At 33.7% G+C, this 115,343-nt stretch carries 100 protein-coding genes, 5 tRNA genes and 3 pseudogenes (2 of these 108 running past the window's edge); 56 read left to right on the top strand and 52 right to left on the bottom strand.

What is annotated here, in order from left to right; genetic code table 11:
* The 3 genes from era to purD all read left to right on the top strand — a co-directional run.
* A protein-coding gene (gene era, locus H3U97_RS00520; RefSeq protein WP_198197535.1) for a GTPase Era crosses the window boundary here: on the top strand, positions 1–489 show its 3' portion. Its footprint begins 417 nt before the window's first position; the window shows 489 of its 906 coding nt (coding positions 418–906); the start codon falls outside the window, past its left edge; it ends in the stop codon at positions 487–489.
* A gap of 175 nt (positions 490–664) precedes the next feature.
* On the top strand, positions 665–2,257 hold the full coding sequence (gene purH, locus H3U97_RS00525; RefSeq protein ID WP_065578606.1) for a bifunctional phosphoribosylaminoimidazolecarboxamide formyltransferase/IMP cyclohydrolase: 1,593 nt from the start codon (positions 665–667) through the stop codon (positions 2,255–2,257).
* Positions 2,258–2,284: 27 nt separating this feature from the next.
* Positions 2,285–3,574 carry a phosphoribosylamine--glycine ligase gene (gene purD / locus H3U97_RS00530; protein ID WP_086357081.1) on the top strand — a complete coding sequence of 430 codons (1,290 nt, stop codon included), beginning with the start codon at positions 2,285–2,287 and terminating at the stop codon, positions 3,572–3,574.
* A 186-nt stretch (positions 3,575–3,760) separates the two neighbouring features.
* On the opposite strand, the gene H3U97_RS00535 is transcribed toward purD, so the two are convergent.
* From H3U97_RS00535 to H3U97_RS00610, 16 genes are read right to left on the bottom strand one after another with little or no spacing between them, the layout of a single operon-like run.
* A complete protein-coding gene (locus H3U97_RS00535) occupies positions 3,761–4,987 on the bottom strand; it encodes a beta-ketoacyl-ACP synthase (RefSeq protein WP_065578608.1) in 1,227 nt (408 codons plus the stop codon).
* Positions 4,984–5,715 carry a 3-ketoacyl-ACP reductase FabG2 gene (locus H3U97_RS00540; protein ID WP_065578609.1) on the bottom strand — a complete coding sequence of 244 codons (732 nt, stop codon included), beginning with the start codon at positions 5,713–5,715 and terminating at the stop codon, positions 4,984–4,986. The genes H3U97_RS00535 and H3U97_RS00540 overlap by 4 nt, the downstream gene beginning before the upstream one ends.
* 2 nt (positions 5,716–5,717) lie before the next feature.
* Complete coding sequence (locus H3U97_RS00545) at positions 5,718–6,194, bottom strand: 3-hydroxy-fatty acyl-ACP dehydratase (RefSeq protein WP_198197537.1); 477 nt, start codon at positions 6,192–6,194, stop codon at positions 5,718–5,720.
* Positions 6,194–7,375, bottom strand: coding sequence for a beta-ketoacyl-[acyl-carrier-protein] synthase family protein (locus tag H3U97_RS00550; protein ID WP_065578611.1), 1,182 nt, complete (start codon positions 7,373–7,375; stop codon positions 6,194–6,196). Before H3U97_RS00550 ends, H3U97_RS00545 begins: the two co-directional genes overlap by 1 nt.
* A 3-nt stretch (positions 7,376–7,378) precedes the next feature.
* The gene (locus H3U97_RS00555; RefSeq protein WP_065578612.1) at positions 7,379–7,948 is read right to left on the bottom strand and encodes a DUF3261 domain-containing protein; all 570 of its coding nucleotides are present in this window, start codon (positions 7,946–7,948) and stop codon (positions 7,379–7,381) included.
* 30 nt (positions 7,949–7,978) lie between these two features.
* Positions 7,979–10,288: an MMPL family transporter gene (locus tag H3U97_RS00560; RefSeq protein WP_232343697.1), complete on the bottom strand. Its 2,310-nt coding sequence runs from the start codon at positions 10,286–10,288 to the stop codon at positions 7,979–7,981.
* The gene (locus tag H3U97_RS00565) at positions 10,266–10,871 is read right to left on the bottom strand and encodes an outer membrane lipoprotein carrier protein LolA (RefSeq protein ID WP_165755097.1); all 606 of its coding nucleotides are present in this window, start codon (positions 10,869–10,871) and stop codon (positions 10,266–10,268) included. Before H3U97_RS00565 ends, H3U97_RS00560 begins: the two co-directional genes overlap by 23 nt.
* Positions 10,868–11,290: a thioesterase family protein gene (locus H3U97_RS00570; protein WP_086320580.1), complete on the bottom strand. Its 423-nt coding sequence runs from the start codon at positions 11,288–11,290 to the stop codon at positions 10,868–10,870. Before H3U97_RS00570 ends, H3U97_RS00565 begins: the two co-directional genes overlap by 4 nt.
* Entirely contained in the window at positions 11,283–13,016 is a 1,734-nt protein-coding gene (locus H3U97_RS00575) for a glycosyltransferase (RefSeq protein WP_198197541.1), read from the bottom strand. The genes H3U97_RS00570 and H3U97_RS00575 overlap by 8 nt, the downstream gene beginning before the upstream one ends.
* Positions 13,007–13,369, bottom strand: a complete 363-nt coding sequence (locus H3U97_RS00580; RefSeq protein WP_034904374.1) for a hypothetical protein — start codon at positions 13,367–13,369, stop codon at positions 13,007–13,009. The genes H3U97_RS00575 and H3U97_RS00580 overlap by 10 nt, the downstream gene beginning before the upstream one ends.
* Positions 13,366–14,736: an AMP-binding protein gene (locus H3U97_RS00585; protein ID WP_086365035.1), complete on the bottom strand. Its 1,371-nt coding sequence runs from the start codon at positions 14,734–14,736 to the stop codon at positions 13,366–13,368. Before H3U97_RS00585 ends, H3U97_RS00580 begins: the two co-directional genes overlap by 4 nt.
* Positions 14,706–15,269 carry a hypothetical protein gene (locus H3U97_RS00590; RefSeq protein WP_034904284.1) on the bottom strand — a complete coding sequence of 188 codons (564 nt, stop codon included), beginning with the start codon at positions 15,267–15,269 and terminating at the stop codon, positions 14,706–14,708. The genes H3U97_RS00585 and H3U97_RS00590 overlap by 31 nt, the downstream gene beginning before the upstream one ends.
* Before the next feature lie 4 nt (positions 15,270–15,273).
* Complete coding sequence (locus H3U97_RS00595; RefSeq protein WP_034904287.1) at positions 15,274–15,522, bottom strand: acyl carrier protein; 249 nt, start codon at positions 15,520–15,522, stop codon at positions 15,274–15,276.
* 15 nt (positions 15,523–15,537) lie between these two features.
* Entirely contained in the window at positions 15,538–15,792 is a 255-nt protein-coding gene (locus H3U97_RS00600; protein WP_065578618.1) for a phosphopantetheine-binding protein, read from the bottom strand.
* A 19-nt stretch (positions 15,793–15,811) separates the two neighbouring features.
* The gene (locus H3U97_RS00605; protein ID WP_065578619.1) at positions 15,812–16,609 is read right to left on the bottom strand and encodes a lysophospholipid acyltransferase family protein; all 798 of its coding nucleotides are present in this window, start codon (positions 16,607–16,609) and stop codon (positions 15,812–15,814) included.
* Entirely contained in the window at positions 16,591–17,310 is a 720-nt protein-coding gene (locus H3U97_RS00610) for a beta-ketoacyl synthase chain length factor (protein WP_065578620.1), read from the bottom strand. Before H3U97_RS00610 ends, H3U97_RS00605 begins: the two co-directional genes overlap by 19 nt.
* Before the next feature lie 120 nt (positions 17,311–17,430).
* Here H3U97_RS00610 and H3U97_RS00615 point away from each other — a divergent pair, with 120 nt between their 5' ends.
* The 5 genes from H3U97_RS00615 to H3U97_RS00635 all read left to right on the top strand — a co-directional run bounded on the left by H3U97_RS00615 (position 17,431) and on the right by H3U97_RS00635 (position 24,250).
* A complete protein-coding gene (locus tag H3U97_RS00615) occupies positions 17,431–18,516 on the top strand; it encodes a class I SAM-dependent methyltransferase (RefSeq protein WP_232343698.1) in 1,086 nt (361 codons plus the stop codon).
* A gap of 26 nt (positions 18,517–18,542) precedes the next feature.
* Positions 18,543–18,941 carry a hypothetical protein gene (locus tag H3U97_RS00620; RefSeq protein WP_034904273.1) on the top strand — a complete coding sequence of 133 codons (399 nt, stop codon included), beginning with the start codon at positions 18,543–18,545 and terminating at the stop codon, positions 18,939–18,941.
* A 297-nt stretch (positions 18,942–19,238) separates the two neighbouring features.
* Entirely contained in the window at positions 19,239–20,939 is a 1,701-nt protein-coding gene (aspT, locus tag H3U97_RS00625; protein WP_198197543.1) for an aspartate-alanine antiporter, read from the top strand.
* A gap of 29 nt (positions 20,940–20,968) precedes the next feature.
* Positions 20,969–22,570: a bifunctional aspartate transaminase/aspartate 4-decarboxylase gene (locus H3U97_RS00630; protein ID WP_198197545.1), complete on the top strand. Its 1,602-nt coding sequence runs from the start codon at positions 20,969–20,971 to the stop codon at positions 22,568–22,570.
* Between the two features lie 465 nt (positions 22,571–23,035).
* Complete coding sequence (locus H3U97_RS00635; RefSeq protein WP_198197547.1) at positions 23,036–24,250, top strand: MFS transporter; 1,215 nt, start codon at positions 23,036–23,038, stop codon at positions 24,248–24,250.
* Between the two features lie 312 nt (positions 24,251–24,562).
* On the opposite strand, the gene H3U97_RS00640 is transcribed toward H3U97_RS00635, so the two are convergent.
* Entirely contained in the window at positions 24,563–25,156 is a 594-nt protein-coding gene (locus tag H3U97_RS00640) for a hypothetical protein (protein WP_198197549.1), read from the bottom strand.
* 348 nt (positions 25,157–25,504) lie between these two features.
* On the opposite strand from H3U97_RS00640, the gene H3U97_RS11505 reads away from it, so the two are divergent.
* The 3 genes and pseudogenes from H3U97_RS11505 to H3U97_RS11510 all read left to right on the top strand — a co-directional run.
* On the top strand, positions 25,505–26,860 hold the full coding sequence (locus H3U97_RS11505) for an SWIM zinc finger family protein (RefSeq protein WP_198197551.1): 1,356 nt from the start codon (positions 25,505–25,507) through the stop codon (positions 26,858–26,860).
* The gene (locus H3U97_RS00650) at positions 26,850–30,167 is read left to right on the top strand and encodes a hypothetical protein (protein ID WP_198197553.1); all 3,318 of its coding nucleotides are present in this window, start codon (positions 26,850–26,852) and stop codon (positions 30,165–30,167) included. The genes H3U97_RS11505 and H3U97_RS00650 overlap by 11 nt, the downstream gene beginning before the upstream one ends.
* 562 nt (positions 30,168–30,729) lie before the next feature.
* Positions 30,730–30,891 (top strand): annotated as a pseudogene (locus H3U97_RS11510) (KilA-N domain-containing protein); the annotation flags it as partial.
* Between the two features lie 28 nt (positions 30,892–30,919).
* On the opposite strand, the gene H3U97_RS00655 reads toward H3U97_RS11510, so the two are convergent.
* Positions 30,920–31,738 carry a helix-turn-helix domain-containing protein gene (locus tag H3U97_RS00655; protein WP_086365027.1) on the bottom strand — a complete coding sequence of 273 codons (819 nt, stop codon included), beginning with the start codon at positions 31,736–31,738 and terminating at the stop codon, positions 30,920–30,922.
* 511 nt (positions 31,739–32,249) lie between these two features.
* Between H3U97_RS00655 and H3U97_RS11515 the strand changes: the two genes are divergently transcribed.
* On the top strand, positions 32,250–32,489 hold the full coding sequence (locus tag H3U97_RS11515) for a 4'-phosphopantetheinyl transferase superfamily protein (protein ID WP_370545666.1): 240 nt from the start codon (positions 32,250–32,252) through the stop codon (positions 32,487–32,489).
* 87 nt (positions 32,490–32,576) lie between these two features.
* Here H3U97_RS11515 and H3U97_RS00665 read toward each other — a convergent pair whose 3' ends face one another.
* Together H3U97_RS00665 and H3U97_RS00670 are read right to left on the bottom strand one after the other, a co-directional pair.
* The gene (locus H3U97_RS00665) at positions 32,577–34,106 is read right to left on the bottom strand and encodes a DHA2 family efflux MFS transporter permease subunit (protein WP_198197557.1); all 1,530 of its coding nucleotides are present in this window, start codon (positions 34,104–34,106) and stop codon (positions 32,577–32,579) included.
* Positions 34,107–34,114: 8 nt separating this feature from the next.
* Positions 34,115–35,302: an efflux RND transporter periplasmic adaptor subunit gene (locus H3U97_RS00670; protein ID WP_065578628.1), complete on the bottom strand. Its 1,188-nt coding sequence runs from the start codon at positions 35,300–35,302 to the stop codon at positions 34,115–34,117.
* Positions 35,303–35,884: 582 nt separating this feature from the next.
* Between H3U97_RS00670 and H3U97_RS00675 the strand changes: the two genes are divergently transcribed.
* Complete coding sequence (locus H3U97_RS00675; RefSeq protein ID WP_198197561.1) at positions 35,885–36,040, top strand: hypothetical protein; 156 nt, start codon at positions 35,885–35,887, stop codon at positions 36,038–36,040.
* A 265-nt stretch (positions 36,041–36,305) separates the two neighbouring features.
* Here H3U97_RS00675 and H3U97_RS00680 read toward each other — a convergent pair.
* Positions 36,306–36,393: transfer RNA gene (locus tag H3U97_RS00680), tRNA-Ser, on the bottom strand.
* 193 nt (positions 36,394–36,586) lie between these two features.
* On the opposite strand from H3U97_RS00680, the gene H3U97_RS00685 reads away from it, so the two are divergent.
* The 6 genes from H3U97_RS00685 to H3U97_RS00710 are packed head-to-tail and all read left to right on the top strand — an operon-like array spanning position 36,587 to position 40,090.
* The gene (locus H3U97_RS00685) at positions 36,587–36,904 is read left to right on the top strand and encodes a TusE/DsrC/DsvC family sulfur relay protein (protein ID WP_034902173.1); all 318 of its coding nucleotides are present in this window, start codon (positions 36,587–36,589) and stop codon (positions 36,902–36,904) included.
* Between the two features lie 21 nt (positions 36,905–36,925).
* Positions 36,926–37,219 carry a cell division protein FtsB gene (gene ftsB, locus H3U97_RS00690; protein WP_065614553.1) on the top strand — a complete coding sequence of 98 codons (294 nt, stop codon included), beginning with the start codon at positions 36,926–36,928 and terminating at the stop codon, positions 37,217–37,219.
* 8 nt (positions 37,220–37,227) lie between these two features.
* Positions 37,228–37,923 carry a 2-C-methyl-D-erythritol 4-phosphate cytidylyltransferase gene (gene ispD / locus H3U97_RS00695; RefSeq protein ID WP_198197563.1) on the top strand — a complete coding sequence of 232 codons (696 nt, stop codon included), beginning with the start codon at positions 37,228–37,230 and terminating at the stop codon, positions 37,921–37,923.
* A 12-nt stretch (positions 37,924–37,935) separates the two neighbouring features.
* Positions 37,936–38,409, top strand: a complete 474-nt coding sequence (gene ispF, locus H3U97_RS00700; protein WP_065614554.1) for a 2-C-methyl-D-erythritol 2,4-cyclodiphosphate synthase — start codon at positions 37,936–37,938, stop codon at positions 38,407–38,409.
* A gap of 26 nt (positions 38,410–38,435) precedes the next feature.
* Entirely contained in the window at positions 38,436–39,458 is a 1,023-nt protein-coding gene (gene truD, locus H3U97_RS00705; RefSeq protein ID WP_198197565.1) for a tRNA pseudouridine(13) synthase TruD, read from the top strand.
* Positions 39,459–39,463: 5 nt separating this feature from the next.
* Positions 39,464–40,090, top strand: a complete 627-nt coding sequence (locus H3U97_RS00710; RefSeq protein ID WP_034902158.1) for a protein-L-isoaspartate(D-aspartate) O-methyltransferase — start codon at positions 39,464–39,466, stop codon at positions 40,088–40,090.
* Between the two features lie 71 nt (positions 40,091–40,161).
* On the opposite strand, the gene pnuC is transcribed toward H3U97_RS00710, so the two are convergent.
* The gene (gene pnuC / locus H3U97_RS00715) at positions 40,162–40,866 is read right to left on the bottom strand and encodes a nicotinamide riboside transporter PnuC (protein WP_065614590.1); all 705 of its coding nucleotides are present in this window, start codon (positions 40,864–40,866) and stop codon (positions 40,162–40,164) included.
* A gap of 5 nt (positions 40,867–40,871) precedes the next feature.
* Positions 40,872–42,104: a multifunctional transcriptional regulator/nicotinamide-nucleotide adenylyltransferase/ribosylnicotinamide kinase NadR gene (gene nadR, locus H3U97_RS00720; RefSeq protein WP_034902156.1), complete on the bottom strand. Its 1,233-nt coding sequence runs from the start codon at positions 42,102–42,104 to the stop codon at positions 40,872–40,874.
* Between the two features lie 512 nt (positions 42,105–42,616).
* On the opposite strand from nadR, the gene recD reads away from it, so the two are divergent.
* Complete coding sequence (gene recD, locus H3U97_RS00725) at positions 42,617–44,473, top strand: exodeoxyribonuclease V subunit alpha (protein ID WP_198197567.1); 1,857 nt, start codon at positions 42,617–42,619, stop codon at positions 44,471–44,473.
* A 74-nt stretch (positions 44,474–44,547) separates the two neighbouring features.
* Here the strand turns inward: recD and H3U97_RS00730 are convergent, their stop codons facing one another.
* The 9 genes from H3U97_RS00730 to rsfS all read right to left on the bottom strand — a co-directional run bounded on the left by H3U97_RS00730 (position 44,548) and on the right by rsfS (position 51,689).
* On the bottom strand, positions 44,548–45,273 hold the full coding sequence (locus tag H3U97_RS00730) for an amino acid ABC transporter ATP-binding protein (RefSeq protein WP_034902152.1): 726 nt from the start codon (positions 45,271–45,273) through the stop codon (positions 44,548–44,550).
* On the bottom strand, positions 45,270–45,971 hold the full coding sequence (locus H3U97_RS00735) for an ABC transporter permease subunit (RefSeq protein WP_034902150.1): 702 nt from the start codon (positions 45,969–45,971) through the stop codon (positions 45,270–45,272). The genes H3U97_RS00730 and H3U97_RS00735 overlap by 4 nt, the downstream gene beginning before the upstream one ends.
* A gap of 1 nt (position 45,972) precedes the next feature.
* Positions 45,973–46,707 carry an amino acid ABC transporter permease gene (locus H3U97_RS00740; RefSeq protein WP_065578633.1) on the bottom strand — a complete coding sequence of 245 codons (735 nt, stop codon included), beginning with the start codon at positions 46,705–46,707 and terminating at the stop codon, positions 45,973–45,975.
* Positions 46,708–46,789: 82 nt separating this feature from the next.
* Positions 46,790–47,698 (bottom strand): glutamate/aspartate ABC transporter substrate-binding protein, encoded by a 909-nt coding sequence (locus tag H3U97_RS00745; RefSeq protein WP_086361967.1) that lies wholly within the window; start codon positions 47,696–47,698, stop codon positions 46,790–46,792.
* Positions 47,699–47,924: 226 nt separating this feature from the next.
* Positions 47,925–49,466 carry an apolipoprotein N-acyltransferase gene (gene lnt / locus H3U97_RS00750; RefSeq protein WP_198197569.1) on the bottom strand — a complete coding sequence of 514 codons (1,542 nt, stop codon included), beginning with the start codon at positions 49,464–49,466 and terminating at the stop codon, positions 47,925–47,927.
* The gene (gene corC / locus H3U97_RS00755) at positions 49,459–50,331 is read right to left on the bottom strand and encodes a CNNM family magnesium/cobalt transport protein CorC (protein ID WP_034902143.1); all 873 of its coding nucleotides are present in this window, start codon (positions 50,329–50,331) and stop codon (positions 49,459–49,461) included. Before corC ends, lnt begins: the two co-directional genes overlap by 8 nt.
* An 87-nt stretch (positions 50,332–50,418) precedes the next feature.
* Positions 50,419–50,883, bottom strand: coding sequence for an rRNA maturation RNase YbeY (gene ybeY / locus H3U97_RS00760; protein ID WP_034902141.1), 465 nt, complete (start codon positions 50,881–50,883; stop codon positions 50,419–50,421).
* A gap of 13 nt (positions 50,884–50,896) precedes the next feature.
* Positions 50,897–51,367: a 23S rRNA (pseudouridine(1915)-N(3))-methyltransferase RlmH gene (gene rlmH, locus H3U97_RS00765; protein ID WP_065651767.1), complete on the bottom strand. Its 471-nt coding sequence runs from the start codon at positions 51,365–51,367 to the stop codon at positions 50,897–50,899.
* Between the two features lie 4 nt (positions 51,368–51,371).
* Positions 51,372–51,689, bottom strand: a complete 318-nt coding sequence (gene rsfS / locus H3U97_RS00770; protein ID WP_034902136.1) for a ribosome silencing factor — start codon at positions 51,687–51,689, stop codon at positions 51,372–51,374.
* 772 nt (positions 51,690–52,461) lie between these two features.
* Here rsfS and H3U97_RS00775 point away from each other — a divergent pair.
* From H3U97_RS00775 to H3U97_RS00785, 3 genes are all read left to right on the top strand, one after another.
* Positions 52,462–53,568 carry a hypothetical protein gene (locus H3U97_RS00775; RefSeq protein ID WP_086354097.1) on the top strand — a complete coding sequence of 369 codons (1,107 nt, stop codon included), beginning with the start codon at positions 52,462–52,464 and terminating at the stop codon, positions 53,566–53,568.
* 618 nt (positions 53,569–54,186) lie between these two features.
* Complete coding sequence (locus H3U97_RS00780) at positions 54,187–55,458, top strand: hypothetical protein (protein WP_198197571.1); 1,272 nt, start codon at positions 54,187–54,189, stop codon at positions 55,456–55,458.
* A 595-nt stretch (positions 55,459–56,053) separates the two neighbouring features.
* Positions 56,054–57,457 (top strand): hypothetical protein, encoded by a 1,404-nt coding sequence (locus H3U97_RS00785; RefSeq protein WP_198197573.1) that lies wholly within the window; start codon positions 56,054–56,056, stop codon positions 57,455–57,457.
* Positions 57,458–57,684: 227 nt separating this feature from the next.
* Here H3U97_RS00785 and cydC read toward each other — a convergent pair whose 3' ends face one another.
* From cydC to H3U97_RS00810, 5 genes are all read right to left on the bottom strand, one after another.
* Positions 57,685–59,316, bottom strand: a complete 1,632-nt coding sequence (gene cydC, locus H3U97_RS00790) for a cysteine/glutathione ABC transporter ATP-binding protein/permease CydC (RefSeq protein WP_198197575.1) — start codon at positions 59,314–59,316, stop codon at positions 57,685–57,687.
* Positions 59,310–61,049: a cysteine/glutathione ABC transporter permease/ATP-binding protein CydD gene (gene cydD, locus H3U97_RS00795; protein ID WP_086320352.1), complete on the bottom strand. Its 1,740-nt coding sequence runs from the start codon at positions 61,047–61,049 to the stop codon at positions 59,310–59,312. The genes cydC and cydD overlap by 7 nt, the downstream gene beginning before the upstream one ends.
* Before the next feature lie 15 nt (positions 61,050–61,064).
* Positions 61,065–62,018: a thioredoxin-disulfide reductase gene (gene trxB / locus H3U97_RS00800; protein ID WP_065651774.1), complete on the bottom strand. Its 954-nt coding sequence runs from the start codon at positions 62,016–62,018 to the stop codon at positions 61,065–61,067.
* Positions 62,019–62,534: 516 nt separating this feature from the next.
* Positions 62,535–63,188 carry an NAD(P)H-dependent oxidoreductase gene (locus tag H3U97_RS00805; protein ID WP_034902787.1) on the bottom strand — a complete coding sequence of 218 codons (654 nt, stop codon included), beginning with the start codon at positions 63,186–63,188 and terminating at the stop codon, positions 62,535–62,537.
* A gap of 8 nt (positions 63,189–63,196) precedes the next feature.
* Positions 63,197–64,459, bottom strand: coding sequence for an AmpG family muropeptide MFS transporter (locus H3U97_RS00810; RefSeq protein ID WP_034902784.1), 1,263 nt, complete (start codon positions 64,457–64,459; stop codon positions 63,197–63,199).
* A gap of 274 nt (positions 64,460–64,733) precedes the next feature.
* On the opposite strand from H3U97_RS00810, the gene H3U97_RS00815 reads away from it, so the two are divergent.
* The 4 genes from H3U97_RS00815 to H3U97_RS00830 all read left to right on the top strand — a co-directional run bounded on the left by H3U97_RS00815 (position 64,734) and on the right by H3U97_RS00830 (position 70,791).
* Positions 64,734–65,723, top strand: a complete 990-nt coding sequence (locus H3U97_RS00815) for a 2-hydroxyacid dehydrogenase (RefSeq protein WP_065613502.1) — start codon at positions 64,734–64,736, stop codon at positions 65,721–65,723.
* 55 nt (positions 65,724–65,778) lie between these two features.
* Positions 65,779–66,852, top strand: coding sequence for a lytic murein transglycosylase B (mltB, locus tag H3U97_RS00820; RefSeq protein ID WP_198197577.1), 1,074 nt, complete (start codon positions 65,779–65,781; stop codon positions 66,850–66,852).
* Positions 66,853–67,607: 755 nt separating this feature from the next.
* Complete coding sequence (locus tag H3U97_RS00825) at positions 67,608–68,990, top strand: hypothetical protein (protein WP_198197579.1); 1,383 nt, start codon at positions 67,608–67,610, stop codon at positions 68,988–68,990.
* A gap of 457 nt (positions 68,991–69,447) precedes the next feature.
* Positions 69,448–70,791: a hypothetical protein gene (locus H3U97_RS00830; RefSeq protein ID WP_198197581.1), complete on the top strand. Its 1,344-nt coding sequence runs from the start codon at positions 69,448–69,450 to the stop codon at positions 70,789–70,791.
* Positions 70,792–70,931: 140 nt separating this feature from the next.
* On the opposite strand, the gene H3U97_RS00835 is transcribed toward H3U97_RS00830, so the two are convergent.
* A complete protein-coding gene (locus tag H3U97_RS00835; protein ID WP_198197583.1) occupies positions 70,932–71,738 on the bottom strand; it encodes a sulfite exporter TauE/SafE family protein in 807 nt (268 codons plus the stop codon).
* A gap of 275 nt (positions 71,739–72,013) precedes the next feature.
* Between H3U97_RS00835 and H3U97_RS00840 the strand changes: the two genes are divergently transcribed.
* The 3 genes from H3U97_RS00840 to H3U97_RS00850 all read left to right on the top strand — a co-directional run bounded on the left by H3U97_RS00840 (position 72,014) and on the right by H3U97_RS00850 (position 73,880).
* Positions 72,014–72,433, top strand: a complete 420-nt coding sequence (locus H3U97_RS00840) for an OsmC family protein (RefSeq protein ID WP_065613442.1) — start codon at positions 72,014–72,016, stop codon at positions 72,431–72,433.
* A gap of 93 nt (positions 72,434–72,526) precedes the next feature.
* Positions 72,527–72,763: a hypothetical protein gene (locus tag H3U97_RS00845; protein WP_198197585.1), complete on the top strand. Its 237-nt coding sequence runs from the start codon at positions 72,527–72,529 to the stop codon at positions 72,761–72,763.
* Positions 72,764–73,253: 490 nt separating this feature from the next.
* Positions 73,254–73,880, top strand: a complete 627-nt coding sequence (locus H3U97_RS00850; protein WP_173795321.1) for a LysE/ArgO family amino acid transporter — start codon at positions 73,254–73,256, stop codon at positions 73,878–73,880.
* A 36-nt stretch (positions 73,881–73,916) separates the two neighbouring features.
* On the opposite strand, the gene H3U97_RS00855 is transcribed toward H3U97_RS00850, so the two are convergent.
* Positions 73,917–74,873, bottom strand: coding sequence for a tetratricopeptide repeat protein (locus H3U97_RS00855; protein ID WP_198197587.1), 957 nt, complete (start codon positions 74,871–74,873; stop codon positions 73,917–73,919).
* Positions 74,874–75,278: 405 nt separating this feature from the next.
* Between H3U97_RS00855 and H3U97_RS00860 the strand changes: the two genes are divergently transcribed.
* Complete coding sequence (locus H3U97_RS00860) at positions 75,279–77,240, top strand: glycoside hydrolase family 3 protein (protein WP_198197589.1); 1,962 nt, start codon at positions 75,279–75,281, stop codon at positions 77,238–77,240.
* A gap of 115 nt (positions 77,241–77,355) precedes the next feature.
* Here H3U97_RS00860 and H3U97_RS00865 read toward each other — a convergent pair whose 3' ends face one another.
* The 4 genes from H3U97_RS00865 to H3U97_RS00880 form a co-directional block, all read right to left on the bottom strand.
* Complete coding sequence (locus H3U97_RS00865) at positions 77,356–77,973, bottom strand: tetratricopeptide repeat protein (RefSeq protein WP_110453180.1); 618 nt, start codon at positions 77,971–77,973, stop codon at positions 77,356–77,358.
* A gap of 460 nt (positions 77,974–78,433) precedes the next feature.
* Positions 78,434–78,509, bottom strand: a tRNA-Lys gene (locus H3U97_RS00870).
* Between the two features lie 16 nt (positions 78,510–78,525).
* Positions 78,526–78,601 (bottom strand) — tRNA-Val (locus H3U97_RS00875).
* A 35-nt stretch (positions 78,602–78,636) separates the two neighbouring features.
* Positions 78,637–78,712: transfer RNA gene (locus tag H3U97_RS00880), tRNA-Val, on the bottom strand.
* 203 nt (positions 78,713–78,915) lie between these two features.
* On the opposite strand from H3U97_RS00880, the gene H3U97_RS00885 reads away from it, so the two are divergent.
* From H3U97_RS00885 to tusA, 6 genes are all read left to right on the top strand, one after another.
* A complete protein-coding gene (locus tag H3U97_RS00885) occupies positions 78,916–79,860 on the top strand; it encodes a PilN domain-containing protein (protein ID WP_198197591.1) in 945 nt (314 codons plus the stop codon).
* Positions 79,853–80,326 carry a hypothetical protein gene (locus H3U97_RS00890; protein WP_065651282.1) on the top strand — a complete coding sequence of 158 codons (474 nt, stop codon included), beginning with the start codon at positions 79,853–79,855 and terminating at the stop codon, positions 80,324–80,326. Before H3U97_RS00885 ends, H3U97_RS00890 begins: the two co-directional genes overlap by 8 nt.
* Positions 80,323–80,694: a hypothetical protein gene (locus tag H3U97_RS00895; RefSeq protein WP_198197594.1), complete on the top strand. Its 372-nt coding sequence runs from the start codon at positions 80,323–80,325 to the stop codon at positions 80,692–80,694. The genes H3U97_RS00890 and H3U97_RS00895 overlap by 4 nt, the downstream gene beginning before the upstream one ends.
* Before the next feature lie 29 nt (positions 80,695–80,723).
* A complete protein-coding gene (locus H3U97_RS00900) occupies positions 80,724–82,016 on the top strand; it encodes a secretin N-terminal domain-containing protein (protein ID WP_198197596.1) in 1,293 nt (430 codons plus the stop codon).
* A gap of 116 nt (positions 82,017–82,132) precedes the next feature.
* On the top strand, positions 82,133–82,939 hold the full coding sequence (locus H3U97_RS00905) for a Cof-type HAD-IIB family hydrolase (protein WP_198197598.1): 807 nt from the start codon (positions 82,133–82,135) through the stop codon (positions 82,937–82,939).
* A 26-nt stretch (positions 82,940–82,965) separates the two neighbouring features.
* On the top strand, positions 82,966–83,196 hold the full coding sequence (gene tusA, locus H3U97_RS00910; RefSeq protein ID WP_034902442.1) for a sulfurtransferase TusA: 231 nt from the start codon (positions 82,966–82,968) through the stop codon (positions 83,194–83,196).
* A 39-nt stretch (positions 83,197–83,235) separates the two neighbouring features.
* Here tusA and H3U97_RS00915 read toward each other — a convergent pair whose 3' ends face one another.
* Positions 83,236–83,640, bottom strand: a complete 405-nt coding sequence (locus H3U97_RS00915; protein ID WP_086360794.1) for a protein YgfX — start codon at positions 83,638–83,640, stop codon at positions 83,236–83,238.
* Positions 83,641–84,077: 437 nt separating this feature from the next.
* On the opposite strand from H3U97_RS00915, the gene H3U97_RS00920 reads away from it, so the two are divergent.
* The 6 genes from H3U97_RS00920 to H3U97_RS00945 all read left to right on the top strand — a co-directional run bounded on the left by H3U97_RS00920 (position 84,078) and on the right by H3U97_RS00945 (position 89,071).
* Positions 84,078–86,618, top strand: a complete 2,541-nt coding sequence (locus H3U97_RS00920) for a penicillin-binding protein 1A (protein WP_370545665.1) — start codon at positions 84,078–84,080, stop codon at positions 86,616–86,618.
* Between the two features lie 13 nt (positions 86,619–86,631).
* Positions 86,632–87,195: a 16S rRNA (guanine(966)-N(2))-methyltransferase RsmD gene (gene rsmD / locus H3U97_RS00925; RefSeq protein WP_198197600.1), complete on the top strand. Its 564-nt coding sequence runs from the start codon at positions 86,632–86,634 to the stop codon at positions 87,193–87,195.
* Positions 87,195–87,452, top strand: coding sequence for a DUF1145 domain-containing protein (locus tag H3U97_RS00930; RefSeq protein WP_198197602.1), 258 nt, complete (start codon positions 87,195–87,197; stop codon positions 87,450–87,452). Before rsmD ends, H3U97_RS00930 begins: the two co-directional genes overlap by 1 nt.
* A gap of 71 nt (positions 87,453–87,523) precedes the next feature.
* Positions 87,524–87,599, top strand: a tRNA-Gly gene (locus tag H3U97_RS00935).
* Positions 87,600–88,055: 456 nt separating this feature from the next.
* Entirely contained in the window at positions 88,056–88,637 is a 582-nt protein-coding gene (locus tag H3U97_RS00940) for a DUF2867 domain-containing protein (protein ID WP_198197604.1), read from the top strand.
* A 152-nt stretch (positions 88,638–88,789) separates the two neighbouring features.
* Positions 88,790–89,071: a YciI family protein gene (locus H3U97_RS00945; RefSeq protein ID WP_065579349.1), complete on the top strand. Its 282-nt coding sequence runs from the start codon at positions 88,790–88,792 to the stop codon at positions 89,069–89,071.
* Positions 89,072–89,185: 114 nt separating this feature from the next.
* Here the strand turns inward: H3U97_RS00945 and H3U97_RS00950 are convergent, their stop codons facing one another.
* From H3U97_RS00950 to H3U97_RS00960, 3 genes are read right to left on the bottom strand one after another with little or no spacing between them, the layout of a single operon-like run.
* Positions 89,186–90,622, bottom strand: a complete 1,437-nt coding sequence (locus H3U97_RS00950) for a hypothetical protein (protein WP_198197606.1) — start codon at positions 90,620–90,622, stop codon at positions 89,186–89,188.
* Positions 90,623–90,625: 3 nt separating this feature from the next.
* The gene (locus H3U97_RS00955) at positions 90,626–91,996 is read right to left on the bottom strand and encodes a DUF6384 family protein (protein ID WP_065579347.1); all 1,371 of its coding nucleotides are present in this window, start codon (positions 91,994–91,996) and stop codon (positions 90,626–90,628) included.
* Positions 91,996–93,147 (bottom strand): merozoite surface protein 3b, encoded by a 1,152-nt coding sequence (locus H3U97_RS00960; protein ID WP_065579346.1) that lies wholly within the window; start codon positions 93,145–93,147, stop codon positions 91,996–91,998. The genes H3U97_RS00955 and H3U97_RS00960 overlap by 1 nt, the downstream gene beginning before the upstream one ends.
* 732 nt (positions 93,148–93,879) lie before the next feature.
* Between H3U97_RS00960 and H3U97_RS00965 the strand changes: the two genes are divergently transcribed.
* Positions 93,880–98,889, top strand: a complete 5,010-nt coding sequence (locus tag H3U97_RS00965; protein ID WP_198197608.1) for an autotransporter outer membrane beta-barrel domain-containing protein — start codon at positions 93,880–93,882, stop codon at positions 98,887–98,889.
* Between the two features lie 96 nt (positions 98,890–98,985).
* Here the strand turns inward: H3U97_RS00965 and H3U97_RS00970 are convergent, their stop codons facing one another.
* Complete coding sequence (locus tag H3U97_RS00970; protein WP_198197610.1) at positions 98,986–99,834, bottom strand: aldo/keto reductase; 849 nt, start codon at positions 99,832–99,834, stop codon at positions 98,986–98,988.
* 669 nt (positions 99,835–100,503) lie between these two features.
* Between H3U97_RS00970 and H3U97_RS00975 the strand changes: the two genes are divergently transcribed.
* From H3U97_RS00975 to H3U97_RS01010, 8 genes and pseudogenes are all read left to right on the top strand, one after another.
* A complete protein-coding gene (locus H3U97_RS00975; RefSeq protein WP_198197612.1) occupies positions 100,504–101,739 on the top strand; it encodes an NRAMP family divalent metal transporter in 1,236 nt (411 codons plus the stop codon).
* Positions 101,740–101,747: 8 nt separating this feature from the next.
* Entirely contained in the window at positions 101,748–102,530 is a 783-nt protein-coding gene (locus tag H3U97_RS00980) for a LamB/YcsF family protein (protein WP_198197614.1), read from the top strand.
* A 102-nt stretch (positions 102,531–102,632) separates the two neighbouring features.
* Positions 102,633–104,240: a 5-oxoprolinase/urea amidolyase family protein gene (locus tag H3U97_RS00985; RefSeq protein ID WP_198197616.1), complete on the top strand. Its 1,608-nt coding sequence runs from the start codon at positions 102,633–102,635 to the stop codon at positions 104,238–104,240.
* Complete coding sequence (locus H3U97_RS00990) at positions 104,233–105,981, top strand: biotin carboxylase N-terminal domain-containing protein (protein ID WP_198197618.1); 1,749 nt, start codon at positions 104,233–104,235, stop codon at positions 105,979–105,981. Before H3U97_RS00985 ends, H3U97_RS00990 begins: the two co-directional genes overlap by 8 nt.
* A gap of 473 nt (positions 105,982–106,454) precedes the next feature.
* Positions 106,455–107,687: a serine/threonine transporter SstT gene (gene sstT, locus H3U97_RS00995; protein ID WP_086354353.1), complete on the top strand. Its 1,233-nt coding sequence runs from the start codon at positions 106,455–106,457 to the stop codon at positions 107,685–107,687.
* 156 nt (positions 107,688–107,843) lie between these two features.
* On the top strand, positions 107,844–108,839 hold the full coding sequence (locus H3U97_RS01000; RefSeq protein ID WP_198197620.1) for an MDR family oxidoreductase: 996 nt from the start codon (positions 107,844–107,846) through the stop codon (positions 108,837–108,839).
* A gap of 226 nt (positions 108,840–109,065) precedes the next feature.
* Positions 109,066–109,293 carry a ChaB family protein gene (locus H3U97_RS01005; RefSeq protein ID WP_198197622.1) on the top strand — a complete coding sequence of 76 codons (228 nt, stop codon included), beginning with the start codon at positions 109,066–109,068 and terminating at the stop codon, positions 109,291–109,293.
* A gap of 432 nt (positions 109,294–109,725) precedes the next feature.
* Positions 109,726–110,367 (top strand): annotated as a pseudogene (locus H3U97_RS01010) (family 1 glycosylhydrolase); the annotation flags it as partial.
* An 86-nt stretch (positions 110,368–110,453) separates the two neighbouring features.
* Here the strand turns inward: H3U97_RS01010 and rplI are convergent.
* From rplI to rpsF, 4 genes are read right to left on the bottom strand one after another with little or no spacing between them, the layout of a single operon-like run.
* Positions 110,454–110,903, bottom strand: a complete 450-nt coding sequence (rplI, locus tag H3U97_RS01015; protein WP_065579335.1) for a 50S ribosomal protein L9 — start codon at positions 110,901–110,903, stop codon at positions 110,454–110,456.
* Between the two features lie 22 nt (positions 110,904–110,925).
* Positions 110,926–111,153 carry a 30S ribosomal protein S18 gene (gene rpsR, locus H3U97_RS01020; protein ID WP_025314965.1) on the bottom strand — a complete coding sequence of 76 codons (228 nt, stop codon included), beginning with the start codon at positions 111,151–111,153 and terminating at the stop codon, positions 110,926–110,928.
* Between the two features lie 4 nt (positions 111,154–111,157).
* Positions 111,158–111,469, bottom strand: a complete 312-nt coding sequence (gene priB, locus H3U97_RS01025; protein WP_065579334.1) for a primosomal replication protein N — start codon at positions 111,467–111,469, stop codon at positions 111,158–111,160.
* Positions 111,453–111,836: a 30S ribosomal protein S6 gene (gene rpsF / locus H3U97_RS01030; protein WP_065579333.1), complete on the bottom strand. Its 384-nt coding sequence runs from the start codon at positions 111,834–111,836 to the stop codon at positions 111,453–111,455. Before rpsF ends, priB begins: the two co-directional genes overlap by 17 nt.
* 369 nt (positions 111,837–112,205) lie before the next feature.
* Between rpsF and H3U97_RS01035 the strand changes: the two genes are divergently transcribed.
* From H3U97_RS01035 to H3U97_RS01050, 4 genes and pseudogenes are all read left to right on the top strand, one after another.
* Positions 112,206–112,553 carry an HIT domain-containing protein gene (locus H3U97_RS01035; protein ID WP_198197626.1) on the top strand — a complete coding sequence of 116 codons (348 nt, stop codon included), beginning with the start codon at positions 112,206–112,208 and terminating at the stop codon, positions 112,551–112,553.
* A 5-nt stretch (positions 112,554–112,558) separates the two neighbouring features.
* The gene (locus tag H3U97_RS01040; RefSeq protein WP_086357390.1) at positions 112,559–113,182 is read left to right on the top strand and encodes a penicillin-binding protein activator LpoB; all 624 of its coding nucleotides are present in this window, start codon (positions 112,559–112,561) and stop codon (positions 113,180–113,182) included.
* The gene (gene nagZ / locus H3U97_RS01045) at positions 113,182–114,228 is read left to right on the top strand and encodes a beta-N-acetylhexosaminidase (protein ID WP_198197628.1); all 1,047 of its coding nucleotides are present in this window, start codon (positions 113,182–113,184) and stop codon (positions 114,226–114,228) included. The genes H3U97_RS01040 and nagZ overlap by 1 nt, the downstream gene beginning before the upstream one ends.
* A 352-nt stretch (positions 114,229–114,580) precedes the next feature.
* Positions 114,581–115,343 (top strand): annotated as a pseudogene (locus tag H3U97_RS01050) (sigma 54-interacting transcriptional regulator) (its annotated part continues 107 nt past the right edge of the window); the annotation flags it as partial.

Raw genomic sequence — 115,343 nt, forward strand, 5'->3', positions numbered from 1 at the left:
CAAGAAATCAGCCAAAAAATCAAATTTTTGGATGTTGTGCCTATTAGTGCTGAAAAAGGTGAAGGCGTTGATATCATCAAAGACATTGTAAAAAAACATTTACCTGTTGGTGAACATCATTTCCCCGAAGATTATATTACTGATCGCTCACAACGGTTTATGGCTTCAGAAATCATCCGTGAAAAACTAATGCGCTTTTTAGGTGATGAACTACCTTATTCTGTCACGGTTGAAATAGAACAATTTAAAGTCGATGAGCGTACCGGCATGTACCGTATCAATGGTTTAATTTTGGTTGAACGTGATGGTCAAAAGAAAATGGTCATTGGTAATAAAGGTGAAAAAATCAAAAAAATTGGCATAGAAGCACGTAAAGATATGCAATTATTTTTTGATAATAAAGTTCATTTAGAATTATGGGTAAAAGTTAAAGCTGGCTGGGCTGATGATGAGCGAGCTCTTCGAAGCTTAGGCTATAGTGACGATTAATCCAAATCCTTTTGTATAAATATCAGGCAAAGATTTTGCCTGATGATTACTTTCTAATTTATCAACTCCTGTTCCGATTTATTTTTCAAAAGTTAATGCTAAACATCTACTCTGGTTTTATATATAATAGCCTTTCACTGACTTGGATTTAGAATTTTAATTTCGGAGCCTTTTCATGCAGCAGTTTCGTCCTATCCGTCGTGCTCTACTTAGTGTTTCTGATAAAACAGGAATTATTGAATTTGCCAAAGCTTTATCAGATCGTAATGTAGAACTCCTTTCCACTGGTGGTACCGCTAAACTATTAATCGACAACCATATTCCTGTTACTGAAGTATCTAATTATACAGGTTTTCCTGAAATGATGGATGGCCGAGTTAAAACCTTACATCCTAAAATACATGGTGGTATTTTAGGCCGTCGAGGTGTTGATGATGACGTTATGCAACAACATCAGATCGACCCAATTGATATGGTCGTTGTGAACTTATACCCTTTTGCAAAAACTGTTGCTGATCCAAACTGTAGTTTAGAAGATGCGATAGAAAATATCGATATTGGTGGGCCAACTATGGTACGTTCTGCCGCCAAAAATAATAAAGATGTTGCGATTGTGGTTGATTGTCAGGACTATAACACAATCATTGATATGTTGGATAACCAACAAAATTGCCTCTCTTTTAAATATCGTTTTAGTCTAGCAATAAAAGCTTTTGAACATACTGCTCAATATGACGGTATGATTGCTAACTATTTTGGTAAACTTGTCCCACCATATTATGGCGACACTGATAAGCCTGCTGGAGAGTTTCCTCGAACTTTAAATCTGCAGTTTATTAAAAAACAAGATATGCGATATGGTGAAAATGCTCATCAACAAGCTGCGTTTTATGTTGAAGAACAGCTTGAGCAAGCCTCTATTGCAACTGCTAAACAATTACAAGGTAAGGAATTATCTTATAATAATATTGCCGATACTGATGCCGCATTGGAATGTGTAAAATCCTTTGATGAACCTGCTTGCGTAATTGTTAAACACGCTAATCCATGTGGTGTTGCAGTGAGTGATAATATTTTAACTGCATATCTAAATGCTTTTAAAACTGACCCAACTTCTGCATTTGGTGGCATTATTGCTTTTAATCGACCTTTAGATGCTAAGACCGCTCAAACTATTGTCGATAAACAATTTGTTGAAGTGATTATTGCACCTTCAATTGACCAAGATGCTTTAGCTATCACACAAACTAAAAAGAATGTTCGTGTACTTGAATGTGGTAGTTGGTCAAGTAATTCTACAACTAGTTTAGATTTTAAACGTGTTAATGGTGGGGTTCTTGTACAAGAAAGAGATTTAGGTATGGTTACTAAAGATCAGTTAAAAGTTGTTACCAAACGTCAACCAACTGAAAAAGAACTATCCGATGCGCTATTTTGCTGGAAGGTAGCAAAATTTGTTAAATCTAACGCCATTGTTTATGCCAAAGATAATATGACAATTGGTATTGGTGCAGGGCAAATGAGCCGTGTTTATTCAGCGAAAATTGCCGGTATAAAAGCAAAAGATGAAAACCTAGAAGTTGCTGGTTCGGTAGTTGCTTCTGATGCTTTCTTTCCATTTAGAGATGGCGTAGATGCAGCCGCTGCGGTGGGCGTTACTTGCGTTATTCAACCGGGTGGATCGATTCGTGATGATGAAGTGATTCAAGCCGCAAACGAGCATAATATTGCGATGATTTTTACCAATATGCGTCATTTTAGGCATTAATCTTTAAAAGTATTGAAAGGACCTTGTATGAAAGTTTTAGTTATCGGTAATGGTGGGCGTGAACATGCCTTAGCATGGAAAGCAGCACAATCACCATTAGTGACCAAAGTATTTGTTGCGCCGGGTAATGCAGGTACCGCACTTGAAGCAAATTTAGAAAACATCAATATAAAAGCAACCGACATTGCCGGACTATTAAATTTTGCACAGGAGCAACAAATAGACTTAACCATAGTCGGACCAGAGGCGCCATTAGTAATCGGTATTGTTGACAGTTTTCAAAAAGCTGGATTGAAAATTTTTGGCCCATCTAAAGCTGCTGCACAGTTAGAGGGATCAAAAGCTTTTACTAAAGATTTCTTAGCTCGTCACAATATCCCAACGGCTGAATACCAGAATTTTACCGAAATTGAGCCTGCTATTGCATATATTCGCCAAAAAGGTGCACCAATTGTAATAAAAGCCGATGGGTTAGCTGCTGGCAAAGGCGTAATTGTCGCTATGACGCTAAAAGAAGCCGAAGATGCTGTACATGATATGTTGGCTGGTAATGCTTTTGGTGATGCCGGTCATCGAGTTGTCATTGAAGAGTTTCTTGATGGTGAGGAAGCCAGTTTTATTGTTATGGTCGATGGTGAACATGTTGAACCAATGGCAACTAGCCAAGACCATAAACGAGTTGGCGATGGGGATACAGGTCTAAATACTGGTGGAATGGGGGCTTATTCACCCGCACCAGTGGTAACTGATGATGTATTTACTAAAGTGATGGAACAAGTCATCTATCCAACAGTTAATGGCATGGCACAGGAAGGTAATGTGTATGTCGGCTTTCTTTATGCTGGTTTGATGATAGATAAACAAGGTAATCCAAAAGTTATTGAATTTAACTGTCGATTTGGTGATCCTGAAACCCAACCAATCATGATGCGAATGCAATCTGATCTGGTTGAACTCTGTTTAGCTGCCGTAGAAGGTAAATTAAACACAATTAAATCAAAATGGGACCCAAGGCCTGCTTTAGGGGTAGTTCTTGCTGCTGGTGGATATCCTGGTGATTACAATACTAAAGATGTCATTTTAGGCTTATCTTCTGAAACTAATCAAAATTGTAAAATCTTTCATGCCGGAACAAGCTTAGAAAATGGACAAGTATATACTAATGGTGGGCGAGTTCTTTGTGTCACTGCATTAGGTAACTCGGTATCAGATGCTCAAAAAAATGCTTATGAACAACTTAAAAATATCTATTGGCATGGTTGTTACTATCGTCATGATATTGGTTACCGAGCTATTGAAAGAGAAAAAAATAGTTAGAAGACTAATGAATAAAATAGCGCTGTATAGCGCTATTTTTTATCTGTTAATAAGAAGTTAAAAAAGTTGAGGAGAGGGGTTTTTAACCCAAAAAGTTAAGTATAGTTTCTTCATGGCACTGATAGAGCCCCAAAAACTTTTCCTAAAAAATATTTTGGGGATATTGTGAGTGAATGTATAAATAAACTATATTCTTTTGATAACAATTGAGGTATTAATACCACCAAAAGCAAAATTATTAGTTTGAAAGTATTCGATATCTAAATTTCGCCCAGCCCCGACAATATAATCAAGATCTCCGCATTGCGGATCCACATGATTTAAGTTGATAGTTGGGTTAAACCAACCTGAATGCATCATTTCTAATGTTAACCATGCTTCTATTGCACCACAAGCACCAAGGGTATGACCAAAATAACTTTTTAATGATGATATTGGTGTTTTATTACCATAAATATTTGCAACTGCGTTACTTTCAGCTACATCTCCTCGTGCGGTAGCGGTGCCGTGTGCACTAATGTAACCAATTTGGTTGGCATCTAATCCTGCATCTTTTAATGATTGTTCGATACAATACTGGATTGTTTCTTGTCTTGGCTGAGTAATATGACTGGCGTCACAGTTGGTTTTAAAGCCAATAATTTCACCATAAATTTTCGCTCCACGAGCTTTAGCATGCTCATATTCTTCCAAAATTAATGCTCCTGCACCTTCACCAATAACTAAACCATCGCGATCGCGATCATACGGCCTTGGTGATAGTTTTGGTGTGTCGTTAAGTTGACTAGTAGCAAATAGAGTATCAAAGACTGCTGCTTCTGAAGGACATAACTCTTCAGCACCACCAGCTACCATGATTTTTTGCATACCGTATTTTATTGCTTCGTAAGCATAGCCAATCGCCTGGCTACCAGATGTACAAGCACTTGATGTGGTGATCAATCTACCTTTCAAACCAAAAAATAGGCCAGTATTAACAGCGGTAGTATGCGGCATCATTTGAATATAGGTTGTTGCTGTGATGTTATTAGTATGCTTTTCATTTAACATAGTCGCAAATGATGCAACTGGTTGAGTACTACCCGTTGATGATCCAAATGCGATGCCAGTATTACCATTAGTGAGCTCGGGGGCATCTAACAATCCAGCTTTTTCCAAAGCAATTTCAGTTGCCTTGGTTGAGAGTAGGGATACTCTGCCCATTGAACGGGTTTTTTTTCTTGTATAGTGATCAGGTAATACAAAATTATCAATAGGAGCACCAAGTTTGGTATGTAAACCGTCATAGATTTCCCATTCCGGCATGTATCGAACTGCATTGTCTAATTGTTTTAATTTGTGTTCAATTTCAGCCCATTCGTTACCAAATGCAGTAACACCACCAATCCCTGTTATGACTACTCGTTTTGTCATACCATTCCTCCATTTATTGAAATGACTTGCCGTGTTATATATCCAGCGTTGTCTGACATTAAATAACTTGCAAGTCCTGCGACTTCATCAACGTGTCCCATTCTTTTTAATGGAATCATGTTCATTGCTTCTTTTAAAGCTATTGGTTCCATATCCAATATCCCTGTATCGATTAGGCCTGGTGCAATGCAGTTAACGGTAATTTTACGTTTAGCTAGTTCAAGGGCTAACGCTTTGGTTGCGCCAATTACACCGGCTTTAGCTGCACTGTAATTAACTTGGCCACGATTCCCAACGATGCCTGAAACTGATGATATAACAACAATTCTTCCTCCATTACGTAATCCAATCATCGGCATGAGACAAGGGTGTAATACATTGTAAAAACTATCAAGATCGGTATGAATCACAGCTTTCCAATCATCTTGGGTTAAAGCAGGAAAAGCCCCATCACGTATAATACCTGCATTATTCACCACTCCGTAATAAGCACCATGTTGTTCAATATCGGCTTCAATTACTTGTTGGCATTGTTCCGTATTGCTGATATCAAATTGTATGAGTCTGCTTTTTTGACCTGTTTGTTCGATGAATTTTTGCGTTTCAAGCGCACCTTGTTCATCACGATGGTAGTGTATAACAATATCAAAACCATCTAACGATAATTTGCAAGCAATTGCTTTACCAATTCCTTTACTTGCTCCAGTGACAAGTATTGTTCGATTCATTATCATAATCCTCCTAGTCGCTGGGAACCAAAAAGTTGATCTAATTCATTGTGATCGGGTTCATAAACATTTAGTTTGCCTGATGAAACACATTGTTGATTGATGGTAATTTGGCAATCAAAATTAGCCAATTTTGTATCAAAAAGTACTAAATTAGCGGTTATTAGTAATTCACTATTAAGAGGAAATGCTGGTAATGTATTTTTTATTGCTCGACCGCCTAGTAACATACCCAATTGTGGTGAATGATTTTTTTTTGCATCATGATATCCATTCCAAACGCCAATGGTTTGAGCCATCAATTCGATAGCAAAAAAATTGGGTAGTTGATTATCTCTATTTAAAAATGGAGAGAGTATGCCATCTTTAGTAACTTTAACACTGCAAATGCTTTGTTCATTGTTAACTAAATGAACTTTATCGATCATGATCATTGGTGTCTTGTGTGGTAAATAGGAATTTACTGATTGATATTGCATTATACTTTTCCAATAATAAGTGATGCATTATTGCCACCAAAAGCGAAAGAATTTGACATTATAATTGGTGTTTGTAGCATCATTTTTTCTGTAACTATATTGATTTTATCTAGATTCATGTCATAGGGTGATATCGAAAAATCTTGCTGCGGTAAATAAATATTTTGGTTAAGTAACAAATAACCTATGGCCAATTCAGTAATTGCTGCACTACCCAATGTATGCCCAGTTAGATGTTTAGTTGAACTGCAATAAGGCAAGTTTTGATTAAATAAACGATAAACCGCCTTACTTTCAGCTTGGTCATTAAGAATTGTTGCTGTGCCATGTAAGTTAAGATAGCCAATTTCATTAGGTGTTAAGTTAGCATCATTTAATGCCATTTCCATTGCAGCTTGCGCACCAATTCCTTCTGGATGAGGGGATGAAATATGATAAGCATCTGAAGATTCCCCGGAGCCTAATAGAACAATTTCACTTGATTCTTCTTTGGTTAATAAGATTATGCCACTAGCTTCACCAATGTTTATGCCGTTACGATCTTTAGCAAATGGCATGCAAGGGCTATCTGATAGAGCCTCGAGTGCATTAAAGCCATTGATTGGCATTCTGCTTAAGCTATCAGCACCACCAACAATCGCAGCATCAACTAGACCTAATTCAATCAATCGTTGTCCACTCATTACTGCTTTTGCACTAGAAGTACAAGCAGTTGAAATGCTGTAACTAGGACCTTTTAAGTTGAGTAATTCTGTTAAAAATCTAGACGGATCACCCAGTTCTTGTTGATGGTAATGAAAATTTGGCTGACAATGGTGTGTTTTTAGGTAATATTTAATATTGTTGTCACCTTCATGTATTCCCGAAGTACTTGTACCCATTATGACGGCTATTCGTTTGGTCCCATATTTTTCGATAGCTTGTTGTATTGGTTGTTTGATTTGCAAATATGCAGCATAGAGTAATTGATTATTTCTTGTTGAATATTGCACTAGATGTTCTGGAATTGAGGGCAAATCATCGGTAACTTTACCTAACCAGGTATTATGGCCATTTAGTAACCAGCCGTCTTGTTTCGTTAAGAAATGTTTCGCACAATAATTCTCTGATAAATTATTGGCTATTTGTTGTTTGTTGTTTCCTAAAGTGTTTATTGCGCCAAGCGCTGCAATATAAATCATCTATTATTGTTCCATACTCTGAATTGCAATTTGATAACCAAATACAGCATGTTCAATTTTAATTGGTTTGCGTATAACAGTTGAGGACTGTTTATTATAGGTGATATTAATAATGGTTTCGTGTAGGTCATTAATAAGTGTTCTAGATAAATCTTTATCAATGAGCTGCCAATTGCTAGGTAATACTTTTTGCCATGCAACTGTTGGCAAAATGCTTAACATGATGTCCGATAATACTTGTTCTGGTGGAGGTAGTTGTTGTATAAATAAATGTTGTTTCGCTTTGACTTCACTGCCGTTATATTGGATTTCAAATAGACGAATACCGATAGTAGAAAGTCCCATTACAGTTAAATGGTTGTTTTTGATGTCAACGATTGTGATAATTGAGTTTTCTTGATTATTGTATTTAAAAGTTAATAATTGTTGATCGTGATAATCTTGGTTGAGATCTAATTTTGGCAAGTTAACTTTAGTTCCTTTGGTCAACCAAGCTTCTGATTTAGGTTGAGATGAGCAAGCTGAAATCAATAGACTTAATAATAGCAAAGTTAAATTTAAATATTTCTTCATCCTTTTGTACCTAATATTTCATTATTCGTTTTATTTATTATTGATAACTAATGGCGCAAATAAAAAAGCAGTAAAAATACCACTGGTTAATACCAATCCAAAACCTTTGATTGCAACAGTATGGCTTATTATTAGTAAGCCAAAAGATAATATTGTGGTTAGTGCTGCCATTGTGACGGCTAATAACGCACTTTGGGTTTGGCTTTTATCATTACTAAGAAATAAACTATAGTCGATACCAATACCAATAACAAGAATTAGTGCTAACATTGAAAATAAATTAAGTGTTTGGTTAGTTATGCCATGCATAGCTAATGCGATACCAATCGATAATAAGGTTGGCAATGTGCTTTTTAATGCTGCTTTTATACCATATTTACGATGATAAAATATAAAGCACAAGCAAATAATGGTTACAGCACCAGCAATAAGTTGGGATAAGTGTATTCTATAGAAGGCAAACATAGTGTTAAATTCATCTCGGCGATCAAGCCAATGAATACCTTGATCAACGTCAGATAATTTTCTAATTTCATTAATATTTTTAATACCACTTATTGGAATTAATGTAGCACTTTGTCCTGATTGTAAAGTTAACCAAAGTAATTTTCTACCTTGACTAAGTTCACTTTGTTGCCATTGCTCTGGTGTAATAATCGCTTGTTTCTTATTAAGGTCAGGTAACTTAGTTTTAATTCCCATTTGCGTTAATGAGGATAAAATTTCTGGACTGTATTGGTTTACTAATTCAATATTTTGTTGTTGTTTCTGTATCGAAGGTAAATTTATACTTTGATATTGTTCAAAATAACCTGCTAATTTGGCTTGTTCAAGTTTGAGTGAAAATTGTTCTAGTCGTTGCAAGGTTTGTTCAGCTGTATCACCAAACACGATAAACCATTTTTGATCAGTTGTCTGATGGGTGATGCTGATAATTTTTTGTTCTTGTTGTTGTAATTGTACTGGTAATGCTTGTAGTTTTCCAATATCGTCATCGACCTTTAAATTAATTAAGCCATAACCAATAAATAATACTGCAATCGATACCATTAACCATTGCATCTGTTTATATTGCCATAAATTTAACCAGCGATTTAATAATTTATAACCAACATGTTCACGGACAGGCAATTTGTTAACTAGTAATGGATACCAGCATATAACGGTTAAAAAAGCACCTATCAAGCCAAATACTGCAAATATGGATAGCTGTTTTAAACCAGGAAAAGGTGCAATTAGTAAAATAATATAAGCAATAAAACTTGTACATAATGCTAAAGTTAGCGTTGATATTAGTTTTTTTAAACTGGCATAAGGTGATTCTTGATTCCCATGTAACAGTCGTTCTGTTAAGTAGTGAAGTGAATAATCAACGGTTATACCTATGACACTAGTGCTCATAACTAGTGTCATAATATGAATTTCACCAAATAGAGTTAAAACCGCAATTAAACCACAAATTAAACCAATAAAAATTGACAGTAAAGATAGAATTATCGGCCTTATGGATCGAAATATACTAATAATTAATATTACAATACCGATAATTGATAGACTACCAATTGTGGTGATATCATCTTTAGCTTCACTACTGGCATAATCGCTATAGAACAGCACACCTCTTTTTAAAATTTCAACACTTGGCCATTGTTCATGTAATTGTTTGGTAAGATCATTTAACTGAGAGGTGATCTGATTTGATTGACTCATATTAAATGATGAATCATTTAACTCAGCGTAAATCATATACCATTGATTGCCTAGGTTGTCTTGTCCAGACAACCAATTATTTTGGATAGTTAATCCACCTGAGTTTGCTAGTTGATTCAATTGTGATGAGCGTGTTAGTAAAAGCGGATCATTTTCTAATTCAGTCGCACTTATCCCGCTAAAAGGAGAATATAATTGGCTTTGAATCCAATTTAGTTGCGTATGATTTTTTAATCTTTCTTGGGTTTTCGTATCGAGCAATTGGTAGCGATATTTGAATGCAAACTCTCCCCACTTTGTTTGAAATTGTTCGTCGAAATAACCATTTACTTCACCGATAAAAGATTGCTTTTTTAAAGTTTGATACCACCAATTTACAGGTTCTAATTCATTATTTTCCGGCTTAATTAACCAGACTAACTGTTTGTCCAATCGATTTTGGAAGCCGTCAATGAGTTCAGTTGGAACATTGTTGGTTTGTTCTTTTGGCAATAAAGATAAAACACTACTATTGATTTTACTGCTAACTAAAAGATTATATGCAGTAAAAATCAGACAGATCACTATTATTAACCATAGAATTGCTCTTCTTGTTAATATTAATCGATTATCGGAATAACAATTGTTCATTTTGACTTAATTTCATTGTTTTATGATTTGCGAATGTCAGCTCTGTTTTATCATTTTGCATATCATTAATGGTAACTTTTTCCAAATAAGATTTACCATTGAGAATTATCTGTTTGAAAATTTTGTTTAAAGGCGCTAATTTTGGTTGTAGTGTTACGGTCCAATATTTATTTTGTTCGGTTAGCGTTATATCAAAATTACTTTCAAGCATATCTTTATCGGCAGTGAAAATTGCTGTTAAGAGATGGTTAAATTGAAAAAGTTGTGGCTGTTTTTCAGCAGTTATAATTTCTGGATCTTGGCCTTCTATTCGTTGTTCCATCCGTTGTTGATTCATTTTTAATGTCATCGCAAAAGGTGTCTTTTGTTGCCACCATAATCCTAATTCTTTGGATATGATCATTTTTCCTGTTGAATGAATGGGTGCAGTTAAACCATTAATATAGCGATCTTGAACAAAATCAGCACGAACAACTTGGTTTTTACTAAATAACTGTTGTAAATCAGTTAACGTTATTGCACTGGATATAGTTGAAAAGGTTAATAGTAGTGCCGAGAATAAAATAGTAAGGTATTTTTTCATTTGATTAATCCAAAACATTGCAAAAATATGTCAGGTGTGACAAAGGTCATTTCTTGATTAGCAGCCGATACAGCAACTTGAATTGTGTAGCCTGATGTCGTTTTTTTACCTGTTTTTTTGTCTTTTATTAGGTAGCTTATTTTTATTCTATGCTCATATTCTTCAAGTTTGGCATTAATTTCTAAAGTTTGTTCAGCTAGCGCTGGTGCGGTATATTTGATTTTGGCATCAACAATAGGCCATAGATAACCAGAATCAATCATTTCTTTATAACCATAGTTAAATTTTCTAAATAAGGCTTCGCGAGCTTTTTCGAAAAATTTAAGATAATTACCATGCCAAACAACACCCATAGCATCAGTATCATGAAAAGATGGGGTATAGTCGATTGTGATATAGCAGTTGTTAAAATTATTCATCTTTATTTCTAAGTGTTTCAGGTGGATTAAATTGCCAAAAATCGAAAAAATTGAACCAATCAAGTGGTGATTGTAGACAATAATATTCTAGCCTATTAGCGTAAAACCGTACGGTTTGTTCAAGTTCTTCTTGTCTGTTTTTTCTTGATAGTTTTAACTCATCAGTAAAGTGTTCAAGGTATATTTGGAATCGCCCGTTTGGTTTTAATCCCCAGCAAAAGTAAACAGGAAATTTTAATGCAGAAGATAATACAAACGGTCCTTTAGGAAAGGGAGCAGGTTTACCAAGAAAGTTTGCCCAAATAATTGAGTTTTCGGGTACTCTCTGATATGGATTAACCGAAGTCCTATCTGCAATGATAGCGACCCATTCACCAGCTTCTAGTTTTTGCTGAAGTAATATGGCTGTATCTGCACCTAAAGTTGCGACTTCAATTAAATTAATAATCGAAGCTTCATTAACTTGTTTTAATACTTGATTAAATCGTACTGCATTACGTTTATGGACTAGGGCATTAATTTTCACATTATGTGATATTTCAGCTAGTGCTCGACACATTTCAATATCACCTAGATGGGAACAAATTAATATAATGCCTTTTTGTTCCGAAACTAACTTTAAAAATTCGTTTTTATTCGGTGCATAAATGTCATCAAGTTTTATATCACCTTGCCAGCTGGCAAGTTTGTCTAAGAGTGATTCACCAAAATGTTGAAAATGTTGGAAAGAAGTTAATTTTTTCTTCTCTATTAAAGGAACATTTTGATATTGTTTAAGAATTTTTTCTAAATATATTTTGGATGCTTGACGTTGTTTTTTTCCAGTTAACCAGAAATAACTAATTACCGGGAACATGATTATTTGAGCCGCTCGACGACCTAATAGGCGATATAACATTAAAATTAATTTAATACCAAATAGACCTTTGCGTTCTTCAGTTTGTGACCAGTGCGTACTTTTATTTTTCTTCAATCGGTTATGTTTTATTAATTTTGGTATTCGTGGCAACATGCCAAAAAAAAGTCGTGTATGCATCCAACTAATTAATAGGTTATCTTTGCAGGCTTTAAAGTGAGAAACTCCATCAATGGGATAAGTCACATGAGTTGGTACAAAAACTGAATCGATGCCTTGCCAATATAATCGAACCATGATGTCGGTATCAAAGTCCATTTTTTTACCAATTTGGTATTGTTTTATCAGTTTACATGTTGGTTTTAAAGGATAAATACGAAATCCGCACATACTGTCTTTTATATTAAAAGATAAGGTTTCTATCCATACCCAAAAATGGGTTATATACCTTGCAATGAGGCGATGTTTTGGCACTGAATCATCATAGACAGGACAACCAGATATCAATGCATTCGGGTTTAATTTAGATTGTTCGATAAGTTGCCTTACAATTTTGCTATCATGTTGCCCATCAGCATCAATCTGTATGGCATAATCAAAATTTTGATTAAATGCATGGTTAAACCCACACATAACAGCCGCACCTTTACCTTTATTTGAAGATAATCGAACTAAATTTACCCATGGGTATTGATTACTGATTTCAATTAGTTTTTGTGCTTGCTCATATGCGCTACCATCATCAATTAAAAAGCAAGGAATATGGTATTGCTCAATATTTTTGAGTACATTGACTAATGCATCACTATGATTATAACAAGGGATAATAAAACAGTAACTATCAGACAAGTGCGGTACTACTACTGACATAGGGTAAGCTTTCCTGTACTTGCTATTTTATTGTTATTGTACTGGGTAATAAAACTATAAGTGAATTTTAGCTTTTGGGTGTCTTTATCCCAAATTAAGGTTAATTTTAGATGATCATTGGGTAATATCGGTGATTGAAATTTTACTACTTCAATGGATGATATTGATAAATTAGAATTGAATAGCTTTTGGGCATAACTAATGACCCAATTAAGCTGTGTCACCCCAGGCAATACTGGTTGTGTAGGGAAATGCCCTTGAAACCAAAAAAGATCTGATGGTATGGTCATTTCAATATTAGCTTCTGTTTCAGTTTTTATAATGTTTATTTCTGTGGCTAACTCTTTTTTCATATCTTATCTGTTGCATCAAATAATGCTTTTAAGTCAGTATAAGTGCATTTACCCTGTGAATTTTTCGGAAAATTTTCAATAAAACGCCATTTTTTGGGCGTTTCAACTAATGATAATGTATCTTTTATTAAATGTCGAAAATATTGTGTAAGTTTAAAGTGGTTAAAGTTATCTATCTCTTTACTGTTGGTTGAGTCTATTTTGATAATGGCGCCTAAAATAGTTCGATTGTTTTGTTCTAATGGAATAACAATTACTTCTTCAACTACTGCTAGTTTATTTATTTGCTTTTCTATAAATGTAAGGGATAGGCGCTGTTCGGCAATCTTGACTATTTTATCTATGCGACCTTTTAAATAGAATTTCGTATCATCTATTTTTTGTAATTTATCGCTTAGTAATTCAGCTTGCTGCAGTAATGGTGATATCAACAGTGGTTGATGATCTGAGGTGTATTTTATTTGAATTGGATAAAAAAGTTCCCAAGGCGTATTTAACGATTTTTGCTTTCTTTTTGCTATAATTCCTGTTTCACTTGAACCATAAATTTCACAAGGTAATACGTTGAAATTTTGTAAGCAAAATTGAGCATTGTCGAAACTCAGTTTTCCGCCAGAAGAAAACACATTTTCACACTTAATAATCGGTAATTTATTATCTAAATTTTTAACAATTGATGGCGTTGTAATGTAAGTTATTTTTTTTGATTGGTAAGTTGCTAATTGTTCTTGATAGAGTATTGTTTCGCATACAAAAGGTATTTTACAACTTAACGATAACATTATTTTAAAAGTTAACCCATACATATGTTCATGTGACACAGAAGCAACAAATAGATCATTGGTTGGTCCGCCTAAATTATTTATTAATATCGCAATTTCATTTTCAAGTTGAGAAATTGATTTCTCAATTGGTTTGGGTAATCCAGTTGAACCTGAAGTAAATAATGTCAATGATGTTTGTTTAAAGTTTGGATTGATTGTACTAATTTTCTCATCTAGTTGAGGCTGATTGATATCAATGATTTGTAGCGTAGTTGGTAAATTAATATTTGCGATATCGATATCAGTTAATATTGCCTGATAATAGTGTTGTAACTCAATATAGTTAGGATTTAGTAGCAGTGGATGTTTTCCTGAATATAGGAGAGCGAAAAGTCCAGCAACAAAATTAAAACTGTCATCCATGAATAAAACCCAGTTTTTTTCTGGATGTTTTCTGATTTTGCTGATAATAGTATTGGTTAGTTTTTTTAAATCACCAACTGTTAGTGGTTGGTGTTTTCTGTATGCTATTATTTCATAATCAGGGCGTAATAATTGCTCCGATAATAAAACTAATGTTTTAGTTTTTGACGAACAATCCATTCTCCCCCCATTAATAGTCCAGTAAAGATATAACTTATTAATCCGTTATATATTGTCCACCAATACATATCATTAATGAAACATGTAATTAGTGCAATTGAACCATTTAATATAAAAAGTAAACACCAACAAATAGTTACTTTTCTTGTATATTTAATTGTACTCGGTGTTAAATTACCTTCTTTTAATCTGGCAAATTTTTCAATAATATTTTGTGGTTGATATAATGAGTAGCCAAAAAAGATTAAGAATAGTAGGTTAGTTGCTACAGGGTAATAAAGTAAGAATTGAAATTCGTTAAATATCCAACTAATTAATGCTAATAACAACCCAAAGCACGTTACAACTTTAGCTAACCAACCTATATTTGAAAATAAATTGGGTAATGTAATTAGTCTCAATATTAACAATGTAACAATACATAAAATAGCAATATTGATTACTTGATATTTGAAAGATAAGTAAATAACTAAAGGGTAGCAAAACAGGATAACCCCTGTTATTGCTTTTATTATTAACTTTACCTTATTCATTATGCTATTTGGTATTCATTAAATTGTCTACTGCATCAACAACGTCTTGAACGGTTCTAACTGCTTTAAATGTTTCTGGATCGACTTTTTTACCAATCTTTTTTTGTAAATGTACGACTAAATCTACAGCATCAATACTGTCTAAGTCTAATTCTTCAAAAAGTTTAGATTCTGGCTTAATCTGATCGGCAGGTAATTCAAAAAGTTGCACTAGTGCAGATTGAACTTGTTGAAAAATTTGTTGCTTATCCATTAAAAAACTTCCTTATTACTGTTGAGAACTAATTAAATCAGCTAAAGTTGCAACTGAGTAAAATGCTTTTTTGGTTTCTTCACTTTCAGATGATAAAACAATACCATATTGATTTTTGATCGCAAGACCTAGTTCTAGTGCGTCTATTGAATCTAAACCTAATCCATCTCCAAATAGTGGAGCTTGGGTATCAATATCTTCAGGTGTGATATCTTCTAAATTAAGAACATCAATTATTAATGCCTTTATATCATGATGTAGAGTTTCCATTTTATTTCCTTTGTATCTGTTATTCTTTTAATTGTTCTAGAGTTAACAATGATGCAAGATGTCTTGTCAGTTTTCTTGCGGCAATAGTGGTATTTTGGTCTAAAAAGTCTTCAATTTTAATCTTTTCACCGACATTGATATTGAAAACTGCCTTTCTTTTAGGAATGTCATACCATTTTTGTTGTTTTATCAACCAAGGTGGATTGCATTGAATATGTATGATTCGAATATCTGCATGGCAACGTAATGCTATGTTTGCAGCACCTCTTTGTAATGTTATAGGGTTATTGGGTATGCTTCTTGTTCCTTCTGGGAAAATCAAAATTTTACCCTTGTTAGATAAGATTTCGTTGCATTGTGGTAGTATCCTGCTTGATTCTCCATTAAGAATATAACCTGCCGTTTTAATAATGCGACTGATGAAAATATTATTAAGTAAAGCTCCTTTAACCAAGCAATCACATCTACGCATAACGGATACCAGCAATACCACATCTAATAAAGAGGGATGATTTGCAATGATTAAACATCCTTCATCGTGTTTTAATTTTTCAATTCCTGTAAATTGATAATTAAAAATACCTAGATATTTTATTATCCACAAAAATACTTTAAAACTTATACTAATGCTATATTGAGCAATTATTGTTCTTTTTTGTTTATTCCATACGAATAACCTCAATAAACTAAACCAGATTATCGAAAGAACGATTAACCCATAAAGACCAAATATAATAAAACCCAATGCAGTTGCGAATAATCGCCACCACTGATTTAAGGTATATGGTTTTCGTTTTTTTATGTATTGAGAGTCCATTGCCAATCTTGAGATAAACCTTTTATGATGAATTGTTGCTGTTTATTTAAAAATGCATTTAAAAAAGCTAACGATTGAGGATAGTCGATTTGATTTGATTGTGATGTTTTTTCAATACTTTGACAAGTAAATTGATTACCTTTAGTTAAAATATATCCTACCGCATAGTAAGGAATTAATTGGTGAACAATTGTTTGATAAGATTGAGGTATCATACCATCAAAATCAATTAATAGTACTTTTTTATCTTTTTGAAGTAATATCGGTAGTGCTTCTAACAAACTTTGCTGAAAACTATCATCATTTGCACTAAGTGAAGTGACGGGCACTTTTTGTTTGGCAATAATCGTGAATAATCCTGATGCTGTATTATGTACTGATAATGCGAAGTCAGTTGGTGAAATATCAACATTTTGATTTAATGCTGTAAGTATTTTATATGTTCTTTCAAGTTCACCATGCCTACTTGAGAATATTGCTAAGTCAAGTTTGTTATTTTCAATAAGCTCCAAACCAACTTCAACTGCTAGGCGTGATGAAATACTCATCCTCCTTGCTTGCATCATAGGTAGTTTATTGAGTTTGGGTAGTGGTAAATCCCAATTGTGGTTAATCTGTTTTGACCATAATTGCCAGTCAGATTTAGAAGATAAACCCGCAGATAAAGCAAACCAATTTTCGATTGAAAAAGAAAATTTCATAGTAATGTTTTTAATTAATTCTTTACTTAGTTACTTTTTGTAATATTATTAAATCAATAATTCTTGAGAAACATCAAATTTAATTTATACAATACAGTAAAACAATAAAAAGGCAAGAGATTGACAGAACAAGAAAACAGCAAGTATGGATTTAATAAAGAAATTTATACTGCATTAGAAGCAATTACAGAAGCCCAAAAAATTGCCTTTGCACCAATTTTATTCCAAGCAATCATCGCTATGAAAAATCATGGGATTTTATCTCAAATTGATCAGGCTGGAAAAAATGGTATTAACTTAGATGACCTAACTAAAAAAGTTTCTTTATCTTCTTACGCAATTGAACTACTGTTAGATGTTGCACTTAGCATACGTGTCATTTATCAACAAGATTCAAACTATATTTTAGGTAAAATAGGTCATTTTTTATTACATGACAAAATGACAGAAGTTAACCTCAATTTTTCCCAAGATATTTGCTATCAAAGCATGTTTTTTCTTCAAGAAGCGCTTGAAAAGGGTGAACCAAGCGGCTTGAAAATTTTTGGTGAGGGAAAAACGATTTATCCAATATTACAATCATTACCAAAACAAGCTAAAAAAAGTTGGTTCGAGTTCGATCATTTTTATTCGGATCACTCTTTTCCTGCTGCTTTGCCTTATATTATTCAATTAAAACCAAAACATATTTATGATATTGGTGGAAACACAGGTAAATGGGCGATTTTTTGTGCTAAGCATTTAGAGAAAATTCAAGTAACAATCTTAGATTTACCTGAACAAATAGCTGTCGCTAACGAAAACATCAAACAAGCAGGTTATGATGATCGTATTGATGGTGTCTCTGTTAATTTATTGGATGCTCAAATTTTACCCAATCAAGCAGATGTATGGTGGATGAGTCAGTTTCTAGATTGCTTTAGTTTGGATCAAATTACCCAGATATTAAAATTAATCCATCGTAGTATGCATGATGATGCTACAGTCTGTATTATGGATCTTTTTTGGGATCGTCAAAATTTTGAAGCAGGAGCTTTAAGCTTAAATGCTTCCTCTCTCTATTTTACCTGTTTAGCTAACGGTAATAGTCGTTTTTATCATTCTAAAGTGTTTTATCAATGTTTAAATGAAGCTGGTTTTCACGTTGAGAAAGATATTGATGGACTTGGATTTGGTCATACTTTACTTATATGTAAAAAACGTTAATAAAAATAATCTTAAAGGAGTAAACAATGAAATTTTTTAAATATATTGCTGCATTTTTCTTAGTTTCACTATTATTTGGTTGTGCCGGTAAATATCAAGCGCCACACAATATCACTACCCCTGTTAGTGGTTTAACTAAAGAACAGGTTAAACAAGCTATTTTAGATAGTGGAACAAAAGGTAAAGCAGCATTCGGTACTTGGAAAATGGAAGTCTTAAATAGCAATACAATTAGAGGTCATTTATTCAACCGTAAATTTGAAATTGTAGTTGATATCCCTTATTCTGCAACAAGTTACTCAATCAATTACGTGTCTGTTAGTCCAAACTTGCAAGATAGTAAAGGAAAAGTACATCGTAATTACAATCGTTGGGTAAATAATCTTGATGTTAAAATTAGAGAAAGTCTTTTCAGAGCTAAATAAAAATTTAATCTAAAAATAATTTTTATTTTCAAAGAATGAACCACTAAGCCCAAAATTTGTTTGGGCTTTTTTATGTTGAATTCATTATTGATATTATATTTTTCCATTCACTACTTTTGACAATATAATGTTATTTACTGACAATAATATTAATCGTTAAAATTAACTATCTATTCTTGGTATTGAAGTTTAAAATATATCCATATTCATAAATTAGTATGAATATTATTCAAGTTCCAATCTTTTCTTTTCTATCTTTTTCTATTTCATAAATCTTAGCACTTGAGGACAATTATTATGTTTCAATGGCTTTCAAATTGGATTTTAGATGGACTTAAGCATTCACCCGAAATACTTTTATTTCTCTCTTTAAGCTTAGGGTATTTGATTGGTGGAATTCGAATCGGTAAATTCCAATTAGGTGGGGTTGCGGGTTCATTATTGGTGGCAGTTGCATTAAGTGTATTTGGTGTTACTGTCAATGCTGGCGTTAAAGCTGTGCTTTTCGCTCTATTTATTTATGCAGTCGGGTTCGAAAGTGGACCACAATTCTTCCGTTCATTAGGAGTTAAAACTCTACGTGAAATCTTTTTAGCGTTATTTATTGCTGTTGCCGGTTTTGTAACGGTAGTGGTGTTAGCCAAATTATTCCATTTAGATAAAGGTCTTGCTGCTGGTTTAGCCGCAGGAGGATTAACCCAATCAGCTATTATGGGAACGGCATCAGATGCGTTAACTCAGCTAGGTTTAAGCCCAGAAGAGTTAAGTCGATTACAAGGTAATGTGACTATTGGCTATGCGGTGACATATATCTTCGGTTCACTGGGTGCGATTATTGTCTGTGTTAACATTTTGCCAAAAATTATGGGGCGAGAAATTAACGACGATGCAATTAAGGCCGAAGCAGAACAATTACATGGCTCGCTTTTATTAGGTAGTGGTCAAAATTTTGCTTTATCTGATGTAACTGGTCGCTTATATCGTATTACTAATAAGGTTAATCAAACCGTTGAAAGTTTAGAAAAGGTGATTAATGGTATTAGTATTGAGCGAATCAAACGTGGCAATCGTATTATTGAAGCTGCACCTGAAACCTTATTAAAAGCCAAAGATATTATTTTAGTTGTTGGTCATCGTGATGCCATGATTGCTGCAACTGATTTATTGGGTGAAGAAGTGAATTCAGCACAGGGTATGGATGTGGTGATGAATACCCAAGATGTTGAAATGCGTAATACTCGATATGTCGGTCAAAATTTAACGCAAGTGCTTTCATCTGATGAAGTGATGAAGTTAAAGCATGGTATTTATTTAATTGCTGTTCATCGTGATGGACAACCATTGCCATTAAATAATGATATGGTATTTAAGTTAGGTGATGTTATTACCATTTATGGTACCGATGGTGATTTAAGGCGTGTGGTTGACAGAATTGGTGCTCCGATTACCAAAAGTGAAAAAACTGACTGGATATTCCATGGTTTAGGTCTGGTAGTTGGACTTATTATTGGTCTTATTGTGATCAGAGTCAGTGATATTCCAATCACTTTAGGTGCAGGTGGTGGTGCATTATTATCAGGATTATTGTTTGGTTGGTATCGCTCCTTACATCAAACTGTTGGAAATATTCCAACCGGAGCAGTGCAATTACTTAAAGATTTTGGTCTAGCTGGCTTTGTAGCAGTGGTTGGTCTCAGTTCAGGTTTACAAGCAATTAATACGATTAAAGATCAAGGTCTTTCATTATTCTTAATCGGTGTTGTGGTGACTTTATTGCCGATGTTACTAGGAATTTATTTTGGTAAGTATGTCTTGGGTTATAAAAATTCAGCGGTATTTGCTGGCGCTTTAGCCGGTTCTCGCAGTGCAAATCCAGCTTTTGGTGAAGTACTAAATAAAGCCGGTAACTCAACGCCTACCAACTCTTTTGCAATTACCTATGCTTTAGCTAATGTTTTCCTAACATTATTGGGACCATTAGTTGTTGCTTTTGTTTAATTGACATCTCAAATTAAGGATACATGGTTATGAAAAGTAATAATGAATATGCGAAATACGCGAATTTAAGTCCTTTTGAATTGAAAGATAATTTAATTAAACTAGCACAAAGCCATACTGACCGTGTGATGTTAAATGCGGGGCGTGGTAATCCTAATTTTTTGGCAACATGGCCACGACAAGCATTTTTTCAACTTGGTGTTTTTGCGTTACAAGAATCCGAAATGTCTTTTTCATATATGAATGAAGGTGTCGGTGGTATGCCAATTAAGGCTGGTTTAACTGGTCGTTTTGAACATTTTGTTCGTCAAAATTATCAAACTCCGGGTGTGTCATTTTTAGGTAAAGCATTTTCTTATATTCGCGATCAGCTTGGCCTAGATGAAAATGCATTTTTACAAGAGATGGTGGAAGGTATTTTAGGTTGTAATTATCCTGTGCCAGATAGAATGTTACGCTTTAGTGAAGAGGTAGTTAAAGCATATGTGCTTACACAAATGGGGGCACAATATCTTGGTCGTGATGATCTGGATCTGTTTGCCGTTGAAGGCGGTACAGCAGCAATGGCTTATATTTTCAATTCTATGAAAGAAAATAACTTAATCCAAAAAGGTGACAAAATTGCCATTGGCGCACCTATTTTTACACCATATTTAGAAATTCCAGAGCTTAATGATTATCAATTAGTAGAGGTATTAGTTAATTCTGATCCTGATGCCAATTGGCAATATCCAGAAGCTGAATTACGTAAATTAGAAGATCCTGCTATTAAAGCTTTTTATTTAGTAAATCCATCTAATCCTCCATCAGTAAAAATTGATGATAAAAGCTTGCAGATCATTGCTGATATTGTGAAAAAACGTCCGGATTTAGTTATTTTAACTGATGATGTTTATGGCACATTTGCTGATAATTTCCAATCCTTGTTTGCTATTTGTCCAAAAAATACCATTTTAGTTTATTCATTTTCTAAATACTTTGGGGCAACCGGTTGGCGTTTAGGTGTTATTGCAACAGCACGTGATAATATATTCGATAAAAAAATTAAGGCATTACCAAGCAAAACGAGACAGATTTTAAATAAACGCTATAGTTCTATTGTAACTGATCCTGAAAATCTAAAATTTATTGACCGTTTAGTGGCCGACAGTCGTGCAGTGGCGTTAAATCATACTGCTGGGCTTTCAACTCCACAACAAGTACAAATGGTGTTATTTGCTTTGTGTGAGATGATGGATACCGATCAAAGTTATAAAGCTGCATTAAAATCATTGATCCGTCGTCGAGCGGCTTCGTTATATCAACATTTAGGACTTGCGCATCATACTGATCAAAATAGTGTTGATTACTATACCTTAATTGATCTAGAACATATTTGTCGTGAGCTTTATGATGACAAATTTGCTAAATGGATCTTAAAAAATAAAAATCCGTCTGAAATGTTATTTAGAATTGCCGATGAGGCAGGGGTGGTTTTATTACCTGGTAAAGGATTTGCTGTACAGCATCCTTCGGCTCGAGCTTCATTAGCCAACTTAAATGAATATCAATATGCAGCGATTGGCTTATCAATGCGTAAACTTGCTCAAGAGTATTATGCTGAGTATCAAGGAAAAGCTAAGAAAAAATAGTTAATCACTTAGATTAATTCATCTGTCTACATATCAAACCCTAGTTTAACTAGGGTTTTTTATTTTATATATCATTTAACTTGATTATAAATTTTAGTTATTCCTTCTGAATAAAATCAAGTTAATTTAATAATATTGATTTTTTTAAAACAGCTATTTGACAGCTTATTTTTTAATCTATATGATCGCAAATGAAAATCATTATCAACTGTGGCATATTCGGATGAAAAAGATAACTGCAAAATTTAGTTTATTTAGCTTGTGCTTTATGTCCTCATCTTCTCGATATAGAACTTATCAACAACCACGACAAGTAGGTATTTCTGCACAAATAACCTATTGATAAATCAGTTAAATATTATATGTATGAAAGGTCTAAATTTGTTTTATTTTTTACTATTAAAGAATGGTATTAATGAAAATATTATGACCACAAAATAGGTACTGCAAAAGGATAATTAGTAAATGAATGACAATGCAACAATTAAATTACCTAAAAATGTATGGTTATTATTTGTAAGTCTTTATATTACAGAATATGTTGGTATTGGCTTTTTGACTATCGCTTTAGCTTTAATCCTAAGGAAAGATGGCATGGAGTTAGACCAATTAAGTCTTATTCCTTTAATGATGTTACCAATCGGGTTAAAAATTCTATGGGCACCGGTTATTGATAAATATTTAAAACGGCGAATATCTCATTATCGTAATTGGTTATTTATTTCTTTAACGCTAATGTTAGTATGCTTAATATTTATAGCTTTGTTAGATCCTATACAACAGTTTTATATCATTTTACCCATCATTTTTATTTTTTCGACCATGACTGCAACTCAAGAATTAGCCATATCAGGATTAGCCTGTAATATTTTTTTAGCCGAGCAGCGTTATCTTATTTCCAGTATCAAAACCAGTGGTTCTATGATAGGTAATATTTTAGGCGGCGGAGTAATTTTACTACTTTATACCTATATTGGTTGGATGGGTTGTTTATTATTAATTGCTATTTTAATTGGATTTACATTAATTCAACTTTTCTTTTTTGCAGAGTACCGTTACTGTCAAAATAAGCCAATATATGAAAATATGGATCCTAAATATTGGAAAGATCTGATTATCATCTGGAAAGGTAGAATTAATTGGTTAATTATTTTGATACTTATGCCGTTTAGTTTCCTACCGGCTTATAATCTATTATCACCAATACTTGTCGATGATGGTTGGGCATTATCAGATATTGCTATTTTATTAAAAGTATTTGGATCCATTGTTAGCTTAGTGGCTGTTATATTAGTTGCAAAAATCCTCAAGCGATTATCTAGGAAACAAAGTTTAACCTATTCATTACTTTTTCAGGCGTTTGCTTTACTTGCATTCATCCCGATCTCGTTAGGTTATGTTAATATTTTTAATGTCTATTTAGCCTGTTTTCTTTACTTCTTTAGTTTACCTTTAATGTCTATTGCGATTACTGCCATCATAATGGACAACTCAGATAGTTCACAGGCACGTTCTACTGCCTGTAATGCTCAATCGGCACCAAGTTTTATATGTGGATTTATCGTGATATCACTAAGTTATTATCTTGCAAAAAAATTTGGTTATTTTCCAGTTGTAATCGGCTCAATAGTATTGGCATTTTTAAATGCATTCTATGCAAGCAGAACAATGGGAAAATAGGAGCAGAATAGGTAGATAGGATAACTTTATAGTGTAATTGGATGGATAATTAAATTAGTATGCTTATTGCTCAAGATATTGAATACCAAATTCAAGATACCCTTGTTGTTATTGATGTTATTACGGTGCGGAACGCAGTGTGGTAGGAACACTTAACTATAAATGGTAGTTATCAACTATAAACTAACAAAATGCAAACAATTGTTTGCATTTTTTATACTATTTAAAAAAAGATATCATAAAAATAAAATAGTAAGAAAGTTCACCTTGTTGATACATTTGAACAGTTTAAAATGAAATTAGCTTTCTACATTATGGTTTGACTTTAGGTCCATAGCTCCAATCTAGAATGTATGGTTTATAATTAATATCTTGTTCATTATACTTTATAGAAGAGTCCATACCTTCCTCTTCATCTTCCTCTGACGGAATTTTACCAACAAAATCATTCAAATCACCTACTTTAGGTATTGTAGAAAATTCTTCAATAGTGACTAATTTATCATTTTTGACGTAAGTGATCTTCCAAATGTAATTTGTAGGATCTTCACCATGATAGAAAGTATCAGCAAATTTTTCTACCGGGGTTAATAAAGTAGGTAATTCACCACATAGATCAGTTTCGGCGACACAAAACTCAACTAAAACTACACGATAAATATTGTTACCGACGATATATCTCGCAACCGCTTCTCTGGAATAATCGTTTTTATCAGAATAATTATTAACAATAAATACAAAGCGACCATCATCAATATCTGCTGAGTAAGTTAAATATTCTATTCCATCATTTAAAACTTCCTTCTGTTTTTTAAATATGGATATGTTTTCAGTAGTTGGGTTGGCAAATAATGGGGCTGCAAACAACAAAGATAATATAGTGATTTTTTTTAATAGTTCTTTCATGTGTTCTATTCCTATATTTTTATATGCAACAAATAATCTAAGTATGCATTTCAGTAAAGATTGTTGTTTATTGTATTTTAATTTGGTTATTGTACAAATATTTGGCGTTCAATATTGCCAATAAAATTGGTAGATAAGAGTTAAAAACAGATATTTTTCATAAAAACTCTAATATAAATAATCTTCTAATAAATAGATGCTAAAAGCAATGTTTCCCTTTAAAAAAACTCACTTTTTTGTTGGTTTTTGATAAACTAATTATCAATAAACTATATAATCTTAAAAGATATCATATGTAGCATTGGTTCTATTTTAGTATTTGTTTAAATTTTTTATTTAGGAAAAACCGTGCGAGCTTTTTTTCAGCAATCAAATTTTACTGATGGAGCACTAGCTTTAGCGCTTTCGCCTGCTTTGACGCCAACAGGTATTGTTCATCATCCGGTATTTTTTTCTGGTTTTTCGCTTTACCCTCAAATTATTGCAAGAGGATTGCTTGTATTAGCAGACATTACTTCTACGAACTATTGCCAGTATAAGCCTGAGTTTCAAAAAGATCCGGTACTTTCAGCGCAAGGCGATCGTGTAAGAGCAGAGTGTTTTTCTGCCTGTAATGGGGTATATGCACGTTTAGATTTATTAAGAGAAGGCCTTGATGGAGAGATTTATCGAGGTACTACTAATGTTGATATTGGTATTGGTTTAAGACAAGCTCTTGCTAAGGTTAATAGTAAAGACAGACTTCATTTAAATATAGGTGATCAAGGGTTACTAACACGGCATATAGAGGATAAAGGCAATCATCTCAAAGGGTTAGATAAAATCATTTTACAACGGCCTGTTCAAATGCCTAATCGGTGGATAAGAGCTTTAGGCAATATCGCTGAAATCCATAAAAACATGAAGCCAGTTTTTACAATAAAAGGACCTCAAGCACAAATGTTTGTGAGTACTCTACCTAATGTAACGAGTAAAAATCAATCTGGTTGGCTTGTACTATCGCGTTCAGGTATTAAATTAATGCCTAGAAGCGATACGCATAGTGTTTATATATCTGGCTTGCATCGTCTTAATGCACTTAAACGTCTAATAACTAATATTATAAGTTTAACCTTTTACTGTTTGCAAAATAACGAGCAGGGGCCATGCATGATTGAAGTAAGCCTTTTGGGCGCTCGTTTAACACTCAGCTTAACAGCTGAAGCATGGCAAGGATATTCTGGTGAAGGAGCATTGTTAACCTCTTTAGTTTCATCAGCAGAACAAAAAGATTCAAAAATAGTGAATGATCTTTTACAGTTTGATGCGCTTATTAATAAAGAACAATTGTCAAATGCTTCAGCATTAGAGGATTATCGCATTGAGCGCGCACTTGCTTATCTTGCCGTTTGTGGAAAACTTGGGTTTGATGCATACGAAGGTTCTTATTTTCATCGCGAGTTACCAGAAGATCCGAACCGAGTTTTAAAAGATAATCCACGGCTTATTGGTGCACATAATTTAGTTGATCAGGTCGAAAAAATAGATGAGATAACATGGATGGTCAATTCTACAGATGATAGTTATCGTGTGTCTATTCCTACAAATCAATTGGATTGTAATCCACAATGTACATGTAGTTGGTATCTTAAAAATCAACAGAAAAAAGGCCCCTGTAAGCACGTTTTAGCTGTACAAATCAAGGAAGGTATTTATGAACTCTAAGCTTGAAGAAGCCGTTGCTATTTTTAACTCTTTGCGATGGGAAAAAGTAACTATAGATACCATATTACAGCAACCACTAGGAACAAAAGAACAACAAAAAATAGCGCTGAATGGTCTAAAAAATGGAGACTGGGAGCGTCTTATTAAAAGAGAGGCAAACAGCACCTACACCAACGAAGGGTATATAGAATGCAATCTCAAACATATCACATTGTATGCCATTAGGATTGGCGTTTCTATCACCCGTGCTCTAGAGTTTGCTTATTTTGCTGATAGGCCCTTATTACTGCCTATTATTAAGGATAAGGGTGAAAAGTATGCGACTAACTTTATCAGCAAAGCTTGCGTATCTAGAAGAAGAGTATTTGAACACTCTTCAAGTGTATTTGGTGATATTGCCGTTCAACTTGTTGATCAGTTAAATTTAGCTATTCCTGAAAGCTACGAATATATGAAAGATTGGTCAGTTTATGCTGCTTTGTCGATGGGATTACCTGCTAAGGATTATTCAAGAGCAGTATCGATTCAAGAGTTACCGACACAAAAACAAATAAAACGCAGATTTTCTGAGCATATTAAAATAGGGATTGCCGTCAATGTACCTGCAACTGGACCATTCTTTTCTGTATTTATCGAAGGTGTTAAACAAGGTTGGCTCTCAAAACACGACGCAATAGAGTTTATCTTTTTTGCGTTAGATATTGCCAGTCGACCTGGGGATAGAAAGGTTTGGGTTAGTGCAATAGAGGAGTTAGGGATAAGTACTACAACGTTATGTGAAAGAACAGCTGTTTTGATTCCTTTACTTGCCAAAGGTGAATCAGATGTAATTGCAAAAATTGCGCCTATATTGATTGAGAATGTTGATGATGAACTTTTAAATGAGGTAATGATAGCTTCATTCTCAGCAAAGGTTAAATCAACAAAACAGTTAGTTTTAAAAACAGCAATGACAAGAAAAGCCCCTAGTGATTTAGAGCAACTCACACCATGGTTGGCGATATGGTGTGACGATAAAGATAAATCTATTGCAAAGCTAGCTAGTCAATTGGCTAACCATTGGCAACTCAATTATGCACAAAATGAAGAAAGTCATACACAGGACATTAAACATCTTTGGCAAAAAACACCCTCTTTATGGACATGCCCTCAATTTGATTGGGAAGAAGTTACACCTCAAGCACTAACAGAGCTTGCCAGTGAACTGGTTAGTCGAAGAGAGTTTGTTTGTGATACTGTTGCTGAAAGATTTTTAGCTGTTGCAAATAAGATCGCTTATAACGATCCTCAATCGGCTCGAACAAGTTTGGCGGGGGTGAAACCAACATCTGTTGATGTACTACTTAATTTGATTGCTTGTTGGGTGAAAGGAATCGAACCTGAAGGCTATTGGGGAGCAGATCAGAAAGATATGGTACATGAAGTATTGCATGCTCGTAATTATGTAGTGTGCAAAAATTTAGATCAATTGCCTTGTATTTTATCAACTCCTAGTAAGAGTGATCTTTCAATTACAGTAGATGATCTTTGTAAGCGACTAGAAAAATACCAGAAAAATAATATTGATGCACTTGAAGCGGACATATTTTTAGCTTTAACTCGTTTGGATACCAAAACACAAAGTAGTAAAAATTTAAACTTATTAAAAACGTTAAAGGTTGATGTCATTTTACAATCAGGTAAAAAAATGCCTATTAACGCTGGTGACATAGTTTTAGCTTATCTTGATTGCCCAGTAAATGAGGTTTTATTAGATTATAATAAGGAATATTTTTGGGATATAAAAATTCCAACCACTCCATCATTACAATACTTTCCTAAAAGGTTTGATTCTTTAGGTGATTTGACTACTAATGCATTTTCTGTGTTTCCGCTCTGGGGTGATGCTGCTATACGACTGAGTGTTTCCTCATTCAATGAAATGGAGCATGGAAAAGGACTCATTTTTAGGCAAATTGCTAAGAGACAAATACTGTTAACTGCTGGCGCGGCAATGAATATTCTCGCTGCACAGCGTTCAGCATCACCCCGTGCAATAGCTGATATAGCCTTAGCCGTGAATGAGGCATGGGGAAGAGGTTTACTTATACCAGGAATTGCTGATGTTTTCTTACTAGACTGGATAAATAACACTCCTTCTAAATTAGTGAGCTTAGTTGCAACATTGTCAAATATTGCACATCAAGGACTTTTATCAGTGGTATGGCCAATTTTAGATGAATTAATTTTAGCGTCTTTAAAAGCGTCGAGATTGCTAACAGGAACTGATGAAATTGTAGATGCTATGGCAGAATTTTTACCCGAAGTTCAGTTTGCAGTTACCAATGGACTTGCGTCGCCAAACCAACTGGATCTTTTAGGTTTGAGAGCTTTAGCTGAAAAAACAGGTAGTTCACGGGCAATCAGTGTAGCAAAATATATTATTACCCAATTACCAGACATTAAGTCTGTTAAATCAAAAAATTCTGATGAAGTTAATATAACTGATTTTGATAAAATTTGGCCTAAAAAAGAAAGAAACATTCCGGTACTTGATGATGGCGCTATTATCTCAATTGATTTATTAGAGCAAAGCAAATCTAATTCCGCTTTCATTTTTACATTGAAACTACCAGATATTAATGACCGTGTTTTTCATATAGTAAAAACAAATTGGTTTTTTGATTTAGAAATAGAAGGGCAATGTCAAGCATATCCGGCTCCCATGGAACACCCTAAATTTACAACAGATAGCCAAGAAAGTGTTTATTTGCATTGGGATAATGATAAAAAAGCCTTACTGGTGAGCAAATATCGAAATTGGTTAAAAAATGAAGATGGCCCATTGTCTAGTACAGAAATACCAGCATTATCGAATACTTTATTAATAATTGTTATTGGACTTCTCGCTCAAGATGGCGAGGGTGCCTATTTTGCTGAAAATTATGTTTTAACAAGTCGCGTTGATGAAGAAACTGTTCGTAGAGCAATTTTACTATTTTTAAAAAATCCCATTGTAAGTCCTGCAAAACTTATTAGGTCATTAGAAAAAGAAATTAAATTTTTACCATTACTTTGGCCTATTTTAATTGAATGTGTTCGTTTTGTTGGTAATCTCGTTAGCCGAGGAGAAAAAATACCAGTCTGGACAAATCGTATTTTAGATATATCGTTACAGTATGCCGCTTATTTGAAAGAAGCTGCATTGCGTGGTTACATCAAAGATGCTAAATGGGAAGGTCTGCACGAAATAGCTTCATCAAAATTAAAGTCAACAGCGGTGGCGAAAGCAAAACAGTTGCAAGAGGCTTTGAATATTAACCTTTAATCAAAGATTGTTACAGCACTATTAAATCTATATTTATTTAGTTATTTATAGTGCATTATCAATTTTAATGCCTAAGTAGGATGTTATACTTTTGTAGTAGTATGCCTATTTAGGTAATAGTTTTAGTTAAAATGAGCCTTAAGCATAGCCAATTCATTTATCCATAATCATCCAAACGAGAGTGCTTTATTAATCCCCAAATATTAATTTGATGGTATACACTCCTCAATTATTTTTACAAATAAATGATGAAGTGATACTACAGGAAAGAAAGATAACTAACACTACAATAAAAATGACTTATCCTGAAATCAGTTATTTCTTTACCAAAAAATTCCAGATAGAATACTTGCAAATATATATTTTTTATATAGTTATATTCTCGGTTCAACGGATATTGATTAAATTTAATTTTTTATCATAATAACGATGTGTATGAGGGATAGGTGTTCCTCTAGTTTTGTACTCAATATGAAAATGTAACATACTATCTTCAATATTTATCAAGTGTATTTTTTCCATATTCGGATGCATTGTTAATTGTTTACATAATGATTCAAAAGAGCAATTAGTCATTTTATCTAATCTGCAAAGTATTAACTTAGTCTTAATTCATCAAGGTATAAGTACTTGCGAACGCTTGATACAACTCAATGGTATTGCGATTAATCAAATGCAATCTTTGGTCAATATTTCTGAAACGAAGAATCTTATATTCAGTTAGTAGTATATAAACGATAATACAGTGTATTTTAGGTATGTAATGCCTGAAATACGCTGTACAAACAGTAATGTTTTCCGCATATAGTGTCTTTATTATCAATTATTAAAGCTCGTTTGAGTTGTGATGGTCTCAGCCCCAAACTAGATAAACATGTTCTACTAAAATGAGCCGAATCAGAAAATCCCATATCATTGGCTAATTTTGTCAGTGTTGTAGGGGAGTCGAGTGTATCAATTACATCCTGCAATCTTTTCCACAATAGGTAACCCCTGAAATTAATACCCAACTCAGAACGAAAAAGATGAAGAAAGCGACTTTCAGAAAGGTGTATTTTTTCGGCGATTTCCCTCGATGAAATTTGCTTTATGGGTAATGATGAAATAATAGAGATTGCTTTATTAATGCGGTTATCTTGATCACATGAACAATTAGGATCTGACTCACATAATAACTTATAGACGTGATAAAGCTCAAATGGTTGGCTTATAGTAACAGACTTCATAAAATAACTGGCAATTTTTAATGCTTCTTCTTTAGTAAGAAAATAAACAGGATTAGTTTCAGTAAAATGCGATAATAAGTGATAATAGGGATCTTCTGGGTCAATAAGCAAATTAATACAACAGACATCTGGTGCGCGCAGTTTATGGGGAACATTTGATTGAATAATAAAACCAAACACCTCTTTTTTTTCATCTGGTGTTTCTAGTTCAAAAGACATATTGTGCAATGATATTGTCAATTGAAGAGAAGGGTGACGATGCCAATCCGTCGTGATATTGTTTATAAAAAGCAATGTAGATAAATTTTGTCGGTGCACTTTAACTAACAAATCATTGTCTAACATGATATTTTATCCTTGCTAAATAAACATCCTTGTCCTTAAAAACAGTAACATAAACCATATTTAAAGACTATATATATACGTAATTCGATTAACTTTAACTAACTAAAGGATAACACACATCATATATAAAGTTAATCAAGAACAATACAAACGTATTTTTGGCTATTTTAAACCTATCACCAAAAACTTTATTATAGGATCGCAAAATATTTCGCAATCTTTTTGCCATTTTTCAGTAGATAATTTTAATATTAATAATTTTGATAATTTACTATTAAAATTAAAAAAAGACGTTCAATAATTTCCAGTAAGAAGAAAAATAGAGTTCTTAGATGGTAGAGTGTGTTCTGCTATGGCATTAGAAAACTTATTGCGCGAGGGAGAATATTACTGGAGACTAAAAAGTTCCAACGGAGCCGTTTTATGATCTAAAAACATAGCTGGTTCAATATCTCACTTTAATAATTTTGTAACTGCGGTTACAACAAAACACTCAAATGAGGTTTAAAGCATAGGCGTTGATATAGAAAAAATAATGTCCACTCAAAAAACAATTGATTTAAGTCAAACCATCCTAAAATGCTTCACTCCCAGTGACATGATAATGGACATAACACATTACATTACTTTAGTATTTTCAGCCCAAGAGAGTTTATATAAGGCGTTTAGCTCAACTGGTATTACACTTTCATATGAAAATATTTTTTGCATAGGTATAAACAAAGAAAAAAAACATGTACATTACATGTAGGTAATCCGATCAATAAAGTTTTTGAAGTTCATTTTTATTTTTCAAAATATCATAATCTTGTTATGACTTACGTACTTATCTAACCAACTATTTTTCTATTTCATTCTTTGATGTAATGGTTGATTTTGCAAACCAAACAACTATGATTAATAGTATAAAAATAATTCCATATAGCCAAAAAATTTCGTTGGTTGCGATTACCAGCCCCTGATTAGTAATATTTTGTGCTAGTTTTGCCGAAGCTTGAGTTTCAGAAAAACCTTGCAACTGAAACTGCCGATATGTGTATTCTAGCGTTTGTATATTTTGATTCATTAGATCAGTTAGTTGGTTGTGATGAATTGCTTCACGATGTTCCCATAATGAATTTGTTAAAGAAGTACCAATGGAAGTAGATAATGTTCTAAAAAAATTAAATAAACTTCCTGCTGCCGCTAACTTGTGCGAAGGTATATCAGTTAAAATTATTATATTCAAAGGCATAACAAAGCAAGCTATCGCAAATCCTTGAAAGAATTGGGGCCATGCAGAACTCGAAAAATCCATATTAGGCTCAAACGAGTAAGCTCTCCAAAAAAAGCACAAAGCAAAAACAATGAAACCAAAAGTCACAAGCTTCCTCATATCTAAATAAGGAACAAAACGACCGACTATTGGAGCAAGAACAATAGGAACTAAACCGATGGGAGACAATGCTAATCCTGCCCACGTTGCAGTATAACCAAAAACTCGTTGTAATAGCTGTGGTTGCATAACTAATGTGCCTATATGTAGCAAAAATGCCAAACTTATGCAAATCGTCCCTACTGTAAAATTTCTTGATCTAAATAAAGATAGATCAACAATAGGATGATTCGATGTCATTTCCCAAAGAACAAAAAAAGAAAGTGTTACTAACGCTATCACAGATAAAATAATAATTTCAGATGAATTAAACCAATCCAGTTCTTTTCCTCTATCTAAAATTAGCTGTAAACTACCAACACCAAATATTAATAAAGCAAGCCCGATAGTATCTATTCGAGATTTACTTATTTCTGTTTCTCGTCCTTTTAATAATATTCTAATACTTATCCATGCTATTAGACCAATTGGCACATTTAGTAAAAAAATCCAGCCCCAAAATAAATTGTCACTTATCCATCCACCCAAAATAGGTCCGCAGACGGGAGCAATAATAATAGTCATCGACCATATTGCTAAAGACATATTTTTTTTGGAATCTGGAGAGTTAGCTAATAATAAGCTTTGAGAAAGAGGAATAATTGGTCCAGAAACCGCACCTTGTAGTACTCGTGAAATAATTAACATTTCAAGGCTGTTGGAGACACCACATAACCAAGAAGCAAATACAAACAACAAAATTGAAAACAAAAATAATTTAACTTCCCCAAAGTATTTAGCTAGCCATCCAGATATAGGAATTGAAATGGCATTGGATACGGCAAATGATGTAATTACCCATGTTGCTTGGCTACTTGATGTTCCTAGGTTTCCAGCAATAGTAGAGAGAGCTACATTGGCAATTGTTAAATCTAAAATTTGTAAGAAGGCCACTGTTGCCAATGCAACAATAAGCCCAATTAATTTTGCACCTGATAGATATAATGGTGACATTTTATGATTCACTGAATATTACTCTCTAAAATTAAGTTATTTTGCATAATTTCTCGTACTAGTTGCTCGAATTCATCTAAGTCGTAAGCAAGTACATCTGTTTGATATTTAATTTCTTGAGGTGAAATATCAGTAAGTAATTTTCCACTTACATCACTGGTATCCACTGTTACATACATAGATAACCCTACCCGTAATGGATATTCCTTAATTTGCTCTTTATTCAATTCAATACGAACAGGTAAACGCTGAACTACTTTAATCCAATTTCCTGTTGCATTTTGTGCTGGTAATAACGAAAATGCACTTCCCGTTCCCATAGCAATTCCTGTAATCACCCCGTCGAATTTAATATCATCTCCATAAAAATCACTAGTTAACTTAACTTTTTGTCCTATTCGAATGTGTTTTAATTGAACTTCTTTAAAGTTAGCTTCTACCCAAACTTGATCCAAAGGAACAATAACTAATAATCGTTCTCCTCTATTAACCTGTGTTCCAACTTGGACTTGGCGCCTCGAAACATATCCAGTGACAGGGGAAACAATTGTTACTCGTTTTAAGTTAAGCCAAGCTTCCTTTAGTTTAGAAATAGCTTGCTGAATACGTGGTTGTTCTAATAATGAATTCTGCATTAATAGGGCATTATTAATTTCTAACTCTTGCTTGGAAATTTTTAAGTCATTTAACGCAATTAATACATCTTGCCTAGCATGCTCTATTTCTTCTTTTGAAATAGCATTACGAGACCAAAGGCCTTCTCTCCGAGCTAAATCTTTTTCTAATTTATCTAATGTCGCTTGCTTTAATTGAATACTTGCTGACAATTTTTCAGTTGTCAGTTTGATCTGTTGAATTTCTCTTATTACCTTGGCTAATTCATTTTTTGCATAACTAAAATTATTTTCAGCATCAATTGATTCTAATTGAGCGATAACATCTTTTTTTCTTACAAAGTCATTATCATCAACGTAAATGGAGGAGATTCCTCCGCTTATTTGAGTATGAATTGGAATTTGATTTCCCATAACATACGCATTATCTGTAGATTCTGTAAACCGAGAAAACATGTACCAAAAAATGAAGTATCCTATCCCTGAAACTAGGAAAATAACAGATAAAATAATCAATTTTTTATATCGTTTTAAACCATTGAATTGTCGGCCATCGGTGTTGTTTTCCATCCTACACTCCATTTACATCTTTCATTTTAATCATTGCTTCTATGAACAGCATCACAAAATGCTGTTTCATTAAGCAGACATTCCACCATCAATAACTAGAGTTTGACCCGTAATATAATTACCCCTACAACCGAGTAAAAAATTCACAGACATAGCCACTGCCTTATTATTTTCCATTATGTTATTCCATCTCTTGTTTGGTTATTAGATTGTGAAAAGTTAACTGCATTATATAAATGGGTGAGTAATATTGTCTTGAACAAATAAGCTGACTTCATTTTATAAAAAAAAATTATTCATTTATTTAACTCTCTATATTTCAAATAGTTATTTATTCTTTGACAATTATTTTCATTTAAAAAAAAGAATGAGAGATTTAATATAGCTAGTTTATTCAATTAAATAACCTTTGAATTGATATATGCTCACCCAACATATATCTATTAGAGGATATAATTCATGACTTACGACTGTGTAATCATCGGTGCTGGACAAGCTGGACTGTGTTTAGCATCATTTCTGACTAAAAAGATATCACAGTTCTTATATTAGAAAGAGATGAACGTATAGGAGACGTCTGGCCTAGACGATAGTATGCGGTTGTTTACACCAAGAGCAATGAATCAGCTACCAAGTTTAATTATGGCTGTTGATCAAAAAGGGTATCCAGATAAGCATGAAGTGGCTGATTACTTAGAGTTTTACCCTCAACATAACAAATTACATGTATTGCTAAATAAAAACCAATAAAATTCCAAATAAAAAAGGAGTTAGGCTTTACTCTAAACTTACTTTTTTAATTAGTGTTTTAAATTTAAAAAAATTTCATTATTTTTTTGCTAATTCGGCTAATTTAGCCGTTTTAGCCATAAGTTAGTGCGTATTGGCTTAAAATATTGGCAGATGAGAACTTATTTAAGATTGTAAGATTATTTAACTAAAGTGGTATACTAGATGGCAGACTGAAAAAAATTCCATTTCAACTTTTTGATTTTTAGATAATATTTAAAGAAGATGGCGGAAGCGCAGAGATTCGAACTCTGGGAGGGTCGCCCCTCGCCGGTTTTCAAGACCGGTGCTTTCAACCGCTCAGCCACACTTCCGCAATGGCTGTGAATATTAAAGGAGACGGACTTGTTTGTAAATAGTAAATTTAATATTTTTTATCGACTGCTTTAATTTTCGCCAAATTCAGGCGAAATTCAACAAAACTAGATTGTTTACTCGCCAAAACTAGTGTTGCAATCTTATTAATCGAGTATAATACGCAGTAAATATTAAGTTATGTTTTGAAAAATGTTAAATCAAATAGACACTGATGATAAAGGGTATTTAAAAAATTGGCAGGATTGGACTGTTGATTTAGTACCTGAATTAGCTACTTTAGAATCTATAGAGTTAACTGATGCTCACTGGGAAGTGATTTTATTTGTTCGTGATTTTTACTTAGAATATAAAACTTCACCGGCAATTCGTGCATTAGTTAAAGCAATGGAAAAAAAATTTGGTCCAGAAAAGGGCAATAGTAGGTATTTATATAAGTTATTTCCTGATGGTCCAGCTAAACAAGCAACTAAACTTGCAGGCTTACCAAAACCTGTTAAATGTATTTAAGTTAAGAGATAAATTAAACTTATGATTAGGTGGAAAATTCCGTTTTTATTACTACTAGTGCTGGGTTATTTACAGTACTCATTGTGGTATGGGAAGAATAACATTTATGATTATCAAGAAAATGTGCAAATGTTACAGAATCTGCATCGAGAGAATGATATGTTGAAAGCTCGTAACGAACAGATGTTTGCAGAAGTTGACGATTTGCAAAAAGGCTATGAAGCGATTGAAGAAAGAGCTCGCAGTCATTTAGGCATGGTTAAGGCCAATGAGTATTTTTATCGAATAATTATTGATTCTAAAGCAAAACAATAAGGTATTACGTGACAAATAATAGTGATATTATCGCAATCGTTCCTGCTGCAGGAGTGGGTTGTCGCATGAAAAGCCAATTACCTAAACAATATCTAAAAATTGGTCCAATGACAATATTGGAACATACTATACAAAAATTGTTAACTCATCCCAATATTTCCTGTGTAGTGGTGGTCATCAGTCCTGAGGATAAATTTTTTAATACACTTGAACTCGCATCGCAAGATAATGTTAAAGTGGCTTATGGTGGTGAAACTCGAGCTGATTCTGTTTTAGCAGGTTTAAATTTAGTTAATGATAACCAATGGGCCTTAGTTCATGATGCCGCAAGGCCATGTGTTACTCATGAAGATATTACAAAATTAATTAATCGAGTATTACACGAAAATAAGGGTGGAATATTAGCAACACCACTAAGTGATACGATTAAACAAGCTTATAGAGATAATCAAACTGTTATTGCTCACTCTATCGATCGAACTTATTTATGGGGAGCTGCTACGCCGCAATTATTTAATGCTGGTGAACTTAAAATGTGTTTAAGTAAAGCCTTAAAAAATAATATTGCAATTACTGATGAAGCATCGGCTATAGAGTATTGTGGTGGTCATCCATTATTGGTTGAATGTCGTCGAGATAATATAAAAATTACTCGACCAGAAGATTTAAACTTAGCATCATTTTATTTAACTAATCAAAATTAATATAGGTAGATTATGCGAATCGGTCATGGGTTTGATGTCCATAAATTTGGTGGTGAAGGGCCAATTACATTAGCTGGAGTGAAAATCCCTTATCAGTTTGGTCTTGTTGCTCATTCTGATGGTGATGTGGTATTACATGCTATTACTGATGCATTAATTGGTGCATTGGCTTTAGGAGACATTGGTAAATTATTTCCAGATACAGATCCTAAATACAAAGGTATAGATAGCCGATTATTATTGAAAGAAGTGTATGGTATTATCCAATCTAAAGGTTATAAATTAATTAATTTAGATACTACTATTATTGCACAAGAACCTAAAATGAGACCTCATGTAGATCAAATGCGGGTTAATATTGCTGAAGATTTGCAAGTTCATTTTGATCAGATTAGTGTCAAAGCAACGACTACTGAACAATTAGGTTTTACTGGCCGTAAAGAGGGTATAGCTTGTGAAGCAGTAGTGTTATTAGCAAAGAAATAGAGATAAATTAGACAATAGGCGATTACGTGTTAGCAGAGCTCAATTATTTTTATGGTAAACCAACAAGCCATGGTTTATATAAGCAACAATATGAAGATTTTATTGTTATCGAAGAACTAGGTTTTGATTTAACTGGTGAAGGTGAACATGTTTTAGTTTATCTCGAAAAGAAAGATTGTAATACGGTATTTGTGGCTGAACAGTTAGCTAAATATGTCGGTATTTCAGCGAAAAATGTCAGTTATGCAGGTCTTAAAGATCGCCAAGCTGTTACCCAACAATGGTTTAGTTTGCATATGCCAGGGCAAGATACCCCAGATTTTTCACAATTTGATTTAACTGGTTGTCAAATATTGCAGGTTACTCGGCATAATAAAAAATTGAAAATAGGGGCTTTAAAAGGTAACCGATTTAAAATTGTTTTAAGAAATTTGACTGGTCAACAAGAAGTCGAATCAAAATTAGAGTTAATTAAACAGCATGGTGTTCCTAATTATTTTGGCGAACAACGATTTGGACGTGAGCAAAATAATATTCATCAAGCAATAAAGTGGGCTAATGGTGAAATTTCAGTTAAAGACCGTAAAAAACGAAGTTTTTATCTTTCTGCTGCACGTAGTGCTATTTTTAATGATATAGTCAGTCAAAGGATTCAACGCCAGATTCAGCAAACAGTTGTTGATGGGGATATATTACAATTATCAAAAAGTAATAGTTGGTTTTTGTCTAAAACTGAGGAATTATCACTTTTACAACAACGTTTACAAAATGGTGAGATTAATATTACCGCTCCTTTGGTGGGGGATTCAGGATTAGGTACTGAATCTATTGCTTTAACATTTGAACAAAGTTGTTTGGAAAATTGGTCTTGTTTTACTGAGTTATTTAGAAAGGAACGGGTTGAAACGATGCGACGCTCAATATTGTTACGTCCTGAGCAACTAGAGTGGCAATGGCGAGATGAAAATAACTTAGATATCAGTTTTTATTTACCTTCGGGTTGTTATGCAACAAGTGTATTACGTGAATTGATTATTGGAAATGAGTAATTTAAATGCAAAGTTTAAAAAGGCAGCAGTTGATTGACTTATTACGCCAGCAGGGCATAAAAGATGATCGTGTTTTAGAAGCTATAGCTTCAATACCACGTGAAAAGTTCGTTGATGAAGCGCTTTCACATCAAGCTTATGATGATCGCTCGTTACCTATTGGTAGTGGTCAAACTATTTCTCAACCTTATATTGTTGCTAAAATGACCGAATTATTAAACTTAACGCCTAATGCTAGAGTACTTGAAATTGGTACCGGTTCAGGATATCAAACAGCAGTTTTAGCCAAACTAGTTAATCATGTTTTTTCAGTAGAAAGAATAAAAAGCTTACAATGGAATACCAAACGACGATTAAAGTTACTTGATATCCATAATATTTCAACTCGGCATGGTAATGGTTGGCAAGGTTGGCCAGAACGTGGGCCATTTGATGGCATAATTGTAACTGCAGCAGCAACCGAAGTGCCTTCGAGTCTGCTGACACAACTAGCCGACAAAGGGCGACTAGTGTTACCTGTAGGTAAAAACCAGCAAACGTTACAATTAATTGAGCGAGATGGTGATAATTTTATTACTCAGAATATTGGTGAAGTGAAATTTGTTCCGCTTGTTGATGGTGATATAGAATAATGAAAAAGGAGCGAATAATTTGATTATTTGCTCCTTTTTCAATTTAACTATTCTCTTTCATTTATCGAAAATTAATTTTTCTTCTCTTTTTCTTTTTGTTCGGAAAGTTTCCACTCACAAATACCGTATACTGCATTAAACAGATAAATTAAATACTGAGTTGCGATAACAATATTGTCAGTATAAATATTTAAACTAATAACTAATACATTTAATAAGACCCATAAATACCAATTGAAAGCATATCTCATCATTAATAAAAGTTGAGCAACTACGCCTAGCCCGAATATAAAGCAGTTAGTAATAAGTTGGTAGGAGGTATTTATTGCGCCGATTTCATTAGTTAAATAAATATTGAAAAAAGCAGCCGCAATGAGGAATATTAACGCATATAAAAAGGCATTTTCATTTAAAGTACGAACTTTAACGCTTTTATTATTATCTAGATTTTTTTGCCAAGTTAATATGCCATAAATATGTGAGCCAAAATAGTAAAACGTTGGTAAACCTGCTCCAATATTGCCACCAAGGAAATTTGCACAACATTCAGCGATTACTGCTAGCATACCAAGCACATTACCTAAATTTTTGCGTTTAGCTAATAAGATTACACATAACAATCCTAAAAATGCGCCAGCGTATGATACTGCATAGCGTATATTGAAATCATTAATTGGATCCGTATATATATATGCTCCGGTGACACAAATAATACAAAACAATGGATAAAATTTATTGCGGCCAATAGCTATGACAAAATGGCTTAATTTATTCATAATCATTACTCTTCATCATTAATAAGTTGATTGACTAATTCGATACTTCGCAAATAGCGTTCTTCATAATCGGGTGAATCAATTTGGATGTATTTGATATGGTTTTTTTCTAACAATGAAATCAGCAATTGTTGAAAATCTTTTCGCTGTTTTGGACTGCCTAAACTTCTTAATCCGTCAGCAACCCACGGTGTGTTATTACCTAATAAGATAACTAGATCGAATCGATAATTATTGATCATAGCTTGTAAAAAAGGATGTTCTTTACCTTCATATTTTTTACAAAACGCTTGAGTCGTAATAAAATCGGTATCAATAAATGACACTTTGTTAGCATGTTTTATTGCGAAATCAATATATTGAGCATGCCCTAATGCAATTTTATCATAGTCAGCATATTGCAATGCTCGTTCATCGCCACCAAGGTGAGAAAATACATAATCACGGCCATATTCCCAAGCACTAGTGGTATTAAACATATTGGCTAATTTATTTACTAATGTCGATTTACCGCTTGATTCACCACCAAGAATAGCTACCGTTCTCACAAAAAATGGTCTCACTTCTGTTGGTATATATTGCCAATTTTTTAATGGGGCTTGACGAATTTGAGTACCACTGACTTGCATAAATTGCCGAGTAGGATCGATAAGTACGGTGTCTAAATCGAATAAATCTTTATACATGGCTACATCTTGTGGTTCACTTGAATAGACGCAACTAGGATTAATGCCTTTTTCTTTAAATAATTTTTTGACTCTATCACTCCATTCATTCCAACCATTTGGATAAGCCGGAATACCATCTTCTTCTAAAAGTTCAATATGGATATTTTTTTGATATTTGAATGTTTGTAACAACCAACGAATCCTATCATTGATCGTTGGTTGGCGTGACATAGCACTTTCTTCAAATAACGCCATATCCCGGATAGTATCGGAACAAAGAATAATATAAAGTTCATCAACTTGGCTAATTGCACGTTGAATCAAATAAATATGACCAGTATGCAATGGATAAAATTTTCCAAAAATCACTCCAACTTTTTTATTTTTGCTAGCTAAGTCTATTTGCAAATAATGATGAAGTGATTGTAATTTCTGTGCGCTTGGATTTTTAATTTTATCATTGATCAATTGACTCAAATAACCTTTAGTCATCTGACAAGCATCAGCAACAGTCTGTAAGGATAATTTTTTGCGTTTTATGGCTGCTTTTAAATAATTGAAACCATCCATACCGCCTCCTTTTTGTTTTTTATCTGTAACAAAATTTACATCATTTTTTATAAATGTTCAATATACTAAACAAAAAATAAATATTTTTGATTTGTAATTTAAATCTTATGCTGAATGAATAATGATTTATCATAAAAACTGTAAATAACTATTTTTTATAAGATTAATTTAATCATCTGCAACCTCAATGTTGAAGAAACTTCAACTACTTCGTTATTTAGTAATGATATTTCACAAAAGTATGCTTATACTATTGATGTTAAAATAACAAAACATTGCTAATTGATATTGTAATTAATGATCAGCTATCGGTAATTTTAAATAAAATAGTAATACTAGATGATGACAAATATGATGGTGTTCAATATTATAAACAAACTAAATTATTAACTTGGCAATTTACTTTAACATAAGTGAAACTAAAGATCTTAATTTAAGCTTTAAACTCACTTTTCCAAATGATAAAGAAATATCTTTATGGATGATATACCTTATAAAACAAAGTATAAACTATGTTAACTAATTGGTTCGAGCAATTTAAGCAAAACAGTCAGATCAGTTTACTCGATCTTCATTTGGCACAATTTTTGGTCAATAAAGTTGATGGCAACGATGAAATTATTAGTAAACGTTTTGCCTTTTTAATTATATCGTTAAGTCAGGAAGTCAGGTCAGGTCATGTTTGTCTTGATATTACTCGCCTGAATCAACAATTTATCGATCCACAACTTTGGCAGGAACTCAATGCTCCAACAGTTGAAGATTGGGTTAATGTACTCTGTGTAGCTTCAAATAAACAGGTAGTAAGTGATGGGAAGCAACTTGCGCCACTTATTTTTATTGAAAATAAACTTTATTTTCAACGTATGTGGCTAGATGAACGTCATGTTGCACAGTTTTTTAATCAACCACAGTTGAATATTACATCAAGTAAATCGATCGACTTAAAAAATATTCTCGACCAACTATTTGTTGATAATAATACAACTATTGATTGGCAAAAAATTGCGGTTGCGGTGGCGCTAACTCGTAAAATTGCCATTATTTCAGGTGGCCCAGGTACAGGTAAAACAACTACAGTAGCTAAAATCTTAGCAGGAATAGTCTTAAATGATCCTACCACGCGAATCGTGGCAGCAGCACCAACTGGCAAAGCTGCATCAAGGTTAACCGAATCTCTCAGTCGAGCAATTGAGCAGTTATCTTTTGAATCATTAAATATTCAAACTGAAGCCGTGACTCTGCACCGTTTATTAGGTGCAAAAACTGATAATCGCTCATTTAATTATAATAAACACAACCAATTACATATTGATGTTCTTGTAGTTGATGAAGCGTCAATGGTTGATCTGAATATGATGGCAAGAATTATTGAGGCTCTGCCTAATTGTGCTCGCTTAATCTTATTGGGTGATAAAGATCAGCTATCTTCTGTTGAAGCCGGTGCAGTATTTGGTGACTTATGTGACTTTATTTTAAATGGATATAGTCAATCTAGGGCTGATGAACTAAGTCAATTAACTGGCTATACTATTCCAATCGCAGACCAACCAGCAAGTATGATCACCGATAGTATCTGTTTATTGAAAAAAAGTTATCGTTTTAACGAGTCTTCAGGAATAGGCTTGTTGGCTAATGCCGTTAAAGAAGGTCAATTGCAAGCGGTTAAAAAACTGCTAGCCAATAAAGCTTTACCAGATGCTTGTTATTATGAATTATCTTCAAGTCAAACTTACCAAGCTGTTTTAGATGATTGTGTAGCACATTATAAAAATTATCTAAATGCTATTAAACATCATCAAAATAATGATATTGCCAATGTTTTAAGTAAATTTGCTGAGTGTCGTTTACTGTGTGCTGTACGTGAAGGTAAATTTGGGGTAGGTGGGTTAAATAAGCAAATTGAATCATTATTAGCCAAACATAAATTGATTAAATTAAATAATCGTGATCAATGGTATATTGGTCGGCCAATTATGATCTTACGTAATAGTACCTCATTAGGTTTATATAATGGTGATATTGGTATCACTCTTACGGCTGAACATGATCACTCAAAATTACGGGTTTATTTCCCTTTTTCTGATGGTTCTATTAAAGGTTTTTCTCCCTATCGATTACCGGAGCATGAAACTGCCTATGCAATGACTATCCACAAATCCCAAGGTTCTGAATTTGATCATGTCAATATTATTCTACCAACAGAATTTTCACCACTACTTAATCGATCATTACTCTATACGGCAATAACAAGGGCTAAAAAAACAGTCTCAATTTATTCTGATGCTAAAATTTTAGATCGTGTAGTGAAAAGTCAAATACATCGAGAAAGTGGCCTAGTTGAACAAATAAAAAATGTTCTACAATAGTAGCGACACTTAAATTATTGCTGATATAGATAAAGCACCAATTTATTGTATTATAGCTGGTGCTTTTTTATCTATTAGTGAATGATCTTAGCTAAAAAGTCTTTAGCACGATCTGATTGTGGATTGGTAAAGAATTGTTCTTTTGAGGTATCTTCAATGATTTCACCAGCATCCATAAAGATCACGCGATGTGCAACTTTACGTGCAAAGCCCATCTCATGGGTAACAACCATCATTGTCATGCCTTCATAAGCTAATTCAACCATAACATCTAGTACTTCATTAACCATTTCTGGATCAAGAGCCGAGGTTGGTTCATCAAATAGCATAACGACAGGATCCATACATAGTGCTCGAGCGATTGCAACACGTTGTTGTTGACCACCAGATAGTTGAGCTGGGAATTTATCTGCATGAGCCAATAAGCCAACACGATCTAATAGCGATAGCGCTTTTTCACGCGCTTCTTCGTTTGATCGGCCTAATACCTTAATTTGAGCAAGTGTCAAATTTTTCAAAATTGTTAAATGAGGGAAAAGCTCGAAGTGTTGAAATACCATTCCCACTTTTGAACGCAGTTTTGCTAAATTAGTCGATGGATTTGTAATCTCAGTACCATCAATAATAATTTTACCTTGTTGAATAGGTTCTAGAGCATTTACGGTTTTGATTAGTGTTGATTTACCTGAACCAGAAGGCCCACAAACAACAACAACTTCACCTTTACCTACTCTTGTAGTACAGTTTTTTAATACTTGAAATTTTCCGTACCATTTTGATACATTTTCTAAGGAGATCATCGACTTATCCCTTTCTTGAAATAATTAACTAAACGAGAAGCAGTATAACAAATTATAAAGTAACTTATTGCTGCAAAAATAATCATTGAATATTTAACAGTACCACCCTGAACCGTACCAATTTGGGTAACACTGGCGCCAAATAAATCAATTAAGCTCATCACATAAACCAAAGAGGTATCCTGGAACAAGATAATACCTTGTGTTAACAACAATGGCACCATTGATCTAAATGCTTGTGGTAATATTATCAAACGCATTGCCTGACTTTTGGTCATACCTAATGCGTAAGCCGCATGATATTGACCTTTAGCAACCGCATTAATCCCTGCACGAATGATTTCAGAATAGTAAGCTGCTTCAAATAAAGCAAATGCGATCATTGCTGAAACAATCCTAACATCAGCATAAGGCGGTAAATTAAATATATGTTTAATAACTTGTGGTAACGCTAAATAGAACCATAACAAAACTAATAGTAATGGAATGGAACGGAATAAATTGACATAACATTTAGCAAAAATATTTAGTATTTTATTATTTGATAAACGCATTAAAGCTAATACTGTCCCCCAAACAATACCAAATACGACGGCTGTAAATGTAATTTTAGCGGTTAACCATAACCCACTTAATAGTAGATGATAATTGTCTGATACCAATGAAGGTATATCTGCAATCCAATTTAGTAGTTGCATGTTATCCTCCATGATTCATATTAGGTAAGCGGGTTTGTTTTTCAACAAAACGCATAATGGTTAGTACGGCATAGTTTATCAACATAAATGCAATCGTTACTCCACATAATATTTCAACAATGCTGTTAGTTGCATCGTTAATGCGATCTATTTGACCAATCAAATCTATCAATCCAATGGTGGATGCAACTGATGAATTTTTAATGATATTGGTCATTTCAGACGTTAGTGGTGGAATAATACGACGATAAGCATTAGGTAGTAGAACATACATATATGCTTGTCGATTTGTTAAACCAAGTGCAATAGCGGCATAACGCTGACCTATGGGTAAAGTTTGAATACCGGTTCTAACTTGTTCTGCAATACGTGCAGAAGTAAACAGACCTAAAGCAATTGCCGCCGTGATAAATGCACTGACATCAGGTGATAAACCAGATATAAACCATGTTTTTAAACTTCCAGATAGAATTTCTGGAAATAACATGTACCATAAAAACATTTGTACTAGTAATGGGATATTACGGAATAGTTGGATATAACCGGCTGCAAAACGATTTAGAAATTTATTTTCTAATGTTCGGCAGATTCCCACTAGTGATCCTAGTATGAATGCAATAATCCAAGCAGTAACTGCTAATGAAACGGTTACAATAATACCGTCAAAAAGCCAGTTTAAATAAATTCCATCACCATACGGGGTGGATTCAAAAAATAGTGTCCAATTGAAACTCATAATATATTTATTTCACTAAATTAGATTATGTACTAAATGCAACATACATTTAGTACATAGGATTAGAAAGATGAGAAAAGTATTAATCTAATGCTTTATCATTTGGATTTGCAAAAAGCTCAACCATTTTTGGTGAAATTGTTAGAGCCATATTCGCTCCTTTTGGTGGAACAGGTTGAGTGAACCATTTGTTATAAGATTCTAATGCTTTTCCTGATTTTTGGGCATCAGCAATGGTTTTATCCATTAATTGTTTAAATTGGGTATCGCCTTTTCTTAACATACAACCATAAGATTCATAAGATAATGGCTCACCGACAATTTTCCATTCAGCTGGGTTAATTGCACGTGAACGCTCACCGGCTAAAAGTGCATCATCCATTAAAAATGCCTCAGCACGACCAGTTTCAAGAGCATTAAATGCATCACCATGATCTTTTGGCGTAATAATACGAATACCTAATTTTTCTTTATTGTTAATTTGATTTAAACGGACTTCAGATGTAGTACCAGCGGTAGTCACTACATTTTTTCCTTTTAAATCTTCAATACTATTGATATTACTATCTGCTTTAACAAGGAATCGGGTACCTACAATAAAAATACTGTCAGAAAAATCTACAGTCTTTTGACGTTCAAGATTGTTTGTTGTGGAACCACATTCAAAATCATAGGTATAGTTATTTAGTAATTGAATTCGAGTCTTAGAGGTAACAGGTAAATATTTAACTTTAAGATCCGGTAAGTTTAGTTCTTTTTTGACTGCATCTACAATTAAGTTAGAGTAATCTTGAGAATAACCGATAACTTCTTGTTTTTCACCATAGTAGGAAAATGGGATAGAAGACTCTCGATGACCAACAACAATTACACCGCTTTCTTTGATCTTAGCCAATGTACCACTTAGTTCTTCTGCAACAGCGGCACCACTCATTAGGCCTAGCATTGCTAATGATAACACTAATTTGGTTAGTTTTGTCTTTTTGTACATACTCATCTCCTACTGTTTAATTTGTATCATATTAAATAAATTTAATATTTTTACAAAGGGCGTATATTATAACTTATTTTTTAGCATAAAAGTACTTTTTACTGTTTATTTATCGTTTAAAAGGACAAGCTATCGTCAAGAAATTAGATGATTTTTACCAATTCTTAACATAGCCAATTTTCTGAATTTCAATATCATATAAGCAATATTTATGCCAAAATATTGCTTAGCGACGATTTCTTACAAAAATCAAAATAAATAATAATGAAATAATCAGATAATAGAAAAGGTTTCCAAACCTTGCATAAGGGGTTAAACCAACAGTGGGGGATAATTTGTAATTTAAAACCTGAGTTTGAAATTGTGGTAATTGTTCAACTATTTGACCATGATAATCAATAATTGCTGTAATGCCTGTATTGGTACTACGAATCAGTGGTCTGCCAAATTCTAAGGCTCTTGCTTGCGCCATTTGTAAATGTTGTTTGGGGCCAATACTGTTACCAAACCAAGCATCGTTAGACACAGTTAGTAAAAAATCTGTGTCTGCGGTAAAGTTTTTTAAAATCAAATTGGATAAAATAACTTCATAGCAAATTGCTGTAGTAAATTTGAAGCCTTTTATCTCAAGTGGTGGTTGTTTTTCAGCACCAGCCTGCATGGATGACATTGGGATATCAAGCATTTGCCCAATAGGATCAAGTAATGATTCTAAAGGAGTAAATTCACCAAACGGTACCAGATGATGTTTTTGATAACGGTTGGTGTTAGGGTATTGATATGGTGTTTTTCCTCCTAACACTAACAATGTGTTATAAATATTAGGGTTCTCTTGATAACCGTAATTTCCTAAACGGTAATCAATAATACCAACAGCTATTTCACTATTATTTGCCCTTGCTTCGTTATCTAAAAACTGGAGGAAAGGTTGCTGATTGATTTCGTAATCGGTAATGCTTGCCTCAGACCAAATAATAATTTTATCTTTAGCAAGATTTTGTTCTGTCAATGAGCCATAAGTTTGCAGAGTTTTATTTAGTTGCTCTTTAGTCCAGCGGAGAGATTGTGAAATATTACCTTGAATTAAGCTAAAATCAGCAGAACGGCTGTGGTTAATTGTTGTCCAATTAATTAAATTGAATGATATTGGTGCAATAAAGAGCATTAATAGTGCGAAAATTGCACCAATTGTGTGCTTTTTAGGAGAGCGATTCAATGCTATATTTAAACAATAGATGACTAAACCACAGCAGATAGTCAATATTAATGTGACACCATTTATTCCAACTATCGGGAAGTAGCCTCTCAATGGACTATCTAGTTGACTATATCCTAGTTCTAACCATGCAAAACCGGTTAAAATATAGCCTCGTAAAAATTCAGTAAGCTGCCACAAAATAGGGGTGAGCAAAACCAATTGTTTTATCGAGAATTTTGGTGCGAAACGATCACATACTCTTAGCAATAATGCAAATAACATAGGATAAAATGCTAAGTATGCGATTAGTAGTCCTAAAATAATTACTGCTACCGATGTTGGTACTTCACCATATTGTTTAATGCTTATATAAACCCAATGAGTACCCGCTAAAAAATAGCCAATACCCCAGCTAAAACCAATAAGCATTGCTCTCTTTTTTGGTTTATCAGCGATTAACCACAAAAGGCCGGCAAATGCTACAAATGCAAGTGGCCAGATATGAAAGGGTGCGTAACTAAATACCGCAATTGCACCAAAGATAAAGCTTAATAAAATTTGTTTAAGCATTTTCTGATTGCTCTAAATTAGGTATGTTTGCATCTTCAGGGATGGTGACATGCAATTGAATAATACGTCTTCGGTCAACAATGGTTACTTTAAATTGATAACCATCAATAGTAATCGTTTCGCCTCGGATTGGTAAACGTCCAAAATGTTGCATAACTAATCCGCCAATGGTATCCATTTCATCATCACTAAACGTGGTGGCAAAAATTTCATTAAAATCTTCTACAGGAGTAAGGGCACGGACAGAATAAACTGATTGTGATAAACGGCGAATATCGCGATCTTCAACCTCATCGTATTCATCTTCGATATCACCAACAATAAGTTCTAAAATATCCTCGATAGTGACTAAGCCTGAAACACCACCAAACTCGTCAATGGCCATTGCCATATGATAGCGTTGCATGCGGAATTCTTTTAACATATGGTCAACGCGTTTACTTTCAGGAACGACAACAGTTGGTCTTAGGATCTTTTTCAAATCAAAATCCTTGACACCTTGTCGAATATAAATGAGTAAATCTTTGGCTAATAGTACTCCTTCGATATGGTCTCGATCTTCACTAATTACTGGATAACGTGAATGGCCATGTTCAGAAATAATATCTAAACATTCATCAAGGGTGAAATTATCTTTGATTGTTACAATTTGAGAGCGAGGTATCATGATATCACGAACGCGTTGATCGGCTATATCCATTACACCTTCGATCATATCGAGGGTATCAGGATCAATGAGTTGATTTTCTTCAGCCTCACGAATAACTTCGATCAGTTCTTCTTTATCTTTTGGTTCTGAATTGAATAATTGACTTAACCATAATGTAAACCCTTTTTTGGGTCTCCGGTGATTATCATCACTCATTTTGCTCTCTTCCTTTTTGTAATATCAAATATAGTTCGATTTATAGTTATTGTTCTAATATCTAAACAGATTATTAGTCACATTTATTTAATCAATTAGTTGATAAGGGTTATCAAAACCTAATTGTGCCATGATGTCGATTTCGATATTTTCCATTTCTTCAGCTTCTTCGTCAAGGATATGATCATATCCTAATAAATGCAAACATCCATGGACAATCATATGTGCCCAATGTGATGTTAATGATTTATGTTGTTCGCTAGCTTCGATTTCAACCACTTGTTTACAAATCACTAAATCACCGAGTAACGGCACATCAATTTCAATTGGTGATTCAAATGGGAATGATAAAACATTTGTCGGTTTATCTTTATTACGATAAGTGTAATTAAGATGTTGGCTCTCTTCTTTATCGACAATTCGTATAGTGATTTCGGCATTATCCATAAACTGCGGTAAGATCACTTCTAGCCATTGCATAATTTGTTGTTCTGTTGGGAGATTCTCATGATGCTCACAGGCAATTTGCAAATCTAAAATAATAGTACTCATTTTATTATCCGATCTATTCACGATGATAAGGATGATTAGCCGTTAAACTCCATGCACGATAAAGACTTTCAGAAACAATTACTCGTACTAATGGATGAGGCAATGTTAAAGGTGATAATGACCAACTTTGTTCAGCCGCCGCTTTACATGCTGGCGACAAACCTTCAGGACCGCCAATTAACAAACTGACATCACGACCATCGGTTTTCCAACGTTCAAGTTGTTTTGCTAAATCGTGGGTTGTATAAGGTTTGCCTGGAATATCCAGTGTGACAATGCGATTACCTTTGCCACATGCAGCTAGCATTAATTCACCTTCTTTATCTAAAATTCGCACAATATCAGCATTTTTAGTCCGTTTTCCTGCTGGTATTTCAATCAGTTCTAAAGGCATATCTTTGGGGAAACGGGATTGGTAATCATTAAAAGCAGTGGTCACCCAATTGGGCATTTTATTGCCAACAGCAATAAGCTGTATTTTCACGTCACTAACTCCAAAGTTTCTCGAGTTCGTAAAGTTGCCGACTCTGTTCTTGCATGATATGTACAATGACAGAATCCATATCAACTACCACCCAATCAGCATCATTTTGGCCTTCACTACCTAATACAAGATGGCCTTGTTTTTTTGCTTCATCAAGTAAGTGTCCTGCTATTGATGCAACATGACGGTTAGATGTGCCTGTACAGATAATCATATAATCGGTAATACTTGATTTGCCTCGAACATCAAGGGTAACAATATCTTTGCCTTTAAGGTCATCAATTTTATCAATAATAAAATCTTGTAATGATTGTTGCAAAATAATCTCTCTACTATTTTAAATAAAGCAGTAGTATAGCATATTTTTTCTAAATCGCCTTGAAAATAGTGTGTCTCAGCAATAACCCTCTATATTTAAAAAGTCACAAAAATAATTTTATGGAGAGCTATTTTAATCAAAAAAGTTGAGGAGAGAGGGTTTTTAAAAGGGGAAAAATATGATTAAACCGCTTATCTCACTAATAATATTTACAAAAGTTAACAATTTAGCTTTTTAAATCAGTTGCATAGATTATTTTCAATCACTATACTTTTAGATGATTTTTAGCGCAATAATAGGCTGTTATTTAGTCAAATTAACTTAAAAAAGCGAAATAAAACATAGGATTACTTGACAAGGTTGTCGTTATGAACTATAATATTAAACACCAAACACCAAACACCAAACCTGCCCAACTTATACTTTAAAATCATCTTATTGTTGCAATCAACGTTTAGTCTCTTCTAGTAATTTATTTTTTCCTCGATTTTTAAGGTTATTTTTATTCTCGCCACTTTTTAGCGTTTTCGCCGTTACTTTAGTTTTATTCTTTTCATCAAGTAGTTATGCATTATCGTCTTATACAACTAATGTTATTCATGGTAGTGCACCCTATTTAACATTTGATGAAGGACAGACTAAAGTTACTGATACCAATCATTTATTAGCTATCCGTTTATCTGATGGGCGATTATTTACAAATGAATCAAATAATTCAACGGCGACTAATCCTATTGTATTAACTAATTTGGGTGAAAGCTTCGCTGATATAAAGATGTTTATACCAACCAATACTAATTCAATCCGATTAAATACACTTATTGGCGCGCCTTATAACTATTGGCGCGATGATGATGGCGATGGTCAGGGGAGTAATGGTATTTCAGCTACTGGTAATTTAACTTTAACTATTGTTGATAATAAAAATCAAGTTGTAGCACGTAATCATGTACTAAATATTTGCGAAGCACCATATAAAGTCACAATAACAAGTACTGATGGCTTATTAAATACTCAGTATGGCGTTCCTAATCGTAGCACTTTTAGTGCTAGTAATGCTACATATTACATTAGCCCTAAAGCTATGCCAACGATCTGTTTTGCTAAACCAGAGCTAAAGTCTGGTACAGGCATATATGCTGGACCTAAATCGATATGGGATCCTGAAAGGGGATTTCTAGTCCAATCAACTACTCCATCATCTTATGCACGAAATTTTCCAACTACTGGAGCAAATGGTTTATATTTTGATTTAAGTATTGGTGGTAGTTATGAACCTTTGAGTTGGTCTGTTACTAATAGCGGTAGCGGTATTAGTGCTGATGTGAAGTATTTAAATGAATCAGATACCAGTGTTGTTCGGGTCACCTTAACGGGTCCCTTTGCTATAGATGAAAAGATACTTGTTCCATCATTGCCTCAGACATTTGAGTTAATAGGTAAAGATAGTCATGATAATGAGGTGGTGAAGTATGGTTTTCAGATAAAAAAGTGGTTTATCAACCGAGGAAATGTTAAAGCTAAAAATGGTGACCAACGTTTGTGGTGCAAAAAAATTGGCTATCGTCTTGTACAAGTAAAAGATTTAACCAATGCTTCTTGTCGAGGAAAAAATGCTGATGATCGTTGTGTAGGTGCTGTCGGTGCGACGCCATTGTCACCTAATAATTATTCTCAACGTATAATTAATGCAGGTTTTTTTTCGGAGTGGGGATATATGATTAAATATGATGGAGCTAACTTTTTTAATGACTATTATTGGACAGACGACGCAAAAACGGATGGGGGTTATACTGGTATATTTGTGGTTTTTCCTGATGATGGAGACATACATTATAGATCTTTTGGCAAAAAAACTTATGCTGTCTGTGTTACACCTTAATGATTAATCTCTGATTAGCTCGCTAAAAACGATAAATAATACAGTTAAATAAAAAATGGTTGTCACTGGATTATAACTAATCAGCCCATATCATCGATAGATGGTATGGGGTGTATTAAATAGTCACAATTCATAAATATAAGATATCTTTACATAAATTAACAATTTAGATTCTAAAATCAGTTGCATAGATTATTTTCAATCACTATACTCTTAGCAGATTTTAAGTACAATAATCGACTGTAAATTGTTCGAACAGACTTAAAAAATCAAATAAAACATGGAATTACTTGACAAGGTTGTTGTTATGAACTATAATTTTAAACACCAAACACCAAACACCAAACCTGCCCAACTTATACTTTAAAATCATCTTGTTATTGCAATCAACGTTTAGTTTTTTCTAGTAGTTTATTTTTTCCTCGATTTTTAAGGTTATTTTTATTCTCGCCACTTTTTAGTGTTTTCGCCGTTGCTTTAGTTTTATTCTTTTCATCAAGTAGTTATGCACTAACATCCCTAAGAGCCAGTACCGTCAAAGTTATTACCGGGAATTCTCCCTATATTATATTAAGTGATGGTTTTAACCCTTTAACTGATTTACGGCAAATAATAGGTTTGAATTTTCCTAATGGTCAAGGTGGTTATAATTGGATAAGCGCCTGGGATGCGGGGATTACCATAAAAGCACCGCCAGGTATGCATTTTAATCAAGTCATGTCCCATAGTGTCATTAGTGATGGTAATGCTCATTATATCCCTTATCTTTATATAGGTGATGCAGATGGTGATGAAGCGGGTGGATATGTGTCAGGTTATCTAAAAGCGACATGGTATGAAAATGGCGCACAAATTCCGTATGATAGGTTAGGTAATGAATTGTGGGGTTGCGGTGGGCCTTATAAATTAAGAGTAGAGGTTTGGGATATCCAAGCTAATACCCCTTATGGTGTGCCTAATAATCGTTATTATGGTAATAGTTGGGTGGAATATACCGTTATTCCCCATAATCCTAGTATCTGCTATTTAAGGCCAAATGATATGGGCGATTACGGCGGTTATGATGGAAATGTATTTCATAACTTTTGGGGCTTTTCTCGTTGGAGTGGTTTCCCAACCACGGGTTTTCAATATGCGGCATTTACGTTAATCGGTGCAGGTGCGGACCAAAGTCGTTATCGATGTTATTCACATAATGGGGGCGGCAAAATATGGTTATCGACCATCAATGGTTATGGCGCAAACTGCACGGTTAATTATGCATCAGAACAAAAATGGCAATTTATTGAAAATGGTACGCCGGTAATAACCATGGAGTACTTTAACGGTCGAGATTGGATTTGGATGGATAGTTTTACGATACCGGTACCGAGTAAATGGCCATCGAAAGGAGGTAAAATTTTTGGATTTACCAATTTTACTGAAACATCAGAATCATCAAGTATACCTTTAAGAACATTCGAAAGTTTTACTGATGGACAGACTTTTCGTGTATTAGATTATTGTACAGGAAGAGAGCTTCCTCCTCATAATGGAGGAATATATAATCCTAAACGAGTGCGATTACATGAAGCATTGGATGACAACTTTCGTCAACAATATTTGTATAAAGCAGATGAAATAAAAATGAAAAATCCTAATAGTAATTACGGTTGGGTACGTTCAGTTGGCAATTTTATGGGGGAATGGGGGAAATTAAAGGGATATAATATCGGATTGTGGGGAGATAGAGGAATATGGACAGCTGATAGAGGTATAGACAAGATAAATCAGGGAAATATAGTAATAACGCATACAAGTCCAGTTTATGTTTACCATGATGGCACTATTTATCATGATAATTGGAAAAATATATATCATGCTGTAGAAGCAGTTTGTCGTGGAGATTAGTTCTATGATGTTATTCATTGATAATCTGGCAAATACAACGTAACAAATTGTACCTATCAATAAATATATAAATACAATATGTTGCGATCTATCTTTAATAAATAAGGCATCGAATGTAGAATTGACTGCATAGCATATCTTTGAAGAGCGCACTTTTTAAACCCAAAAATTTACGGAAAGGAGTTTTAAAAAGGTTAAAACAGTGCGTTAACAGCTTATCTGACTAATAATATTTACAAAAGTTAACAATTTAGATTCTAAAATCAGTTGCATAGATTATTTTCAATCACTATACTTTTAGATGATTTTTAGCGCAATAATAGGCTGTTATTTAGTCAAATAAACCTAAAAAAGCGAAATAAAACATGGAATTACTTGACAAGGCTGTTGTTATGAACTATAATGTTAAACACCAAACACCAAACACCAAACCTGCCCAACTTATACTTTAAAATCACCTTGTTATTGCAATCAACGTTCAGTCTTTTCTAGTAATTTATTTTTTCCTCGATTTTTAAGGTTATTTTTATTCTCGCCACTTTTTAGTGTTTTCGCCGTTGCTTTAGTTTTATTCTTTTCATCAAGTAGTTCTGCATTGACATCCCTAAGAGCCAGTACCGTCAAAGTTATTACCGGGAATTCTCCCTATATTATATTAGGTGATGGTTTTAACCCTTTAACTGATTTACGGCAAATAATAGGTTTGAATTTTCCTAATGGTCAAGGTGGTTATAATTGGATAAGCGCCTGGGATGCCGGGGTTGCCATCAAAGCACCGCCAGGTATGCATTTTAATCAAGTCATGTCCCATAGTGTCGTTAGCGATGGTAATGCTCATCATATCCCTTATCTTACTATAGGTGATGCAGATGGTGATGAAGCGGGTGGGTATGTGTCAGGTTATCTAAAAGCGACATGGTATGAAAATGGCGCACAAATTCCGTATGATTGGTTAGGTAATGAATTGTGGGGTTGTGGTGGGCCGTATAAATTAAGAGTAGAGGTTTGGGATATCCAAGCTAATACCCCTTATGGTGTGCCGAATAATCGTTATTATGGTAATAGTTGGGTGGAATATACCGTTATTCCCCATAATTCCAGTATTTGCTATTTAAGGCCAAATGATATGGGTAATTATGGTGGTTATGACGGAAATATATTTCATAACTTTTGGGGCTTTTCACGCTGGAGTGGCTTCCCGACCACGGGTTTTCAATATGCGGCATTTACGTTAATCGGTGCAGGTGCGGACCAAAGTCGTTATCGCTGTTATTCACATAATGGGGGCGGCAAAATATGGTTATCGACCATCAATGGTTACGGTGCAAACTGCACGGTTAATTATGCATCAGAACAAAAATGGCATTTTGTTGAAAATGGTACGCCAGTAATAACCATGGAATACTTTAACGGCCGAGATTGGATTTGGATGGATAGTTTTACCATACCGGTACCGAGTAAATGGCCAGCGAAAATAAATCAAAACCTTCTTGAATTTACTAACCAGTTATCAGACGATATTAGCGATCCTGGAGATCGAAATATTTGGCATGGAGGTGCAGAACATGGACATTGGCAGCATATTCCCAAAACAACTTATAAAACATTAGATTATTGTCGTAACGATGACCACATCTCGATCAATAGATATAACACAACAAGAGATGAAGCTTTAGATGACAATTTTCGTAGGGGATTGCTATATACACTAGAAGAATATAAAGGAAATAGTGATTGGAATCCAAATTTTATACGAGGAGTAGGCAGTTTTATGGGGGAATGGGGGGTATTGGGTAATTATAACTCTCTTTTTGCAAACGAGATATGGACCGCTACTAAATCGATTTCTAATACCGGCCTTGGTCCTGCACGTTTTTATCCGCTTGGTTTGAGACAAAATGGTCAGGTTGTATTCAATACGGGCGGCAAAAAACAAGGAAATTCTAATATTATTAATATGGCTATTTTTAACAAAAGAGCGATATGCCGTGGAGATTAATTCTATAAAGTTAACGATTGATAATCTGGCAAATACAACGCAACAAATTGTACCTATCAATAAATGTATAAATACAATAAGTTGCGTTCTGCCTTTAATAAATAAAGCATCGAATATAGAATTGACTGCATAGCATATCTTTGAAGAACGCACCTTTTTACCTCAAAAATTTGCGGAGCTAGATTTTTGAATTCAAAAGGGTTGATAAATGGATGAAATATTAAAACTCACAACTCAACCACTCGATCAAACAATGGACTATCGGTTAATCTATGGGTGACCATTAGTAATGTTTTATTTTTACAGGTTTGTTTAATCAGCTTGATGATCTGCTGTTCGGTTTGTTGGTCGAGGCTTTCAGTTGGTTCGTCCATTAGGATTAGTGGTGAGTTATGTAGTAATGCTCGAGCAATGCCGATACGGCGAATTTCCCCGCCTGATAGTGAACGTCCACCCTGACCTAATGGTAAATTTAAACCTTGATCGGTCGCTAACAATTTAGATAGTTCAACTTGATGTAATACATCGATCAACTGTTGGTCAGATGCCTGTTGATTACCAATTAGCAAATTTTGTTTAAGTGTATCACTAAAAATAGTAATAACCTGAGGTACAACCGCAATGATTTGTCTAAATGTGGTTTCATCGAGTTGATCAACCGGAATATCATTGATCAAAATTTTGCCGGAATTTGCTTCCCATGTGCGTGTAACTAAATTAAGCAGTGTTGATTTGCCACAGCCAGTTTTACCTATTAAACCAACATGTTGACCGGAATTAATAGTTAATGAAAAGTGACTTAAAATAGCAAAAGGTTGATTAGGATAACTAAAACTAATGTCATCGAATTGTAGTTTAGCAATAGATAAATCAATAGTTTTGCCTTGTTCAATAAATTTGATATCAGGTGTTTGGTTAAATAAGACTGTTGTGCGTGTTGCGGATGTTAATACCTGCCCTAAAAAGATAAATGCTCCTGGAATGGGCGCTAAAATTTCACTACTAGCCAAGCAAACAAAAACAAATAAGGCAACTAAAGGTGATAATGTGTATTGAGTAATCAACCACAGCACCAATAAAGTTAAAAAACCAGCAATCAACACGACGAGTGCACTTGATAATGCCATTAATGTTGATTGACGTTGTTGATGAAAAAGCCAGTCTGATTCAAGTTTATCTAGTTTTGTACGGTAACGATGTTGCGCATTAAATAACGTTAGTTCAGCTTGACCTTGTAAATAATTAATTAATGACGCCCGATATTCACTTTGTTGTTTAGCTAGAGTTTCTCCTAACTGTTTGCCTGCATGATAAAAAATGACAGGTATAGCGAGTAAGGTAATTGTTAACACGATAGTAATGATTAAGGCAATGGGTAAATTGATATAACTTAGCCCGACAAACAGCAACAAAATTATGACTAATGCTGTAACAATCGGTGAAAATAGTTTTAAATATAGATGATCAAGTGCATCAATATCGACAATAAAACGGTTAAGTAAATCAGCTTTTTGATATTGAGCTAATTGGTTAGCACTGAGTGGTAAAATCTTTCTAAATGCTAACGTTCTTAAATAAGCTAAAATTTTAAAGGTAGTGTTATGATCAACTAAACGCTCTACATAGCGTGATGCTGTTCGGGTAATTGCTGCTGCTCGTACACCAGCTGCAGGTAACATGTAATTAAAGGTATATAAACCGGCAACACTAACAACGGCTGTAGAGGCTAAAAACCATCCCGATAATGAGAGCAAAAAGATACTGGCAAATAGCGTAAGAATAGATAAACCAAGTCCAATAACGATTTGCCAAAAGTAGTGCTTATAAAGTGCAATATAAGGGCGTAATAGCGTTAGCATGAACTCTCCTTAATGGCGTTAATTTGTCCTTTTGACAGTTTCCAAACTAGCTCAAAATCATGCATATCATCATGTTGATGAGTTATGGTAATACTGTTAGTGGCAATATCATATGGTGCTAACAATTCTACTGTCTGTTTATCTAAACTTGCGGTTGGTTCATCTAGGATTAGTAATTGGCAAGGTTTTAGCATTGCTCTGGCGAGTGCTACACGTTGGGCTTGTCCTACTGATAATCGAACTGCATCTTCGCCGACCTGTGTCTCCACTCCCTCAGGCAGTTTAGCGATAACATCAGATAATTGTGCTTTGGCTATCACTTCATCAAGCTCATTAGTGGTTGCTGTGGGTTTACCAAGTAGAATATTTTCACGAATCGAACCGTTAATGAGATAAGGATTTTGGCCAATCCAACTGATTTGTTGTTGCCAACTCTTTAAATCTAAATGATTAAATTCAATACCATTAATTTTAAGTGAACCTTGATAAGGCAAAAATCCAAGTAATACTTGCATGAGCGAGCTTTTTCCTTCACCACTAGTGCCAATTAAGGCTAGTTTAAAGGGCGCATGTAATGAAAAGCTAAGTGGCCCAACAATTGGCAGAGCTTCATTGGATAGTACGATCAGATCTTTGGCTTCAATTGTTTTTAAAACTCCAATATCTAGATAATTGTTTGCTTGCAATTGGTTCAAGTTATTTTTTGGCTGAGCGTTATCAACTTGTTGCGGTAAATTTTTATTTAAAAAAGTTTCGATATTATCAGCAGCAGCAATAGCTTCGGCTTTAGCATGATAATAGACTCCGAGATCTCGTAACGGTTGAAAATACTCAGGTGCTAAAATTAATGCAAAAAAACCAGCAAATAAAGTAACAGTTCCATTATAGGCACCAAAATCAAATTCGCCTAAATATGAAAAACCAAAATAGACTGCCACTATAGCAATTGAAATTGAGGTAAAAAACTCTAACACAGCAGAGGATAAAAAGGCCATTTTTAACACTTGCATGGTTTTAACTCGGAAATCTTCAGATGCTCGAGCGATTTCTTCCGTTTGTTGTTCACCTTGATTGAATAAACGAATGGTGTTAAGTCCTTTTAATCGATCTAAGAAATGGCCACTTAAATAAGCTAACGCTTTAAAATGGCGTCGATTAATATCAGCTGCTCCCATTCCTACTAAAATCATAAAAATAGGGATCAGGGGGGCTGTGCAAAGCAAAATAATGGCTGCAGCCCAGTTGAAAGGGAAGATAGCAATACAAATTAATATTGGTACCATGCTGGCTAAACGCATTTGCGGTAAATAACGAGCAAAAAAGTCATGTAAATTATCGACTTGTTCAATAACTAACGTGCTCCATGCTCCGGTAGTGCTTTGATTTAAATAAGCCGGACCAAACAATTCAAACTGATCGATTAATTTTTGTCTAATTTGCTTACGGATTTTTTGCCCTAAAGCAAAGTTAATCTTTTCACGAAGATAAATTAACGATCCTCGAGCCAGTAAAATGATAATTAAAGATAAAAAGTAAGGAATAACCGTCAAAAAAGACTGTTGTTCAATAATTAATCTTTGTAAAATAATCGCCAAAAAAGCTGCTTGAGCAATCATTAAAATACTTAACATAAATCCAGTCAAAACCGAAGCACGTAAATCTGACTTGTGTATTTTGGTGTGTTGTTTTAACCAGTTAAGTAAATAAGTTTGGCGTTGTTTATCTAAAGACATATTATTTAGCTGATTCTATTTTAAATTATCTAAATAATGTTCAGCATCTAACGCTGCCATACATCCCGTTCCCGCCGATGTAATTGCTTGTCGATAAATATGATCCATAACATCACCGGCAGCAAAAATACCCTCAATGCTAGTTTGAGTTGCATTACCTTGAGTGCCTGATTGCACTTTTATATAACCATTATTTAGTTCAAGTTGGCCGTCAAAAATAGCAGTATTAGGTTTGTGGCCTATAGCAATAAAAACGCCCATTACATTAATTTCTTCGCAAATATTAGGATCTTGGCTACTACGAATTCTAACACCTGTCACGCCCATATTATCACCTAGAATTTCATCAATAATTTGATGAGTATGCAATATAACTTTACCTTCTTGCACTTTTTCAGCTAAACGGTCCATTAATATTTTTTCAGCCCTAAAACTATCACGACGATGGATCAAATGAACTTCGCTAGCGATATTGGCTAAATAGAGGGTTTCTTCAACAGCAGTATTACCACCACCGACAACAGCAACTTTTTGGTTACGATAGAAAAAACCGTCACAAGTAGCACAAGCTGACACACCTTTACTTTTAAACGCTTCTTCCGATGGTAAACCAAGATATTGTGCTGATGCGCCTGTAGCTATGATTAATGCATCACAACTATATTCGGTATCACTACCAAAAAGTTTGAATGGTTTTTGGCTAAAGTCAACACGATCAATATGATCTAAAATGATTTCTGTATTAAATCGTTCTGCTTGTTGTTGCATTTTTATCATTAATTCTGGTCCGGTAAGTTCTGGATCGCCAGCAGGCCAGTTTTCTATTTCGGTGGTTGTAGTCAGTTGTCCACCTTGTTGTGTACCAGTAATTAATACTGGTGATAAATTTGCTCGAGCAGCATAAACAGCAGCTGTGTAGCCAGCAGGTCCTGACCCTAGTATCAATAAACGGGCATGTTTGGTGTTCATGTAATATCCTTCTTTATTCTGATATTCTGGCTAATTTAAATACGGTTAGCGCAATTTATAGTTGATAAGTCTAACATTATCAAGCACTATCGTGCAAAAAAAATGGTTATCATAGCGATAGGTAGCATTGATAATTCGAGTTATTGTTGAATGTTTTTTGTTTCTTCATATTTTCAATTTTTTAAATCAATTTTAACTTTTAAACGTTTTATCTTATTTATTTTGATTTTTTAAAGTTTTCAATTAGATCTTAAAAATTATTTTTTATTAAATAATGAGATCACACTCTCATAATAAACTGTGGAAGCTCTGCTTGCTAAAATAAGGTGAGTTAAAAAATTTTAAATTCTACCTAAAAAATATTAGTGATCCACAAATAGGTAATATTTTATCTGGTATTGAATTTATTTTGCAGTCGTTATCAACTGATGTTGAAATACTGTATACGTTGATGATGAGTTTTTAGGCTTTGATCTTCATGCCGCCAATTGGCGACAGAAGAGATTTTGTTATTAATTATGATAAATAAGTCGTCACATCTTGAAGTGACCAACGAATATGCGGTTGCTGTTCATTAACTCGATAACCAAATGCTAAACAGAGTCCAACGCCAAAAGTTTCACCACTAAACTGTGGAATATGTTTTTCTAAAATCTGGATGACTTTATCATGTTCAAATCCACCAATAGCACAAGAATCAATACCATGATAAGCCGCTGCTGTCATCATATTTGCTGCCGCTAAGTAATCTTGCATTTCTGACCAATGATTCACCGTTAAACCATTTGCTAAGCCAAATTTAGTAAAATTAATAAAATCTTGGCAAGCAATATCAATGGCGGTTTGATCATTTTGATTAGGTAACGTTCTTGCTACCGCTTGACGTAAATAATGACTTTGTGAAGTAAAGTTATTGGCTTTACGGTAAAGTATAATCACATAGTGTGAGCAACTAGTAACTTGCTCTTGGTTATAACAAGCAGCACGTAATTCAGTTTTAATATCTGCATTATCGACAACTACAAAATGCCAAGGCTCCATCCCAAATGAGGAAGGAGATAAACGACCAGCCTCTAAAATTGCTTCAAGATCTGTATGATTAATTTTTTTTGATTCATCAAACAGTTTACAAGCATGTCTAAACTCGAATGCTAGAGATAGTTTGTCCATAAAGTCTCCTAAGATTTTAAATTCCATGGTGCTACTTTTAATAATAACACCATACCAGGTATCGCTAACATCGTACATAAACCGAAAAAGCTTGTCCAGCCTAAATAATCAACCATAATTCCTGTTGTCGAATTAATAAGTGTTCGAGGAATAGAGGCAATACTGGTAAATAACGCAAACTGTGTTGCGGTATATAATGGATTAGTGGTCTTAGCAATAAAGGCAACAAAAGCAGCTGAACCAAGGCCAACACCTAATGCTTCAAATCCTATTACTAATGCTAATAAAATTTTTTGATGAGTATTAATCTCATCAAAAGGTCCTTCGATTGATAACCAAGCAAAACCTAAAATAGAGATAACTTGGACAAAGCCAAAACACCATAAAGCGCGATTAATTCCTATTTTTATCATTAATATACCGCCAAATAGAGCTCCCAATACACTTGGCCATAATGATGCATTTTTAGCAATCCAACCCACATCAAAACGGCTGAAGCCCATTTTTAGATAAAATGGGGTAGCTAAGGACGTTGCCATGCTATCCCCTAATTTATATAAAAAGATAAAAGCTAAAATCAATACGGCACTTTTAACACCTTGGCGTGTAATAAATTCACTAAAAGGTTTAATAATAATTTCATCCAAACTATGAGTCTTGGGAGTTTGATTGATTGGTTCTTTAACCAGTAATGTCATAATAATTGCTGGTAACATAAATAATGCGGTAATGAGAAAAACACTGTTCCACGGTAAATAACTTGATAGTATCAATGATAGTGAACCAGGGACTAATCCGGCAATACGATAAGCATTAGTATGAATACTATTACCTAATCCAAGTTCATTATCGAGTAACAATTCACGCCGAAAAGCGTCTAAAGCAATATCTTGGGTTGCTGAAAAGAGTGCGATAATAAAACAGATATTAGCGATTAACCAAATATTTAACGTAGGTGACAAAATACCTAAAATTGCAATCGAAAAGAGTAAAACTAGTTGTGATATAAACATCCAACCTCGACGTCGTCCAAGTTTTAATAGAGAAATATTATCCATAAATGGTGCCCAGAGAAATTTGAAAATATATGGCATCTGGGTTAAAGATAAAATCCCAATAGTTTTTATGTTAATATCTTCACTAGCTAGCCATGCAGGTAATAGTTGTATTAATAAATAAAAAGGCAATCCTGACGCAAAACCTGTGAAAATGCAGATTAGCATTTTTGTATTAAAAATAGTTTTGAAAATAGAATTTTGCGGGTTATTCATTACATAACATTATTGGTGAGTTTTTAGTGAAGTGCTATCATAGCATAATAATAAAAAAAGTAATTGCTAAAGCCATCATAAAACGTTTTACTATATACATAGATTTGTTGATGCCCAGTTTTCAAGGCTAAAATAGCCAATTAAATCAAAATAAATCAAAACTCAGCATTCAATGTTGTCAAAATTAGCATGTGACAATGTGTTTCAATCATCATTTAAAATCAAAACAATACATCAATTTATCTTAAAGGGAGTAGCCATTATGAAGAAAACTGTGAAAGTTGCTGTTTTTAGCAGTAAACATTACGACAAAGAACATCTAGAAATCGCAAATAAGCATTTTGGATTTGAAATTGAATATTATGAGCATAAATTAAGTCATAAAACAGTGGTTACTGCTGAAGGATATGATGCTGTATGTGTGTTTGTAAATGATGAAGTGGATAAACGAGTATTACAAAAATTAGCTCATTATGGGATTAAAATATTAGCCTTACGCTGTGCTGGTTTTGATAATGTCGATCTGGCTGAAGCTAAGAAATTAGGCATTACTGTAGTTCGTGTTCCTGCTTATTCGCCAGAGGCAGTGGCCGAACATGCTGTTGCATTAATGATGACATTAAATCGTAGAACACATAAGGCTTATCAACGTACACGTGATGCTAATTTTTCTTTAGAAGGATTGACAGGTTTTAATATGCATAATCGTACGGCTGGGGTTATTGGTACAGGTAAAATTGGTCAAGCTGTTATTCGTATTTTAAAAGGATTTGGCATGAATATTTTAGCTTATGATCCTTATCCTAATGATATTGTCGTTGAATTAGGTGCGCAATATGTTCAGTTAGATGAACTCTATACTAAATCCGATGTGATTACTTTACACTGTCCGATGTCACCAGAAAATTATCATCTACTCAATAAAGAGTCATTTAATAAAATGAAAAATGGTGTGATGATTATTAATACTAGTCGTGGTGGTTTATTGGATGCAACCGCAGCCATTGAAGCTTTAAAACAAACTAAAATTGGTGCGTTAGGCATGGATGTGTATGAAAACGAGCGAGATCTTTTTTTCGAAGATAAATCCAACGATGTTATTTTAGATGATGTATTCCGTCGCTTATCATCATGCCATAACGTGCTGTTTACTGGTCATCAAGCATTTTTAACCCAAGAAGCATTGTTAAATATTTCCGATACAACATTAAATAATATTGCTCAAATTTCAGAAGGGAAAGAATGTCAAAATATTGTTAAATAACAATAAATAATTTAATATGTCGCCGTTATTTTAATTAATTAAATATGGATGATTTATGCAACGTATCGTTATTTGTCTCATGATGATTTTATGGCTTGCTGCTTGTTCTAGTGGCGGTTCTTCTAAAACACCTATGCAGAAACATCGAGGGCATTCAGATGTAAAAGGTGGTGTTTATTTAGAGAAACAGCATGAACAGCCGAAACCTATTAGTGCACCTTTATCTGTTGATAAAGAAAAGTTCATTACCATGATGGTAAAAAAATATGGTTTTGATCGTCAACAGCTTCGTACAGTTTTAGAGCAGACAAACAAACTTGATTGGGTAATTGGTCTAATGGATAAGCAAGCACCTAAATCAGGCTCTTCAAATGTACCTAATGGCGCATGGATTCGGTATAAAAATAAATTCATTACGCCAAATAATTTGCCTAAAGGTGTCGATTTTTGGAATAAATATGACAAAGATTTACAACGAGCATATAAAGAATATGGTGTGCCACCTGAAATCATTGTTGGTATTATTGGTGTTGAGACAGGTTGGGGCCGAGTAATGGGCAAAACCAAAATAATTGACGCATTATCAACATTAGCATTCCACTACCCAAGACGATCACAATATTTTGCTAAAGAGTTGGAAGACTTTTTAATTATGTGTCGTGATGAAGGAGTAGACCCCTTTGATTTAAGTGGTTCATTTGCCGGCGCTATGGGATATGGCCAGTTTATGCCATCAGCATTTAGAAATCATGCTGTTGACTTTAATCATGATGGTCATATTGATTTATGGGATCCTGTTGATGCGATTGGTAGTGTGGCAAATTATTTCAAATCACATGGTTGGCAACGCAATAAAAAAGTGGCGGTCATTGCTGATGGACAAGCGCTTTCTCTTGACACAGGTTTTAGTACCAAATATTCAATTGAGCATTTAGCTCAATCAGGATTAAAGCCAAAAAGTTCATTAGAAGGTCATAAAGAAGTTAGTTTGTTACGTTTAGATATGGGCGATAGTTACCAATTTTGGTATGGTTTACCTAATTTTTATGTAATTACTCGTTATAATCATAGTACACATTATGCTATGGCGGTATGGCAATTAGGATTAGCTGTTAAACAAGCTAGATAAAATAACGTTAAATCACAAAACTAAAGGTCGCAAGTTGCGACCTTTTTTATTAATGCAAATAAACTGTGCAAAAAATTGAGGAGAGGGGTTTTTACAACTTTGAAATTAGTTAAATCAAAGCAAATAACTATTCAAGTTGTTGGTAAAAATACAATCATTTCTCGCAATATTTTCTTTTACTGTTAAAAATAATTTTTTCAAGGCTTATGCTATTCAATTGCCCTGACAATCAAGGACATTAAGGATAGAAAATATCAAAGGCTAGTTTGTTAATATCTAATAAAAATTGGTTAATCAAATAGTGGTTAATTTTCAGTATAACTATATTAATAAAATTTAATGAACGTTAAATAATCCTAGTAAAATTAAACTGTCTTTAATAATCAATCTTAAAAAGATAAAATAGCTTAAGATTATCCTAATTACTGAGAATCAATATCAATTCATTCTGCATCAAAATAGTTGTTTTTACAAAACTTAACAATTTTTAGACAAAAAATTGTTGCGTAGTTTTTCCTAATAATTATACTTCTTCAAATCACATAAAAAGTGATTGGATAGGCTATTATTTAGTCGTTTAAACAGGAAAAGTTTAAATTAAACATAAAGTTACTTGACAGGATTGTCGCGATGCGTTATAATTTTAACACCAAACACCAAACACCAAACCTGTAAAACCAACTTTATTCTTATCGAGTCCGCTTTATTTAGTTTCAGTACTATTTTTTTTATCGCTTCCATTTAGTAGCTATGCTTTGACTGCTAGTACAACAAATTTTATTCATGGTAATGCACCTTATTTAACCTTTGATGGTGGTCAAACTCGCGTTACTGATATGAATAATTTACTTGGTATTAGTTTATCTGATGGTAGAACTTATTCGCCAAATAATAATTCGGCGACCAATCCGATTGTATTGCCGAATATAAATGAGACATTAATTAATGTTAATATGTTAGTACCAACCAATGCGAATTCAATTGCATTAAATACGCTTATTGGAGCGCCCTATAATTATTGGAGGGATGATGATGGCGATGGTCAAGGTAGTAATGGTATTGCAGTTACTGGTAATTTAAAGCTTACTATTACCGATAAAAATAATCAAAAAGTATCACGTAATACCGCATTAGATCTTTGTAATGCACCTTATAAAGTTGTATTGAGCAGTGATGGCGGTACATTATCTACCCGGTATGGTTTACCTAAAAGTAGTGATTTTAGTGGTAGTCGTGCGACTTATTATATTAATCCTAAAGCGCCGCCAAAATTATGCTTTGTTCGTCCTGAATTGAAATTTGGATCGGATAAGGTGATTAGTGGTATAGATTTTGGTGGTCCGGCTTCAATGTGGAATCCGAATAAAGGTTTTATTGTGCAGTCTATGAATCCTTCATCTTACGGTTTGAATTTTCCAACAACTGGTGCTAACAATCTATATTTTTATTTAGATTTGGCAGGTAAAAACTCTTTATCATGGGCGAGTCCTATTTCTCGAGGAGGTATTACTGTTACCATAACACCTAATTCATCAGGTACCAGTATTCATGTTAAATTGACCGGTCCTTTCGCGAATGAATCTCAATGGAACTTAGATTCACCAGGTCGTATTACTAAACCAACATTACCACAGACATTTGAATTAGCTGGTAAAGATAGTAAAGGTAATGTAGTGGTTAAGTATGGTTTTCAATTAAAAAAATGGTTCGTTAATCGTGGAACTGTTTATCATAACTATTCAAATACATTGTCATGGTGCAATAGTATCGGTTATCGTCTCGTAAAAGTTCAGGATTTAACTAACGCATCTTGTAATGGCAAAGGTTCTGGTTCTCATTGCCAAGGTGCTGTGGGTGTTAAACCATCATCACCTAACAATAATTATCAAAGAAGAATTGGTGGGGGATTGTTTTCGGAGTGGGGCTACATGAATAACTATACGGGAGCTAATTTTGACTCTGACTATCACGACAATAATGCTAAAGGTAAGCAGAATAATTCTAATTCAAGCGTTGGCCACGCCTATTGGACAGGTGATTCTATCGGTAATGATAAATTTGTTGTATCTTCTAGTAGTGGTTATATCAATCGTTTTAGTTTGGATTATGGTCATGATGGCGTGTGCACCTATCCTTAATGGTAAAGATCCTCAGCGTCCTAGAACAGGTATATTTCTATTTAGGGTGATTAAATTTTGAGGAACGGTGTTTTTAGATATTAAGATTTTTAAAATCTAGAAACACCGAAATATCATGTACCAATAGTAATTTCATTTGTACACTAGCTGCGTATCTTTACAAAAGTTAACAATTTTTAAGCAAAAAAATTGTTGCGTAGTTTTTCCTAATAATTATACTTCTTTAAATCACATAAAAAGTGATTCGATAGACTATAATTTAGTCATTTAAATGGGAAAAATCTAAATTAAACATTATGTTACTTGACAGGGTTGTCGCGATGCGTTATAATTTTAACACCAAACACCAAACACCAAACCTGTAAAACCAACTTTATTTTTAAGTTCATTTTTATCGAGTCCGCTCTATTTAACTTCAGTATTACTTTTTTTATCGCTTCCATTTAGTAGCTTCGCTTTGACGACTAGTACAACAAATTTTATTCATGGTAATGCACCTTATTTAACCTTTGATGGTGGCCAAACTCGCGTTACTGATATGAATAATTTACTTGGTATCAGCTTATCTGATGGTAGAACTTATTCGCCAAATAATAATTCGTCGACCAATCCGATTATATTGCCGGATATAAATGAGACATTAATTAATGTTAATATGTTAGTACCAACCAATGCGAATTCAATTGCATTAAATACGCTTATTGGAGCACCTTATAATTATTGGGGGGATGATGATGGCGATGGTCAAGGCAGTAATGGTATTGCAGTAACAGGTAATTTAACGCTCACCATAACTGATAAAAATAATCAAAAAGTACCGCGTAATACCGCATTAGATATTTGTAATGCACCTTATAAAGTCGTATTGAGTAGTGATGGTGGTACATTATCTACTCAATATGGTGTACCTAAAAGTAGTGATTTTAGTGGTAGTAGTGCGACTTATTATATTAATCCTAAAGCTCCTCCAAAGATCTGTTTTGCGAAACCTACATTAAGATATGGTTCAGATACTGAGATTAGTGGTATAGACTTTCGTGGTCCGGCTTCAATGTGGGATCCAAGTAGAGGTTTTATTGTGCAGTCTAGGGATCCTTCATCTTATGGTTTGAATTTCCCAACAACTGGTGCTAATAATCTATATTTTGATTTAGATATTGGTGGTGTAGGGCCATTGAGATGGGATCCGGTTACTCATGATGGAATAACTGCTACCATGACGCCGAACTCTTCCGGTACCACTGTTCGCGTTACACTTACCGGTCCTGTTGCTAACGAAGCTCAATGGCAATCAGATTCTCCTGGTATTATATATAGACCTTCTTTACCTCAGACATTCGAGTTGGTTGGTAGAGATAGTTTAGATAATGCAATTATTAAATATGGTTTTCAATTAAAGAAATGGTTCATCAATCGAGGTAATAAAAGTTCAAATTATAGTTTAGCATTATCATGGTGTAGGAGTATTGGTTACAGTGTACCTCAAGTTAAGGACTTAACTAATGCGGTTTGTTCAGGACCATGGAGTGCTGATAACTGTCAGGGTGCTATCGGAGCCATACCATCATCTACTGGTAATCACTACCAGCGTCGAATAAATGCTGGATTTTTTACTGAATGGGGATACCTAACCAACTACATTGGTGCGGGTACAGGTCACTATTATTTGTATTGGACTAGAGATCAATCAGGAAGTGAGCAGTTTATCGTTTACCCTTATGGCGGTGATGTTTATATGTACAATCCAGCCATTAACTTTTATGAACCCTACAGTTTTTATGCTCTCTGTACTTCATCTTAATTGTTGTTTCTTAAATCAAGATTAATAACTAAAATAGAGTCAGGTAAAATTATTCTTGTTTGGGATAAATAGAGACGTCATATTAACCGCGCCAAATAAGAGCGGTTAATATTTTTGAAAACAGGGATTTTAATTGCAAATTAAGAAATGATAAGTTTGACTGAAATTAATAATAAGAAGATACCAAAATATCTAATTAGTTTATTTATTGGTAATTTTTGAGTAATTTGAACCCCGACTTTTGCCATTGGTATGCTAGCTAACATAATTGATAATACTGCTGGTAAATAGACGAACCCTAAACTGTATTTTGGTAGTTCTTGGATATTCCATCCAGCAATGATATAACCAATAGTACCGCCAAGGGCAACAGGTAAGGTAAATGCCGCAGAAGTACCGATCGCTTTTCGCATATCCACGCCGCATTTCTTTAAAAAAGGTACCACTAACACACCACCGCCTACACCAACTAATGCGGCGAATACACCAATTAATCCGCCGATGAATATATAGATTATGTTAGGTAATGATGTCGCTTGGTTATTTTGTTTTTTCGCAACTTTTCCAGTTTTTAGAATAAATTTACTGCCTGTATAGATGAGGAAGATAATAAAAATCCATTTAAGCCAAATACCGGGAATATAAGGTGTCATGTAGGAGCCACCAATAGTGCCAATAATACAACCTAACACCATCTTTTTTAAGATCGACCAGACAATATTATGATTTTTATTTTGAACCCAACTTGATGATAAACTAGTACCAATGATCGTTGCTAGAGATGAAGCCACAGCGATATGGTTTATCCATTGCCCGCCATGACCAAAATAATCGAGTAGCATAAGTAGTGCTGGTACAATTAACGCTCCACCACCAATACCAAACATACCTGCCAGTAATCCAGCCAATGCGCCTATACAAAGCAAGATAATAAATTCAATAATCATACTCTATCCTTAAGTTGTGAATTCATAAAACTAATTATTTGATTATTTATTAGTTATAATCAGTTTTTTGGCAAGTCTATTTAAAATAGTATTGGTTATGTACTATGGCAATATTGTACTGAGGCTAGCTAAAAATACCAGTAGATAGTTAATTATTGATGATTTATACCAGAAAAATAATTCAAAAGATGACATATCGTTTAAAAAGACTTATGTTATTTAGCAATTAATATGAATAAATATGTTTAGTTAATTTTTGATGAAAGGGGAAAATAATGAAAGATCGTTTGAAATGGATTGATGAGTTTGGTTTTTTAGCTGAAACCGCAAGTGGGCATTCCTTGGTAATGGATGGCGGTCTTGAACATGGCGGTCGAAACCGTGGTGCTAGACCTATGGAGCTTTTGTTACATGGTGCTGCAGGTTGTATGGCTTACGACATTATTGCTATTTTGAAAAATAATAAAAAGGATGTTCGAGATCTTTGGATCGACATTGATAAAACTCAAGCAACCTCTTCGCCAAAAGTGTATACCTCAATTAATTTTCATATTGTAATAACTGGTAATAATGTCGATAACGAGGCTGTAGAAAAGGCGATTAAACTTGCATCTGAAAAATATTGTAGTGCTTCAATTATGTTAGGTAAGACAGCCAAAATGTCCTACACTTATGAAATAAGGGATCATGTTTAATAACTTTCTTATAACAGATAGTTATAAGTAAATAACCAGCTGATATTAGTCTGCATTGTTTAATCTATTGTTGATGCTTTATGTGCATTTATTATGTTACATGTATCAGTAATAGGTTATTTTAAATTTAAAAAACGTTCGAATGGTTGGCGAGCTAATTTATTTGATATTTTAATCCCTATTATTGGCATTGCAGTATTGTTACCTGTATTGTTACATATTGATAATTATGCAAAAATCATCGGTGGTATTTGGTTAGTTATAGGAATAATCATTCTTATTTTAAATAAAAATAAATGCCAAATCGATTGGTTAGAAGCAAATAAATAATCAAGATTTTGTCTAATCAAGCTATTAGTTGTCTGAATTTATAACCGATAAAATATTTTAAAAGCATTTTCTAAGCCAAAAAATTTGAGGAAAGGGGTTTTTTAACCTCTTCCTCTAAGTAATCGCAAGTTTTACTGTAACGAATAACAGGGAGATAGCAAAATAGTTAATCAGTTTCTTTATTGATAGTTACCTTGCAATTTATCTAACAATGTTTGCTATAAGCTTAATAGAAAATACTACCGCTTTTACCAATCTACAAATAAGCTGATAATTTTATTTGTGCTAAATAAGATAATAAACTCAACGATAATAAAACTTTGTTGTTTACATTTTTAATTAATCATATTTCGATTAGTTAACTTCCAGATTTTTGATGATTAATAATTGTATGACTGTTTTTTTATAAAGGATGCATAATCATTGTTGTTTTAATAGTTATACGCATAACCTTTTTGTATAATGCTTCTTATTTACGATGTTAAGTTCAATGCTGACAGAAATATTACGTGGCTCGATGATTTCGGCAAGTTTGATTATAGCTATTGGTGCACAAAATTTGTTTGTACTTAAACAGGGGTTATTAAAAAATCATATCTTTTTTGTCGCTGGTATTTGTTTTATCTGTGATTTTACTTTGATGGCTATCGGTATTTGGGGAGTCGGAGCATTTATTAGTCGTAATCCTATCATAACCGACGTGCTTGCCATTTTAGGCGCTTTATTTTTGATTTGGTATGGATTTAATGCCTGCAAGAGTGCAATACAAGGTAACAGCACTATGCAAATTGATTCTACTCAGCAACAAAAGAATGCGTTAACTAAGGTTATATTGTCTACTTTGGCTGTTACTTTACTTAATCCCCATGTTTATTTAGATACAATTGTAATTGTTGGTGGTATAGCTGGAACTTTATCGACTGAGCAAAAATGGGCATTTTTAATTGGTGCTGTTTGTGTTTCTTTTATTTGGTTTTTTGGTATTGGTTATGGTGCTCGGTTACTTATACCATTATTTAAACAAAAAAGAATGTGGGTTATATTGGACTCAATTGTAGGCGTCGTAATGTTCTATATTGCTTACCGACTTATTTTTTATGTTATTTATGGCAGTTGAATGTTGTTAATTTCCCCACAACACTCAACTTGAAAATTAATTAGAGTTAGCATGAGTACAACTTTCTTCATAGCCATTTTGACAAGCTAGATAATAATAATGTCTGGCTCGTTCTGGATCTTTATCAACTCCCAGCCCTTGTTCATAGATAATTGCTAACACGTATTGGGATCCTGCTTCGTTTTGAGCGGCTGCAAACTCAAATGATTTTCTGGCTTTGGTATAGTCTTGCTTAAAATAAGTACCTTCATAGAAAAATAAGCCTAAATTGTATTGTGCTAATGGTGACCCTTGTTTGGCAGCTTCGATATCCAATTTTACACCTTTAGCCAAATCTTTGGTTAGTCCTCCCTCACCATTGTAGTACATTATAGCTAAATTATGCTTTGCATGAGAATCACCACCTTTTGCAGCTATTTCATAATATTTTCTTGCTTTAAATTCATCTTTTTCAACACCACGACCATTTGCATAAAGAACGCCTAAATTATAAGTTGCTTGCATATTTCCTTGTTGTGCGGCTTTTTCATACCATTCTCTAGCTTTGACAAAGTCTTGATAAAATCCACTATCATCTATATTTTTTTCAATTCCTTTGTATGTCTTTTGGGGTTCGGCTTCTTCATATAGAACACCAAAGTAAAATTGACCGATGGGATCTCCACTTAATGCTGATTCTTCAATCAGTTCTTTACCTTTTTGTTTATTTTTATCAATTCCATTACCAAAAAAGTACATTGAACCCAAAACTGCTTGTGCACTCATATGATGTTGTTCGGTTGCTTTTTCAAACCATTCCTTTGCCTTGGTAAAATCTTGTTTAACTCCTTCACCCTTTAGATACATGCGGCCTAAATAGAATTGAGCTTCAGCATCATTTTGCTGCGTTGCTTTTTTATATTGCTCATCAAAAAAAGCCTCAATATTTTCAACTGCAAAGCTGGTATTTATTGCAAATAAAAATAAGCTAATCATTACTATTAATCGGGTCATAATTTTACCTTAATTGTCTATGAAATTTAAAATCTATTGTTACTAAATATATTCATATATGTAGCATTATTTAGTTAATTGGCATTAAAAATTTTTATCATTATCAATGTATAACTGGAATATGTTTAGTTAATCTAATAATAACGTGATATTTATCACAATTATAATATTTTTTGTTTATGACAAAAGTAAGTTTTTAATATTATGCTAATTTATAAATTTGGATTGTTACTGTTTAGTTTACATAATTACATAACTATTCAGGCAAAACCTAAACATCTTACTCAATAAGGTGTTTAGGTTTTTTTGCTTTAAGAAAGCCAAATATATTAATAACTATGAAATATCAGTTTTAGCGGGTATGCAAAATTAATTGGATACTGAGTAAATAGACAAGGGGTTCTTATGACAAATAAACGAGTGAAATTAGCATTATTGGTTAGTGCGGCTTTGGCTGTTGGTCAAGCTGTTGCTATTGAGCAGGTTGAGATTAAAAGCCATCAATTAAAGAAAATTGTAATTGATAATCTAGAATTTAAAGACTTTGATAAAGATGGCAAATTGTCTCCTTTTGAAGATTGGCGTTTATCGCCTGAAGTTCGTGCTAAAGATCTACTTAGCAAATTGTCGTTAGAAGAAAAAGCAGGGCTGATGATGCATGGTAATGCCAAAAGTTTAGGCGATGAGCTTGGTCATGGAGATAAGTATAATTTAGAAGAAATTAAACAGTTAGTGCTTGATGATAAGGTAAATAGTTTAATTACTCGCTTAGAGGTGAATCCAAAAGATTTTGCTGAGCAAAATAATCAATTACAACAAATTGCAGAGTCCTCTCGTCTGGCTATTCCTCTGACCATTAGTGTTGATCCGCGAAACACTTTCTATTATGGCAATAAAGTAACGAGTAACGCTGGATTTAGCCAATGGCCAGGAACCTTAGGTATGGCGGCGATTGGTAATGAGTCAATTATAAATGAGTATGGAAACATTATTCGACAAGAATATCGTTCACTAGGGGTAACTCAGGCTTTATCTCCTATGGCAGATTTAGGAACTGAGCCACGTTGGTCTCGTTTTGAAGGTACATTTGGGGAAGATCCAATGCTAAGTAAAAGTATGGTGCGTGGTTATATTTCAGGTATGCAAAATGGCAAACTTGGCTTAAATTCACAAAGTGTGGCTGCCGTCGTTAAACATTGGGTTGGTTATGGCGCTGCAGAAAATGGGTTAGATAGCCATAACTCTTATGGTAAATATGCACTCTATACTCATAAAAACAGTTTAGAACAACATATCATACCATTCACTGGAGCATTTGAGGTCAATGTGGCTGCAATTATGCCGACTTATTCTATTTTAAAAAATGCCCAATTAAATGATCATAAAATTGAACCTGTCGGCGGAGGTTTTAATCGCTATTTATTGAAAGATCTATTACGAGATACTTATCAATTTAAAGGGGTGATTATTAGTGATTGGAATATTACAAAAGATTGTAATGAAGTTTGTATCAACGGTAACCCACCTGATATAGCCCCTAAAGCGGAAGGAATGCCATGGGGAGTAGAAGATCTCACTGTTGAGCAACGTTTTATTAAAGCTATTCAAGCCGGTGTTCAACAATTTGGTGGAGTGAGTGATAGCTCTGTTATTGTGTCAGCTGTAAAAAACAATAAACTGGATGAAAAAACTATTGATAGTGCAGTTTTAGCAATTTTGACGCAAAAATTTGCTTTAGGACAATTTGAAAATCCTTATGTTGATCCTACTGAAGCAAGCCGTTTTGTTGGTAATCAAGATTTCCAAAAAGTTGCAGATAAAGCGCAATTTGATTCATTGGTGTTATTAGAAAATAAAGATAAGATTCTGCCATTGAAATCCAGTAGTAAAGTCTATTTATATGGTTTTGCTGAAGATGCTAAAAATACCTTAAAAGGTAAAATAACTATTGTTGATAAATTAGATCAAGCTGATGTAGTTGTTGCTAGAGTTAATGCGCCTTATGAACAAAAACATAAAAATTACTTCTTTGGTGCAAGATATCATGAAGGTTCACTAGAATATACTGCTGATGATAAAGATATAAAATTTATTAATGAAGCAAGTAAAAAACATCCCGTTGTAGTCACTGTTTATTTAGATAGACCTGCAGTTTTAACTCCAGTAAAACAAATAGCAAATGCAGTGGTTGCAAATTTTGGTGTAAATGATGTTGTGTTATTTAAACGTTTATTGGATAGTAAACCATTCAGCGCTAAATTACCATTTGCATTACCAGACTCAATGAATAGTGTTATAAAACAATCTTCTGATTTAGCAAACGACATGCAGGCATTATATCCATTAGGGTATGGTTTAACGCTTTAAGTCGTCTATTTTGTGCTATTGAATTAAGTTAAGGCAATAGCACAATTATTATTTTCAGTAGAGTTTTTAACTATAAATAAGCAATAAATTGAAAAATATGATAATTTTTTCAACATTAACTACATCCACAATCAACACTGCTAGTTTTTTGTTTTTTTGCTTGATTATTTTTCTTGATAATTGCTTGAACTTTTTTGGAAACTACTAATAAATGGTCTTTAGAATCTAAATAGTTTTGTTCTGCGGCTTTAGCAAACCATTGTTTTGCTTTAAAATAATTCTGTTTAACACCGGTGCCTTTATAATACATAGTTGCTAAAGTATATTGTGCTACAGGATCCCCTTTTTGCGCTGCTTTAGTATCCCATTCAATACCCTTTAGATAATTTTGTTTAGTACCTTGTCCGTTATAATACAACATAGCTAAACTATGCTGAGCGCCGATATGTCCTTGTTTAGCAGCTTTTTCAAACCATTCTTTTGCTTTGCTATAATCCGGTTCAGTTTTTTGTTCGGGCTCATTAATTGCCCCTTGTTCAATACCTTTAAATATCCGTTTTTTAACTGTATAACCATTAAAATACATTATTCCAACATGATATTGAGCCTCAGGATCATTTTGTTCTGTAGCTTTTTGATATTCACTTTCAAAATTTAATTCAGGTTGTTCATCAGCAAAAGCCGAACTATAAGTGAACAAACCTAATAATAGGATTAGAATTAATTTTTTCATTATATACCCAGTAATTTTATTACTGTAAAAGGACTGTAGCGAATTTATTCGTTATAGATAAATCTATTGTCGTTATGTAATTTAGCTATTTTATAAGCAAGTTTACAAAAGTATCAATAGTTTTCTTTTGGTTAGTAAAATGTTGGGTCGTGAGCTAGATTATTCGGCACATCATGTGCCTCACCCTTTCAGGGCCAACACTTTGTGTTGTTCAAATTCGTTCCAGACGAATTTGTCGAACGCAGCGTTCTCATCGCTAAGTAATTTATCTGTAATGGAATAGGTGAAAGAGAAAAAAAGTGGTGGGTCGTGAGCCTGATTATTCGGCACATCGTGTGCCTCACCCTTTCAGGGCCAACACTTTGTGTTGTTCAAATTCGTTCCAGACGAATTTGTCGAACGCTAGCGTTCTCATCGCTAAGTAATTTATCTGTAGTGGAATAGGTGAAAGAGAAAAAAATGGTGGGTCGTGAGCGATTCGAACGCTCGACAAACGGATTAAAAGTCCGCTGCTCTACCGACTGAGCTAACAACCCATTAAGAAAGTAAAAGTGGTGGGTGATACCGGGTTCGAACCAGTGACCCCCTCCTTGTAAGGGAGGTGCTCTCCCAACTGAGCTAATCACCCCAAGTGTTTTATTTCTAAAACATCACGGTAAGAATTGGTGGGTGATACCGGGTTCGAACCAGTGACCCCCTCCTTGTAAGGGAGGTGCTCTCCCAACTGAGCTAATCACCCTTACCGTGTGGATGTGCATTATAAGGCACGTCTTATTTCAGTCAACCTTTTTTTTTAAATTTCCTTAAAATTAACCCTGTTCGGTTTAATTTTAGACATTTTTTGGATGATACTTCGCAAATATGCATATTGTTGGCTTATCTCCAGTTAATTATGATTATGATTTTTGATATCACCAATCAACATTATTTAAGATTCATATGATGTTTTTTAATAAAAAATGTGCTGTTATTACAATCGAACCAGAAATATTAAGCTATCAAGTGGTAACTATTAAAGCCCTTAACGAACATTCTAATAATAAAAATTTAGCTGATATTCCTTATCAAAATTCGACTGATATTGAGCAACTGATACAAAATTTAAAAAAACAGCAGCCAAAATTAACCGCAATAGCACTGAATTTAGGCCAAAGTTACGTTCAGTTTCAGAAAACGGCTTATCCTGAGGTGAAGTTAAATTCAGCAGAATTAACTTTATATGTAAAATCAATAATCAGTAAACAATTTCAGTTACCGGCAAACAATATGTTTTTCGACTTTGTGTCATTAGCAGACCATCCGAAAACTATTATGATTGCTATTTGTGAGAGTGATACAGCCAATTATTGGATAGATTTATCCAAAAAACATGGTTTAACTTTGCTTTCTATTAATAGTAAGTTTGAAAATATAAGATTTAATTTTTTACCCTGGCGCCAGCAAAAAGCAAGGCAGCATCAGTTTCAATTACTACTTTTCATGGTTAGCTTTATTGGTTTATTGAGTTGTTTCTTCTTTTATCTTTTACTTGATAGCCAAACTACATTTACTCAATATTCGAAACGGCTATCAACACAACAAGCGCTAGAACAGCAATTGTCTGCTCAATTAGCAAGTTTTATTCCTAATCCTTCACCAAGTCAAAAACAGATTCAACAATCGCTACAAATGTTTGCAGAAATTCTGCCGGAGACAATTTGGTTAAGATTGTATGAATATGAAGCACAAAAGATAAAAATTACCGGTCAAAGTATTAATTATGTAGATATTATTAATTTTAATCAGCAACTTTTATCCAGTCATGAGGTAAATAGTAGCCAGGTGAAAAATATTGAAAATATTGGAGACAGTTTGTTATTTCAAATGGATATTGAATTAAATGAATAATGATTTTTTTTATAGACCTATTTGGCAACAATATTTAATCAGCCTTTTGTTACCTTCAATTGTGTTTTTTATCTGTTATCAGTTTTTTATTCAAGAATTAAAACAACAAACTGAGATGCAAATTACAATATATGAAGAAAAGAAAACGACAATTAAATTACTTCAATCAAAAATTGAACGTTATCAATCTGCTAAAAATAGTTCGCTAACTTTACTAACAGAACTTGAGTTTGCTAAAGCAATCAAACGTAATCAATTGCACTTAACTTCCTTTAAATATGAGAAAAATGAATCGTCAAGTTATTGGCATATTGAGCTACAAGGGCAGTTTATTAATTTTATGCAATTTATTAGTGAATTAAATGACAATTTTTATTATTTAGATTTTCAGAATTTTATTATTGATAAACAAGATACTTATTTACTAATTAAATTTAGCATATTGATTAAAAGGGATATTAAATGAATCATTATCTTATTATCAGTTCTTTTTTATTAATGATTTGTTGTTTTAATGTTAATGCAGATATTCATTTAACAAGGGATCCTTTTTTACAAACTATTAATTTTAGTTGTCAGGAGCAGACAGATATTCTTAATAAACAGATTCAAGTTTGGCAATATAAAGGTTATATCCAACGCAGAGAGAACCATTACCAACAATTATGGCTTTTTTCTGAAAATAATTGGTTAGCGATTACTGATAATACTATACCGCATATTTTGTTTCCATGGACTATAAGTGCTGTCTTAGACGATAAACTTTTATGGCAAGCAAGTTTACCTAACTATTGCAATCATAATGTGTTATGGACAATGCCGTTGACAAAATAAGTGACTATTCAAGTTTAAGGTTATAATTAATGTTTAAAATTAGTCAAATATTAAAAAAATTAGCAAAAAAATATTTAAATATTATTATTTTAGCTATTCTTTTTTCTATGTCATGTTGGGCAAATCCTAAAACTTTATCAAGTGCTGAATCGGACGATCTAGTTTCTATAAATTTTTATCAAACAGACATTGCCATAATTTTGCAAGCACTTGCTGACAATAAACAAATGAACTTAGTCATGGTCGATGATTTGTCAACGAAACAAACCATTAAACTACAAAATGTTACATGGCAAAAAGCATTAGCAGTTGTTTTAAATTCTGCAAATTTACGCGCTGAAATTGACGATAATATCTTATTTATATCAAAAGCTGATGATCCAGAGGAGTTGCTTCAAAAAAAATTACTAGAACAAAAAGAACTGCAGTTAAATGAGCCTCTAACTTTACTAACTATTCCAGTTAATCATGCTGACCTTAGTAATCTAGTTGAAACTATTCAATCACAAGGATTATTATCTGAGCGAGGTAAAGCGATTATCGATAAAAGAACTAACTCAATTATTATTACCGATATGTCTAAACAATTTTCTAACATTAAAAAATTAGTTAAAAGTTTGGATCAGCCAATTCCTCAAGTACATATTTCGGCTCATATTGTCACAATGAATAAGCAAAGTATGAATGAGTTAGGCATAAAATGGGGATATACGGGGCACTCATCACAAGTATTGAGTAAGTTTGATGTTGACTTTGGTGTCACCAATGCAGCATCTTCGGTTGGCTTCAATTTAGCAAAACTTTCAGGTAGTTTGTTAAATCTTGAACTTTCGGCACTAGAATCAGAAAACCAGTTAGAAATTATAGCAAGTCCGAATTTGTTAACGGCAAATCAAAATATGGCTTCGATAAAACAAGGCACAGAAATCCCTTACGAAGTTTCAAATGGTGGTAATGGATCAACATCCATCGAATTTAAACAAGCTGTATTAGGTTTAGAAGTTACCCCGAAAATTATTGCTAACGATCAAATGATATTAGATTTATATATCACACAAAATACGGCTGGTCGTTCAATAAAGCGACGTGATGGAGGCGAAGCGCTAGCTATTGAAACACAGGAAATTAGAACGCAAGTCAAAATTAAAAGTGGCGAAACTGTTGTATTAGGTGGAATTTTCCAACAAATTAATAATGTTAGTAAAAATAGCGTTCCAGGCATTAGCAATGTACCCATTATTGGTAATGCTTTTAAAAATAAAGCAAAAAAACAACAAAAAAGAGAATTAGTTATCTTTATTACGCCGCAATTAGTTGAGTAAATAGTCATGGAGTTGTATCATACTCAATCTTATTTTGTTACTTTGTTTTGAGCATATTAACTCACAGCAAAATATAGTCGCTAAAATTACAATTTATTATAAAAGTTGAGAATATCATGTTTCATTTTGTCGCTTCTGATTTAGATGGTACTTTGTTAAATACTGAGCATAGCTTATCGCCATTTACTAAAAAAATTCTTCAAGCTTTACGTCAAATGGGAATTCACTTTGCCTTTGCTACTGGTCGACACCATATCGATGTTGGCCAAATGCGCGAAAATATGGAAATCGATGCTTTTATGATAACCGCAAACGGCGCCAGAGTTCATGATAGTCGTGGTAATTTAGTTTTTAGTCGCAGTTTTGAAGCTAATATAGCTTGTGAATTAGCACAAATTTGTCAGGACAGTCCATATATTTATACACATGTTTATCGTGGTGATGATTGGTTAATTAATAAACCAGATGCATATTCGCTTAGTTTTTTCACTGATACAAAATTTAAATATCAATTCTTCGACCCGCGTAACTTTGCTACTGATGATATTGCCAAAATTTATTTTACCACTTCTGATGTTGCACATAACCATCACTTAGTCGAACTAAAACACAAAATTGAACAACAATTTGGTAAAAAAGTTAGTATTGCTTTTTCCACAGCAAACTGTCTTGAAGTAATGGCGGAAAATGTAACTAAAGGTAGTGCATTAAAGTTAGTGGTTGAAAGCTTAGGTTATCAACTTAAAGACAGTATTGCCTTTGGTGATGGTATGAATGATTATGAAATGTTAAAAATGGCCGGGAAGGGCTGTATTATGAAAGATGCGAGCCCTGAACTTAAGTCGTTACTTCCTGAACTTGAAGTAATTGGCTCTAATGCTGATGATGCTGTACCTCACTATTTAGCTAATCTTTTACTTTAATTTGAATAGTTATATTAACCATAAATATGATTGTTGATAAAGATCTTAATACTCTGGGCCTGCGTTGCCCAGAACCCATTATGTTAGTTCGTAAAGCGATTAGAGAATTAGCTGTTGGCCAAATTCTACATGTTATAGCTGATGATTTGGCTACAACTCGTGATATTCCTAGCTTTTGTCGGCATATGGACCATCAATTAGTTAACGCGCAAATTGAATCAGTACCATTTGAATATTGGATTAAAAAATCACATTAATAAATTGATCTGAATAATTCTCCATTAAATTCATTTTCATTATGATAAATCAATTTGTTTTAAATGATAGTGTAATGTTCGCCAATCATTAGGCGTAAGGTTATCGATCATTAAAAACAGTACTCTTCTTTTGCCATCGCGACATGATTTTAGATTTAAAATTACCACATAACGTAAAAGAAGTGGTTTTCGCATTAAATGCCAACGTTGTTTATGCCAATAAATTTGGTGTATATAATCAAATAATGCCAGTTCACCTTTAATAGTTCTGAAATAATTGACACTACGCCACCATTCAACGATTAAAACTAAAATTAAAATATAGGTATAACAATTTAGATATGTATTGGCAAACTGAATTAAGCTGATGATTATTAAAATTAAATAAAAACAGCAAGAACCTAATAATTGTAAAAAAGATGGAGTAAGGTTTGTGCTCCACATATTGTTACTCTTTAATTAGATGTAAAACACAATTATTTAATCAATTTATTTGTTTTATTTAAAAATATAAAAATATTGTGAGATAATACGTAAAATCCTTGAATAATTTACTGGCAATACAGTTAAAATCGACAATTTTTTCACAATTTTGGCACTGTTCTATCATGTATTGATGGTAATTTATTAATCAACGTATTAGTAACGAAATATAAGAATTGCAATTAATTTTAAGCTAAATTTCTCATTTAAATTAAAAGAGTTAATGGTTAAACATCTGATTCAAATATTATTTGAAATATAGATAATTACTGCTTTTTATTTTGAGTCTTATCGAGTAAGTAGTATACTCGTCGGTTAAAAATGATTTGATATAATAAATATAACAACAGTTTTATTATCTTTTTTTGATCAAAAAATCAATTGGATAGGAATGATTTGTGATAATACTAAAAATATTAAAATTTTGTCTTAAACTTTTTATAGGTTTATTTCTTTGTGGCTTAATTATAGGTATAGCTGGTTATAGCTATTATTCAAAAGATTTACCGGATGTTGCAACATTAAAAGATGTTAGATTACAAACACCTATGCAAGTGCTAAGTAAAGATGGTGAATTGATTGCTGTCTTTGGTGAACGTCGACGAATACCATTAAAATATGATGAAATTCCACCAATTGTCGTAAATGCTGTTATTGCTACCGAAGATGCTCGTTTTCATGAACATTTTGGGATTGACCCAATTGGTATTGTGCGAGCAATGTATGTAGGATTAAAACAAAAAGGCTTTTCACAAGGTGGTAGTACTATTACTCAACAAGTTGCTAAAAACTTTTTCTTAACACCGGAAAAAAGCATATCTCGTAAAGTAAAAGAGATGATTATTGCTATTCGTATGGAGCAAGAATTATCTAAAGACGAGATAATGGCGTTATATCTTAATATGATCAATTTTGGATCGCGAGCATATGGTATTGCTGCCGCATCATTTACCTTTTTTGGTAAAACACCTGATCAGTTAACCGTAGATGAAGCCGCGTTACTTGCTGGCTTACCAAATGCTCCTTCAGCGTTTAATCCGATTTCTCATCCAGATAAGGCGTTAATTAGACGTAACTGGGTCTTGGGACGAATGTTAGACCAATCTTATATTACTCAAGCTGAATATGATGAAGCAATTAAGAAACCTTTAAATGCAAGTTACCATACGCCAAATATTGAATTTTCTGCACCATATGTTGCCGAAATGGCAAGACAATTTATGTACGATAAATTTGGTGAAAATGCCTATACTGACGGTTATAAAGTTTATACAACCATCTCTAAAACTGATCAAGTTGCAGCAACTGAAGCAGTTCAAAAACATATTATTGATTATGATATGCGACATGGCTATCGAGGCCCCGAAAAAGTCTTATGGGAAAATAATGAGCCAGCATTAAACGAAGAGCAAATCCAAGAAGCCTTACACAAATATATTTGCTATAGCGGTATGTGCCCAGCAGTGGTATTAGAATCGAATGATAAGGAAGCAACAGCTGTATTATCTGACAAAAGTAATATTACTATTGCTTACCAAGATATGAAATGGGCAAGAAAATTTATTAATGATAATCAACAAGGTGCTTTGCCAAGAAAAGTTAATGATACGTTAAAAGCAGGTCAACTAATTTGGGTAAAAAAATCTGGTGATAATTGGGGCTTAGCGCAAATACCAGCTGTTAATGCCGCATTGGTTTCTCTTGATTCGGATAATGGGGCTATTAAGGCAATTGTTGGTGGTTATGATTTCAATTTAAGTAAATTTAATCGTGCAACACAAGCATTACGTCAGTTAGGTTCTAATATAAAACCATTTATTTATACAGCAACTTTAGAACAGGGCTTAACCATGGCAACGCTACTTAATGATGCACCTATTGTGCGGACTACTGGAAGTGTAACATGGCGTCCAAAAAATTCACCTCCTAACTATGCAGGGCCTTTAAGAATGCGAATCGGTTTAGGAATGTCTAAAAACGTGATGATGGTAAGGGCTTTACGTGCTATAGGTATTGACTATGCGGCAACCTATTTAGAACGTTTCGGATTCCCGAAAGAAAATATTTCTCATAATGAATCGTTGGCCTTAGGTTCTGCATCATTTACACCTTTACAAGTTGCTAGGGCATATTCAGTAATCGTGAACGGTGGCTATTTAATTACGCCATATTTAATTGAAAAAATTGAACACGACAATGACAGTGGTGTGATTTATCAACACCAACCATTAATTGCTTGTCATAATTGTAACGATGAGGTTGTTAAATTTGATTCAGTTTCTGTATCGCTAGATAACGTTGAAAATGAATCGAATGAAATAGGTAATGAAGAGCCAGAAGAGGCAAATCTTAAGTCAGAAGATAATCTAATCCTACCTGATATTAATAATGATAACAAAACCGTTGATGTAACACCTAAATATGCGCCACACACGGTTGATAGCGGTATTGCTTATATTATGAAAGATGGATTACGTACCATTGTTTTTGGTGGTTCGGATTGGCAAGGTACAGCATGGCGTGTAAAAGCCTTAGGTCGAAAAGATGTTGGTGGTAAAACTGGTACCACTAACCAATCGAAAGATGTCTGGTTTTCTGGATTTGGTGGCAATATTGTCACATCGGTTTGGATGGGCTTTGATGATCACCGTCGTGCTTTAGGGCGGACTTTCCGTGCCGAAGCTGGTGCAGTTACAGCTAACCCAGTCTGGGTTGACTATATGAAAGTTGCTCTTGAAGATGTGCCAGAAAAACAAGATGTAAAACCAGATAATGTGATTTCAGTGACAATTGATCAACGAACAGGAATGTTACCAGGTTCTGGTGCAAGAACAATGTCAGAATACTTTATTAAAGGAACAGAGCCAACTACATATGGATCACAAGAAGTTGGTACTAGTGTGACGGATTCACAAGGCAATACTCAAGAACTATTCTAAGTAAGGTTATTATATGAATGGTTCAATAAGAATTATTGGTGGTAAATGGCGCGGTAGAAAATTATCAGTTCTTGATAAACAAGGCCTGCGTCCAACCACAGATAGGGTAAAAGAAACTTTGTTTAATTGGTTAATGCCAATTATACAAAATAGCAATTGTTTAGATTGTTTTTCTGGTAGTGGATCATTAGGTTTTGAAGCTGCATCACGTGGAGCTCAATCAGTCACATTATTAGAGAAAGACAAGCAAACAGCTAATCAGTTGAAAAAAAATAAACAACTCATTGCAGGTGATAATATTGATATTTATGCAACCGATACTTTTCAATGGTTAGATAAACCTGCGCAAAAACAATTTGATGTTGTTTTTATCGATCCGCCTTTTCATCAATCATTGATTGAAAAGACAGTACAACTTCTTGAAAATAATCATTGGCTTACTTCATCAGCTTATATTTACATCGAGTCTGAAACAAATCATGATCTAACTAGTTATATCCCATCAAATTGGTATTTACATCGGGAAAAAACCTCCGGCCAAGTTCATAGTTATTTATTTATACGAGAAGAAAAATAATGTTTATACTTTTGGGCAAATCAATCTATTCATTTATATGGTTATTTTTATTATTTAACTTAGTTCATCCATTTCCAAAACCAGCCAATATTGTCGCTTACTTTGGATTGGCCGCATTTGTTATAACTCATGGCTTACAAGCTTGGCTATTACAATCAACGATGACCAACCAGGAAAAGCAGCAGGATAAATTTAGAGCACTTAGACTTTTTATTTTTGGTGTTTTTGAAACACTTAGCTGGAAGAATAAAAAATAACGGTTAAAAAAGGTTGCCATAGACTAATATTTTTGTATAATGCTCACCACTTCTTTCGAAGCAATCAATATGCGGGAATAGCTCAGTTGGTAGAGCGCAACCTTGCCAAGGTTGAGGTCGCGAGTTCGAACCTCGTTTCCCGCTCCAAACTCATTCCAAAGTGAAAAATATTCAAATTCGAATTATCATTTATAAATTAGAAAATTCTGAAATTATAGACTAATGACAATCTTTTTATTGTTTCTTTATACCTATCTATTTTATCGTCTTATCTACTCTTATTGAGATCAGAAGTTTGGTATCGACTACACAATTTAAAAGAAGTAAGTCCCAACTATGAACCGGTTATATTTCTACTATAGAGTCGAATAGTTTTTTTATTTAATTATATATAACCTTATTTTGTTATGCTCATATATTCTATTAAACTATCAACAAATAACCTTACATTCAGCGGTAGGTATTTGGCATACGGATATAATAAAAAAATGGCCGTGTTGCGCCATTAAATTCCGTTAATACCTCAACGGGTTTTTGGTAGAAAAATAACTAAAATTAAATAAAACTGCAAGTAATAACTATTTATATGTTATTGATTGATAAATGTATAATCTTACTGCAAAATTAGCTAATAATTTTATTTACTTGCCAATTGAGTTAGTGATGGATGCTAAGAAAACAAATATTATTAATAAATTAAATAGTTTATTAAACCATCAGGTAACTTTAATTGCGGAAGATATTGATTATTTAAGTTATCAAACAGCCTCTATTCCTTGTGATATTTCTGCTTATGATTCTTATAGAATAATGACTCAATCTCAACCTAAATGGCTTAAAATATTGTTTCAGATGAGAGATTTTATAGGCAGAATTGTAGGAATTAGAACAATAAAAGGTTTTGAACAGTTAAGTGAAAATATACCTAATATTGGTGATATAGTGCATTTTTTTAACGTGATGGAGTTAGAAAAAAATAAATTAACTTTAATCATTAGAGATCATCATCTAGATGTTTGTTTACATCTTTGTTTAATTGAAGATAATGATAAACAAAATAAATTATATGTAATTACGTCAGTCAAAAATCATAATTTTATCGGCAAGTTATATATGGCACCAGTGTCTGTACTACATCCATTGATAGTTAATAGATTATTGAAAAATCTTAAAGCTAAAAAATGAATTTACTAGTAAATCCGGATTGATTTTTTGATTGCACAATTAAACATCGTTAATTTTTTATGATTAAAGATCATAATAAGCCAAACTTTTTAGTTCTGAAAAATTTAGCTAAAGATTTACCTAAATAATTTAAAATATATAAGGAATATATAATGATAATTGTAACTTTTAAGTTTAAAAAACCTTTGGAAGAATTGTTAGCTAAATTTGAAGAACATAATAAATTTTTAGATGAGTATTTTGCCAACAATAAGTTTATCGCGTCTGGTCCTTTAGAGAATAAAACAGGTGCGATTATTGTAGTAATGAGTGATTCACTTGAAGAAGTTAAAAATATTATGAAATTAGATCCGTTTTGTATTTATGATCTTGTTGATTTAGAATTTACTTTATTTCAAGCGAATAAAATTTCTTCTAACTTATTAAGTAATTAAATTTACATTATCTGATTTAATGGGTTAAAAGTAGGTTGCATTCAATGCACCTACTTAATCGAATAATTTAGGAAATATTAAAAAACTTACTTCAATAAAACTAATTTTTTCTATCTAAAAACTATCCGTAGTACGATATCCCCCACCACCGGATGAAGAGCTCGATGAATAACCATTCCCACTGGATGAGGAGCTTGAAGAACTTGAAGAACTTGATGAAGTTCGACTACTACTGGATGACCAGCTTGATGATGAGCTACTTGAGCGCCTAGAAGATGATGAACTTGAGCTACTAGATATCGACCAGCCACTATCTGTACTTGAGGAAGTTGTATTATTTCTTAGCACGCGTCTAGCTAGAAGCTCCATAACGATTTTTTCAGGAGAATCACCATATTCTATTAAATTATTTAGTAGGTTATTAAGTGTTTTTGAAGAAATTTTATATTCATAAAAAGAACTAGGTATATTATTTTGCCTAAATAAATTCAATGTTTGATTAAAGCGAATAAAAATATCTTCAAGTTTGCCAATTGATTGTTGAAAATGAGGAATACGTTGTTCAAGTTGTTTTATTTGTTTACCTAATTCAGGAATTCTTTTAAGTAATATATCATCTTCTTTGGATTTAGTTTGTAAGGTTAGCTGTTCAAGTTTTTTAAGTGACTGATTTTGCAATAATTTACCCAGTTTTGAAGATAAATTTTTAAACTGAACGCTGTCTCCTGATTGTGTGTCATTTAATGTATTATAAGCCTCTTGCTTTTGGCGCTCAGCTTTAGCTAAATCATGTTCAATTTTTGCTAATTCAGTTTTTAATTGCGGCAGCTTCAAACTGTTTTCAACGTGTTGTTCTTTGCTATTTTTTTGTTTTAATGCCAAATCGTATAATTTTTTCTGATTATCGTATTTAAATTGCGATTCTTTCATTAAGGATTCAAGTATTTTTTGGTTTTTATAATTTTTATTGAAATGAACAAAATCAGCTAGCGATTCATCCAGATGTCTAAAAATCCAACGACCCTTATAATTATCTTCGCCATAGTTTCTCTTGATTAAATAATTGTAATAGCTATTTTTACTGTACTCGGCTAATTTTTTTGAGAACTCCTTTTGGCATGCTTCATAATCTTTGGTTACTTTTTCTAAACTTTCTTGTTCGATAGTAAAACGATTAAACGATGAAACGTAATCAGGATCGCTTTCCAGTTGTAGTACCTTTTGGGTGGTAAGTTCATCTAACTTTGCAAGAGTATTTGTCAATTGCTGTTGATATTGACTAGTTTGTTTTTCTAATTTAATAAGCTTGCTATTTAAGTCACTATATAGTCCTTGCAATTGCTTAATAATATTTTGGACTTGAAAATCACCATTTTCCGGTGATTCTTTTAAATAGATGGCAGCAATTTTTTGATAAATAATAGCCTGTTCATTCTTTAAATTGAGAATATTATCAAGGGTATCTTGCCTTTCTTTATAAGCCGTATCTAAAGTGACTTTAATCCCTTGTGCTTGTTCATAAATGTTATTTTCAATTATTTTGGTCTGCATGGTTTACCACTCTAAAATCCTACCTGATTTCACTGATTTTGGACAATTGAAAATTAAACGTCCTTTCGGTTTAGCACAGAGTTTATTGTTATCAATATGCCCATCTTGCATTTTATCAGCTTTAACACTGTTATATTTTTCTAAAGTGACTTGTTGACCAAATGTATTTACCAATTTTGATTCTCCAGTTTCAATACTTTGTACCCATAATGAATCTGAATGGTTATTGGTTGTCATTGGTCTGACAATCAAGTACCAAGATTTACCGTTAGTATTGTCATGAGTACGTTCTACTCCTGATTTATAATTTGGATGATCAACAATGGTTAACGTTAAATTGGTTTGTGCCAGTTTAATATAATAAGCCATCATTTCTTGATAATGCTCGACATGCTCAAAATTCAAATTTTTTAAATCAGAACTTAAGGCATTTTGTAAAGCAATAACCTCACTCATATCAGAGTTAGGTACGTTTAATGTTTGTAGTTGTTTAGTATCAGATAAAATTTTATTTTCAAGAGCTTCAGCACGCTCAACGGAATGATAAAGTGTTTCTATTGGTTTAACATCAATATCTTGTTGTCCTTGATTAAGATTATCAAGAATTTTATCAACAGAAATTTGTAAAATAGGGTATTTTTTAGTTGCCACTATAAACTCTTCATTTTGAATTAAGTTGGCCAATTTTTTATCCTTTTCAAGTAATTCACTTAATTCTGTTATTTGTCTGGTGATCTCAGGTAAAGAAGAAGCGATTGAGTTATCAAGTTCTTTCAGATTATTAAGTGTTTTCTGATTCATCTCAATCGTTGGCGATGAAATCTGTGTTGATTCAGTAACAGGAAGATTAATCTCTTGATTGAGTAATTGAGTGATTGATTTTTTTAATTTTTTTACAGGAACTTGTGCAAAGTAAACTGGAAGTTTATCAATTTGCAAAAATTTATTGTTAAGATCATTTAAGGTATTTTTTTGAGATAAAAAATGACTATAAGTCGTATCGATATTATCATAAATTTTAAGAATATTTTTTAATATGCTGAAGTTGATCAACAATAAAATAACTAAGATCGTCCCAATAAAAGGATAAAGTATATTTCTTTTTATGTAACAAAAAGCAAAAAAACGAATTAACCAACTACGTTTAGGTGCAATAAATTGTAATCTTTTGTTAAACCAAAGATTAATTCCCTTCTCAATGATTTCATCATTAACAATTTGCCCCTTAGCTTGATAATAATTTTTTATATTTTCTGCTAAGTTTGTACGCAAAGCGTTATGATCAAGGTGCTCAAGTAATAATTGTTGCTTTTGATAAAGTTCGTCAATGATTGCCATTGCACCTAGTTGGTCACTAAGCTTAATATTTGACATTAATTATTAGCCTTTAAAATAATATTATTAAAGCGTTGTTTACCGTCTTCAACAATACGATCTATCTCTTTCGCATTATCAATTGATTCATTACGTAATTCGATAATTAACTGCTGACTTGATTCTTGATAATTGACAATTGCATCGACCAAAGCACGTAACGAATCCGCTTTAATGGTTGAGCTATATCCAGCACGTAAACTTTCTTCTAATTGCTTATTACCCGCAGAAGCAATGCTTTCAATACCTTTATTCATGCCATCTTTCATCGCTTCTAACGTTTTAGTACTTTCGCTTAAACCAGTTAAGGAAGTGATTGATGCACTTAATGCAGTAAAGACAATTTCATTGGTGGAAAAAAAGCTAACACTTTGTTGATAAACTCTTTCTTTCACTGAAGTTGTTTGTTGTATACGGGCAAAGACGGCTTCTGCTGAATTATAAGAAACGGTTAAATTATTGGCTAAATCCAATATTATTTGATAACGGTTGTCTTCTTGTTGGACATTACGTAATGCTTCATCTCGGATAAGCTCTAAACGCGCTTTTGCCACATGATCATCTTCTTTAAAATTATCCACATCGTTAATGGCTAAAGATAATTTATCTTTACATTCTTCAAGACGAGCAGTTGCTATTTGAACTAATTCTTCGGCAGTGATTTGAGCTTGTTTCAATCCAAATCGAAAGTCTTGATAAGCATTTAGAATAATATGTTCACGTTCAATTTGATTGCCAGTTTCTTGTGATACTTGTAAATATGTCTTTTTTATAAGGTTGAATCGATCAGGAATAGAACCTCGTTGTAGTTTCATCCAACCTATTTTTATTTTTTCAAAAAAATCTAATCGACCATCATCCAGCCAACCTAGCATCTTTTCCATATCCGTTCGGATACTATCAAAATGATTAACAATTTTGGTATAACGTTGTGAAACTTCAACGCCATCAATTTGTTCACGAACTACTTGGTTAAAAGCACTTTGTTGTTGTAAAGTTCGTGCTATTGCTATAACTCGATTTTTATCAATCTCTGCAACATTATCCAATAACTTTAAAATTGGGGCATCGGCTTGTGGTTTAATAATAATTCCGATTTTATTTAATAATTGTACTGCTCTATCAATATAAGGTATGACCTGACTAGACATTTCTAAATCCTTTAATGTTTATTATTACATCGGCAAATTGGCTAAATTATATCTTAATATATTGTTTACAACAATTTATCTCAATGACCTTTTAGATTATTAAAATAACCATCAAAGACGATAGTTTTAAATATAAATGGCCATTAATCATGATTTAGTTTACTAGATGTGAAGGGTTTTCTTTTGCCTGATTTTCTATTTTGATTTTTACGTAGCGTTATTGATTTCGAATTCAAGTTATTGCAAGTGGCTAAAATTTCACCTAACTTATTAAATAATTAAGTTTATATTATCTGAACCGAGCAGATAAAAGGCTGTTGCGTATAATAGATTGAATAATTTAGTAAATACTAAAAAAGTTTATTCGTATAAAACTCATTTTCTTTTTTAGACACATTAATATATTTTATTCTTTTAATTGCCAATTTACCTACTATGTGGTAAAAATGGCACTCTATTCCCGTCAGTTTTCTTTTTGTAAAATTTAAATTATTCATAATTTAGTTTTTCTTTTTCTTTTTTTAATTATTTACTAATTTAGTCTTATTGTTATTGATAAATAAAGTTTTTTTTTATTTATTCGAAATTTTGCCCGCTCCATAGTTGTATTGATTTGTTAGCTGTAATAAGCAAATTGCCATGCACTTAATAGCACTACTTAAAAATTCTCTATTAGATTTTTCAAATAAAAATGTTGTTTTACCAATATAGATTTATTTTGGAGAGGAAATAATGAATAAAGTATTTAAGTTAGTTTGGAATGCACAACGTCAAGCCTACATCGTTACATCAGAAAAAGCACAATCTAAAAGTCGATTATTTTTACTTAATTTATTACCAGCTATCAGTTTAATATTAGTCATGACTCCAATGAGTTATGCTCAGTGTGATAATTCATTGCTCGTTAATAATTGCAGCCGAAAAGTTACTAATGAGATTGCCAATAAAAATTTATCTAATAATCAATTATCTAATAAACAAATCAATGCTTATATTAACTCACTTTTTGGCGCCACTAACTTTAACAATCCAGTAGAAATATCACTATCCAATCATATTGAATCTGATGATGATGGTTATAACTATACTGGCGATAATAGTGTTAGTGACATTACTTTATATCAATCTGCTGGAGATATTATTGGTGGCAAAAATGGTATTAATATTAACCATAATGGTAATGGTTCAACCGGTATTACTATTTCTAGTGATGTCACGGGTAAACAAGGTGATGGAATAAGAACTATAAATAGCACTTCTACTCAAGATCTTAACATTACCGAACTTGTTGGCGCCAATGTTCATGGGCAAGCCAATGGAATTAACGCCGTAAATAATGGACATGGTATAACAATAATTTCAACTGCGGACTCGGTTATCGGTGATGAACTTGATGGTATTTCGGCGGTAAACGATGGTGATACTCAAGGTTTAAAAATAATTCAATCAGCAGGTAATATTCATGGGAAAAAAAATGGTATTAATGCTGATAATAGAGGTAAAGGCAGAACCAATATTACTTCTTATGGAGAAGTGGTTGGTGATGAAAATGAAGGTATTAATGCCGTTAATGGACAAAATGCCGATGATTTACTGATTTCACAAAATGGTGGCTCTATTACTGGTGGACTTAATGGTATCAAAGCTAATAATCAGGGTAACGGTTCTACCTCAATTACGGTTACAGCTAATATTATTGGTCAACAAAATGATGGCATCAATGCCAATAATAGCAGCAATACGCATGATTTATCGGTAACTCAAAATTCAGGGGTTATTAATGGTAAATTAAACGGTATTAATGCTGTTAATAATGGCAATGGATCAACTATTGTCACAACTTCAGGCACAGTTACTGGTAATGAAAAAGATGGGGTAAATATTACTAATCAAGCCAATACTAATAAATTAACCTTTAATCAATTAAAAGGTGAAATTACGGGTAAAGAATACGGCATAAATATAGTTAATAATGGTAATGGTATAACTTCGATTTCAAGCCATGGAGCGATCGAAGGACAACAAAAAGATGGTATACAGGTTACGGGTAGAGCCAACACAACTGATCTAAACGTTAATCAAACCGATGGTAGTATAAAAGGTGCACTTAATGGAATGAATTTGACTAACCAAGGGACAGGTTCAACTTTAATTACTACTAATGGTGAAATCAGTGGACAACAAAATGATGGCCTTTATGCAATTAATCAAGCTAATACCCACGACATGACGGTTAATCAATCGGCAGGGACTATTTTGGGTCAATCTAATGGTATTAATATTCACAATGGTGGCAATGGATCTTCTATTATTGGTAGCTCAGGTAATATAACCGGAGAAACTAATTATGGTATTGTCGCTGTTAATGAGACTAATACCAAAGATCTTACAATTATCCAATCATCAGGTAATATTAATGGTAAACAAGATGGTATTAATATTGAACATAAAGGGACTGGGTCTACAACGATTTCAACTGCAGGACAAGTATTAGGCTATCAAGGTAATGGTATTTATGCTGTAACTCAAACAAACAGCCAAAATTTAACTGCAAAACAATCATCTGGCCGTATCTATGGCAAAAAAAGTGGTATTAATTTTAATAATAATGGTAATGGATCTACATATGTTAATACTTTTGATGATGTCATTGGCGAAGAGAATGAAGGGATCTTAGTAAATAATGATATTCATAGCCAAGATGTCAATGTGATGCAGACATCAGGTCAGATTAAAGGTAATGCTAATGGGATTAATATTACTAATAAAGGTAGAGGTAAAACAACAGTAACTTCATCAGGTGATATTATTGGTAGTCAATATAATGCCATTACATTACTCAATGATCAAAATAGCCAAGATATCACGGTGTCACAATTAGATGGTAATATGCAAGGGGAGTCATACGGCATGTATATCACTAATAATGGCAAAAGTACCACCGCGATCACTACTTCAGGCAATGTAACTGGTGATCAGAATGATGCAATCCGTGTGATTAACAATAATAGTGCTACGGATTTAAAAATCAATCAATTAAAAGGTAATATTACTGGTAATCAAGATGCTATAAATATAGAAAATAATGGCCAAGGATTAACCAATATTACTACTTCAGATAACGTTATCGGTAAACAACGTGATGGTATAGCAGTGAAAAATGGTACTAACTCTAAAAATCTTACTGTTATCCAATCAGCAGGTGAAATCAATGGTAATCGCTACGGAATATATGCAGTCAATAGTGGTCAAAACTCAACGGTAATTAGTATCGCAGGTAAAGTCATAGGTAATAATAGTGACGCTATTTTTGCTGTTGCAGAGTCTGCTACGTATAACTTACTTTTTAGTCAAAATAGAGGTAGTGAGATTAATGGCAAGCTCAATAGTGTCAATCTTACCAACAATGGGCAAGGTTCAACGAATATTAAAGTTGCAGGTAAAATCATTAGCCAAACATTAGATGCTATCATTGTAGCTAATGATGCCAATACTAGTAGTCTATCCTTTAAACAAGAAGCGGATAGTAATATTCAGGGAGAGATAAATGGCGTTAATCTCACCAATAAAGGACGCGGGTTAACTAATGTTATAGCTCAAGGTGATATTAGTGCTAATCAAGGTTCAGGCATATTAGCCGCTAATGGTGATACCGCAACAGATTTATTTGTTAAACAATCCAATGGCATCATCAGTGGTTTTGATAACGGTATTATGGTGACCAATAATGGTACAGGTATGACTGAACTTGATATATCAGGAAAGGTAGTTAGCCAAAATAATATCACGGGTATAGGTATTAATACTTCTGGTAAAGAAGGTCTTAAAACTTATATCAATTTAAATCAGGGTGCTGATGTATCCTCGGCTAGTGGTATTGCGATTAAAAATGAAACAACTGATTCAATTATTTACCTTAATAATGGTTCTAAAGTTAGTGGTCAAATTAGATTGGGTACTGGCAATGATACCTTATTTATCAATGAGGGTGCAGATATATCACAATTGACAGTCGTTGATGGGGGCAATAAATTATTTCGCGTAGATGGATCGTCTGATGTTGATAGCCTTAACCTTAATACTCATCTTATTGGTTCATCAACCTCTAATGGTTCGATAGGTGATGTGGCTATTATTGGCTGGGAAAATATTAATCTTAGTAGTATTGCTAGACTAACACTCACTGGCGATTTAAATACTGATAAATTAACCATTAATTCAGGTGCTATGGTGGATCTTAAATCTGGTCTGCACCAATCTAATATTAGTGGTAGTGTTTATAATAGTGGTGTGATTACCCTCGATAATCAATTTGCCGGTGACCGTTTAACGATTACCGGTGATTATATTGGGGATGATGGTAAGTTAATCTTTGACACAGTTGTACAAAATAGTGATAGTCCAACTGATCGATTATTTGTACAGGGTAATGTTTCGGGTAATACTTTTATAGAGATTAATAATATTGATGGTTTAGGTGCTGATACTAGTAATACAAATGGTATTGAATTAGTGCATGTTGATGGATCAAGTAGTAATGATGCTTTTAAAATGCGACAAGAGCATCTAGATGTGGGTGCATATGAATATTATTTACATAAAGGTGATCTTAACAATCAAAATAATAACTGGTATTTGCGTTCTTACTTACCTAATAATCCAACTGTCCCTACAGATCCTAATGAACCGACACATCCAGTCGATCCTACAACTCCAATTAAACCAATAGACCCAACTGAACCTACGAGACCAATAGATCCTGAACCAGAAAAACCAGGTAAACCAGCCAGAATAAAAACTTATCGTAAAGAAGTATCGATGTTTGGTGCAATAGCTGAACAACTTCGTTTAGCAGATAACCTTATGCAAAGTAATTTACATCAACGTATTGGTAATGCGCCATTGTTGGATTCATCAATAGGGTGGGGAAGAATTATCACTAAACGTATTAATGTAAAACAGAATGGTACAGCAAATGCAAACAGTAAAGGCAACTACTCAGGTTTCCAATTGGGAAGTGATATTTGGCAAAATGACGATTGGCGAATTGGGGGATATTTCGGTTATCTACATGGTAATTTAAGTGTTGATGGCTTTGCTAGTGGTAGATATGGACGGGTAGGTAGCAATGGTATTAATTCATACTTTATGGCTGCTTATAGCACTTATATGCAAAACGATGGGGGGTATTTAGATATGGTTTTACAAGCTGCTCGTCACCGAGCTGATGTAAATCCAAATAGTAATAAAAATAGCAAACAAAAAGCAAATAGTTTGAATGCATCCATTGAAACGGGCAAACCATTTGGGTTATTCGATAGTAATTGGAAAATCGAACCTCAAGCACAAGTGATTCATCAGTTGTTAAACTTAAAAGATAGTCATATCAATGGTAAAACTACAGTAAAACATAGTGATAATAATGCTTTGCTATTGCGTATTGGGGCTAGATTTGAAGGTGACTATAAAGTTGATAATGAATTATGGCGCCCTTATGCACGGTTGAACTTTTTCTATTCACCAAGTGGTGCTGATCATGTAACTTTTGCTAGTAAAAGTGCTGCTACTAAGTTTAGTAATGGTGCTAAATCTTTCAGTTCTGAATTAGCTATTGGTGGTAGTTATGAAGTTAATAATCAAATTAATGCATATAGTGAAATTGGTCACACATTGACTCATGGTGGCGATGCCAGAGTGAAAGCTCCAATTAGTGCTTCTGTTGGCATACGAGCTAAATGGTAAATGTAAAAAAAAATCACAATAAATTTGTAAAGCCGATATTGTATGTTAACTATCGGCTTTTTTTAGATTTTTCTATATATAGTAAATTTTTTAAAACTAAATATTTGGTCGACGTTGAGTCAACCACTCTACAATGGCCGGATCGCAATGTGAAAAAAATGCACTGGTTGCAGTATCAATCGCGGTGATATCGATCATATCCTTATCTGAAAGTTGAAAATCAAATAGATTAAAATTCTCCATCATACGCTCTTTTCTAACTGATTTAGCCAAACTGACAATTTGCCGTTGAATTAACCAACGCAAAATAATTTGACCTACCGACTTATTATATTTTTGGCCAATTGCGGTTAAAATTGGATGATTGAAGATATCATTCTTTCCTTCAGCAAATGGTGCCCATGCTTCCGGCTGAATAGTCTTACTTTGCATCCAAGGGGCTGCTTGTAATTGTTGATTAAAAGGGTTAACTTCAATTTGATTTACGGCCGGTTTTATTTTATTAAATGCCATTAAATCGGCTAAACGATCCGGACTAAAATTACTAACACCAATTGCTCTGATTTTACCTTGCTCATAAAGTTCTTCCATCGCATGCCAAGCGCCATGAATATCACCAAAAGGTTGGTGGATTAAATATAAATCAATATAATCTAGTTGTAGTAAATTTAATGATTGTTCAAATTGGATTTTAGCACCTTCATAGCTAGCACGATTTAACCAAAGTTTGGTAGTAATAAACAGATCTTTTCGGTCAATTCCACTAACTTTAATCGCATTTCCGACTTGGCGTTCATTTTGATAGGCCGTTGCGGTATCAATCAGACGATAACCAACATCAATTGCATCCAACACCGCTTGCTGACACTGCTTTTCATCAATTTGATAAACACCAAAGCCTAGAATAGGCATTTCAATGCCATTATTTAATTTTGTGCTTTTCATAATGTGCACCTCTAACATTAGAATTAACTGAAAATATTAACGGTTGTCTTTTTGAATGATTATTTATTAATCTCAATATCAAGTAAAGCGGAAATGTTATCTCATCAGTCAACAAATAACCTGTTTTATAGTAGTTTTTCAAGCTATTTACCTTTATGTTTATCTTTAAAAAACCCCTTTCCTCAAAATTTTTTTAGGATTAAGTAAATTATTATGAGTTATTAAAGTGATTATTATTTGAATAAACTTTAATCATTTGATAAGCGTATAAAATAAGATAGATGGATTATAGGTAGGGAGACAACTGCGTTCGTTGCCCAATTATAGTGCAATGGTGATTCAAATTAATTTACAAATTATTATAAAAATAACTATCTTTGAAAAAAATATAATATTTATTTTTAAATTATTAGTAATTATTATTTAGTTTTTTGCTAACTTCATTAAGTTATAGCATGATTATTAAATGATTTTAATTATCTCTATAGGTTTATTCTTTGCACATCATTAATCATTATAATTTTTTTTAATTAGTTTTTTGTTAAAAAAATAGTAATTATATTTGCTATTGTTTTTTGAAATATGTTAGAAATATTGGCATAGTAATTGCATATATTGATATCAGATTAATCATAATTATAGAGAAGTTTAGTAAAGAGGAACATGCGTATGGAAAATCATAGCAGCAGTACCGTTGCTTTTGTAAAAAATAGGCGAGCATCGCTGATTAGTGCAATCTTTTTGATGGCAACTTCGGCAATTGGTCCTGGTTTTATCACTCAAACAGCTACTTTTACCGTGACACTTGGCACTGCTTTTGGTTTTGGTATTTTGGCCTCTATCATTATAGATTTTGTGGTTCAGCAAAATATATGGCGAGTAGTTGCATTAACAAAAATGAACTCATCAGATATCGCTAACAATACGATACCTTTTAGTGGCTATATATTAGCAATATTAGTTATATTTGGTGGTTTAGTTTTTAATATAGGCAATATAGCTGGAGCCGGTTTAGGTTTAAATGCATTAGTTGGCCTTGATCCTAAGTGGGGTGGGGCAATTAGTGCTCTAATGGCGGTTTATATATTTTCATCACGTAAAGCGAGTAATTTTATTGATCGCCTAATGATTGGTTTAGGTTTGTTAATGATCATTTTGACGCTGTTTGTTGTTTTTGCTTCTCATCCACCTGTCGGCGAGGCTTTAAAAGAGACTGTTATACCATCAAAAATTGATTTTGCTTCAATTACAACTATTGTTGGTGGTACTGTCGGTGGTTATATCTCCTATGCTGGTGCTCATCGCTTACTTGATAAAGGTATGGTTGGCGTAGAACATATAGACTATGTATCTGGTGCAGCAACAAAAGGGATTATGGTTGTAGGCTTAATGCGTTATATTTTGTTTCTAGCCATTTTAGGTGTAGTAGCCAGTGGCGTAACAATCGATATTTCAAGTTATGCCGCTAATCCTGCATCACAAGCATTCCAAGCGGCTTTAGGCGAATTAGGTTTACGTATTTTTGGTTTGATACTATGGGCAGCAGCCATTACGAGTATTATCGGAGCGGCTTATACTTCGATGACTTTTATTACACCTTTTAAACGTAATATTAGTGAAAAACAACGCCAATTTGCGACTATTGTTTTTATTGCTGCCTCATTGGCGATTTATTTAATTATGGGTACCGCTCCGGTATCATTGCTGGTTTTTGCTGGTGGGTTTAATGGTTTAGTATTACCGCTTGGTTTAACTATCTTTGTTTACATAGGATGGAAACGGGCTGATTTAATGTCTGGTTATCATTATCCTCGATGGCTATTGTGGTCAGGACTTTTGGTTTGTGCTATCACATGGTATATGGGAGCAATGTCTGTTTTCACTATTTTTAATTATTTAAAATGAAGGGCATCATGATTACTAATAAGATTATTGATTTAAACAGTGATCTTGGCGAAAGTTTTGGTCAATGGCAAATGGGTAATGATGAAGCAATGCTAAAAGTTGTTAGCAGTGCCAATATTGCCTGTGGCTTTCATGCTGGTTCCCCAGAAGGGATTTTAAAAACATTAAAAGCAGCCAAGTTAAATAATGTAAGTATTGGTGCTCATGTTGGGTATCCTGATTTAGTTGGTTTTGGCCGACGAAATATGGATATTAGTTCTGAAGAATTAATTGCTGATGTTATTTATCAGATTGGCGCATTAACTGGCTTAGCAAAATCTATTGATGCTAAAGTTAGTTATGTTAAACCGCATGGTGCTTTATATAACACGATAGCGCATGATAAGCGCCAAGCAATGGCCACGATTGATGCTATTCGACTGATTAATCCTAATCTTGTGTTAGTTGCTTTGGCTGGATCACCATTAATCAGCTGGGCTAAAGAAAGTGGCTTGAAAGTTGTTGCTGAGGCATTTGCTGATAGAGCGTATCATACCGATGGTACATTAGTCTCTCGTAAGGAGGCTGGTGCAGTCTTACATGATCCAGATATTGTTGTCAATCGTATGTTACAACTTGTTAATGAAGGCGGTTTGCTATCAATTGAAGGCGAGTTTGTTGAGATTGATGCTGGATCAATTTGTGTTCATGGTGATAGTATGGGCGCTTTAACGATGGCGCAAAGAGTTAGCCAACAATTACAAAATAATGGCGTTAAAATTGCTTCATTTACCGATATTATTAATGAGTAATTTGCAGTAGATATTGCAACAATATAATTCAATTATTTGCCGTAATTTTCAAATAAAGATTTACTTATAATCAATCTTTTTTGCGGTGTTTAGAGGTGTATAATGCGTTTTTTACCAGTTAATATTGATGCTCTGCTTGTCGAGTTAGAGACTCTAGAACAAGTGATGGCATTAACTGATGCATTACAATATAAAAAAGATGTATGGAATATAAATGAAATAATACCAGCCGCTCGGACTGTGTTAGTTCGATATAATTCCATTATTATGGATGGAAATAAATTAGCCCAATATATAGCTCAATTAGATGTATCCTCAGGGCAATTAAGATCGGGTGAATTAGTTACCATTCCAGTTAGTTATAATGGTGAGGATTTAGGCTTTGTAGCAGAATATTTAGGCATTAGCGTTGCTGATGTTATTTCTAGACATACAAGTAATGAATATCAGGTTGCTTTTTGTGGATTTGCACCTGGTTTTGCTTATATGGTAGCGAAGGATATTCAGCTTAACGTTCCTCGCCGTCAATCTCCCCGGGTACGTATTCCTGCTGGCTCTGTAGCCCTAGCTGGTGAATTTAGTAGTGTTTATCCACAAGCAAGCCCCGGAGGTTGGCAACTGATTGGTGTTACCAACGTTAAAGTCTGGGATATTTATCGTGACGAGCCGGCACTCTTTAAACCTGGTACACGAGTAAATTTTATTGATGCAAGTAAAACTGTCACTAAATATAGCTTACCACAATCGAAAAAAGTAACCTTGCCGGTTGAACAACAAGAGCAATCGCAAGATATTGAGATATTAGCCACTGGAATTCAAACTTTATTACAAGATAATGGTCGCATAGGACAAGCTGAATTAGGTATTTCAGAATCAGGTGCAATGGATAAAGCAGCTTTGCATAGTGCCAATCGTATACTGGGTAATCCAACTAATGAAGCTGTTTTGGAAATAACTCAAGGTGGTTTTAAAGCTCGTATTAATAGCGCTATGTTAATTGCTGTGACAGGGGCGTCATGTGAGATTAAAGTTACTACAATTAGCGGTGAAAGCTATTTTGCTAATATGTATCAACCGATCCAGTTAGAAGAAGGTGATATTGTTCATTTAGGTAACGTACAGTATGGCGTACGTAGTTATGTTGCTGTGCGTGGCGGTTTGCAAGTTCAGCCGATCTTAGCTAGTTGTTCTTTTGATACTTTGGCGCAAGTCGGTCCGAGACCGCTAAAAGTTGGTCAAACATTGACCATCAAGAATGGTCAAACTTTTAACGCGCTTTCTTTAGAAGAAACTCCCGCTATCTCTTATCCATGTAAAGATGATGTTGTCGAATTGGATATAATGTTTGGCCCTCGTACCGATTGGTTTACACAACAAGCTATACAACAATTAACTTCACAATTGTGGCAAGTGACTCCTGCATCAAATCGTATTGGTTTACGTCTTTTAGGTGAAATTCCTTTAGAGCGTGAAAAACAACAAGAATTACCAAGTGAAGGCACTTGTATGGGGGCAATACAAATTCCTGCTAATGGTCAACCGGTACTATTTTTAAATGATCATCCTCTAACAGGCGGTTATCCGGTTATTGCAGCAGTATGTAATTATCATTTGGATTTGGCTGGTCAAATTCCAGTTAATGCCAAAATAAAATTTAATCCGATTGGAGTTTTTAAAGAATTTGAAGGGAGCCATGTTAATCATGTCTGAAATTAATAAACAAGTTGCACATAAAGTATTGATTGCTAATCGTGGTGAAATTGCCGTTCGGATTATTCGTGCTTGTCGAGATATGAATTTTACATCGATAGCGATTTATGCCGATGTTGATATGGATGCACTGCATGTGCAAATGGCTGATGAAGCTTATGGATTATCAGGTAATACACCGAGTGATACCTATCTAAATATTGATAAGATTATTGCGATTGCGCAAAAATCAGGAGCGACAATGGTTCATCCCGGTTATGGATTTTTGTCTGAGCGAGTTGAATTTGCCAAAGCGGTGCAAGATGCTGGTTTAATTTGGATTGGTCCTAATCCTGAAACAATAGCTATTTTGGGCGATAAAGTAAAAGCGAGACAACTTGCTGTCGAAGTAGGGGCACCACTGGTTACCGGTACAGATAAGCCTGTACAAAATTCCAAAGAAGTTGTTGAATTTGCGCGTAAGCATGGATTACCAATTGCAATTAAAGCCGCATTTGGCGGAGGAGGCCGAGGACTTAAAGTTGCTTGGAAAATGGATGAAGTAGAAGAACTCTATGATTCAGCTGTGCGTGAAGCAACGGTAGCATTTGGTCGTGGTGAATGTTTCTTAGAGCAATTTTTACATCATCCTCGACATATTGAAGCACAGGTTATCGCTGATACTCATGGTAATGTTGTTGTAGTTGGTACTCGTGATTGTTCTTTACAGCGTCGTAATCAAAAGTTGATAGAAGAATCACCAGCCCCTTTTTTAGATGAAAAAATAGAAAAACAAATAGTTAAAGCATCAATCGATATCTGTGCTAAAGCAAATTATATTGGCGTTGGTACCGTTGAATTTTTACTGAGTCAGGATGGTAAACTGTCTTTTCTAGAAGTAAATACTCGATTACAAGTTGAACATCCAGTGACCGAAGAAACAACAGGAATTGACCTCGTTATTGAACAGTTACGAATAGCGCAAGGATTACCTGTTAGTATTAAACAAATGCCTCAACCGCGAGGGCATGCTATTGAATTTCGCATAAATGCAGAAGATGCTGCTAATGGTTTTTTACCTGTGGCCGGAACGATAACTCATTTTGATATACCGACAGGCCCAGGTGTTCGCTTAGATAGTGGCGTTAATGCAGGGTCAGTGATCCCTGCTACATTTGATTCACTCATGGCTAAACTTATTATTGTTGGTAATAATCGCCAACAGGCTTTGGCAAGAGCTCGTCGTGCATTAGCTGAGTTTACCATTGAAGGAGTTGCTAGTGTGCTACCATTTGATCGAAAAGTGCTAGACCATCCTGATTTTTGCCAGCAGTTTAATGTGCATACTCGTTGGATTGAAACGGATTTTAAAGCAGAACTTGAACCAGCAAAAAGGCAACTTCCGCAGCAAGAAGATATATTGACCCATACCTTTATTGAAATTGATGGTAAGCGTTGTAAGCTTGGTTTGCCTGCGAAACTATTTTCTGGATTATCTATCAGCCAGACCAATAGTGAAGCCCAATCAGTTGTAACCACTAACACAAATCTTGATTTAATTGTTCCAGCTCCAGTGTCTGGCAATTTGTTTAAATGGTTGGTTGAGGATAATCAAAAGGTTGAACAAGGTGATATGATTGCAATTATCGAGGCAATGAAAATGGAAATTCAAGTAATAGCTCATCGTGAAGGTATTTTGAAACATTCTCATATCGAAGGTACGTATGTTAATGCTGATGATCCTATTGCTGAAATTATTTAGTATTAAAAATAATTTATAAATTAATAATAACAATATGTTTTATTAGATTCTTGCAGTTGGTAAAACATATTGTTTTTTATATTAAGATTATTAGTATTGCCTTTTCGAAACAGTTATATCGGCGATTAATATGTAATTTAAATTTTTGATATTAACTTCCCTAATCTTATTGTTAAGCTCTTAACTTATAAATTAAACGATATAATCACGAATATTCATCTCGAATTTGAATTAATTATCCAATGCTATTCTCGTTTTATGATTCTCAAAAACCCCTTTCCTCAAAATTTTTTATTGAATGATAATAGTTATTGGCGACTCCTTCTAACCCCCTATCTAGATTCAGGATAATAATTAAACTTAATAATTGAACAAAGTAATATAAAAAATAGTTATCATGCTAATTTTTTTATAGTTTTAGTTTTAATTTATGATAAGGTTGCCGTTTTGTATTTTATACATAGGGAAGCACTATGACACATTCAACCAATAAATTGGTTCGTTTTTATTTCAAAGTAGGATTAATACCACAAATTATTTTGGGGTTAATCTTAGGTATTGCTTTAGCGGCAATTTCAAAAGATGTTGCATTAGATATGTCCTTTATTGGATCACTTTTTATTAATGCTTTGAAATCAGTAGCCCCAATCTTGGTACTTATTTTAGTTATTGCTTCAATATCTAATCACCAACATGGTAAACGGGCCAATATGGGAGAACTATTGGCTCTTTATTTTGCAGGGATGATGTTAGCGGCATTATTAGCAACTGTTGCCAGTTTTATTTTTCCTTCTGATATCTCTTTAGGTGATACAGCTAATCAAACTAAGTTAACACCGCCTGGTAGCGTTATTGAAGTATTAAAAACTTTATTTTACAAGATGATCGACAATCCAATTAATGCGCTGGTTAACGCTAACTATATCGGTCTTATTATTTGGGGTGTTGGTATTGGGATTGCATTAAGACATTCAAGTGAAACCACGAAAACAATGATGAATGATCTTTCTGTAGCTATTTCATTTATCGTTAGAATTATTATTCGTTTTGCGCCATTAGGTGTATTTGGTTTAGTCGCTTCAACGCTTGCAGAAACAGGATTTGGTGAATTACTTAAATATGCCCATTTAATTCTTGTGTTGGTATCTTGTATGTTAGTTGTGGCATTGATCATTAATCCTTTATTGGCGTATATGGTTATGCGTAAGAACCCGTATCCATTAGTTTTAACTTCATTAAAAGAGAGTGCTATTCCAGCTTTCTTTACTCGTAGTTCGGCAGCAAATATACCGGTTAATATGGAAATTTGTCGAAAACTAAAAATGGATGAAGATACCTATTCCGTCGCGGTACCGTTAGGGGCAGCCATTAATATGTCAGGTGCAGCTATCACTATTACTATTTTAACCTTAGCAACTGTTAATTCATTACATATAGAAGTTGATGTCCTTTCTGCGGTATTGCTTTGTATTGTAACGAGTGTTTGTGCTTGTGGAGCATCGGGAATTGCTGGTGGTTCATTACTGTTGATTCCTGTTGCTTGTAGTATGTTTGGCATACCTAATGAAATTTCAGCAAAAGTCATTGGTATCGGTATTGCAATTGGTGTAATTCAAGACTCAGTTGAAACTGCACTTAATTCATCTAGTGATGTGGTATTTATTGGCGCTGTTTCAGAGAAAGTACAGCGTAATAAAGCAAAATAGAATCAATTTATTCGTTAGCCAATTTATAATGACTATTAAGCCTGATAGATATCAGGCTTTTTTATGAATTGAAAACACAATCAGTAGCTCAATGATTGCATTTACTCTAATGACTATTTATCATGATTTACATATTAAATGTACTAAGGAATTATCATGCCATTCAATGCAATTATATTAGGGAAAGATGAGGTTACTGGATTTTCAAATTCCTTAAAGACAATTACTAAACAGCAGTTATTGCAGCAGCCGGGAGATACTTTAGTTCAAATCCATTATTCAAGCATCAATTATAAAGATGCATTAGCCTTGACAAATAAAAGTCCTATAGTTCGACAATGGCCAATGGTGCCGGGTATTGACGGTGTGGGTACTGTTATTGAGTGTCAAAGTGGCCATTATCAAGTCGGTGACTTGGTTATTTTAAATGGCTGGGGATGTGGAGAAACTCATTGGGGATGTTTAGCTCAATATGCCTATCTAAAATCAGATTGGTTAATCCCTTTACCTAATAACCTGACTACTTATCAGTCAATGGCTATGGGTACCGCTGGTTATACCGCTGCACTTTGTGTAAAACGCATTATTGATTTTGGTATTAAACCACAAGATGGCAAAATTTTGGTAACCGGTGCTAGTGGTGGTGTCGGTTCTGTGGCCATTGCCTTATTGTCTAGATTGGGTTTTAACGTTACAGCATCAACAAGTAAAACTTCTGATAAAGAGTATTTATCAAAACTAGGTGCGGTTGATATTATTGATAGTCAATCATTAAAAACGCCGAATAAACCGTTACAAAAAGAGTTATGGTCAGCAGCAATAGATGTTGTTGGTTCAAGCACATTAGCTAATATTTGTGCTCAAACTCAATATGGTGGCATAGTCGCATGTTGTGGTTTGGCGCAAGGTATGGACTTACCTGCAACCGTGGCACCATTTATTTTACGCGGCGTAACACTATCGGGAGTTGATAGTGTGATGGCAAGTTATGATAAACGGGTTGCAGCTTGGCAATTAATAGCAGAAAACATGGAAGAGCAACTGTATACTCATATAGCTAAAACTATTACATTAGATCAATGTTCTGAGATAGCAAATAAGATGATTGCTGGTGAAATTAAAGGACGTTTTGTGGTTGATGTGAATAAGTGATTTCATATTAATTAGCATCACAATATATAGCGGTGTAAAAATACACCGTCATATAAGTGTCAATATTAATTGAGATGAAAATTAATACTATCAATTGCGTGATAATGCTTGTATTTCGGGTAAAATAAGGCTAAATTCAATCCAACTTAACTATTTTTCAGTGATGTTCGCAATTACCAATCAAAGTTATCAATAATCTGTGATTAATTTCGAGGGGGAATGTGATATGCCATATCAAACAAGAGAAGATTTACCTGAATCAGTCCGACATGTTTTACCTACCCATGCTCAAGATATTTTTAAAGAAGCTTTTAATAGTGCCATAAAAGAGTATCAAGATCCGAAAAAACGACGCGACAACAGTGATGCCGAACAAGTTGCTTTTCGTGTTGCTTGGTCAGCGGTTGAAAAGGTCTATCATAAGGATGAGCGTGGCAAATGGGTAGCTAAATAAAACTTAAAACATTATAAATAGTGTGTTTTATTATTGAATAACGTTATAAATAATAAGTAAGAATAAACGCTAAGCCGACATGGATAGTCGACTGAATTAATTTCCATTTCCGCATAGGTTAGCGCAGGTGCAACTATGGCGCATGGTTTGTTAGCAATGCGATTATTTGAACAATAAAATTGTTAACAGGTTAGCATTATTGTTCAAATGGCAGCTATTTAGTCAAAAATTAGCTGCCAAATTTTTATTCTCTTAAATTTAAATTTACAACTCCCTGTTTTCTTCCAGATTCTCTTCGTTATCCAAATTTAAGATAAATTTTCCTTATTCTATTTACAATTTTCCTTATCAATACGGAAAAAGTTGGTTAGTAATTATTTATTTTTCCTCTTATACTAAATTTGAATCATCAATAAACATAGGTAATTGATTATGAATAATAAAGGTTTACCAAAAGATTTTCTATGGGGCGGAGCTGTTGCTGCTCACCAATTGGAAGGTGCTTGGCAAGTTGGCGGCAAAGGTATGAGTGTTGCTGATGTGATGACAGTCGGATCGCCGAAAAGTTATCGCAAAATCACTGAAGGTATTATTCCTGGTGAGTATTATCCTAATCACGAAGCTATCGATTTTTATCATCATTATAAAGGTGATATTAAGTTATTTGCTGAAATGGGGTTTAAGTGTTTTCGAACTTCAATTGCTTGGACGCGAATTTTTCCGAAAGGTGATGAGCTTAAACCAAATGAAGAAGGTTTGAAGTTTTACGATGATTTGTTCGATGAATGTTTAAAATATAACATTGAACCTGTAGTCACTCTTTCACATTTCGAATTACCTTATTATTTAGTAACCGAATATGGCGGTTTTCGTAATCGTAAATTAATTGATTTCTTTGTTCGCTTTGCCGAAGTCTGTTTTGACCGTTATAAAAATAAAGTCAAATATTGGATGACCTTTAATGAGATTAATAACCAAGCTAATTTTAACGAAGATTTTGCTCCTTTCACTAATTCTGGTATCTATTATAAAGAAGGTGATAATCGTGAGGAGATCATGTATCAAGCCGCTCATAAAAAGACCCCCAGTAATTGGTTGTCCAACTATTGGGGGTCACTTCATTAATTAAACGGGTTTTTTTACTGTTATTTATTTGATGATTATTCAGGAATAATATCAACAATAACTTTTGCAAAAGCTTCGCTGTGTACTTGGAATAACACTTCGTGTTCACCAGTAGTACGCAATACACCATTTGGTAAACGAACTTCGCTTTTTGATACTTGAATACCACGAGCTTTAACTGCATCAGCGATATCACGAGTACCAATTGAACCAAATAAACGACCTTCATCACCTGCTTTAGAAGTAATAGTTACTTTACCTAAAGCATTGATTTCAGCAACGCGTTGTTCAGCTGCTTTTAATGTTTCAGCTAATTTTGCTTCTAATTCAGCACGACGAGCTTCGAAGAATTCAATATTCTTTTTAGTTGCTGGTACTGCTTTACCTTGTGGAATCAAAAAGTTACGAGCGTAACCCGCTTTAACATTAACTTGATCACCTAAGCTGCCTAAATTAGCAACTTTATCGAGTAGAATAATTTGCATTATATGTTCCCTCTGTTGCTAATTACTGATGATTGTCAGTATATGGTAATAATGCCAAGTAACGAGCGCGTTTGATAGCGCGAGCTAGTTGACGTTGATATTTTGCGCTAGTACCAGTAATACGGCTTGGTACGATTTTACCACTTTCTGTGATATAGCTTTTTAATAAAGAAACATCTTTATAATCAATTTCTTTAACGCCTTCTGCTGTAAAACGGCAGAATTTGCGACGACGGAAGTAACGTGCCATTTGGCTATTCTCCTAATAGTTCAATTTGGTCAGCATGTAAAACTATTTGACTGGTTTTATCCCGTTTAGTATGTGTACTAATAAAGCCACTTACCAAAACTTTGCTGCCTTTTTTAATACTGTAACTTAACTCTTGTTGTCCACTGACAATAACGGGCATTATGCACCATGCTTGTCTTGGGAGTCCTGCTTCAATTTGTTCAGAAACATGTTCTAAATAAAACTGACAGTGTGATATCCCACTTGGACTCATTTTTTTAATCGGGGTTTTGGTAACCAATCCCGATAAAACTAAACGATTATTCTTCCGAATCATCGTCCATGTTTGCATCGCTAAAATCTTCTTCAGAACTACGACGTTCATCTTTAGCTTTTAGCATTGGTGATGTTTCAGTTACAGAATGTTTAGTACGCATAATTAAACTGCGAATTACTGCATCATTAAAACGGAAGTTATCTTCAAGCTCATTTACTGCTTCTTGAGTAGCTTCAACATTCATTAACACATAATGTGCTTTATGCAATTTTTCGATAGGATATGCTAATTGACGACGACCCCAATCTTCTAAACGATGGATTTTGCCACCATCAGTGGTTAACGTACCAGTATAACGTTCGATCATACCAGGTACTTGTTCACTTTGATCTGGGTGAACCATAAATACAATTTCGTAATGACGCATTATCGCTCCCTACGGATTAATCAGCTTTCTGTCGGGGCAACCGCAACCCATTGAAAGCAAGGAACATGAAAATTAAGCGGTTGAAATCGACGGCGCATTATATATCAAAATAATTACTTTAACAAATGAATAAATATTAAAAGTGTTATTCGTTTTTTATAATAAAAATAATCTGTTAATCATAACTAAAAATTTTAACTAAAAATCGATTATAAATAGAATAAAAAAACTTTTCGGCAAAGTTTTTACTTGAATAAGTGAATTAGGTGTAAAAATGTAACGATATCTATACATCTTTGTTATTAAAATATGTTATTCTTTATAAAATAAAAGTTTAATGTTAATAGCTATTTTTAAAGGAGTGCTTATATGGCTGAAGAAACCATTTTTAGTAAAATAATTCGCCGTGAAATTCCTGCTGATATTTTTTTTCAAGATGATCAGGTCACTGCCTTTCGGGATATTTCTCCTCAAGCCCCTACGCATATTTTAATTATTCCCAATAAATTGATCCCAACCGTAAATCATATTGCAGAGTCTGATGAAGCTCTGCTTGGTCATATGATGGTTGTTGCGGCTAAAATTGCCAAGCAAGAAGGGATTGATGAAAGTGGTTATCGTTTAATAATGAATTGTAATAAAGATGCAGGACAAGAAGTTTTTCATATTCATATGCATTTATTAGGTGGTAAAAATTTAGGGCGATTAATAGGTTAGCTTATATGAAACAGTTTAAACGTATCATTGGAATGGGCATGCTTGCTTTTAGTTTAGCTGGATGTCAACTTCTTGGTTATAATCAAAAAACTGAAGTTAATCCGCCAGTAGAAATCCCCGATAACACTGGAGTGGTAGATACTCCACCACAGATAGTTAAAACAACTGATTGGAGTGATATATTATCTCCAGTTGTAAATAAAATATTGCAATCTTCATCAGCAATTGAAGGTAATAAAGTGTTGTTAATTAGTGATATCCAAAATCGTAGTGGTGATTATTTAGCAACAAATCAGATTGATACAACGTTACATAATATACTGAATAAGCAAAGCATTTTCTCTGTGGCTGATAGACAATCAATCAGTCAAGCTAAACAAGCGTTAGGTATTTCTGTTGATGATAAACTTGTTTCTCGCAGTAAAATGATCGGTTTGGCTAAGTCAATAAATGCAAGCTATGTGCTTTTTACCACACTTTATAAGTTACCAACCGAAAATGAAGATGCCAACCTTTCTATGGAATTACTTTCAACCCAAACGGGTGAAATTTTACAACGTGTGACAACAAAGGATATCCAATCCAAAAATTCTGCTAATCCTGATCCTTCTCAAGGAGCTGCTGAATAATGGGGCCTTTATTGATTGATGTGCCGAGTACATCATTAACTAATGATGATATGGCGCTTTTAAAAAATCCAATGGTAGCAGGGATTATTTTATTTAGTCGCAATTATCAGTCGCCTGAGCAATTGACTGACTTGATAAAGCAAATTCGTTCGGCGACATCAGAACGTTTATTAATTTCGGTTGATCATGAAGGTGGTCGAGTTCAACGTTTCAAACAAGGTTTTACTCTTATTCCTCCTGCGCAATCTTTTGCTTTGCTTAATGATTTAGAAAAAGCGAAATCATTAGCATTTGACGCTGGTTGGTTACTAGCGATGGAATTGATTGCCTACAACATTGATTTAAGTTATGCGCCTGTACTTGATTTAGGTCATGATTGTTTAGCCATTGGTAGTCGGTCATTTCATCAAGATAGTTATATTGCTTATCAAATTGCATCGTCAATGATTGATGGTATGCATTCCGCAGGCATGAAAACAACTGGTAAACATTTTCCTGGTCATGGTCATGTTATTGCTGATTCTCATAAAGAAACACCAATTGATTATCGTTCGAAAGAACTCATTGAAAATGATATGCAGATTTTTGCTAAATTAATCGCTGAAAAGAAACTTGATGCCATTATGCCTGCTCATGTTATTTATCCTGAATTTAATGATAAACCTGCCAGCGGGTCAGAGTTTTGGCTAAAAACAGTGTTACGTGAAAAGTTACATTTTGATGGTGTTATATTTTCTGATGATTTATCGATGGAAGGTGCTTCTGTTTTGGGTGATCACGCTGAACGAGCTAAAGCAGCGCTTAATGCTGGTTGTGATTTATTATTGGCTTGTAATAATCGAAATGGCACATTAGCTATTTTAGATGCATTAATTCGTTTAAATGAAAAACAGCCATTATTAACCGATAAAGCAAAACTACTATTAACTAATAACAAAGTAAATTATGCCGATTTGATAAAGAGTCATGATTGGCAGAATCGTCATCAAAATTTAATGAAGTTGAATGAAAAGTGGGAGCATTATAATGCAAGCAGCCATCATTAAAATCGACAATAATACACAATTAGTTGCTTATAATGATGCAGCAAAAGCATTATTTTCTAGTAATTTATTAAGCTTAGATCAGCCATTTGATTATCGAAATGCATTTAATTTAGATACAACATTCGATTTATCTGAACATGATGATACGATTATTGTATTGAACTCGCAGTATTTTTTATTGCAAAAAATTAATGAATCATCCCTTATTACCTTTGTTTTGCAACCAGTTGAATATCTAAAAAAACGGTTAGCAAAAATTAATGTTGTTGGACATCATGCTTTTGATATTTTTGCTGTTAAAAGCCAACCAATGCAAAAATTAATTGCTCAAGCTAAAGCTTTTTCAATGCAAAGGGAGCCACTATTGATTACCGGTGAAACTGGCACCGGTAAAGATTTATTGGCTAGTGCATGTCATCAATATAGCCCTAGGGGGGATCAAACCTTTTTAGGTCTTAATTGTGCTGCTATGCCAGATGATGTTGTTGAAAGTGAGCTTTATGGACATGCCGCAGGGGCTTATCCAGGAGCACTTGAAAGTAAAAAAGGTTTTTTTGAGCAGGCTAATGGTGGTTCTGTTTTGCTTGATGGCATTGATGAAATGTCATTCCAAATGCAAACCAAATTATTGCGTTTTATTAACGATGGCTTTTTTAGACGAGTCGGCGATGATAACGAAGTTTATGTTGATGTTAGAATCATCTGTGCAACTAAAGTTGATTTAGCTGAATTGGTGGAACAAGGAAAGTTTAGGAAAGATCTTTATTATCGCTTGAATGTGTTGTCCTTAAATTTACCTTCACTACAAGAGCGTCAGGAAGATATTGCACCGCTTACACAAATTTTTATTGATGAATTTGCTAATAAGCAGGGCATTACACCGCCAACAGTTAATCAAGATGTTATTCCTTATTTAGCTCAATATTCATGGCCAGGAAATGTAAGACAGCTTAAAAATGTACTTTATTCAGCATTGGCTCAGTTAACATCTTCACAATTGACAGTAAAAGACATTGTTTTACCAGCAATAACTTCAACTCAGATCTCATTGATTAGCGATATTGACAATAAAACGCTAGATGAAATGACTAAAAACTATGAAAAAGAAGTCCTAA

The organism is Gilliamella sp. W8128 (assembly GCF_016100545.1).
GTDB classification, from domain to species: Bacteria; Pseudomonadota; Gammaproteobacteria; order Enterobacterales; family Orbaceae; genus Gilliamella; species Gilliamella apis.

Excerpts from the sequence above, each read along its gene's own strand:
- purH (WP_065578606.1), top strand. The coding sequence starts at position 665 with ATGCAGCAGTTTCGTCCTATCCGTCGTGCTCTACTTAGTGTTTCTGAT.
- purD (WP_086357081.1), top strand. The coding sequence starts at position 2,285 with ATGAAAGTTTTAGTTATCGGTAATGGTGGGCGTGAACATGCCTTAGCA.
- H3U97_RS00535 (WP_065578608.1), bottom strand. The coding sequence starts at position 4,987 with ATGACAAAACGAGTAGTCATAACAGGGATTGGTGGTGTTACTGCATTT.
- H3U97_RS00540 (WP_065578609.1), bottom strand. The coding sequence starts at position 5,715 with ATGAATCGAACAATACTTGTCACTGGAGCAAGTAAAGGAATTGGTAAA.
- H3U97_RS00545 (WP_198197537.1), bottom strand. The coding sequence starts at position 6,194 with ATGCAATATCAATCAGTAAATTCCTATTTACCACACAAGACACCAATG.
- H3U97_RS00550 (WP_065578611.1), bottom strand. The coding sequence starts at position 7,375 with ATGATTTATATTGCAGCGCTTGGCGCAATAAACACTTTAGGAAACAAC.
- H3U97_RS00555 (WP_065578612.1), bottom strand. The coding sequence starts at position 7,948 with ATGAAGAAATATTTAAATTTAACTTTGCTATTATTAAGTCTATTGATT.
- H3U97_RS00560 (WP_232343697.1), bottom strand. The coding sequence starts at position 10,288 with ATGAACAATTGTTATTCCGATAATCGATTAATATTAACAAGAAGAGCA.
- H3U97_RS00565 (WP_165755097.1), bottom strand. The coding sequence starts at position 10,871 with ATGAAAAAATACCTTACTATTTTATTCTCGGCACTACTATTAACCTTT.
- H3U97_RS00570 (WP_086320580.1), bottom strand. The coding sequence starts at position 11,290 with ATGAATAATTTTAACAACTGCTATATCACAATCGACTATACCCCATCT.
- H3U97_RS00575 (WP_198197541.1), bottom strand. The coding sequence starts at position 13,016 with ATGTCAGTAGTAGTACCGCACTTGTCTGATAGTTACTGTTTTATTATC.
- H3U97_RS00580 (WP_034904374.1), bottom strand. The coding sequence starts at position 13,369 with ATGAAAAAAGAGTTAGCCACAGAAATAAACATTATAAAAACTGAAACA.
- H3U97_RS00585 (WP_086365035.1), bottom strand. The coding sequence starts at position 14,736 with ATGGATTGTTCGTCAAAAACTAAAACATTAGTTTTATTATCGGAGCAA.
- H3U97_RS00590 (WP_034904284.1), bottom strand. The coding sequence starts at position 15,269 with ATGAATAAGGTAAAGTTAATAATAAAAGCAATAACAGGGGTTATCCTG.
- H3U97_RS00595 (WP_034904287.1), bottom strand. The coding sequence starts at position 15,522 with ATGGATAAGCAACAAATTTTTCAACAAGTTCAATCTGCACTAGTGCAA.
- H3U97_RS00600 (WP_065578618.1), bottom strand. The coding sequence starts at position 15,792 with ATGGAAACTCTACATCATGATATAAAGGCATTAATAATTGATGTTCTT.
- H3U97_RS00605 (WP_065578619.1), bottom strand. The coding sequence starts at position 16,609 with ATGGACTCTCAATACATAAAAAAACGAAAACCATATACCTTAAATCAG.
- H3U97_RS00610 (WP_065578620.1), bottom strand. The coding sequence starts at position 17,310 with ATGAAATTTTCTTTTTCAATCGAAAATTGGTTTGCTTTATCTGCGGGT.
- H3U97_RS00620 (WP_034904273.1), top strand. The coding sequence starts at position 18,543 with ATGAAATTTTTTAAATATATTGCTGCATTTTTCTTAGTTTCACTATTA.
- aspT (WP_198197543.1), top strand. The coding sequence starts at position 19,239 with ATGTTTCAATGGCTTTCAAATTGGATTTTAGATGGACTTAAGCATTCA.
- H3U97_RS00630 (WP_198197545.1), top strand. The coding sequence starts at position 20,969 with ATGAAAAGTAATAATGAATATGCGAAATACGCGAATTTAAGTCCTTTT.
- H3U97_RS00635 (WP_198197547.1), top strand. The coding sequence starts at position 23,036 with ATGAATGACAATGCAACAATTAAATTACCTAAAAATGTATGGTTATTA.
- H3U97_RS00640 (WP_198197549.1), bottom strand. The coding sequence starts at position 25,156 with ATGAAAGAACTATTAAAAAAAATCACTATATTATCTTTGTTGTTTGCA.
- H3U97_RS00650 (WP_198197553.1), top strand. The coding sequence starts at position 26,850 with ATGAACTCTAAGCTTGAAGAAGCCGTTGCTATTTTTAACTCTTTGCGA.
- H3U97_RS00655 (WP_086365027.1), bottom strand. The coding sequence starts at position 31,738 with ATGTTAGACAATGATTTGTTAGTTAAAGTGCACCGACAAAATTTATCT.
- H3U97_RS00665 (WP_198197557.1), bottom strand. The coding sequence starts at position 34,106 with ATGTCACCATTATATCTATCAGGTGCAAAATTAATTGGGCTTATTGTT.
- H3U97_RS00670 (WP_065578628.1), bottom strand. The coding sequence starts at position 35,302 with ATGGAGTGTAGGATGGAAAACAACACCGATGGCCGACAATTCAATGGT.
- H3U97_RS00675 (WP_198197561.1), top strand. The coding sequence starts at position 35,885 with ATGCGGTTGTTTACACCAAGAGCAATGAATCAGCTACCAAGTTTAATT.
- H3U97_RS00685 (WP_034902173.1), top strand. The coding sequence starts at position 36,587 with ATGTTAAATCAAATAGACACTGATGATAAAGGGTATTTAAAAAATTGG.
- ftsB (WP_065614553.1), top strand. The coding sequence starts at position 36,926 with ATGATTAGGTGGAAAATTCCGTTTTTATTACTACTAGTGCTGGGTTAT.
- ispF (WP_065614554.1), top strand. The coding sequence starts at position 37,936 with ATGCGAATCGGTCATGGGTTTGATGTCCATAAATTTGGTGGTGAAGGG.
- H3U97_RS00710 (WP_034902158.1), top strand. The coding sequence starts at position 39,464 with ATGCAAAGTTTAAAAAGGCAGCAGTTGATTGACTTATTACGCCAGCAG.
- pnuC (WP_065614590.1), bottom strand. The coding sequence starts at position 40,866 with ATGAATAAATTAAGCCATTTTGTCATAGCTATTGGCCGCAATAAATTT.
- nadR (WP_034902156.1), bottom strand. The coding sequence starts at position 42,104 with ATGGATGGTTTCAATTATTTAAAAGCAGCCATAAAACGCAAAAAATTA.
- recD (WP_198197567.1), top strand. The coding sequence starts at position 42,617 with ATGTTAACTAATTGGTTCGAGCAATTTAAGCAAAACAGTCAGATCAGT.
- H3U97_RS00730 (WP_034902152.1), bottom strand. The coding sequence starts at position 45,273 with ATGATCTCCTTAGAAAATGTATCAAAATGGTACGGAAAATTTCAAGTA.
- H3U97_RS00735 (WP_034902150.1), bottom strand. The coding sequence starts at position 45,971 with ATGCAACTACTAAATTGGATTGCAGATATACCTTCATTGGTATCAGAC.
- H3U97_RS00740 (WP_065578633.1), bottom strand. The coding sequence starts at position 46,707 with ATGAGTTTCAATTGGACACTATTTTTTGAATCCACCCCGTATGGTGAT.
- H3U97_RS00745 (WP_086361967.1), bottom strand. The coding sequence starts at position 47,698 with ATGTACAAAAAGACAAAACTAACCAAATTAGTGTTATCATTAGCAATG.
- lnt (WP_198197569.1), bottom strand. The coding sequence starts at position 49,466 with ATGCTTAAACAAATTTTATTAAGCTTTATCTTTGGTGCAATTGCGGTA.
- corC (WP_034902143.1), bottom strand. The coding sequence starts at position 50,331 with ATGAGTGATGATAATCACCGGAGACCCAAAAAAGGGTTTACATTATGG.
- ybeY (WP_034902141.1), bottom strand. The coding sequence starts at position 50,883 with ATGAGTACTATTATTTTAGATTTGCAAATTGCCTGTGAGCATCATGAG.
- H3U97_RS00775 (WP_086354097.1), top strand. The coding sequence starts at position 52,462 with ATGTTTATACCAACCAATACTAATTCAATCCGATTAAATACACTTATT.
- cydC (WP_198197575.1), bottom strand. The coding sequence starts at position 59,316 with ATGCTAACGCTATTACGCCCTTATATTGCACTTTATAAGCACTACTTT.
- cydD (WP_086320352.1), bottom strand. The coding sequence starts at position 61,049 with ATGTCTTTAGATAAACAACGCCAAACTTATTTACTTAACTGGTTAAAA.
- trxB (WP_065651774.1), bottom strand. The coding sequence starts at position 62,018 with ATGAACACCAAACATGCCCGTTTATTGATACTAGGGTCAGGACCTGCT.
- H3U97_RS00805 (WP_034902787.1), bottom strand. The coding sequence starts at position 63,188 with ATGGACAAACTATCTCTAGCATTCGAGTTTAGACATGCTTGTAAACTG.
- H3U97_RS00810 (WP_034902784.1), bottom strand. The coding sequence starts at position 64,459 with ATGAATAACCCGCAAAATTCTATTTTCAAAACTATTTTTAATACAAAA.
- mltB (WP_198197577.1), top strand. The coding sequence starts at position 65,779 with ATGCAACGTATCGTTATTTGTCTCATGATGATTTTATGGCTTGCTGCT.
- H3U97_RS00835 (WP_198197583.1), bottom strand. The coding sequence starts at position 71,738 with ATGATTATTGAATTTATTATCTTGCTTTGTATAGGCGCATTGGCTGGA.
- H3U97_RS00840 (WP_065613442.1), top strand. The coding sequence starts at position 72,014 with ATGAAAGATCGTTTGAAATGGATTGATGAGTTTGGTTTTTTAGCTGAA.
- H3U97_RS00845 (WP_198197585.1), top strand. The coding sequence starts at position 72,527 with ATGTTACATGTATCAGTAATAGGTTATTTTAAATTTAAAAAACGTTCG.
- H3U97_RS00850 (WP_173795321.1), top strand. The coding sequence starts at position 73,254 with ATGCTGACAGAAATATTACGTGGCTCGATGATTTCGGCAAGTTTGATT.
- H3U97_RS00855 (WP_198197587.1), bottom strand. The coding sequence starts at position 74,873 with ATGACCCGATTAATAGTAATGATTAGCTTATTTTTATTTGCAATAAAT.
- H3U97_RS00860 (WP_198197589.1), top strand. The coding sequence starts at position 75,279 with ATGACAAATAAACGAGTGAAATTAGCATTATTGGTTAGTGCGGCTTTG.
- H3U97_RS00865 (WP_110453180.1), bottom strand. The coding sequence starts at position 77,973 with ATGAAAAAATTAATTCTAATCCTATTATTAGGTTTGTTCACTTATAGT.
- H3U97_RS00885 (WP_198197591.1), top strand. The coding sequence starts at position 78,916 with ATGTTTTTTAATAAAAAATGTGCTGTTATTACAATCGAACCAGAAATA.
- H3U97_RS00890 (WP_065651282.1), top strand. The coding sequence starts at position 79,853 with ATGAATAATGATTTTTTTTATAGACCTATTTGGCAACAATATTTAATC.
- H3U97_RS00895 (WP_198197594.1), top strand. The coding sequence starts at position 80,323 with ATGAATCATTATCTTATTATCAGTTCTTTTTTATTAATGATTTGTTGT.
- H3U97_RS00900 (WP_198197596.1), top strand. The coding sequence starts at position 80,724 with ATGTTTAAAATTAGTCAAATATTAAAAAAATTAGCAAAAAAATATTTA.
- H3U97_RS00905 (WP_198197598.1), top strand. The coding sequence starts at position 82,133 with ATGTTTCATTTTGTCGCTTCTGATTTAGATGGTACTTTGTTAAATACT.
- tusA (WP_034902442.1), top strand. The coding sequence starts at position 82,966 with ATGATTGTTGATAAAGATCTTAATACTCTGGGCCTGCGTTGCCCAGAA.
- H3U97_RS00915 (WP_086360794.1), bottom strand. The coding sequence starts at position 83,640 with ATGTGGAGCACAAACCTTACTCCATCTTTTTTACAATTATTAGGTTCT.
- rsmD (WP_198197600.1), top strand. The coding sequence starts at position 86,632 with ATGAATGGTTCAATAAGAATTATTGGTGGTAAATGGCGCGGTAGAAAA.
- H3U97_RS00930 (WP_198197602.1), top strand. The coding sequence starts at position 87,195 with ATGTTTATACTTTTGGGCAAATCAATCTATTCATTTATATGGTTATTT.
- H3U97_RS00940 (WP_198197604.1), top strand. The coding sequence starts at position 88,056 with ATGTATAATCTTACTGCAAAATTAGCTAATAATTTTATTTACTTGCCA.
- H3U97_RS00945 (WP_065579349.1), top strand. The coding sequence starts at position 88,790 with ATGATAATTGTAACTTTTAAGTTTAAAAAACCTTTGGAAGAATTGTTA.
- H3U97_RS00950 (WP_198197606.1), bottom strand. The coding sequence starts at position 90,622 with ATGCAGACCAAAATAATTGAAAATAACATTTATGAACAAGCACAAGGG.
- H3U97_RS00955 (WP_065579347.1), bottom strand. The coding sequence starts at position 91,996 with ATGTCAAATATTAAGCTTAGTGACCAACTAGGTGCAATGGCAATCATT.
- H3U97_RS00960 (WP_065579346.1), bottom strand. The coding sequence starts at position 93,147 with ATGTCTAGTCAGGTCATACCTTATATTGATAGAGCAGTACAATTATTA.
- H3U97_RS00965 (WP_198197608.1), top strand. The coding sequence starts at position 93,880 with ATGAATAAAGTATTTAAGTTAGTTTGGAATGCACAACGTCAAGCCTAC.
- H3U97_RS00970 (WP_198197610.1), bottom strand. The coding sequence starts at position 99,834 with ATGAAAAGCACAAAATTAAATAATGGCATTGAAATGCCTATTCTAGGC.
- H3U97_RS00975 (WP_198197612.1), top strand. The coding sequence starts at position 100,504 with ATGGAAAATCATAGCAGCAGTACCGTTGCTTTTGTAAAAAATAGGCGA.
- H3U97_RS00980 (WP_198197614.1), top strand. The coding sequence starts at position 101,748 with ATGATTACTAATAAGATTATTGATTTAAACAGTGATCTTGGCGAAAGT.
- H3U97_RS00985 (WP_198197616.1), top strand. The coding sequence starts at position 102,633 with ATGCGTTTTTTACCAGTTAATATTGATGCTCTGCTTGTCGAGTTAGAG.
- H3U97_RS00990 (WP_198197618.1), top strand. The coding sequence starts at position 104,233 with ATGTCTGAAATTAATAAACAAGTTGCACATAAAGTATTGATTGCTAAT.
- sstT (WP_086354353.1), top strand. The coding sequence starts at position 106,455 with ATGACACATTCAACCAATAAATTGGTTCGTTTTTATTTCAAAGTAGGA.
- H3U97_RS01000 (WP_198197620.1), top strand. The coding sequence starts at position 107,844 with ATGCCATTCAATGCAATTATATTAGGGAAAGATGAGGTTACTGGATTT.
- H3U97_RS01005 (WP_198197622.1), top strand. The coding sequence starts at position 109,066 with ATGCCATATCAAACAAGAGAAGATTTACCTGAATCAGTCCGACATGTT.
- rplI (WP_065579335.1), bottom strand. The coding sequence starts at position 110,903 with ATGCAAATTATTCTACTCGATAAAGTTGCTAATTTAGGCAGCTTAGGT.
- rpsR (WP_025314965.1), bottom strand. The coding sequence starts at position 111,153 with ATGGCACGTTACTTCCGTCGTCGCAAATTCTGCCGTTTTACAGCAGAA.
- priB (WP_065579334.1), bottom strand. The coding sequence starts at position 111,469 with ATGATTCGGAAGAATAATCGTTTAGTTTTATCGGGATTGGTTACCAAA.
- rpsF (WP_065579333.1), bottom strand. The coding sequence starts at position 111,836 with ATGCGTCATTACGAAATTGTATTTATGGTTCACCCAGATCAAAGTGAA.
- H3U97_RS01035 (WP_198197626.1), top strand. The coding sequence starts at position 112,206 with ATGGCTGAAGAAACCATTTTTAGTAAAATAATTCGCCGTGAAATTCCT.
- H3U97_RS01040 (WP_086357390.1), top strand. The coding sequence starts at position 112,559 with ATGAAACAGTTTAAACGTATCATTGGAATGGGCATGCTTGCTTTTAGT.
- nagZ (WP_198197628.1), top strand. The coding sequence starts at position 113,182 with ATGGGGCCTTTATTGATTGATGTGCCGAGTACATCATTAACTAATGAT.